This window comes from Streptomyces sp. A0642 (assembly GCF_004795105.1).
In the GTDB taxonomy this organism is placed as follows: Bacteria; Actinomycetota; Actinomycetes; order Streptomycetales; family Streptomycetaceae; genus Streptomyces.
In genome coordinates, this window is record NZ_SSBL01000002.1 from 283905 (window position 1) to 399247 (window position 115343).

At 71.7% G+C, this 115343-nt stretch carries 96 protein-coding genes and 2 tRNA genes (2 of these 98 cut by a window edge); 21 read left to right on the forward strand and 77 right to left on the reverse strand.

Annotated elements, in window-relative coordinates:
• Window positions 1-883, forward strand: the 3' portion of a protein-coding gene (locus E6R60_RS04860) for an aldo/keto reductase (RefSeq protein ID WP_136325147.1). It extends 140 nt beyond the left edge of the window; 883 of the gene's 1023 nt are visible here — the last part of the coding sequence; its start codon lies beyond the left edge, outside the window; the stop codon is at window positions 881-883.
• Window positions 884-965: 82 nt separating this feature from the next.
• The gene (locus E6R60_RS04865; protein ID WP_136325148.1) at window positions 966-1553 is read left to right on the forward strand and encodes a TetR family transcriptional regulator; all 588 of its coding nucleotides are present in this window, start codon (window positions 966-968) and stop codon (window positions 1551-1553) included.
• A gap of 202 nt (window positions 1554-1755) precedes the next feature.
• Here the strand turns inward: E6R60_RS04865 and E6R60_RS04870 are convergent, their stop codons facing one another.
• Both E6R60_RS04870 and E6R60_RS04875 read right to left on the reverse strand, forming a co-directional pair.
• On the reverse strand, window positions 1756-1962 hold the full coding sequence (locus tag E6R60_RS04870) for a hypothetical protein (protein ID WP_136325149.1): 207 nt from the start codon (window positions 1960-1962) through the stop codon (window positions 1756-1758).
• Between the two features lie 119 nt (window positions 1963-2081).
• Window positions 2082-3464: a glycine--tRNA ligase gene (locus E6R60_RS04875; RefSeq protein WP_136325150.1), complete on the reverse strand. Its 1383-nt coding sequence runs from the start codon at window positions 3462-3464 to the stop codon at window positions 2082-2084.
• 207 nt (window positions 3465-3671) lie between these two features.
• On the opposite strand from E6R60_RS04875, the gene E6R60_RS04880 reads away from it, so the two are divergent.
• The 4 genes from E6R60_RS04880 (at window position 3672) to E6R60_RS04895 (ending at window position 6884) form a co-directional block, all read left to right on the forward strand.
• Window positions 3672-4625, forward strand: a complete 954-nt coding sequence (locus E6R60_RS04880) for a metal ABC transporter substrate-binding protein (protein ID WP_136325151.1) — start codon at window positions 3672-3674, stop codon at window positions 4623-4625.
• A gap of 71 nt (window positions 4626-4696) precedes the next feature.
• Entirely contained in the window at window positions 4697-5479 is a 783-nt protein-coding gene (locus E6R60_RS04885) for a metal ABC transporter ATP-binding protein (RefSeq protein ID WP_136325551.1), read from the forward strand.
• Window positions 5480-5481: 2 nt separating this feature from the next.
• Window positions 5482-6384 carry a metal ABC transporter permease gene (locus E6R60_RS04890; RefSeq protein ID WP_136325152.1) on the forward strand — a complete coding sequence of 301 codons (903 nt, stop codon included), beginning with the start codon at window positions 5482-5484 and terminating at the stop codon, window positions 6382-6384.
• 65 nt (window positions 6385-6449) lie between these two features.
• Window positions 6450-6884, forward strand: a complete 435-nt coding sequence (locus tag E6R60_RS04895; RefSeq protein ID WP_136325153.1) for a Fur family transcriptional regulator — start codon at window positions 6450-6452, stop codon at window positions 6882-6884.
• 150 nt (window positions 6885-7034) lie between these two features.
• Here E6R60_RS04895 and E6R60_RS04900 read toward each other — a convergent pair whose 3' ends face one another.
• The 8 genes from E6R60_RS04900 to leuA all read right to left on the reverse strand — a co-directional run bounded on the left by E6R60_RS04900 (window position 7035) and on the right by leuA (window position 16339).
• Window positions 7035-7565, reverse strand: a complete 531-nt coding sequence (locus tag E6R60_RS04900) for a hypothetical protein (protein WP_136325154.1) — start codon at window positions 7563-7565, stop codon at window positions 7035-7037.
• 45 nt (window positions 7566-7610) lie between these two features.
• Window positions 7611-8438, reverse strand: a complete 828-nt coding sequence (locus tag E6R60_RS04905; protein ID WP_136325155.1) for an isoprenyl transferase — start codon at window positions 8436-8438, stop codon at window positions 7611-7613.
• Between the two features lie 21 nt (window positions 8439-8459).
• Window positions 8460-9206 carry a DNA repair protein RecO gene (gene recO / locus E6R60_RS04910; protein WP_136325156.1) on the reverse strand — a complete coding sequence of 249 codons (747 nt, stop codon included), beginning with the start codon at window positions 9204-9206 and terminating at the stop codon, window positions 8460-8462.
• Between the two features lie 59 nt (window positions 9207-9265).
• Entirely contained in the window at window positions 9266-9949 is a 684-nt protein-coding gene (locus E6R60_RS04915) for a response regulator transcription factor (RefSeq protein ID WP_136325157.1), read from the reverse strand.
• A complete protein-coding gene (locus E6R60_RS04920; protein WP_240802418.1) occupies window positions 9946-11289 on the reverse strand; it encodes a histidine kinase in 1344 nt (447 codons plus the stop codon). The genes E6R60_RS04915 and E6R60_RS04920 overlap by 4 nt, the downstream gene beginning before the upstream one ends.
• A gap of 89 nt (window positions 11290-11378) precedes the next feature.
• The gene (locus E6R60_RS04925; RefSeq protein WP_136325158.1) at window positions 11379-13478 is read right to left on the reverse strand and encodes an MMPL family transporter; all 2100 of its coding nucleotides are present in this window, start codon (window positions 13476-13478) and stop codon (window positions 11379-11381) included.
• Between the two features lie 155 nt (window positions 13479-13633).
• Window positions 13634-14338 (reverse strand): TerB family tellurite resistance protein, encoded by a 705-nt coding sequence (locus E6R60_RS04930; protein ID WP_136325159.1) that lies wholly within the window; start codon window positions 14336-14338, stop codon window positions 13634-13636.
• 213 nt (window positions 14339-14551) lie between these two features.
• Entirely contained in the window at window positions 14552-16339 is a 1788-nt protein-coding gene (gene leuA, locus E6R60_RS04935; protein WP_136325160.1) for a 2-isopropylmalate synthase, read from the reverse strand.
• A gap of 323 nt (window positions 16340-16662) precedes the next feature.
• Between leuA and E6R60_RS04940 the strand changes: the two genes are divergently transcribed.
• Window positions 16663-17739 carry a M4 family metallopeptidase gene (locus E6R60_RS04940; RefSeq protein WP_136325161.1) on the forward strand — a complete coding sequence of 359 codons (1077 nt, stop codon included), beginning with the start codon at window positions 16663-16665 and terminating at the stop codon, window positions 17737-17739.
• A gap of 34 nt (window positions 17740-17773) precedes the next feature.
• A complete protein-coding gene (locus E6R60_RS04945; RefSeq protein ID WP_136325162.1) occupies window positions 17774-18040 on the forward strand; it encodes a protealysin inhibitor emfourin in 267 nt (88 codons plus the stop codon).
• Window positions 18041-18122: 82 nt separating this feature from the next.
• Here the strand turns inward: E6R60_RS04945 and era are convergent, their stop codons facing one another.
• From era to E6R60_RS04970, 5 genes are all read right to left on the reverse strand, one after another.
• Window positions 18123-19097, reverse strand: a complete 975-nt coding sequence (gene era / locus E6R60_RS04950) for a GTPase Era (RefSeq protein ID WP_206309317.1) — start codon at window positions 19095-19097, stop codon at window positions 18123-18125.
• 73 nt (window positions 19098-19170) lie between these two features.
• Window positions 19171-20103 carry a DUF916 domain-containing protein gene (locus E6R60_RS04955; protein ID WP_206309329.1) on the reverse strand — a complete coding sequence of 311 codons (933 nt, stop codon included), beginning with the start codon at window positions 20101-20103 and terminating at the stop codon, window positions 19171-19173.
• A 232-nt stretch (window positions 20104-20335) separates the two neighbouring features.
• Window positions 20336-21718 carry a WxL domain-containing protein gene (locus E6R60_RS04960; protein ID WP_240802393.1) on the reverse strand — a complete coding sequence of 461 codons (1383 nt, stop codon included), beginning with the start codon at window positions 21716-21718 and terminating at the stop codon, window positions 20336-20338.
• Window positions 21719-21926: 208 nt separating this feature from the next.
• Window positions 21927-22280: a cytidine deaminase gene (locus E6R60_RS04965; protein ID WP_136325165.1), complete on the reverse strand. Its 354-nt coding sequence runs from the start codon at window positions 22278-22280 to the stop codon at window positions 21927-21929.
• A gap of 54 nt (window positions 22281-22334) precedes the next feature.
• Window positions 22335-23228, reverse strand: a complete 894-nt coding sequence (locus E6R60_RS04970; RefSeq protein WP_136325166.1) for a helix-turn-helix transcriptional regulator — start codon at window positions 23226-23228, stop codon at window positions 22335-22337.
• A gap of 97 nt (window positions 23229-23325) precedes the next feature.
• On the opposite strand from E6R60_RS04970, the gene E6R60_RS04975 reads away from it, so the two are divergent.
• Entirely contained in the window at window positions 23326-24738 is a 1413-nt protein-coding gene (locus tag E6R60_RS04975; protein ID WP_136325167.1) for an MFS transporter, read from the forward strand.
• On the opposite strand, the gene E6R60_RS04980 is transcribed toward E6R60_RS04975, so the two are convergent.
• Window positions 24735-25268, reverse strand: a complete 534-nt coding sequence (locus E6R60_RS04980; protein WP_136325168.1) for a helix-turn-helix domain-containing protein — start codon at window positions 25266-25268, stop codon at window positions 24735-24737. The two genes, E6R60_RS04975 and E6R60_RS04980, sit on opposite strands and share 4 nt — an antisense overlap.
• Window positions 25269-25325: 57 nt before the next feature.
• Between E6R60_RS04980 and E6R60_RS04985 the strand changes: the two genes are divergently transcribed.
• Window positions 25326-25973 (forward strand): dihydrofolate reductase family protein, encoded by a 648-nt coding sequence (locus tag E6R60_RS04985; protein WP_136325169.1) that lies wholly within the window; start codon window positions 25326-25328, stop codon window positions 25971-25973.
• Between the two features lie 7 nt (window positions 25974-25980).
• Here E6R60_RS04985 and E6R60_RS04990 read toward each other — a convergent pair whose 3' ends face one another.
• The 5 genes from E6R60_RS04990 to E6R60_RS05010 all read right to left on the reverse strand — a co-directional run bounded on the left by E6R60_RS04990 (window position 25981) and on the right by E6R60_RS05010 (window position 30435).
• Window positions 25981-26334 carry an MmcQ/YjbR family DNA-binding protein gene (locus E6R60_RS04990; RefSeq protein ID WP_136325170.1) on the reverse strand — a complete coding sequence of 118 codons (354 nt, stop codon included), beginning with the start codon at window positions 26332-26334 and terminating at the stop codon, window positions 25981-25983.
• Complete coding sequence (locus tag E6R60_RS04995; RefSeq protein ID WP_136325171.1) at window positions 26331-27626, reverse strand: hemolysin family protein; 1296 nt, start codon at window positions 27624-27626, stop codon at window positions 26331-26333. The genes E6R60_RS04990 and E6R60_RS04995 overlap by 4 nt, the downstream gene beginning before the upstream one ends.
• Window positions 27623-28120, reverse strand: a complete 498-nt coding sequence (ybeY, locus tag E6R60_RS05000) for an rRNA maturation RNase YbeY (protein ID WP_136325172.1) — start codon at window positions 28118-28120, stop codon at window positions 27623-27625. Before ybeY ends, E6R60_RS04995 begins: the two co-directional genes overlap by 4 nt.
• Window positions 28121-28129: 9 nt before the next feature.
• Window positions 28130-29179, reverse strand: a complete 1050-nt coding sequence (locus E6R60_RS05005; protein ID WP_136325173.1) for a PhoH family protein — start codon at window positions 29177-29179, stop codon at window positions 28130-28132.
• A 143-nt stretch (window positions 29180-29322) separates the two neighbouring features.
• Window positions 29323-30435: a PfkB family carbohydrate kinase gene (locus tag E6R60_RS05010; RefSeq protein WP_136325174.1), complete on the reverse strand. Its 1113-nt coding sequence runs from the start codon at window positions 30433-30435 to the stop codon at window positions 29323-29325.
• A 361-nt stretch (window positions 30436-30796) separates the two neighbouring features.
• Between E6R60_RS05010 and E6R60_RS05015 the strand changes: the two genes are divergently transcribed.
• A complete protein-coding gene (locus E6R60_RS05015) occupies window positions 30797-32149 on the forward strand; it encodes an MFS transporter (protein ID WP_136325175.1) in 1353 nt (450 codons plus the stop codon).
• Here the strand turns inward: E6R60_RS05015 and E6R60_RS05020 are convergent.
• The 9 genes from E6R60_RS05020 to hrcA all read right to left on the reverse strand — a co-directional run bounded on the left by E6R60_RS05020 (window position 32113) and on the right by hrcA (window position 43057).
• Window positions 32113-33105: an adenosine deaminase gene (locus E6R60_RS05020; protein WP_136325176.1), complete on the reverse strand. Its 993-nt coding sequence runs from the start codon at window positions 33103-33105 to the stop codon at window positions 32113-32115. The two genes, E6R60_RS05015 and E6R60_RS05020, sit on opposite strands and share 37 nt — an antisense overlap.
• A 44-nt stretch (window positions 33106-33149) precedes the next feature.
• Window positions 33150-34058: a ribonuclease Z gene (locus tag E6R60_RS05025; protein WP_136325177.1), complete on the reverse strand. Its 909-nt coding sequence runs from the start codon at window positions 34056-34058 to the stop codon at window positions 33150-33152.
• Window positions 34059-34088: 30 nt separating this feature from the next.
• Window positions 34089-34448: a histidine triad nucleotide-binding protein gene (locus E6R60_RS05030; protein WP_136325178.1), complete on the reverse strand. Its 360-nt coding sequence runs from the start codon at window positions 34446-34448 to the stop codon at window positions 34089-34091.
• 327 nt (window positions 34449-34775) lie between these two features.
• Complete coding sequence (locus E6R60_RS05035; protein ID WP_136325179.1) at window positions 34776-37988, reverse strand: S41 family peptidase; 3213 nt, start codon at window positions 37986-37988, stop codon at window positions 34776-34778.
• Window positions 37989-38121: 133 nt separating this feature from the next.
• A complete protein-coding gene (locus E6R60_RS05040) occupies window positions 38122-38667 on the reverse strand; it encodes a hypothetical protein (protein WP_240802394.1) in 546 nt (181 codons plus the stop codon).
• 129 nt (window positions 38668-38796) lie between these two features.
• The gene (locus E6R60_RS05045) at window positions 38797-39543 is read right to left on the reverse strand and encodes a 16S rRNA (uracil(1498)-N(3))-methyltransferase (RefSeq protein WP_136325180.1); all 747 of its coding nucleotides are present in this window, start codon (window positions 39541-39543) and stop codon (window positions 38797-38799) included.
• Window positions 39540-40613 (reverse strand): nitronate monooxygenase, encoded by a 1074-nt coding sequence (locus E6R60_RS05050; protein WP_136325181.1) that lies wholly within the window; start codon window positions 40611-40613, stop codon window positions 39540-39542. Before E6R60_RS05050 ends, E6R60_RS05045 begins: the two co-directional genes overlap by 4 nt.
• Window positions 40614-40903: 290 nt before the next feature.
• The gene (dnaJ, locus tag E6R60_RS05060) at window positions 40904-42040 is read right to left on the reverse strand and encodes a molecular chaperone DnaJ (RefSeq protein WP_136325183.1); all 1137 of its coding nucleotides are present in this window, start codon (window positions 42038-42040) and stop codon (window positions 40904-40906) included.
• Window positions 42041-43057 (reverse strand): heat-inducible transcriptional repressor HrcA, encoded by a 1017-nt coding sequence (gene hrcA, locus E6R60_RS05065; protein WP_136325184.1) that lies wholly within the window; start codon window positions 43055-43057, stop codon window positions 42041-42043.
• Between the two features lie 182 nt (window positions 43058-43239).
• Here hrcA and E6R60_RS05070 point away from each other — a divergent pair, with 182 nt between their 5' ends.
• Both E6R60_RS05070 and E6R60_RS05075 read left to right on the forward strand, forming a co-directional pair.
• Window positions 43240-43980 carry an MBL fold metallo-hydrolase gene (locus tag E6R60_RS05070; RefSeq protein WP_136325185.1) on the forward strand — a complete coding sequence of 247 codons (741 nt, stop codon included), beginning with the start codon at window positions 43240-43242 and terminating at the stop codon, window positions 43978-43980.
• A 25-nt stretch (window positions 43981-44005) separates the two neighbouring features.
• Window positions 44006-44827 carry a DUF3097 domain-containing protein gene (locus E6R60_RS05075; RefSeq protein ID WP_136325186.1) on the forward strand — a complete coding sequence of 274 codons (822 nt, stop codon included), beginning with the start codon at window positions 44006-44008 and terminating at the stop codon, window positions 44825-44827.
• Window positions 44828-44964: 137 nt separating this feature from the next.
• Here E6R60_RS05075 and hemW read toward each other — a convergent pair whose 3' ends face one another.
• The 4 genes from hemW to lepA form a co-directional block, all read right to left on the reverse strand.
• Entirely contained in the window at window positions 44965-46197 is a 1233-nt protein-coding gene (hemW, locus tag E6R60_RS05080) for a radical SAM family heme chaperone HemW (protein WP_136325187.1), read from the reverse strand.
• Window positions 46198-46249: 52 nt separating this feature from the next.
• Window positions 46250-48154 carry an ATP-binding SpoIIE family protein phosphatase gene (locus E6R60_RS05085; protein ID WP_136325555.1) on the reverse strand — a complete coding sequence of 635 codons (1905 nt, stop codon included), beginning with the start codon at window positions 48152-48154 and terminating at the stop codon, window positions 46250-46252.
• A 187-nt stretch (window positions 48155-48341) separates the two neighbouring features.
• A complete protein-coding gene (locus E6R60_RS05090; protein ID WP_136325188.1) occupies window positions 48342-50231 on the reverse strand; it encodes an AMP-dependent synthetase/ligase in 1890 nt (629 codons plus the stop codon).
• A gap of 362 nt (window positions 50232-50593) precedes the next feature.
• Complete coding sequence (gene lepA, locus E6R60_RS05095) at window positions 50594-52468, reverse strand: translation elongation factor 4 (RefSeq protein ID WP_136325189.1); 1875 nt, start codon at window positions 52466-52468, stop codon at window positions 50594-50596.
• Window positions 52469-52682: 214 nt separating this feature from the next.
• On the opposite strand from lepA, the gene rpsT reads away from it, so the two are divergent.
• A complete protein-coding gene (rpsT, locus tag E6R60_RS05100) occupies window positions 52683-52949 on the forward strand; it encodes a 30S ribosomal protein S20 (protein ID WP_136325190.1) in 267 nt (88 codons plus the stop codon).
• Between the two features lie 445 nt (window positions 52950-53394).
• Here the strand turns inward: rpsT and holA are convergent, their stop codons facing one another.
• Window positions 53395-54390: a DNA polymerase III subunit delta gene (holA, locus tag E6R60_RS05105; protein ID WP_136325191.1), complete on the reverse strand. Its 996-nt coding sequence runs from the start codon at window positions 54388-54390 to the stop codon at window positions 53395-53397.
• Window positions 54391-54474: 84 nt separating this feature from the next.
• Between holA and E6R60_RS05110 the strand changes: the two genes are divergently transcribed.
• Window positions 54475-54720: a hypothetical protein gene (locus tag E6R60_RS05110; protein ID WP_136325192.1), complete on the forward strand. Its 246-nt coding sequence runs from the start codon at window positions 54475-54477 to the stop codon at window positions 54718-54720.
• 38 nt (window positions 54721-54758) lie between these two features.
• Here the strand turns inward: E6R60_RS05110 and E6R60_RS05115 are convergent, their stop codons facing one another.
• The 7 genes from E6R60_RS05115 to leuS all read right to left on the reverse strand — a co-directional run bounded on the left by E6R60_RS05115 (window position 54759) and on the right by leuS (window position 65500).
• Window positions 54759-55643, reverse strand: coding sequence for a YceI family protein (locus E6R60_RS05115; RefSeq protein ID WP_136325193.1), 885 nt, complete (start codon window positions 55641-55643; stop codon window positions 54759-54761).
• A 184-nt stretch (window positions 55644-55827) separates the two neighbouring features.
• Window positions 55828-56670: an arylamine N-acetyltransferase gene (locus E6R60_RS05120; protein WP_136325194.1), complete on the reverse strand. Its 843-nt coding sequence runs from the start codon at window positions 56668-56670 to the stop codon at window positions 55828-55830.
• A gap of 75 nt (window positions 56671-56745) precedes the next feature.
• Complete coding sequence (locus tag E6R60_RS05125) at window positions 56746-59370, reverse strand: ComEC/Rec2 family competence protein (RefSeq protein ID WP_136325195.1); 2625 nt, start codon at window positions 59368-59370, stop codon at window positions 56746-56748.
• Window positions 59367-60221, reverse strand: coding sequence for a ComEA family DNA-binding protein (locus E6R60_RS36545; protein WP_346766059.1), 855 nt, complete (start codon window positions 60219-60221; stop codon window positions 59367-59369). Before E6R60_RS36545 ends, E6R60_RS05125 begins: the two co-directional genes overlap by 4 nt.
• 474 nt (window positions 60222-60695) lie before the next feature.
• On the reverse strand, window positions 60696-61541 hold the full coding sequence (locus tag E6R60_RS05135) for a DegV family protein (RefSeq protein WP_136325196.1): 846 nt from the start codon (window positions 61539-61541) through the stop codon (window positions 60696-60698).
• Between the two features lie 182 nt (window positions 61542-61723).
• On the reverse strand, window positions 61724-62446 hold the full coding sequence (locus E6R60_RS05140; RefSeq protein WP_136325197.1) for a hypothetical protein: 723 nt from the start codon (window positions 62444-62446) through the stop codon (window positions 61724-61726).
• 180 nt (window positions 62447-62626) lie between these two features.
• Window positions 62627-65500, reverse strand: a complete 2874-nt coding sequence (leuS, locus tag E6R60_RS05145) for a leucine--tRNA ligase (RefSeq protein WP_136325198.1) — start codon at window positions 65498-65500, stop codon at window positions 62627-62629.
• A 395-nt stretch (window positions 65501-65895) separates the two neighbouring features.
• Between leuS and E6R60_RS05150 the strand changes: the two genes are divergently transcribed.
• Window positions 65896-67122 carry a hypothetical protein gene (locus E6R60_RS05150; protein ID WP_136325199.1) on the forward strand — a complete coding sequence of 409 codons (1227 nt, stop codon included), beginning with the start codon at window positions 65896-65898 and terminating at the stop codon, window positions 67120-67122.
• Window positions 67119-68696 (forward strand): NADH-quinone oxidoreductase subunit NuoF family protein, encoded by a 1578-nt coding sequence (locus E6R60_RS05155; protein ID WP_136325200.1) that lies wholly within the window; start codon window positions 67119-67121, stop codon window positions 68694-68696. The genes E6R60_RS05150 and E6R60_RS05155 overlap by 4 nt, the downstream gene beginning before the upstream one ends.
• A 60-nt stretch (window positions 68697-68756) precedes the next feature.
• Here E6R60_RS05155 and E6R60_RS05160 read toward each other — a convergent pair.
• The 9 genes from E6R60_RS05160 to E6R60_RS36555 form a co-directional block, all read right to left on the reverse strand.
• Window positions 68757-68829, reverse strand: a tRNA-Ala gene (locus E6R60_RS05160).
• Window positions 68830-68939: 110 nt separating this feature from the next.
• Complete coding sequence (locus tag E6R60_RS05165) at window positions 68940-69173, reverse strand: hypothetical protein (protein ID WP_111331746.1); 234 nt, start codon at window positions 69171-69173, stop codon at window positions 68940-68942.
• A gap of 280 nt (window positions 69174-69453) precedes the next feature.
• Window positions 69454-69526: transfer RNA gene (locus E6R60_RS05170), tRNA-Ala, on the reverse strand.
• 128 nt (window positions 69527-69654) lie between these two features.
• Window positions 69655-70308 (reverse strand): histidine phosphatase family protein, encoded by a 654-nt coding sequence (locus tag E6R60_RS05175; RefSeq protein WP_136325201.1) that lies wholly within the window; start codon window positions 70306-70308, stop codon window positions 69655-69657.
• Entirely contained in the window at window positions 70305-70736 is a 432-nt protein-coding gene (rsfS, locus tag E6R60_RS05180; protein ID WP_136325202.1) for a ribosome silencing factor, read from the reverse strand. The genes E6R60_RS05175 and rsfS overlap by 4 nt, the downstream gene beginning before the upstream one ends.
• A gap of 348 nt (window positions 70737-71084) precedes the next feature.
• Window positions 71085-72884, reverse strand: a complete 1800-nt coding sequence (locus E6R60_RS05185) for an LCP family protein (RefSeq protein ID WP_136325203.1) — start codon at window positions 72882-72884, stop codon at window positions 71085-71087.
• Between the two features lie 19 nt (window positions 72885-72903).
• Window positions 72904-73521: a nicotinate-nucleotide adenylyltransferase gene (gene nadD / locus E6R60_RS05190; protein WP_136325204.1), complete on the reverse strand. Its 618-nt coding sequence runs from the start codon at window positions 73519-73521 to the stop codon at window positions 72904-72906.
• A gap of 38 nt (window positions 73522-73559) precedes the next feature.
• The gene (locus E6R60_RS36550) at window positions 73560-73721 is read right to left on the reverse strand and encodes a hypothetical protein (RefSeq protein WP_018518201.1); all 162 of its coding nucleotides are present in this window, start codon (window positions 73719-73721) and stop codon (window positions 73560-73562) included.
• A gap of 84 nt (window positions 73722-73805) precedes the next feature.
• The gene (locus E6R60_RS36555; RefSeq protein WP_168713537.1) at window positions 73806-73958 is read right to left on the reverse strand and encodes a hypothetical protein; all 153 of its coding nucleotides are present in this window, start codon (window positions 73956-73958) and stop codon (window positions 73806-73808) included.
• Between the two features lie 112 nt (window positions 73959-74070).
• Here E6R60_RS36555 and E6R60_RS05195 point away from each other — a divergent pair, with 112 nt between their 5' ends.
• The gene (locus E6R60_RS05195) at window positions 74071-75210 is read left to right on the forward strand and encodes a M48 family metallopeptidase (RefSeq protein WP_136325205.1); all 1140 of its coding nucleotides are present in this window, start codon (window positions 74071-74073) and stop codon (window positions 75208-75210) included.
• On the opposite strand, the gene E6R60_RS05200 is transcribed toward E6R60_RS05195, so the two are convergent.
• From E6R60_RS05200 to proB, 5 genes are all read right to left on the reverse strand, one after another.
• Entirely contained in the window at window positions 75140-76261 is a 1122-nt protein-coding gene (locus E6R60_RS05200) for a hypothetical protein (RefSeq protein WP_136325206.1), read from the reverse strand. The genes E6R60_RS05195 and E6R60_RS05200 overlap by 71 nt on opposite strands.
• Before the next feature lie 609 nt (window positions 76262-76870).
• Window positions 76871-77467: a hypothetical protein gene (locus E6R60_RS05205; protein ID WP_136325207.1), complete on the reverse strand. Its 597-nt coding sequence runs from the start codon at window positions 77465-77467 to the stop codon at window positions 76871-76873.
• Between the two features lie 65 nt (window positions 77468-77532).
• Window positions 77533-78816, reverse strand: coding sequence for a glutamate-5-semialdehyde dehydrogenase (locus E6R60_RS05210; RefSeq protein WP_136325208.1), 1284 nt, complete (start codon window positions 78814-78816; stop codon window positions 77533-77535).
• 76 nt (window positions 78817-78892) lie between these two features.
• Window positions 78893-79393: a hypothetical protein gene (locus tag E6R60_RS05215; protein ID WP_136325209.1), complete on the reverse strand. Its 501-nt coding sequence runs from the start codon at window positions 79391-79393 to the stop codon at window positions 78893-78895.
• Window positions 79394-79535: 142 nt separating this feature from the next.
• On the reverse strand, window positions 79536-80621 hold the full coding sequence (proB, locus tag E6R60_RS05220) for a glutamate 5-kinase (protein ID WP_240802420.1): 1086 nt from the start codon (window positions 80619-80621) through the stop codon (window positions 79536-79538).
• Window positions 80622-80862: 241 nt separating this feature from the next.
• Between proB and rfbC the strand changes: the two genes are divergently transcribed.
• Entirely contained in the window at window positions 80863-81519 is a 657-nt protein-coding gene (gene rfbC, locus E6R60_RS05225; RefSeq protein WP_136325211.1) for a dTDP-4-dehydrorhamnose 3,5-epimerase, read from the forward strand.
• On the opposite strand, the gene rfbD is transcribed toward rfbC, so the two are convergent.
• The 4 genes from rfbD to galE all read right to left on the reverse strand — a co-directional run bounded on the left by rfbD (window position 81500) and on the right by galE (window position 85694).
• Complete coding sequence (rfbD, locus tag E6R60_RS05230) at window positions 81500-82369, reverse strand: dTDP-4-dehydrorhamnose reductase (RefSeq protein WP_240802421.1); 870 nt, start codon at window positions 82367-82369, stop codon at window positions 81500-81502. The two genes, rfbC and rfbD, sit on opposite strands and share 20 nt — an antisense overlap.
• A 32-nt stretch (window positions 82370-82401) precedes the next feature.
• Window positions 82402-83388: a dTDP-glucose 4,6-dehydratase gene (gene rfbB / locus E6R60_RS05235; protein WP_136325213.1), complete on the reverse strand. Its 987-nt coding sequence runs from the start codon at window positions 83386-83388 to the stop codon at window positions 82402-82404.
• Window positions 83385-84455, reverse strand: a complete 1071-nt coding sequence (locus tag E6R60_RS05240; protein ID WP_136325214.1) for a glucose-1-phosphate thymidylyltransferase — start codon at window positions 84453-84455, stop codon at window positions 83385-83387. The genes rfbB and E6R60_RS05240 overlap by 4 nt, the downstream gene beginning before the upstream one ends.
• A gap of 267 nt (window positions 84456-84722) precedes the next feature.
• Complete coding sequence (gene galE / locus E6R60_RS05245) at window positions 84723-85694, reverse strand: UDP-glucose 4-epimerase GalE (RefSeq protein ID WP_136325215.1); 972 nt, start codon at window positions 85692-85694, stop codon at window positions 84723-84725.
• A gap of 307 nt (window positions 85695-86001) precedes the next feature.
• On the opposite strand from galE, the gene E6R60_RS05250 reads away from it, so the two are divergent.
• Together E6R60_RS05250 and E6R60_RS05255 are read left to right on the forward strand one after the other, a co-directional pair.
• A complete protein-coding gene (locus E6R60_RS05250) occupies window positions 86002-88233 on the forward strand; it encodes a bifunctional glycosyltransferase family 2 protein/CDP-glycerol:glycerophosphate glycerophosphotransferase (RefSeq protein ID WP_136325216.1) in 2232 nt (743 codons plus the stop codon).
• 23 nt (window positions 88234-88256) lie between these two features.
• The gene (locus tag E6R60_RS05255; RefSeq protein ID WP_136325217.1) at window positions 88257-91826 is read left to right on the forward strand and encodes a bifunctional glycosyltransferase/CDP-glycerol:glycerophosphate glycerophosphotransferase; all 3570 of its coding nucleotides are present in this window, start codon (window positions 88257-88259) and stop codon (window positions 91824-91826) included.
• A gap of 117 nt (window positions 91827-91943) precedes the next feature.
• Here the strand turns inward: E6R60_RS05255 and E6R60_RS05260 are convergent, their stop codons facing one another.
• The 17 genes from E6R60_RS05260 to E6R60_RS05340 all read right to left on the reverse strand — a co-directional run.
• Window positions 91944-93983, reverse strand: coding sequence for a glycosyltransferase (locus tag E6R60_RS05260; RefSeq protein WP_240802395.1), 2040 nt, complete (start codon window positions 93981-93983; stop codon window positions 91944-91946).
• A 356-nt stretch (window positions 93984-94339) separates the two neighbouring features.
• On the reverse strand, window positions 94340-95779 hold the full coding sequence (obgE, locus tag E6R60_RS05265) for a GTPase ObgE (protein WP_136325218.1): 1440 nt from the start codon (window positions 95777-95779) through the stop codon (window positions 94340-94342).
• A 140-nt stretch (window positions 95780-95919) separates the two neighbouring features.
• Window positions 95920-96177, reverse strand: a complete 258-nt coding sequence (gene rpmA / locus E6R60_RS05270) for a 50S ribosomal protein L27 (RefSeq protein ID WP_018103204.1) — start codon at window positions 96175-96177, stop codon at window positions 95920-95922.
• A gap of 14 nt (window positions 96178-96191) precedes the next feature.
• Complete coding sequence (gene rplU / locus E6R60_RS05275; RefSeq protein WP_018551604.1) at window positions 96192-96512, reverse strand: 50S ribosomal protein L21; 321 nt, start codon at window positions 96510-96512, stop codon at window positions 96192-96194.
• A 195-nt stretch (window positions 96513-96707) separates the two neighbouring features.
• Entirely contained in the window at window positions 96708-97769 is a 1062-nt protein-coding gene (locus tag E6R60_RS05280) for an iron-containing alcohol dehydrogenase family protein (protein ID WP_136325219.1), read from the reverse strand.
• Window positions 97757-98509 carry a phosphocholine cytidylyltransferase family protein gene (locus tag E6R60_RS05285; RefSeq protein ID WP_136325220.1) on the reverse strand — a complete coding sequence of 251 codons (753 nt, stop codon included), beginning with the start codon at window positions 98507-98509 and terminating at the stop codon, window positions 97757-97759. The genes E6R60_RS05280 and E6R60_RS05285 overlap by 13 nt, the downstream gene beginning before the upstream one ends.
• A gap of 58 nt (window positions 98510-98567) precedes the next feature.
• Complete coding sequence (gene galU, locus E6R60_RS05290) at window positions 98568-99458, reverse strand: UTP--glucose-1-phosphate uridylyltransferase GalU (protein ID WP_136325221.1); 891 nt, start codon at window positions 99456-99458, stop codon at window positions 98568-98570.
• 110 nt (window positions 99459-99568) lie between these two features.
• Complete coding sequence (locus E6R60_RS05295) at window positions 99569-103597, reverse strand: Rne/Rng family ribonuclease (protein WP_136325222.1); 4029 nt, start codon at window positions 103595-103597, stop codon at window positions 99569-99571.
• Window positions 103598-103829: 232 nt separating this feature from the next.
• Complete coding sequence (locus E6R60_RS05300) at window positions 103830-104612, reverse strand: TIGR03936 family radical SAM-associated protein (RefSeq protein WP_136325223.1); 783 nt, start codon at window positions 104610-104612, stop codon at window positions 103830-103832.
• Between the two features lie 122 nt (window positions 104613-104734).
• On the reverse strand, window positions 104735-105925 hold the full coding sequence (locus E6R60_RS05305; protein ID WP_136325224.1) for a hypothetical protein: 1191 nt from the start codon (window positions 105923-105925) through the stop codon (window positions 104735-104737).
• 103 nt (window positions 105926-106028) lie between these two features.
• Window positions 106029-107957 carry a TIGR03960 family B12-binding radical SAM protein gene (locus E6R60_RS05310; protein WP_136325225.1) on the reverse strand — a complete coding sequence of 643 codons (1929 nt, stop codon included), beginning with the start codon at window positions 107955-107957 and terminating at the stop codon, window positions 106029-106031.
• 50 nt (window positions 107958-108007) lie between these two features.
• Entirely contained in the window at window positions 108008-109537 is a 1530-nt protein-coding gene (locus E6R60_RS05315) for a CYTH and CHAD domain-containing protein (protein ID WP_136325226.1), read from the reverse strand.
• A 52-nt stretch (window positions 109538-109589) separates the two neighbouring features.
• Window positions 109590-110780, reverse strand: a complete 1191-nt coding sequence (gene rodA, locus E6R60_RS05320) for a rod shape-determining protein RodA (RefSeq protein ID WP_136325227.1) — start codon at window positions 110778-110780, stop codon at window positions 109590-109592.
• Window positions 110780-112945 carry a penicillin-binding protein 2 gene (gene mrdA / locus E6R60_RS05325; RefSeq protein ID WP_136325228.1) on the reverse strand — a complete coding sequence of 722 codons (2166 nt, stop codon included), beginning with the start codon at window positions 112943-112945 and terminating at the stop codon, window positions 110780-110782. Before mrdA ends, rodA begins: the two co-directional genes overlap by 1 nt.
• Window positions 112946-113204: 259 nt before the next feature.
• Window positions 113205-113870: a rod shape-determining protein MreD gene (gene mreD, locus E6R60_RS05330; protein ID WP_136325229.1), complete on the reverse strand. Its 666-nt coding sequence runs from the start codon at window positions 113868-113870 to the stop codon at window positions 113205-113207.
• Window positions 113871-113881: 11 nt separating this feature from the next.
• Window positions 113882-114934: a rod shape-determining protein MreC gene (mreC, locus tag E6R60_RS05335; protein WP_136325230.1), complete on the reverse strand. Its 1053-nt coding sequence runs from the start codon at window positions 114932-114934 to the stop codon at window positions 113882-113884.
• 98 nt (window positions 114935-115032) lie between these two features.
• Window positions 115033-115343, reverse strand: partial view of a rod shape-determining protein gene (locus E6R60_RS05340; RefSeq protein ID WP_136325231.1) — the 3' portion only. 709 nt of this gene lie beyond the right edge of the window; only the last 311 of its 1020 coding nucleotides appear in the window; the start codon falls outside the window, past its right edge — the gene reads right to left on this strand; its stop codon occupies window positions 115033-115035.

Genomic DNA, 115343 nt, shown 5'->3' on the forward strand with positions numbered 1-115343 from the left:
CGCCCTCGACGCCGGCATCACCCTGCTGGACACCGGCGACTTCTACGGCATGGGCCACAACGAGCTGCTGATCAACGAGGCCCTGCGGACCGCCCCCTCCGCCGCTCGTGAACAGGCCCTGACCAGTGTGAAGTTCGGCGCCCTGCGGACCGTGGAAGGCGCCTTCACCGGATATGACGGACGTCCGGCAGCCGTCAAGAACTTCGCGGCGTACTCACTGCAGCGGCTGGGCACGGACCACATCGACGTCTACCGGATCGCCCGCATCGATCCCGACGTCCCGATCGAGGAGACGGTCGGCGCCATCGCGGAGCTCGTCGAGGCCGGCCATGTCCGCCACATCGGGCTCTCCGAAGTCGGCGCGGACACCATCCGGCGCGCCGCATCCGTGGCCCCCGTCTCCGATCTGCAGATCGAGTACTCGCTGATCTCCCGCTCCATCGAGGCGGAGATCCTGCCCGCCTGCCGCGAGCTGGGCATCGGCGTCACGGCCTACGGCGTGCTCTCCCGCGGCCTGATCAGCGGCCACTTCTCCCGCGACCGCGAGCTCGCCCCGGGTGACTTCCGGTCCATGAGCCCGCGCTTCCAGGAGGGCAACCTCGAGCGCAACCTCGACCTGGTCGACGCACTGCGCAAGATCGCCGAGCAGAAGGGCGTCACCGTCGCGCAGACCGCCATCGCCTGGGTCCTCGCCCAGGGCGAGGACATCGTGCCGCTGGTGGGCGCCCGTCGCCGCGACCGGCTCACCGAGGCCCTCGGCTCCCTGGACGTGCGGCTGGACGCGGCCGACCTCGCGGCGATCGAGGAGGCCGTCCCGGCCGACGCGGCCGCAGGCGCCCGCTACCCGGACAGCCAGATGGCCCACCTGGACAGCGAGCGCTGAGCTCCGGGTACGGTCAGCGGGGTGCGGCCCGCCCCGCTTCCGCCCCTCGCCCGCACCACGCCCCGAAAGGCAGCCCGCCACCATGACGCCGCCGTCCGACCCGCTGACTCCCGAGCGCATCCTCGAAGCCACCGAGGACGTGCTGCGCCGCTACGGGCCCGCGAAGGCGACCGTGGTCGACGTGGCCCGTGCGCTCGGCGTCAGCCACGGCAGCGTCTACCGCCATTTCCGCACCAAGGCCGCCCTGCGCGAGGCCGTCACCGGCCGCTGGCTGACGCGTACGGAAAGCGCGCTCACCGAGATCCTGCACGCCTCCGCCCAGCCCGCTCCGGCGAAGCTGCGGTCGTGGCTGGAGACGCTGTTCGAGGCCAAGCGGCACAAGGCGGGCGACGATCCCGAACTGTTCGCCACGTACGAGGTGCTGATGGGCGAGAGCACCGTCGTCGAGGACCACATCACCGAACTGGTCGGCCAGCTGCGGGAGATCATCGAAGAAGGGGTGCGCGAGGAGCAGTTCACCGCGGAGGACCCCGCGGCCGCCGCGCAGGCCGTCTTCGACGCGACAGCGCGTTTTCACGACCCGGCGTACGCCGCGGAATGGCAGAAGCCCGCCATCGGCGCCGAGTTCACCGCCGTCACGGACCTCCTGCTGCGCGGCCTGCGCTCCTGAGCGCGGACCCGAGCCGCGGCGGGCCGGTGTCGGCCACCCCGGCCACGGTGGACGCGGGAGCCGCCCCGGCCACGGCGCACGCGGCGGGCGCCCTGACCGCGGTGGGAGCGGCGGCCACCCGACCACGGCGGGCGCGGCGGGCGCGCGACGAACACCCCGACCACGGCGGGCGCGGCCGGCGCCCCTGCCACGCCGGCCGTCCTTACGCCGCCGTCGGGTCGACCGTTGCCTGGTGGGCCTCGGCGAGGTGTTCCTCGGCCTTGAGCCAGGGCAGGAACTGCACCGCCCTGCACCAGTCGCAGGTGGCGCAGCTCAGCTGCCGCCGCACCCCCGACTTCCGCACGTGGACGACGTGTTCACGGCCGTGCTGGTCCCATCTGCTGACCTTGCTCGTGGTCATGGACGGCATCCGAGCCTCCTGAGAGCGGGGGTGACCAGTGTGCACGAAGCCCCCGGCTCCGTAAGGGGAACCGGGGGCTTCGACGAGCGGGCCCAGCGGGCTGCCGCGGGTCCAGCGGGTGCGAGGTGTCAGCAGCCGATCAGGCGGGCGCCGAGGTACGCCTGGATCTGGTCCAGGGAGACGCGCTCCTGCTTCATGGTGTCGCGCTCGCGCACGGTCACCGCGTTGTCGTCGAGGGTGTCGAAGTCGACGGTGACGCAGAACGGCGTGCCGATCTCGTCCTGGCGACGGTAGCGGCGGCCGATGGCGCCGGCGTCGTCGAACTCGATGTTCCAGTTCTGCCGCAGGTCGGCGGCCAGGCCCTTGGCCTTCGGCGAGAGCTGCGGGTTGCGGGACAGGGGCAGGACCGCGACCTTGACCGGCGCCAGGCGCGGGTCGAGACGCATCACGGTGCGCTTCTCCATGACGCCCTTGGCGTTGGGCGCCTCGTCCTCGACGTAGGCGTCCAGGAGGAAGGCGAGCATCGCCCGGCCGACACCGGCCGCGGGCTCGATGACGTAGGGGGTCCAGCGCTCGCCGGCCTCCTGGTCGTAGAACTGCAGGTCCGTGCCGGACGCCTTGGAGTGCGCCTTGAGGTCGTAGTCCGTGCGGTTGGCGACGCCCTCCAGCTCGCCCCACTCGCTGCCGCCGAAGCGGAAGCGGTACTCGATGTCAGCGGTGCGCTTGGAGTAGTGGGAGAGCTTCTCCGCGGGGTGCTCGAACCACCGCATGTTCTCCTCGCGCATGCCGAGACCGGTGTACCAGTTCCAGCGCTGCTCCATCCAGTACTCCTGCCACTGCTCGTCCTCGCCCGGCTTGACGAAGAACTCCATCTCCATCTGCTCGAACTCGCGCGTACGGAAGATGAAGTTGCCCGGAGTGATCTCGTTCCGGAAGGACTTGCCCATCTGCGCGATGCCGAACGGCGGCTTCTTGCGCGAGGTCTGCTGCACCTGGCCGAAGTTGGTGAAGATGCCCTGGGCGGTCTCGGGGCGCAGGTAGGCGACCGAGCCGGAGTCCTGGGTCGGGCCGAGGTGCGTGGAGAGCAGGCCGGAGAACTGCTTGGGCTCGGTGAAGGTGCCCTTGTTGCCGCAGTTGGGGCAGTTGAGGTCGGCGAGGCCGTTGACCGGCGGCTTGCCGTGCTTCTCCTCGTACGCCTCCTCCAGGTGGTCCGCGCGGTAGCGCTTGTGGCAGGAGGTGCACTCGGTCAGCGGGTCGGAGAACGTGGCGACGTGGCCGGAGGCCACCCACACCTCGGGGGCCAGGATGACCGACGAGTCGAGACCGACCACGTCCTCGCGCGAGGTGACCATGTAGCGCCACCACTGACGCTTCAGGTTCTCCTTGAGCTCGACACCCAGCGGCCCGTAGTCCCAGGCGGCACGCTGACCACCGTAGATCTCACTGCAGGGGTAGACGAAGCCACGGCGCTTGCTCAGGCTGACGATGGTGTCGATCTTGTCGGCGGCCACGGTGCTCTCTTCATTACGACGACGGAACTGGACAGGGCTGACGCGAAGCGCCTCAGTGGGGGGTGGTGTCGGGAGACGGGTGCGCGGATGCCTCAGATTACCGGCGGGCACGCCCCTTCGATCAAATCGGTGTCGGCACAGTCGCCTCCGGGGGCATCTCATCCGCCTTGTTGACAATCGTTTCCACTTTTGTTGAAAATGACTGTCATGAACGTACGCCGCCTCATACCCACGACCGCCGTCGCCGGAGCAGTCGTCCTCGGCCTCACCGCCCTCTCCGCCTGCTCCGCCTCCGACGCCGCCGACCACAAGGGCGGTGGCAAGCTGAACGTGGTGGCGTCGTTCTACCCGATGCAGTTCCTGGCCGAGCAGATCGGCAAGAACCACGTCTCCGTCTCCACGCTGACCAAGCCGGGCGTGGAGCCGCACGACCTGGAGCTCAGCCCCCGGGAGGTCGGCGGTCTCAGCGACGCCGACTACATCCTCTATCTCAAGGGCCTCCAGCCCGCCGTCGACGACGCGATCAAGCTCTCCGGGGCCGAGAACACCGTCGACGCCGCGAAGCTCACCTCGCTGGAGGACCACGGCGCCGAGGTCGGCGGCGAGGAGCACGCCCACGAGCACGAGGGCGAGGAGGCCGGCGCCGACCCGCACATCTGGCTGGACCCCGTGAAGTACGCCGAGGTCGCCAAGGGCGTGGGGAAGTCGCTCGAGAAGACCGACCCGGACCACGCCGCGGACTACCGCAAGAACACCGACGCCCTGGTCACCAAGCTCGGCGCGCTCGACACCGCGTACGAGAACGGGCTGAAGAACACCGCGACCAAGACGTTCATCACCACCCACTCCGCCTTCGGCTACCTGGCCGAGCGCTACGGCCTCACCCAGGAGGGCATCGCCGGCATCGACCCCGAGGCCGAGCCCAGTCCCGCCCGGATCAGCGCCCTGCACGCGATCGCGCAGAAGGAGAAGGTCACCACCGTCTTCTTCGAGACGCTCGCCAGCGACAAGACGGCGAAGACCGTCGCCCGGGACACCGGCCTGAAGACCGACGTCCTGGACCCGCTGGAGGGAATCACCGGCACGTCCAAGGGCGATGACTACATCGAGGTCATGGAGTCCAACCTCGCCGCGCTGCAGAAGGCACTCGGCGCGAAGTGAGAACCCCCGCCGACCCCACCGGACCGGTCGACCCGACCGGCCACCACCGCGCGGCAGCACCGGAGGCGCTCATGCCCGAGCCCCAGCACACCCCACCCGACCCCGTCATCGTCGTGCGCGACGCCACGGCCACCCTCGGCGCGCGCCCCGTGCTGCGCGGCATCGATCTCCGCGTGCACCGCGGCGAGGTCGTCGCCCTGCTCGGCGCCAACGGGTCGGGCAAGTCGACCGCCGTGCGCTCGGTCATCGGCCAGGTCCCGCTCACCAGCGGCGCCGTCGAGCTCTTCGGCACCCCCCTGCGCCGCTTCCGCGACTGGGCCCGGGTCGGTTACGTGCCTCAGCGCACCACGGCCGCCGGCGGGGTTCCCGCCACGATCCGCGAGGTCGTCTCCTCCGGGCGGCTGTCGCGCACCAAGCTGGGTCTGCCCCGCAAGGCGGACCGGGCCGCCGTCGACCGCGCCATCGCGCTCGTCGGTCTCGCCGACCGCGCCAAGGACTCGGTGGACGCCCTGTCCGGCGGCCAGCACCAGCGCGTGCTGATCGCCCGCGCGCTCGCCGCCGAGCCCGAGCTGCTGATCATGGACGAGCCGATGGCCGGCGTCGACCTGGCCAGCCAGGAGATCCTCGCGCAGACCCTGCGGGAGCAGGTCGCGGCGGGCACCACCGTGCTGCTCGTCCTGCACGAACTGGGTCCGCTGGAGCCCCTGATCGACCGGGCGGTCGTGCTCCGCGACGGCTGCGTGATGCACGACGGGCCGCCCCCGAAGGCCGTCGGGCAGCACGCCCTGCCCGGCCACGACCACGTACACCCCCACGCGGCCTCCGAGCCCGTCCGGACGGGACTGCTGAGCTGATCATGGACTTCCTCACCCCTCCCTTCATGCAGCGGGCCCTGATCGCCGCCGTGCTGGTCGGCGTCATCGCCCCCGCCGTGGGCATCTACCTGGTGCAGCGCCGGCAGGCCCTGATGGGCGACGGCATCGGCCACATCGCGATGACCGGCGTCGGCCTCGGCTTCCTGCTCTCCACCAGCCCGGTCTGGATGGCCACGGCCGTCGCCGTCGCCGGCGCGGTCACCATGGAACTGATCCGCTGGTACGGACGCACCCGGGGCGACATCGCGCTCGCGATGCTGTTCTACGGCGGTATGGCGGGCGGTGTCCTGCTGATCAACCTCTCCGACACCGGCTCGAACGCCAACCTCACCTCGTACCTCTTCGGCTCGCTGTCCACCGTCTCCTCCGAGGACATCACCGCCATCGCCCTGCTGGCCGCGTTCGTGCTGCTGGTGACGGTGGGGCTGCGACGGCAGCTGTTCGCCGTCAGCCAGGACGAGGAGTTCGCCCGGGTCACCGGGCTGCCCGTGCGCGTACTGAACCTGCTGATCGCGGTCACCGCCGCGGTGACCGTCACCGTCGCGATGCGGGTCGTCGGGCTGCTGCTGGTCAGCGCCCTGATGGTGGTCCCGGTCGCCGCCGCGCAGCAGATCACGCGGTCGTTCAAGGTGACGTTCGTGCTCTCCGTCGCCGTCGGGGTCGCGGTGACGCTGGCCGGCACCATCACCTCGTACTACCAGGACGTCCCGCCCGGCGCGACGATCGTGCTGCTGGCCATCGGGGTGTTCATCGCCCTGACGCTGCTCGCCGCCCCGCTGGCCCGGATCCGTACCCGTCGCCGCGCGACGGCGGACGAGCGGTGCACCCTGGAGGTACCGGCCGCCCGCCGGGCCGCGGACGACGCACCCGCGAGATCGGTCTGACCCCGCCGCCGGTGGGGACTGGCACAATGGCCCGACGTACGTACGGGCGACACGAGGAGGCTCCTGTGGCGACGGCGCCGATCAGTGGAACGAACGCCGCACCGGTGCGCGGCCGGTCGACCCGGCAGCGGGCAGCGGTGGCGGCGGCGCTCGACGAGGTGGACGAGTTCCGCAGCGCCCAGGAGCTGCACGACGTGCTCAAGCACCGGGGCGACTCGGTCGGGCTGACCACGGTCTACCGCACCCTGCAGTCCCTCGCGGACGCCGGCGAGGTCGACGTGCTGCGCACCACCGAGGGCGAGTCCGTCTACCGCCGGTGCTCGACCGGCGACCACCACCACCACCTGGTGTGCCGGATGTGCGGCAAGGCCGTCGAGGTCGAGGGCCCGGCGGTGGAGCAGTGGGCCGAGACCATCGCGGCGCAGCACGGCTTCGTGAACGTGGCGCACACGGTCGAGGTCTTCGGTACGTGCGCGGAGTGCGCGACGGCCGAAGGGTGAGTCCCGGGTCCGCCGGCCCCCGCACGACGACCGCCGAAGGGTGAGTCCCGGGTCCGCCGGCCCCCGCACGACGACCGCCGAGGCGTGAGTCCCGGGGGTCGCCGGCCCCCGCCCGACGCGGCCGCGGGGAGAGGCCGGGGGCTCCGGCTGTCAGACCTTGGTCAGGTGCCGGTCGAAGATCCCGCGCAGGCGGTCCACATCGGAGCCGTCCCGCACGCCGCGCTTGGCTATCACCGTCAGGCCGGTGGCGTCCTTGTCGTCGCTGAACAGCACGAAGAGGTCCGCCGTCTCCGCGTACCGCGGCTGTGCCTGCCACCGGACGACCGCGCTGGTGCTGTCCGTGTCGACCCCGACGCCGGACTCGTCGACCCGCACGCGGAACTCGCCCTGCCGTCCCACGAACCGGAACAGCTGGCGCGCCATCAGCCACGGGCTCAGGAGCAGCGCCGGACCGCAGAACAGGAGCCCCAGCAGGATCGGCAGCGGCACGTCGGGGTCTCTCGCCAGGGACAGCGAGAGGGCCACGACGGCACAGCCCGTCGTGGCCATCCCCAGGATCCGCTGCCTCCGGCCGGCCGCACTGACCCGGTTGCGGGCGCGGAGCGCTGCCGAGTAGTCGCGCAGCACCGGGCGGTATCTCAGCTCGACCGCGCTGTGCACGGCTTCCCGCTGCTCGCTCATGGCTCCCCCTGAGGTGTGAAGAGCCGTGATCGTACCGGCGACGGTTCAGGCCGTGGGCTCCGCCTCCTGGGCCGCCTCCACCGCACCGCCGAAGCGGCGGTCGCGCTGGGCGAATTCCAGGCAGGCGCGCCACAGGTCGCGGCGGTCGAAGTCCGGCCACAGGACGTCCTGGAAGACCATCTCGGCGTACGCGCTCTGCCAGATCAGGTAGTTGGACGTGCGCTGTTCGCCGCTGGGACGGACGAAGAGGTCGACGTCCGGCATGTCCGGGTAGTAGATGTACTTCGCGAAGGTCTTCTCGTTGACCTTCGACGGGTCGAGCTTCCCCGCCGCGACGTCCTGCGCGATGCGCTGCGCGGCGTCCGCGATCTCGGCCCGGCCGCCGTAGTTGACGCAGAAGTACAGCGTCATCCTGTCGTTGTCCTTGGTCTGCTCCTGGGCGACCTGGAGTTCCTGGACGACGGACTTCCACAGCTTCGGCATGCGGCCGACCCAGCGGATCCGGATGCCGAGTTCGTCCATCTCGTCGCGGCGGCGGCGGATGACGTCCCGGTTGAAGTTCATGAGGAACTTCACCTCCTCCGGGGACCGCTTCCAGTTCTCGGTGGAGAAGGCGTACAGCGAGAGGTTCTTGACCCCCATCTCGATGCAGCCCTTGAGCACGTCCATGACGACGCCCTCGCCGACCTTGTGGCCCTCGGTGCGCGGCAGACCGCGTTCCTTGGCCCAGCGGCCGTTGCCGTCCATCACCACGGCGACGTGCTTGGGCACGAGTTCACCGGGGATCTTCGGGGGCACGGCACCGGAGGGGTGCGGCTCGGGGGTCTTGTAGTCGCGCCGGTTACGGCCGCCGAGGATTCCGCGTACTGCCATGAGCTCTTCAGTCTCCCTGTGTCACTTTTCCACATACCGCAGCGAACGCAGCCCGCGCTCCAGATGCCAGTGCAGATAGGCGGACACCAGCCCGCTCCCCTCCCTGACGTGACGCGCCTCGCACGCGTCCGCCGTCTCCCAGTCGCCGGAGAGCAGTGCGCTCAGCAGGGTGACGGCTTCGGTCGAGGGTACGACGCTGCCGGGCACCCGGCAGTCGCCGCAGATGACGCCGCCCGCCGCGACGGAGAAGAAACGGTTCGGACCGGGCATTCCGCACCGGGCGCAGTCGATGAAGCTGGGGGCGTAGCCGTTGACCGCGAGGGAGCGCAGCAGGAAGGCGTCGAGGATGAGGTTCGGCTCGTGCTCGCCGCGGGCCAGGGTGCGCAGGCCGCCCACCAGCAGCAGGTACTGCTGGACCGCGGGTTCGCCCTCGTGGTCGGTGAAGCGTTCGGCGGTCTCCAGCATCGCGGTGCCGGCGGTGTAGCGCCCGTAGTCGGTGACGATGCTGCCGCCGTACGGCGCGATGGTCTCGCTCTGGGTGCAGAGCGGCAGCCCGCGCCCGATCAGCTCGCTGCCGCGGGCGAAGAACTGCACGTCCACATGGGAGAACGGCTCCAGCCGGGCCCCGAACTTCGACTTCGTGCGCCGCACGCCGCGCGCCACGGCCCGTACCCGGCCGTGGCCGCGGGTCAGGATCGTGATGATCCGGTCGGCCTCGCCCAGCTTCTGCGTGCGGAGCACCACGCCGTCGTCCCGGAACAAGCTCATGGCTCCATTGTCCGGTACGCGGGCGGGCCGGCGGTCCCGCCCGCCGGAACCCGGTCCGGTCAGTTCCCGTCCGCCCCGCTGCCCGAGGGCACGACGAGCCCGGATTCGTACGCGGCGATCACCAGCTGGGCCCGGTCGCGGGCGCCCAGCTTGCCCATGATCCGGCTGACGTGGGTCTTGGCGGTGAGCGGGCTGAGGCCGAGGGTCCCGGCGATCCCGGTGTTGTTCAGGCCGCGTGCGACGAGGGCGAGGACCTGGCGTTCCCGGTCGGACAGCATTCCGGGGCCGCCGGTTCCGGCGCGGGCCGGGGGCTGCGGTGCGCTGAGGACCCGGGCGATCAGCCGGGCGGTCGGACCGGGCGAGAGCAGCGAGTCGCCCGCGGCCACGGTCCGGATCGCGGCGAGCAGCTCGGCGGGCCTGGTGTCCTTGACCAGGAACCCGGAGGCTCCGGCGCGCAGCGCGTCGACGATGTGGTCGTCGGTGTCGTACGTGGTCAGGACCAGGACCTTCACTCCGGCCAGGTCCTCGTCGGCGGCGATCCTGCGGGTCGCCTCGATGCCGTCGAGTTCCGGCATCCGGACGTCCATCACGACGACGTCCGCGCGGGCGGTGCGGGCGAGGGCGACGGCTTCGAGACCGGTGCCGGCCTCGCCGACGACCTCCATCTCCGGGTCGGAGCCGACGAGCATGGCGAAGGCCGCCCGTACGAGCGTCTGGTCGTCGGCGAGCAGCACGCGGATCATGAGGCGGTCTCCGGTTCCGGTCGCTGTTCCCGTTGCTGTTGCTGTTCCCGTTGCTGTTCCGCTCGCTGTTGCTGTTCCGGTTCCTGGTGCCGGGCCCGGGCCCCGTGTCCGGGCGCTGCGGGCGCTGCGGGCAGGGGCGCCGGAGCCGGTACGGGGGCCGGGGCCCGGGTCTGCTCCTCGTCCGGGCTCTGGAAAGGCAGGAGCGCCGAGACCTCGAAGCCGCCGCCCGGGCGGGGTCCGGCGTCCAGGGTGCCGCCGGTGCTGCGGGCCCGTTCCCGCATCCCCACGATGCCGAAGCCGGGGGCGGAGCCGTCCTCCGCCGGGCCGGTTCCGTCGTCCTTGACCGTGACGCGCAGGGCGGCCGGGCCGGCCGGCTCGACGGCGACGACGACGCGGACGCCGGGGCCCGCGTGCCGTACCGCGTTCGTCAGGGACTCCTGCACGATGCGGTACGCGGCCGCTCCGGTCGCCGGGGCGAGGCGGCCGTCCGGCGCGCGCACCCTGAGGTCGACCCGGGCCCCGGCCGCCTCCGCGGCCCGCACGAGACCGGGCAGGGCGGCCAGGTCGGGCAGCGGGCCGTCCGTGTCGTTCCGGCCGCCCTGCCCGGTGTGGCGCAGCACCTGGAGGGTGGTGCGGAGCTCCGCCCTGGCTTCGCGGCAGGTGTCCGCGATGTCGTCCAGCGACGCGGCGATGGCCTGCCGGTCGAGCCGTTCGGGGTCGACGGTCAGGATGTGCGAGGCGACCGAGGTCTGCACCCCGATGAGGGTGATGCTGTGGGCCAGCAGGTCGTGCAGGTCGCGGGCGATCCGCAGCCGTTCCTCGGCGACCCGCCGCCGGGCCTCCTCCTCCCGGGTCCGTTCCGCGCGCTCGGCGCGCTCCAGCACCGAGGCGACGTACTGGCGGTAGATGCGCACGTCTACACCGCAGAACAGCACGGCGAACACCCACCCGGAGATGCGCAGCAGTTCCAGCCCCTGGTGGGCGTCGATGGTGAGCACCACGGTCACCATCACGGACGTGACGCCGATGCCGGTGAGCAGGGTGCGCAGCGGGCGGCCGGTCACGGCCACGGTGTAGAGCGCGATCCAGGTCTGCGGCATCGGAGCGGTGTGGGCGTTGTCGAGGCCGTGGTAGAGCATCAGCAGCGGGATCATGGCGAGCAGCGCGAGGACGGGGCTGCGCCGCCGCCACACGAGCGGTGCGGCGCTGCCCAGCAGCAGGAACCAGCCGAGCGCGTCGGGCGTCATGGCGTCGTCGGCGAACAGGGCGAGGGCGGCGGAGAGCGCACCGGCGCCCACGGCTACGAGGGCGTCGGTGCGCGTCTTGTGCGGCGCGTGCATGGGGTCGCGGTTGACGACGGCCAGGATGCGCTCGCGGCGGCGCGGGGTGGTGGGCACGCCGCCATCCTCCGGTACGGGCAGGGGCACTGTCAGGGCGTCCTGACGAGTTCGGGGGCGCGGGCGCCGGGCGCGGCGGGGGTACGGCTGAGCGCGCCGGGCCACCAGATCCTCCGCTGCAGGGCCACGCTCGCCGAGGTCACCAGATAGGTGCGGACGAGGAAGGTGTCGAGCAGGACGCCGACGGCGATGACGAAGCCCATCTCGACCAGGCCCACGAGCGGCATGTTCGTCAGGACGGCGAAGGTGGCGGCGAGCACGAGCCCCGCCGAGGCGATCACCCCGCCGGTGGTGCGCAGCGCGGTGAGGGCGGCCTCGGTGGGTTCGGCGCCGCGTCTGGCCTCCTCGCGGACCCGGTGCATCAGGAAGATGCCGTAGTCGACGCCGAGGGCCACCAGGAAGACGAAGGTGAGCAGAGGCAGTCCGGGGTCGGTGCCCTTGAGCCCGAGGACCGGTCCGAAGACCAGTCCGCCGATGCCGAGCGCGGCGCCCCACACCGCGACGACGGCGGCGACGAGCAGCAGGGGGGCGACGAGGCTGCGCAGCAGGACGATCAGGATCAGCAGGACGGAGAGCAGGACGAGCGGGACGACGATGCCCAGGTCGCGGGAGCTGGCCGTCTCCAGGTCCATCTGCTGGGCGCCGGGACCGCCGACGTGGCTGCCGTCCAGGCCGTCGCGCAGGGCGCGGATGGTGTCCCGTTCGCCCGCGGACTCGGGCCTGGCCTCGGCGACGACGGACAGTTCGGTCCAGCCGCCGCCGCTGCGGCCCCGTTCGGCCGAGGCGACGCCCTCGGTCGTGCGGGCCTTCGCCAGCGCGGCGCCGGCCCGGTCGTCGGGGCTCAGCACGGTGATCGGCTGGGTGGAGCGGCCGGGGTAGGCGTCGGCGAGGGTCGTCATGGCGGTGACGGAGTCCGGCTTGCTGGTGAAGGAGTCCTCCTGCCGGAGGTCGCCGGGCAGGTTGAACGCGCCGAGGGACAGGGCGCCCAGCAGCACTCCGCCGGCGACGAGCACGGCGACGGGCCGGCGCCCCGCGGTGCCCCCCATGGCGGCGAAGAGCGAGCGTCGCTTCTTCGGCTCGGAGCCGTACACGGGGACGAGCGGCCAGAACACCCGCCGGCCCAGGAGCACCAGGACGGCCGGAAGCAGCGTGAGCATCGCCAGGAGGGCGCACAGCACCCCGACGGCGGCGATGGGCCCCATACCGCGGCTGCTGGTGAGATCGGCGGCCAGCAGGCACAGGAGGCCCGCCGCGACGGTGGCGGAGGACGCGACGACGGCGGGTCCGCAGCCGCGCAGTGCGGCGGCCATCGCCTCGTGCGGGCGGGCGGTGCGGGTCAGCTCCTCGCGGTAGCGGGAGACGAGCAGCAGGGCGTAGTCGGTGCCCGCGCCGAAGACGAGGATGGTCATCACCGCGGAGCTCTGGCCGGTGACGGTGACGTCGAAGCCGCGGTTGAGGCCGTAGACGACCGCCATGGACAGGGCGTCGGCGACGCCCGCGACGACGAGCGGCACCAGCCACAGGAGCGGGCTGCGGTAGATGAGGATCAGCAGGATCGCGACGACGGCGACGGTCGTGTAGAGGAGCGGTCCGCCGAGCGAGCCGTAGACCTTCTGCGCGTCGACGTTGAGCGCTCCGGGGCCGCCGACCTCGGCGTCCAGTCCCCCGCCGCCCCTCACGGTCTCGCGCACCCGGTCGACGAACGCGGTGCGCGCCTCGTCGTCCTGGCCGGGCTCGGTCGTGGAGACCGGGTACATCAGGGTCGTGCCGTCCTCGGAGGGCACGGCGCGCGGCGGTGCGGTGAGGGCATGGGCGCCGGCGACCTCGGCGGTCTGCCGGGCCGCCAGGGCGCGGTCGGCGGCGGTCAGCCCGCCGTCTCGGTGGTAGACGAGGACGAGATCGGTCGACTCGCCCCCGGGCAGCGCGTCCTGGATCTTCGCCACCTGGGTGGAGTCCGCGCTCGCCGGCAGATAGTCGACGGCGCGGTTGACCTGTACGTCCCCCAGCCCGCCCGCGAGCGGTCCGGCGATCGCGATCACCGCGACCCAGAGCGCGACGATCGCCCAGGGCAGCATGCGCCACCTGCTCCGTGGCCGCGTCCGCCCGCCCTTGTCCTGTCCTGCGGCCCCCATGGGAGGTCCCCTTCCGTACGGTGTCCGGTCAGGTCCAGACTCCCGTCGGGGCGGGGGCGACGCGTCGCACCGGGGGCCGACTTCCCCGCTACTGCCGGGGAGGGCGCGACGGCCCGGCTACTCCCTGGGGAGTACCGGTGCGGTGCGCGGAGGGATCAGGAGGGCGTACGCGCGGCCGCGGCGAGCAGCCGGGCGGTGTCCTCGGCGCGCAGCCGCAGTGCCCCGCCGACCGTGGTCAGCACCTCGCGCTCGGCGGCGCTGTACGGGCCGTCGGCGAGGGCGATCCTGGCGCCCTGGAGCAGAATCGATTCCCGGCCCGCGGGCGCCAGATGGGGGGCGAGGGGTTCCAGCGCCTCGTGGAGCTCGATGGCGAGGGCCGCGCCGCATGCCTCCGCCGCGGGGTCGAAGGAGGAGCCGTGGCCGATGTCGGCGGAGAGGATCTCGACGACGGTGGCGAGCTGTTCCTGCGTGCAGTCGTCGAACCCTGCCTCGCGCACGGTCTCGACCGCCGTCTCCAGGACCGTGCGGGAGGTGCTGCCGCCCGCAGCGAGAACCCCGAGGGTCACCGTGTGGACGGCGTCCCTGAGCATCGCGGAGAACCGCGTGGTGGTGGGGTGTTCGAGCGCGTCGGTACCGAAGTGGTCGTGGCAGGCGGCGCATTCGACGACCGGGCCCACGGTGCCGCGCCGCAGCAGCGGCACACCGAGGACGGCGAAGCGGCGGCGACCGGTCAGGCGGCGGTAGTTGCGGTCGCCCCCGCAGCCCGGGCAGAAGAACTCACCGTCACCGATGACGTCCCACAGGGTGCGGATGCCGCAGATACGCAGCTTTGTGGCGCGTTGTCCCAGGGCTGACCGCACGTCGAACACCTCCGTAACTCCCCCGTAGCCCTCAGGCCACGGGAGGTGCCACCTCCGGCAACGTTGCCGTGTGAACGTGATGTTAACCACATCCGTGAAGCGGCGTCAGCACCTCGCTCGTCACAACCGCCCCGAGATGGCCGAACCCCGCCCTCCCGGTGGGGTGGGCGGGGCTCACGGACCGTACGACTCCATGCCCTTTCGGGCAGCGGGTCAGCGGGTGGCGCGGTTGACCGCGGAGACGACCGCCTTCAGGGAGGCGCGCGTCGTGTTGGGGTCGATGCCGATCCCCCACAGGACCTTTCCGTCGATCGCGCACTCGATGTACGAGGCGGCCTGCGCGCTCGCACCCTCGCTCATCGTGTGCTCGGTGTAGTCCAGCAGCCGCGCGTCGATGCCGATGGCCTGCAGCGCTTCGAAGAACGCGGAGATCGGTCCGTTGCCGGTGCCGGTGAGCACGGTGTCGGTGCCGTCCACGGTCGCCTCGACCGTGATCGTGTCCTGGCCGTCCGACCCGGTCGTGCTCTGGCCGGAGCGGATCTGTACGCGCCCCCAGGCGTTCTCCGGGTTGGGCAGGTACTCGTCCTGGAACGTGGTCCAGATCTGCGTCGGCGTGACCTCGCCGCCCTCGGCGTCGGTCTTGGCCTGAATGATCCGGGAGAACTCGATCTGCATGCGGCGCGGCAGGTCCAGCTTGTGGTCGTTCTTCAGGACGTACGCGATCCCGCCCTTGCCGGACTGCGAGTTGACCCGGATGACGGCCTCGTAGGAACGGCCGACGTCCTTCGGGTCGATCGGCAGGTACGGGACCGCCCACTCGATCTCGTCGACGGTCTTGCCCTGGGCGGCCGCGTCGGCCTCCATGGCGTCGAAGCCCTTCTTGATGGCGTCCTGGTGGGAGCCGGAGAAGGCGGTGTAGACCAGGTCGCCCGCGTAGGGGTGGCGCGGGTGGACCTCCATCTGGTTGCAGTACTCGCTGGTGCGGCGGATCTCGTCGATCTGGGAGAAGTCGATCTGCGGGTCCACGCCCTGCGAGAACAGGTTCATGCCCAGCGTCACCAGGTCGACGTTGCCGGTCCGCTCGCCCTGGCCGAACAGGCAGCCCTCGATCCGGTCCGCGCCCGCCATCAGTGCCAGTTCGGCGGCGGCGACGGCGGTCCCGCGGTCGTTGTGCGGGTGGACGGACAGGCAGACGAACTCGCGGCGCGACAGGTTGCGCGACATCCACTCGAACCGGTCCGCGTGCGTGGAGGGCGTCGAACGCTCCACGGTGGCGGGCAGGTTGAGGATGATCTCGCGGCCCTCCTCGGGCTGCCACACGTCACAGACCGCCTCGCAGACCTCCAGGGCGAAGTCCAGCTCGGTGTCGGTGAAGATCTCGGGGCTGTACTGGTAGCCGAAGATCGTCTCCTCGCCCAGGATCTTCTCGGCGTACTCCATGACCAGCCGGGTGCCGTCCACCGCGATCTGCTTGACCTGCTCCTTGGAACCGCGGAAGACCACGCGGCGGAAGGTGGGGGCGGTCGCGTTGTACAGGTGCACGGTGGCGCGGTGGGCGCCGCGCAGCGATTCGACCGTCCGCTCGATCAGCTCCTCGCGGGCCTGCGTCAGGACGGAGATCGTCACGTCCTCGGGGATCGCGCCCTCTTCGATGATGGAGCGGACGAAGGCGAAGTCCGTCTCACCGGACGACGGGAAGCCGACCTCGATCTCCTTGTAGCCCATACGCACCAGCAGGTCGAACATCTCGCGCTTGCGGGCCGGCGACATCGGGTCGATCAGGGCCTGGTTGCCGTCGCGCAGGTCGGTGGAGAGCCAGCGCGGCGCCTTGGTGATCCGCTTCTCGGGCCAGGTGCGGTCGGGGATGGCGACGGCCTCGTACCGGCCGTACTTGTGGACCGGCATCCCGGACGGCTTCTGCAGGGCCGTGGCGTTCGTGATCGGCGTGGGGCGGCCCACGGCGTTCTCGGCGGGCGTCTGCGCGGGATTCACTTCGGTCATGGCGTGGGGCTCCTCGGGGTCCGGCAAGGCGGGGGTCCCCCTGCTCGCAGGAGCGTGGGGGAGGCCGACTGTGTTTCCGCAACACCAGACTCCGCGGGGAGGGGGTCGGCCTACGACTACAGGCCCTCGCCGCGGCAGCTAAGGAGAAGCAGCCCGAAACGCATGATGCGAAGAGACTAACCGAGAGACGCCCGGGACGCCGGTGCCGTATCAGTATGCGGGATCAGGCCCCGGTAAAGGGTGAACAGTGAGGGATCACTCGATTTCGTCAATTCCCGTAGCAACCAGTGACTTGACGGTCACGCACTGCCACAGTCGTGTGTATGCAGCCTCGATCTCAGCACGAAATCCGTCCCGTCTTCTGCACCATCGTGCCGCCCCACATCCTCGACAAGCTGTCGCAGTCCGACGACCCAGCCCTCGCGGACCCGGCCCGCCGCACCCTGGAGGCCGACGCCGCCCGGCGCACCCGCCGCCAGGTCACCACCGTCGTCCGGTCCACCGTCGCGCCCGAGCCGGAGGCCGACCGCTCCGGCAAACCCGACCGCACGATCTACGACTGCCGCCACCGCACCCATCTGCCCGGCACGAAGGTCCGCGCCGAGGGCGAGGGCCCCACGTCCGACGCCAGCGTCAACCGCGCGTACGCGGGCCTCGGCGCCACGTTCGACCTGCTGCTCAGCGCCTACGGCCGTCGCTCGATCGACGGCGAAGGGCTGCCGCTGATCGGCTCCGTGCACTACGACGAGAAGTACAACAACGCCTTCTTCGACGGCGAGCAGATGGTCTTCGGCGACGGGGACGGGGAGATCTTCCTGGACTTCACCGTCGCCATCGACGTCATCGCCCACGAGCTGGCGCACGGACTCACCCAGTACACGGCCAACCTGAACTACTACGGCCAGTCCGGCGCGCTCAACGAGTCGGTGTCGGACGTGTTCGGCTCCCTGGTCAAGCAGTACTCCCTCGCCCAGACCGCCGAGCAGGCCGACTGGCTGATCGGCGCCGGTCTGCTGGCGCCCCGCGTCCAGGGCGTGGCGCTGCGCTCGATGAAGGCGCCCGGCACCGCGTACGACGACGACGTGCTCGGCAAGGACCCGCAGCCCGCCTCGATGGACGACTACATCCACACGGCCGACGACAACGGCGGGGTGCACCTCAACTCCGGCATCCCCAACCGCGCGTTCTACCTGCTGGCCACGGCGCTGGGCGGCAGTTCCTGGGAGCGTGCGGGCCAGCTCTGGTTCGACGTGCTCACGGGTGGTGAACTGGCGGTGGACGCGGACTTCGCGTCCTTCGCCCGGCTGACCGTGGCGGCGGCCCGCAGCCGCTTCGGGGAGGGCGACGAGGTCGAGGCGGTCCTGAAGGCCTGGTCGGAGGTGGGCGTACCGACCGCGTAGGCCCCCGGCCGTCCGTCGAGGAAGGACACCGCGCATGCGGATTCAGGTGAGCAGGACCGGCGGCTTCGCCGGCATCGCACGCCACCGCGAGGTCGACACCTCGGGACGGGCCGACGCCCCGGAATGGGAGGCCCTGGCCGAATCGGCGCTCACCGAGGGCCGGGCGGCTCCCGCGAAGGGCGTTCCGGACGGCTTCAGCTACCGGATCACGGTCGACGACCGCACCGTGCACTGCGCGGACCCGCGGCTGACCGACGCCCAGCGCGCCCTGGTCTCACGCGTCCTGAAGGAGGGCGCGTGAGACCGGCGGCGTACGTCTGAGGGGGCGGCCCGGCGGGCCGCCCCCTCAGAAGCGGTTTCCCGCCCGGAACCGCTTCCTTCGCTCAGAACCCGAGCTTCCGCAGCTGCTTGGGGTCGCGCTGCCAGTCCTTCGCGACCTTCACATGCAGGTCGAGGAAGACCGGTGTGCCCAGCAGGGCCTCGATGTGCTTGCGGGACTTCGTGCCGACGTCCTTCAGCCGCTTGCCCTTCGGGCCGATGATGATGCCCTTCTGGCTGGGCCGCTCGATGTAGACGTTGGCGTGGATGTCGAGCAGCGGCTTGTCCGCCGGACGGTCCTCGCGCGGCAGCATCTCCTCGACGACCACCGCGATGGAGTGCGGCAATTCGTCCCGTACGCCTTCGAGCGCGGCCTCCCGGATCAGCTCCGCGACCATGACCATCTCGGGCTCGTCGGTGAGATCGCCCTCGGGGTAGAGCGGCGGGCTCTCCGGGAGCAGCGGGGCGATCAGGTCGGCCAGCAGGCCGACCTGGTCGTCCTTGACCGCCGAGACCGGGATGATCTCCGCCCACTCGAAGCCGAGCTCCTCGCCGAGGCGGGACACGGCCAGCAGCTGTTCGGCGAGCTGCTTGGACTCGACCAGGTCGGACTTGGTGATGATCGCGATCTTGGGCGTCTTCTTGATGCCCGCGAGTTCCTTGACGATGTACTTGTCGCCGGGGCCGAGCTTCTGGTCGGCGGGCAGGCAGAAGCCGATGACGTCGACCTCGGCCCAGGTGGTGCGCACGACGTCGTTGAGCCGCTCGCCCAGCAGGGTCCGCGGCTTGTGGAGGCCGGGGGTGTCGACCAGGATCAGCTGTGCGTCCGGCCGGTGCACGATGCCGCGCACGGTGTGCCGGGTCGTCTGGGGCCGGTTGGACGTGATCGCCACCTTCTGGCCGACCAGAGCGTTCGTAAGGGTGGACTTGCCCGCGTTGGGACGGCCCACGAAGCAGGCGAAACCGGCCCGGTGGGGGGCGGTGTTCTCAGCCTGCCGCGCAGCAGCTTCTGGGTTAGGTCGAGCGCTCATGGCGCCCATTGTCCCCGATCCCGGCGGCCGCGGGGCACCAAGGCGCCCGCCGCGGCCGCCGGACCCCTGTTCTCAGCTCCTCTCAGGCCGCGCGGCGGTGGTTCCGGCGTGACCGGATCCACAGGGCCGCGCCCCCGGTGAGCGCCGCGAGGAGCACGCCGGCGACCAGCCAGGGCAGGGCGAAGTACGAGACGGAGGCGGACTCGCGGGTGTCGCGGGCGCTCGCGGTCAGCTTGATCTCGCCCCACTCGGCCTGTGGCGCGCCCGCCCACTCCTCGGTGAGCCGGACCTCCTGGCGGGGCAGCAGCTCCGAGGGGATGTGTTTGAGGTCGCGGGCGAGCAGGGTGCGCCCGAAGAGGCCCTCGGCCTTGAGCGCGACCGCGGGCCTGAGCGTGACGTTGCCGCGGTTGCGGAGCGTGTACGAGATGACCGCCCGGGATTTCCCCGTGCCCGGGACCAGCGGCTGGGTGTGCTCCACCGTCACGTCCTCGACGGAGAGCGCGGGCATCGTGGGCCCGTTCACCCGGAGGTAGATCCGGGCGCCGACCGCCTTCCGGATGCCGACGGCGACGGCGCCCGCGTCGGCGGGGTCGATGCGCTCGTCGAGGGCGACGAGCGCGCCGGGGTGGTCGCCGGGTTCGGCGTCCTCGGGCACCTTGACGGTGACGGGCACGGTGACCGAGCCGTGCGGTTTCACGGTGACCCGGTCGCGGTCCGCCTTCGCCCAGGCGCCGACGGAGCGCTGCTTCTCGTTCTGCGCCCGGACCGCGAACCCGCCGTCGCGCGCGGTGTTGTACGCGTCGGCGGCGTACAGCCGGAAGGTGAGCGGTTCACCGGTCTTGTTGGTGACGGTGACCTTGTCGGTGAGGGTGGCGCCGGGGTCGGCGGAGAGGTAGAAGTACGGCCGCGCCCCCGCATCGGCGGTGGCGGGGAAGACCGACCAGCTCCCGTTGTCGGCGGCGCCGGCCAGGGGTGCGCCGAGCAGGAGCAGGGCCCCGGCCAGCAGGGCCGTCAGGGTCGTCGTGGGGATGGAGAGTTTGCGCACGGTGCGGGCTCCCAGGTGCACGTTCGGGCGGGGTGGGCCGGCCGGGTGCGCGCCCGGCCCACCGGTTGACCGGTGGTTCTCGCTCACGTACGCGGAGGCTCTCGCGGAACCCGGTCGGGGGTCTTCGAGGAACCCGGTCGGAGGTCCTCGCCGGATCCGCTCCGTGGTTCGCCGCCGCTCTGCTCAGTGGTGCTGTGATGCCTCACGTGAGGGTGAGCGTGAGAACCGCGGTGTACGCGCCGGGGGCGGTGTACGCCGGTACGTCCAGCGAGAGCCGGGCGTCGACGGTGAACGCACCGCCGGTGAACGCGCCGTCCGGCGTGGACGCCAGGGTGGCCCCCGCGCTGCCGACCGTTCCCTCGGAGCCGGCCGCACAGGTGCTCGGGCTTCCGGGCTTCGTCGCGCAGGCGGGGCTCCAGCCGAGTGCGGACGCGCCGATCGTCGCCCCTCCCGGGCCGGTGAAATCGGTGACCTTGCCGGTCAGGGACCAGCCCGCGGGGCCGCCGCGGAAGTCCTGGACCGTCACGGTCCGCAGGGCTCCGGTGGAGGCGCGGCCCTGCCCGAAGTCGACCGCCGACAGGGCGACGGAGTCCCCGTCCTGGGCCATGGAGAGTGTCCCCGGCTTGACGGACGAGGTCAGCTTCTGGCTGCCGTCCGGGATCTCGCCGCCGCCTCCGGTCACGGTGTAGGCCTGCGGGCCCGCGCCCCTGGCTCCGTCCCAGTCGGCGCCCTCGTACGCGACGATGCCGGTGGTGGCCGGGGCGTTGACGGTGAGGTGTCCGGTGAAGGAGCCCGAGTCGTCCGCCGTGACCGTCGCGGTGTCCCCGGTCGGGGCGTCCCCGGCCCGGCCGGCGAGCGTGACGGAGGCGCCCGGGGTGAACTTCGATCCGGTCACGGTGACCGGGTCACCGGCCGCGCCGGAGGCCGTACCGAGCTGGATCGCCCGTTCGTTGACCTGGCCGCCGCCGTCCGTGGCGATGATCGTCCGTGAGACGGGGGCGGGCGGATCCGTGACCGTGCACGGCGTGTCCAGCTCCATCAGGTAGCTGGTGTGGATGTTGTAGTCGCCGGGCGAGAGGGTGATCTCACCGGGCGCGGTGACGGTGAAGGCGCCGGTCATGGAGAACGACGGGAAGTCGCCCTTGCCGGGCACGGGTGCGTTCTTCTTCGGTCCCGCCACCGTGAGGGCGGCGGACTGCGCACCGCCGACGGTGACCTTGCCGGTCGGCGTCATGATGTCGGCGGGCAGCGCCAGGTCGACGGGGTTGCTCGCGGCCGGTTTCACGACGGTGTACGTCACCGTGACCGTGTCGCCGACCTTCGGGGCGGCGTTGTCGACGGTGATCTCGGCCGAGGTCGTTCCGTCGATCGGCGGGAGGCCGGCGATGGCGGGCGGGATGCAGTGGGTCGGGAAGTCCACCGCGACCGCGGCCGTCGCACGGGCCTGCGCGGGCCCGGCGAGCAGCCCTCCCCCCGTGACGACGAGGGCGCCGACGCCCAGGACGGCGACCCAGCGGCGGCCGCGGTCCGGACGGTTCCGGCGACAGGATCTTCGGCTGTCGGATCTTCGTACGGCTGAACGCATGGCGGCCCCCTCCTGAGGGTTCCGGCGCGCGGCTCTTCCGCGCCGGCAGGGGGCCATTGATGACTCCGGCCCAAAAGAAGTCAAGGGCGCAGAAACACGCCGACTGATGGGCCATCAGATGGTGTCAGGATCCGCGTTTCCCGCGTGCGAACGCCCCGCGCCGACGGGCGCGGGGCGTTCGTCCCTACGAGGGAGGCGCCGCGGAGGTTCAGCCCGCCGTCACGGTGAGCCGCAGCACCCCGTCGGGCCCCGCGAGCAGCACGGGAGTGCCGGGCCCGCCCAGGTCCCGGACCGCGGCCCGGTCCTCGTCGGAGGGGGTCTGCGCCTCGGAGACCACCGCGGCCGCCTCCAGCGAGGTGGCCCCGCTGGCCACGGCCATCGCGACGGCCGTCCGCAGCGCGCTGAGCCGCAGCGACTCCAGCTCCACGGTGCCCGCCACATACGTGCGTCCGGTCTCGTCCCGCACGGCCGCGCCCTCCGGCACACCGTTGCGGGCGCGGGCGCTGCGCGCCAGCGTGACGATCTTGCGGTCCTCGGCCCCGAGGTCGGTGCTATCGGTCATGTGCCGAGCATACGAAGCACGGCGGCGGCCCGGGCAGGCGGGCGGCGGTTCCCCTCACGCCCGCACCCGGCGCATCGAACCCCGCCGGCCCTCCGGTGAGGCCAGCCACCGCAGCTTCTCCTCCGTGCCGGTGCCCGGCCACGGGTTGTGCAGCACGACCGCCAGGTCGGGGCGGGCCGGAATGCGCAACTGGGTCGCCTCCATGACCAGCGTGCCCACGCCCGGGTGCTCCATCTCCTTGCGCATCTGCCCGCCGGGCGCGACGTCCCGGCGGGCCCACAGCTCGGCGAACTCGGGGCTGCGCTCGGCCGCCTCGGCCACGATCGCCCGGAAACCCTCGTCGTCGGGACACTCCGCACACGCGGCCCGGAACTGGGCGACGACCCGGGCCGCGGTCTCCCGCCACTGCTTCTCCCCGCCCCGGTGCACGGGATCGGTGAAGAAGGCGATCACACAGTTCTGCGGCCGGTCCGGACCCAGCCCCATCACCATCGAGGCCGCGTCGTTGTAGAGGATGACGTTCCAGTACGCGTCCATGATGTGAGCCGGGAACGGCATCCATCCGTCGAGCAGCCGCTGCAGCCCGTCGCACATGTCCGTGTGGGCCGGATCGACCTCGGGAGCCGGGGGGTTGAGCCCCGCCAGTACGTAGAGGTGCCGGCGTTCGGCGCTGCTGAGCCGGAGCACCCGGCCGACGGAGTCCAGCACCTGGGGCGACACGGTGATGTCGCGGCCCTGCTCCAGCCACTGGTACCAGGAGACGCCCACCCCCGCGAGGACCGCGACCTCCTCGCGGCGCAGCCCCGGCGTGCGCCGCCGGGCCCCGCCGTCGGGGAGGCCCGCCTCGGCCGGGCTGACCCGCGCCCGCCTGCTCCTCAGGAACTCCCGCAGTTCGCCGAGCCGGTGCGCCTTGCCCGCGTCCGCCGCGGTCCGGGCCGGTGTGCCCACGTATCCCCCTGGTGTGCGCCCGCGCCTGCCTGGTGGTGCGGCCAACAGGATAAGTTCCGGCTCCCCACGGATATTCCGACGGCCGCAAGGTCATGTCATGGCGATCGATTCCCCCTCCCCCGCAGGTGTCACCACTCCCGTCCCCGCGCCTCCCGCCCCGGACCGGCTCTCCGGCCGGGCCCGGCTGGTGCTCCTCGTGCTGTGCGCCGCCCAGTTCATGGTGTCGCTCGACTTCTCCGTGCTGAACGTGGCCCTGCCGGTCCTCGGCGACGACCTCGGCCTGAGCCGGTCCGGCCTCCAGTGGGCGATCACCGCCTTCGCCCTGCCGTCCGGCGGCTTCCTGCTCCTCTTCGGGCGGATCGCGGACCTCTACGGCCGCCGCCGGCTGTTCCTCACCGGACTCGCCGTCTTCGGCGCGGCCTCACTGCTGGCCACGCTCGCCTGGAATCCGGCCGTCTTCCTCACCGGGCGGGCCCTCCAGGGGCTCGGCGCCGCGGTGATCGTGCCCACCGGGATGTCCCTGCTCACCACCACGTTCCCCGAGGGGCCGCTGCGGGACCGGGCGCTCGGGATCAGCGGCACCCTGCTGTCCCTCGGCTTCACCGTCGGCATGGTGGCCGGCGGCACCCTCACCGACACCCTCGGCTGGCGCTCCACCATGGGACTGCTGACCCTGGCCGCGGTGGCCGTCCTCGCGGCGGCGCCCGCGCTGCTCACCGAGTCCCGTACGCCCGACCGGCCGCGGCTCGACGTGCCGGGCGCCGTGGCCGTCACCGGTGGGCTCCTCGCCCTGATCTACGCCCTCTCCACAGCGGCCGAGCACGGCTTCGCGCGCGTGGACGTGCAGGCCGCGCTGGCCGCCGGGGTCGTCCTGCTCGCCGCCTTCGTGGTGGTCGAGTCGCGGGCGTCCGCCCCGCTGGTCTCGCTGCCGATGCTCCGCAGGCGCACGGTGGCCTACGGCAACCTGGGCGGACTGCTCACCTTCTCCGTCATGAGCACCATCGTCTTCGTCCTGACGCTGTACCTGCAGGAGGTGCTGGACCTGTCGGCCTTCGGGACCGGGCTGGTCTTCGGCGTGCAGGGCCTGGCCTCGGTGCTCGCGGGCGTGTACGCCCCGAAGGTCATCGGCCGGCTCGGCGCCCGGCGCACCCTGGCCGCCTCCCTGCTGGGCCAGGGCCTGTTCATCGCGGCCCTGCTGGGCCTCGGTGCGGACTCGGGCGTCTGGCTGGCCACCGTCGCGGTCTCGCTCGCCAGCATGTGCCACCTGGGCGCGATCATCGCGTACGGCCTCACGGTGACCTCCGGTGTGCCGGACGAGGAGCAGGGCCTGGCGACGGGTCTGGTCACCACGACCCAGCAGGTCGGGCTCACGATCGGGATCCCGCTGCTCGGCGTGATGGCGACGACCCAGGGCTCGCTGTTCGACGGGGTGCGGACGGTGGTCGCGGTGGCCGCGGCGCTGCTGGTCGTGGCGGCGGCCGTGGTCGGCGCGGGGCTGCGGCGGAGCTAGAGGGTGCCGTTCTCCCGGGCCGCGGCCTCCTCGTAGGCGGCGGTCAGTTCCGCCAGCACGCCGGCCGTGGGGGCCGGCGCCCCGGTGAGATGGGTGGCGCGCAGCTCCGCCATGAAGCGGTCCCACATCGGGGGGCCGCCGGCGGCCAGCAGTTCGGCGCGCACCGTCAGCTCGGGCGCCGTGTCCAGCCAGCGGGCGCCCCAGGCGCCCAGCTGGGCCATGACCGGAACGAGCTGAACGGCCGCCTCGGTGAGGTGGTAGGCGACCTTCTGGCGGTGGCTCGGGTCGTCGTCACGGGTGAGCAGCCCCGCCTCGACGAGTTTCGCGAGCCGGTTGGCCAGGATGTTCGACGCGATGCCTTCCATGGAGGCGTTGAGCAGCTCGCGGAAGTGGGTGAGGCCGCCGAACATGATGTCGCGCAGCACGATGAGGCTCCAGCGGTCCCCGAGGAGCTCGACCGTCATGTTGATCGGGCAGCCGGAGCGGCCCCGCGACACGGGCAGCTTCTCGAGGGGAACTGGTTGCAACATGGGAGCAGTCTAGATAGCTTGACAACCGGTTGCAGATCGCAACTGGAAGGGGCTCCGATGAAACAGCTGGTCCGCGTCCAGAACTTCTGTGTCTCCCGAGACGGCTACGGCGCCGGGGAGGGGCAGACGCTCGAGCGCCCGTTCGGCCACGTCGACCCCGGTCTGATCATCTCCTGGGCCGGCGCCACCGCCCACTGGCCCAACCGGACCGACCCCGGGGGCACTCTCGGCCTGGACGACTACTTCACGCGCGACTTCACCAACAACATCGGCGCCGAGATCATGGGCCGCAACAAGTTCGGCCCGCAGCGCGGCCCGTGGGAGAACCTCGACTGGGAGGGCTGGTGGGGCGACGAGCCCCCGTTCCACACGCCGGTGTTCGTCCTCACCCACCACGAACGGCCCTCGCTCACCAAGGGCGAGACCACGTTCCACTTCCTCGACGCGTCTCCCGAGGAGGCACTCGAGCGCGCCTTCGAGGCCGCCGAGGGCAAGGACGTGCGCATCGGCGGCGGAGTCGCCACGGTCCGGCAATTCCTGGAGGCCGATCTCATCGACTCGCTGCACATCGCCGTCGCCCCGGTGGAATTCGGCGCCGGCGAACGGCTGTGGGAGAGCCCCGACGAGCTGACCGACCGCTTCCACCTGGAGCGGGTGCCGAGCCCCGGCAGCGAGATCGTGCACCACCTGCTCTGGCGCAGGTGACGACGCCCTACGCCCGGTCGAGCCGCAGCCGCTGCGCCCGCGGCAGCTTCGCCACCACCAGGTCGTAGCTGTCCTCGATCAGCTCCCGCAGCTTCGCGTCCGGCAGGCCGGACACCGTCACCGTGTTCCAGTGCCGCTTGTTCATGTGCCACCCCGGCGCCACGGCCTCGTACTCCTCCCGGAGCCGCACCGCGTCGTCGGGGTCGCACTTGAGGTTCACCGTCAGGGGCCGCGCGTCCAGGGCGCTCAGGGCGAACATCTTGCCGAGCACCTTGAAGACGGAGGCCTCCGGCCCGAACGGGAACTCCTCGACGGTCCCGTTGAACCCCAGGCAGAACTCCCTGAGCTGCTTCGGCGTCATGCCGTCGCCTCCTCCTCCTCGGGAGCCACCGGCTCCACCAGCACCGTGACGATCTTGTTCCGGCGGCCCGCCGGGGACTCCGCGGTCAGCCGCAGCCGGCGCCCGTCGGGAAGCTCCACCTGGGACGAGGCGCCCGCGATCGGGACCCGGCCCAGGGCCTTGGCGAGCAGCCCGCCGACGGTCTCCACGTCCTCGTCGTCGTACTCGTCGAGGCCGAACAGGTCGCCGAGGTCGCCGATGTCCAGCCGGGCGGTCACCCGGAAGCAGCCGTTCTCCAGCTCCTGCACCGGCGGCAGCTCACGGTCGTACTCGTCGGTGATCTCACCGACGATCTCCTCCAGGATGTCCTCGATGGTGACGATGCCCGCCGTGCCGCCGTACTCGTCGATGACGACGGCGACGTGGCTGCGCTCCTGCTGCATCTCCCGCAGCAGGTCACCGGCGTTCTTCGTGTCGGGCACGAACGCGGCCGGACGCATCGCCGTGGAGACCAGGTCGGCCTCGGAGTCCCGGTTGATGTGCGTCTTGCGGACCAGGTCCTTGAGGTAGACGATCCCGACGATGTCGTCCTCGTTCTCCCCGGTGACGGGGATCCGCGAGAAACCCGAACGCAGCGCCAGGGTCAGCGCCTGCCGGATCGTCTTGTAGCGCTCGATGCAGACCAGATCCGTGCGCGGCACCATCACCTCGCGCACGAGGGTGTCCCCGAGTTCGAAGACGGAGTGCACCATGCGGCGCTCCTCGTCCTCGATCAGCGACTCCTGCTCCGCCAGGTCCACCATCGCCCGCAGCTCGGCCTCGCTGGCGAACGGGCCCTTGCGGAACCCCTTGCCGGGCGTCAGCGCGTTGCCGATGAGGATCAGCAGCTGCGGGATCGGCCCCATGATCCTGGCGAGCGGCAGCAGGACGTACGCCGACGCGGTGGCCGTGTTCAGCGGGTGCTGGCGGCCGATGGTGCGCGGCGAGACGCCGATGGCGACGTACGAGACGAGCACCATCACGCCCATGGCGACGGCGAGCGCCTCCCACGTCTGCGGGAACTCCTTCAGGCACGCATAGGTGACGAGCACCCCGGCCGCCATCTCGCAGGCGACCCGCACCAGCAGGGCGACGTTGAGATAGCGCGTGGGGTCGGCGGCGACCTGTTCCAGCTTGTCGCTGCCCCGCCGCCCCGAGCGGACCGCCTCGGCGGCCCGGAAGCTCGACGTACGCGCGATGCCGGCCTCCGCGCAGGCCGCCAGCCAGCCGACGACGACCAGCAGGACGACCGCGAAGACGAGAGGCAGGCTCACGAGACGGTGGGGGCGGGGGACGGACCGGTGAGCCCGTGCTCGCCGCGCCAGCCGTCCACGATCGCCGCCTGGAGACCGAACATCTCGGCCTTCTCGTCGGGCTCCTCGTGGTCGTAGCCGAGCAGGTGCAGCACCCCGTGGACGGTGAGGAGCTGGAGCTCCTCGTCCATGGAGTGCTGCGTCTCGGCGTCCTCGCCCTGCTTCTTGGCGACCTCGGGACAGAGCACGATATCGCCGAGGAGACCCTGCGGGGGCTCCTCCTCGTCCTTGGCCGGCGGACGCAGCTCGTCCATCGGGAAGGACATGACGTCCGTCGGGCCCGGCAGGTCCATCCACTGGATGTGGAGCTGTTCCATGGCGGCGGTGTCCACCACGATCACCGAGAGCTCGGAGAGCGGGTGGATCCTCATGCGCGCGAGCGCATAGCGGGCGATGTCGAGGATCGCCTGCTCGTCGACCTCGGTTCCGGACTCGTTGTTGACGTCGATCGACATGGTGCGCTGCTACTGCTTCCCGTTGCGTCGGCCCCGGCCCTTGCCGGCCTGGCCGTCCTGGTCACCCTGGTTGTCGTACTTCTCGTACGCGTCGACGATACGGCCGACGAGCTTGTGCCGGACGACATCCTGGGACGTGAGCCGGGAGAAGTGCACGTCGTCGATGCCTTCGAGGATGTCCTGGACCTGCCGCAGACCGCTCTTGGTGCCGTTCGGCAGGTCGACCTGGGTGACGTCACCCGTGACGACGATCTTCGAGTCGAAGCCGAGCCGGGTCAGGAACATCTTCATCTGCTCGGCGCTGGTGTTCTGCGCCTCGTCCAGGATGATGAAGGCGTCATTGAGGGTACGGCCCCTCATGTAGGCCAGCGGGGCCACCTCGATCGTGCCCGCCGCCATCAGCCGCGGGATCGAGTCCGGGTCGAGCATGTCGTGCAGGGCGTCGTAGAGCGGACGCAGGTACGGGTCGATCTTGTCGAAGAGCGTGCCGGGCAGGAAGCCGAGCCGCTCACCGGCCTCGACCGCCGGGCGGGTCAGGATGATCCGGCTGACCTGCTTGGACTGCAGGGCCTGGACCGCCTTGGCCATGGCGAGGTAGGTCTTGCCGGTACCGGCGGGGCCGATGCCGAAGACGATCGTGTGCTTGTCGATGGCGTCGACGTACCGCTTCTGGTTGAGCGTCTTGGGGCGGATCGTGCGCCCCCGGCTGGAGAGGATGTTCTGCGTGAGCACCTCGGCCGGGGTCTCCGTGCCGTCCGCCTGGCCGTTTTCGGTGGCCTTGAGCATCGCGATCGACCGTTCCACAGCGTCCTCCGTCATCGGCTGACCGGTGCGGAGCACCAGCACCATCTCGTCGAACAGGCGCTGGATCAGGGCGATTTCCGCCACGTTGCCCGTCGCACTTATGTCATTGCCCCGGACGTGGATGTCGGCCGCCGGGAACGCCGCTTCGATCACGCGCAGCAGCGAGTCGCCCGCTCCGAGCAGCATCACCATGGGGTGTGCGGCCGGGATGCTGATGTGGGCGCGCGCCTGCGGCTGTGTGGGTGTCTGAGTCATGGGCCGGCCCTCGGGCCTGCGCATACCTCCCGTTGCAGGGTTCTCGCTGCTCGAAAACCTCGTGTGCACCAAGCCTACGACTCCGTACTGACAACTCCGAGAGGTTTTCGCAGGGCGGAAGGAGGACGCGTGGCCGCGACCGTTCAGGACCGTCCGAAGCCGATCGTCGGGACGGCCCGGCGCAGCGGCCAGGGGCGGGCGGCCGAGGGGAGCATGTCCTGGAGGAAGGCGTACCGCTGGAGCGCGGCCGGGTCCTGGTCGGCGACGGTACGGATCCGCTGCCACCAGGCGGCGATCTCCTGCCAGCCGGGGGCCGAGAGGGACCCGCCGAACTCCTGGACGGAGAGGGCCGCGGTGAGGCCGGCGAAGGCGAGGCGGTCGGCGAGCGGCCAGTTGGCGAGGGTGCCGGTGACGAAGCCCGCGACGAAGACGTCGCCCGCGCCCGTCGGGTCCAGGGCCTCGACCTCGATCGCGGGGACCTCGGCGGTGGTGCCGGTGGCCGCGTCGACCGCGTACGCGCCCTCGGCGCCCAGGGTGACCACGGCGAGCGGGACGCGCTCGGCGAGGGCGTGGGCGGCGGCCCGCGGGCAGTCGGTGCGGGTGTAGCGCATGGCTTCCTCGGCGTTCGGGAGGAAGGCCTGGCAGTGCGCGAGGTCGGTCAGTCCGTCCAGGTCCCAGCGGCCGGTCTCGTCCCAGCCGACGTCGGCGAAGACGGCGGCCCCCTGCCGCGCGGCCGCGGCCACCCAGGGTTCGCTGCGGCCGGGGACGAGGGAGGCGATGGCGGCCCGGGTCCGGGGCGGGCACCTGGGGGCGGCGGCGGGGGCGCCCGGGGTCGCGAAGGCGGGCGGGGGCGGGGCCTCGTGGCCGTGCGAGACCATCGTGCGTTCGCCCTCGTACGCCATCGAGACGGTCACCGGGGAGTGCCAGCCGCGGACGGTGTGCGACAGGGACAGGTCGATGCCCTCGCCCTGTTCGAGGGCGTCCCAGCAGTACTCGCCGTAGTGGTCGTCGCCGAACGCCGCGGCGAGCGAGGTGTGGAGCCCCAGGCGGGCGAGCGCGGTGGCCATGTTGGCGACGCCGCCGGGGCTGGAGCCCATGCCGCGGGCCCAGGACTCGGTGCCGCGCACCGGGGCGCTGTCCAGGCCGGTGAAGATGATGTCGAGGAAGACCGTGCCGGTGAGGAACACGTCGAAGTCGGGGTCCTGCGGTGCGCGCAGCCCGTCCAGTGGGTCGATGGGTGGAATGTCGGTGCTCACCTTGCGCTCCCCGGTCGTGGCGGTTCCGGCCAGTGTGCCCGATTCCCGCCCGCCCGTGCGGGGCCCGCGCCGGGGCCCGTGGCAACCCCGCGTACGCGGCGGCTGACCTGCATAAACATGCGCTGTTACCCGCATGAAAACACGGCAAACGCGAAAGTGACTCAGATCACACCGGGTCGGCTTTCGGTCGGCGGGGAGCACTTGATACAAATTGCCCCGCGACCACCGTCGGGGATGCATCCGGCGCGTGTGCCGAGCCCTCGCGTTTTCCGCGTTCCCCGCAGTTCTCCCCTTTCTCGCAGTTCTCGCGTCACCCCCCTCTGTCTTCTTCGCCTCCTCTGGCATGTCTTCAGGAACGCCCATGTCCTCGCGCCGCGCCGCGTGGCCCCTGGTTGCCGTGTTCACCGCCGGTTACCTCGCCGCATACCTCCTCCCCACCATCGTGGGACGGCTGTCCGTCCATCTCGGTCTCACCACGGCCCAAGCCGGTCTGGTGGGCAGCGCGCTACTGCTGAGTTCGGCCTCGGCCGGCTTCTGCCTGGCGGGCCGCGTCGAGACGTACGGGCCCCGGAGACCGGCGCGGACCGGGCTGACGCTGGCCGTGCTGGGGTACGGCTGCGCCGCGCTGGCGGGTTCCGTGCCGCTGGTGGTCCTGGGCGCGGTGGTCGGCGGTTTCGGTTCCGGTACGGCGACCGCGGTCGCCGCGGCCGGCATCGCCGCCCAGCGTGACCCCCACCGGACCTCTTCCCTGGGCCTGTTGAGCGTCTCGGCGACCGCGGGCGCCCTGTATCTGACGATCCCGCACCTGGGCGGCGGCCACCGGCTGCCGTTCGCGTCGATCGCGCTGGTCGCGCTGCTCGTCTGGCCGGCCGCCTCCCGGCTCGGCAGTCCGGTCCCCGCCGGTCCGGCCGTGCCGGCGTCGGGCCGGCTGCCGCACCGCCGTTCGGGCCTGGTGCTGGCGGGCGGCATGCTCGTCTGGTCGATGGCGCAGAACGCGCTGTGGGGGGTCAGCAGCCGCATCGGAGTGGATCAGGCCGGCCTCTCCGAGGTCACCATCGGCGCGGTCTACGCCGCCGCGCTGGGCGCCGGTCTGCTCGGGGTGATGGGCGCCGGGGTGCTGGGAGCCCGGCTCGGACGCGCGGTGCCGATCGGACTGGGCACCGTGGTCATCGCGGCCAGCATCGTGCTCAGCTCGTCGGCCGGGAGCCTCGGCTCGTTCGCCACCGGCGAGATCCTGTGGAACACCGTCTACCCGGTGGTCCTGTCGTATCTGATCGGCCTGGCCGCTTCCCTGGACGTGCGCGGCCGCTGGGCGGTCCTGGCGGGCTCGGCCTCGTCGGTCGGCGTGGCCTGCGGTCCGGTGCTCGGCAGTGTGCTCTCCGAGGGGGCCGGCTTCCCGGTGATGGGGCTGATCCTCGGCACCGTGACGCTGCTGGTCGCGGCGCCGGTGACGGCGGTGGCCCTGCACACCGGTGGCCGTCCGCTGGTTCCGGGCTCGGTGCGCCGCAGGGGCGGCGCACCGGCGGCCCTGCTCGCGGTCACCACCGGTGCGGTGCCGGGCGCCGTGCCGAAGCTGGGCGCGCCCGAGCAGGCCGTCACGGAGATCAGCCTGCCCGCGCTGCGCCGCCGGCGCCTGGTCAGGAGCGCGTTCCGGACGGCCGGCCCCTCGGGCGCCGGTCAGTCGAACGCGTACGCCTCGACCTCGGACAGGTAACGCGCCCTGCGCTCCTCGTCGTGGTCGAGGAACGCCGCCTCGAAGGAGTTGCGGGCCAGGGTGCGCAGCTGCTCGCGGTCCAGGCCGAGCGCCTCGTGGACGGCGTGGAAGGTGTCGCCGACGTACCCGCCGAAGTAGGCGGGGTCGTCGGAGTTCACGGTGCAGAGCAGTCCGGCCTCCATCATGGCCCGCAGCGGGTGCTGTTCCAGCGTGTCGACGGCGCGCAGCCGTACGTTGGACAGCGGGCAGAGGGTGAGCGGCACCCGGTCGGCGACCAGCCGCTTCACCAGCTCCGGGTCCTCCATGCAGCGCAGCCCGTGGTCGATGCGCTCCACACCGAGTACGTCGAGCGCCTCGGTGATGTAGGCGGGCGGGCCCTCCTCGCCCGCGTGGGCGACCTTGCGCAGTCCGAGGGCCTCCGCCGCCGCGTACACCTCGCGGAACTTGACGGGCGGGTGGCCGACCTCGGCGGAGTCCAGGCCGACCGCGCTGATCCGGTGCAGGTACGGCTTGGCGGCCTCCAGCGTCTCCAGGGCCGACTCGGCCGACTGGTCGCGCAGGAAGCACATGATCAGCTGGGTGGAGATGCCGTGCTTCTCCTCGCTGCGCTCCAGCGCCCGGCCGAGTCCCTCGACGACGGTGCCGAGGGGGACGCCGCGGGCGGTGTGCGCCTGAGGGTCGAAGAAGATCTCCGCGTGGCGTACGCCCTGGGCGGCGGCGCGGGTGAGGTAGGCGTCGGCGAGTTCGGTGAAGTCGTCCTCGGTCCGCAGCACCGCCATCAGCGCGTAGTACAGGTCGAGGAAGCTCTGCAGATCGTCGAAGAGGTAGGCGGTGCGCAGCTCCTCGGTGTCCGCGTAGGGCAGCGGCACGCCGTTGCGTGCAGCGAGCGCGAAGGCCAGCTCGGGTTCGAGGGTTCCTTCGATGTGGAGGTGGAGTTCGGCTTTGGGGAGGTGCACGTGTTTCTCACTTACGCAGGGATGGTGCGATTCGCTGTGTCGTCTTACGGGTGACGGCTCGGTACCGGGACCCGCATCAGGTCCTGGGCCACGGTCAGTTCGCCCTCGTACCCGGCCGCCCTGGCCTGGACCTCGAAGAGCTCCGGGTCCGGGTAGCGCTGGGAGAAGTGCGTGAGCACGAGGTGCCGTACGCCCGCTTCCCGTGCGGCCCGGGCCGCCTGTCCGGCGGTCAGGTGGCCGTGGTCGGTGGCCAGTCGCTCGTCCTCGTCGAGGAAGGTGGACTCGATGACCAGCAGGTCGCAGCCCTCGGCGAGTGCGTACACACCGTCGCACAGCCTGGTGTCCATGACGAACGCGAACCGCTGTCCGCGCCTCGGCTCGGAGACGTCGTCGAGGGTGACGCCGCGGAGGGCGCCCTCGCGCTGGAGCCGGCCGACGTCCGGTCCCGTGATGCCGTGCTCGGCGAGCTTCGCGGGCAGCATGCGCCGCCCGTCGGGCTCGACCAGCCGGTAGCCGTACGACTCGACGGGGTGCGAGAGCCGGTGGCTGCTGAGGGTGTACGCGTCCGTGGTGGCGAGCAGCCCGTCGGCGGCGACCGGGGCCTCGGTCAGGGCGACGCGCTCGCGGTAGGCGGTGGCGTAGCGGAGCCGGTCGAAGAAGTGCTGCCCGCTCGCCGGGTAGTGCGCGGTGACGGGGTGCGGGACCTGGTCGAGGTTGATCCGCTGGATCACCCCGGCCAGGCCGAGCGAGTGGTCGCCGTGGAAGTGCGTGACGCAGATCCGGTCGATGTCGTGCGCGGCGACGCCGGCCCGCAGCATCTGGCGCTGGGTGCCCTCGCCGGGGTCGAAGAGGATGCCGTCGCCGTCCCAGCGCAGCAGGTAGCCGTTGTGGTTGCGGTGCCGGGTCGGGACCTGGCTAGCGGTGCCGAGGACGACGAGTTCACGTGCGGACACGAATGCGGCTTCCTTGTTCCGGACCTGGACCTAGCCGGGGGGCCACTGGAGGCCGCGGCCGCCCAGGACGTGGGCGTGCGCGTGGAAGACGGTCTGCCCGGCTCCGGCGCCGGTGTTGAACACGACCCGGTACCCGGTCCCGTCGACCTTCTCGTCGGCGGCGACGCGCCCGGTCTCGGCCAGCACGTCGGCGAGGACCTGCGGCTCGGCGGCGGCGAGGGACGCGGCGTCGGGGTGGTGGACGCGCGGGATGACCAGGACGTGGGTGGGGGCCTGGGGGTTGATGTCGCGGAAGGCGACCGTGGTGGCGGTCTCCCGAACGATGGTGGCCGGGATCTCACCCGAGACGATCTTGCAGAACAGGCAGTCGGGCTGCGGTTCTCCTGCCATGGGGGCGCTCCTCTGTCTCGTTGATCCGTCACGGAGAAGCCTATCGGTGCGCCGCGCCCGGCCGGCGCCGAGGCGCGGGGTCCGGGGCGCAGGCCCCTCCCGGCCCCCGGGGGGGTCCCCCGGACGAGGTCCGGGGGAGTTCACAGCGCGGGGCCGGGGCGGAGAGCCCTCACCCCCCGGCGTCCGAGGCGCGAGTTCCGGGCGGGGCCCCGGTCACGAGAAGGGGCGGGGAAGGGAGGAGAACAGGCCTGGCCGCAGAAGCCCCGACCCACCGGCCGGGCAGCCGCACCGAGCCACCGCTCCACCTCCGCCCCGCCCCGCCTCACCTCACTCCGGCAGCGACGGCGCCACCTTCGCGGGCGTCCGCGCCAGCGACTCCAGGGCGATCCGGATCGCCTCGTCCAGCTGCGGGTCCCGGCCCGCGGCATGGTCCTGCGGGGTCATGACGACCTCGACGTCGGGGTCGACGCCGTGGTTCTCGACTCCCCACCCGTACCCCTCCAGCCAGAAGGCGTACTTGGGCTGCGTGACCAGCGTGCCGTCGACGAGCCGGTACCGGCTGTCGATGCCCACCACGCCGCCCCAGGTGCGGACGCCGACCACCGGCCCGATGTTCAGCGCCTTGATCGCCGCGTTCACGATGTCGCCGTCCGAACCGGAGAACTCGTTCGCGACGGCCACGACGGGGCCGCGCGGCGCGTCACCCGGATAGCTGGAGGGCCGCATGCCGCGGGGCAGGTCCCAGCCGACGATGCGGCGGGCCAGCTTCTCCACGACGAGCTGCGAGGTGTGGCCGCCGCGGTTCTCCCGTACGTCCACGACCAGGCCCTCGCGGGCGACCTCGGTGCGCAGGTCGCGGTGGATCTGCGCCCAGCCCGAGCCGACCATGTCGGGGACGTGGAGGTATCCGAGGCGCCCGCCGGACCGCTCGTGGACGTACGCGCGCCGGTCGGCGATCCACGCGTGGTACCGCAGCGCCTCCTCGTCGGCGATCGGCACGACCACGACGTGGCGCGGGTCGCCGCCGTCGACCGGCGAGACGGTCAGCTCGACGGGTTTGCCGGCGGAACCGGTCAGCAGCGGTGCGGGACCGGTCAGCGGGTCGACGGGGTGGCCGTCCACCGCCACGATCGCGTCGCCGGCACGCACCGCGACTCCGGGCGCGGCGAGGGGCGCCCGGGCGGCCGGGTCGGAGGTCTCGGACGGCAGGATGCGGTCGATGCGCCAGCTCCCGTCGTCGGCGCGGGAGAGGTCGGCGCCGAGCAGTCCCTGCCGGGCGGAGTCGTCGCGCCAGCCGCCGGACGGGGTCACATAGGCGTGCGAGGTGCCGAGTTCGCCCTGCACCTCCCAGAGGAGGTCGATGAGGTCGTCGTGGGTGGCGACGCGTTCCAGGACGGGCCGGTAGCGGTCCAGGACGCCGTCCCAGTCGACACCGCCCATGTCGGGCCGCCAGAAGTTGTCCCGCATGATGCGGCCGGCCTCGTCGTACATCTGGCGCCATTCGGCGGCCGGGTCGAGGGTGCGGCGCACCCGGGAGAGGTCGACGGTGACGTTGCCCTCGTCGCTGTCGTCGTCGGAGCCGGACACCCGGCTGTCGGACGGGACGACGCGCAGCTTGCCGTGGCTGTGCAGGACCAGCCGCCTGCCGTCGCCGCTGACCGCGAACCGGCTGATGTCGGAGGCGAGTTCCTCGCAGCGCAGTTTCTCCAGGTCGTACCGCTCCAGCACGGGCTCGGGGCCGTGGGCGTCGGGGGTGGCCGCGCTCGTGCCGAGCACTCCGGTCACCGGGTGGCGCAGCCACAGCAGGCCGTCCTTCGCGGCGCGCAGCGAGGAGTAGCTGGCGGCCTCGACGGGCAGCGGCACGATCCGGTCGGCGAGGCCGTCCAGGTCGATGCGGGTGACGGGCAGCGCGGTGGGGTTGTCCTCGCCGTCGCCGCCCTTCTCCTTCTCGGTCGGGCGGCCGTGGAGCTGCGGCCCGAACGGGGAGGGGGTGGTCGCGGCGAGCGTCAGCAGGTGCGGACGGCAGGCGCCGATGAACGCCATGTCGAAGACGTGGGCGTCGTAGACCGGGTCGAAGGCACGCTCGGAGAGGAAGGCGAGGTGCTTTCCGTCGGCGGTGAAGGCGGGTGCGAAGTCCCGGAACCGCAGCGGGGTCGCCTCGGAGACCGACAGGTCCGCCAGGTGCGCGAGTTTGAGCTGGCTCAGCGGCTCGGGGCCGGGGTGCGACCAGGCGAGCCAGGCGGAGTCGGGCGAGAAGACGAGGCCGGAGGCGTCGCCGTGCTCGCTGCGGTCCACCTCGTGGACCTCGCCGCTCCCCCGCTCGACGATCAGTACACGTCCGTCGTGGGCCGCGACGGCAAACCGGCTGCCGTCCGGTGCCGGCGCCAGGTCGAGGACCCGGCCGATCCGGCCCGCGGCGAGGCGGCGCGGCACGGCTCCGGGGCCGGTTCCGGTAGCGGGGGCGCATTCCAGCGCGTCGTCGCCCTCGGCGTCGGTGACCCAGACGACGTGCTGGTCGCCGTCGGCCTGGAAGGCGTGCGGAAGCCTCGCGCGCACGCCGGGTTCGACGGCGAGCGCGCGGGCCGGGCCCTCGCGGTGGGTGACCCAGTGGACGGCCCCGCGGGAGCCGACGGCGCTGCCGCGGCCGGTGCGGTCGGGGGACGCGGTGTGCAGGTGGCTGCCGGCGTGCACGGGGTGCGGCTGGAGGTCGGCGCGCTGGCCGCCGAGCCGGATGTCGAGGCGGCGGGGTTCGTCGCCGTCCAGGCTGTCCAGGAGCCAGAGTTCACCGGCGGACGCGTAGGCGACGCGCGTGCCGTCGGTGGTGGCGTGCCGGGCGTAGAAGCCGTCGACGCCGGTGTGCCGGCGCAGGTCCGTGCCGTTGGGGAGGGAGGAGTAGAGCGCGCCGACGCCTTCGTGATCGGAGAGGAAGGCGATGCGCTCGCCGACCCACAGGGGGCATTCGATGTTGCCGTCAAGCCCTTCGTGGACGCGTGCGAACTCCCCCGGGTCCCCCTCGGCCGCGATCCAGAGCTTGCCCGCGGTGCCGCCCCGGTAGCGCTTCCAGGTGGCGGCCTCGCGCCCCATGGTGGCCGAGAGCAGCAGGACGCGTCCGCCGGGACCGTACGCGAGGGAGCCGACCGGTCCGTACGGGAGGGTCCGTGCGGGGCCGCCGTCGACCGGGACGGCCCGGGCCCAGCTGCGCCGCAGGGAGACCTGGCCCTGGGTGCTGGTGACCAGCACGTCGCCGTCGGGGGTCCAGCCGCGTACGGCGGTCCGCGCGTCGCCCCAGTGGGTCAGCCGCCGGGAGGGGCCGCCGTCGACGGGCGCGAGGTGCACCTCGGGCGCCCCGTCGCGGGTGGACGTCCAGGCGACGAGGGTGCCGTCGGGCGATATGCGCGGCTGGGTGACAGGACGGTTGTCGGCGCTGACACGCCAGGCTCGGCCGCCGTCGAGCGGCGCGAGCCAGACATCGTCCTCGGCGGTGAAGACGATCGAGTCGCCCTGGACATGGGGATACCGGAGGTAGGAAGGCTGTGTCACATCGATCACCCTAGGCCGCGGCAGTGGCGGGCGGAACGGAGTTGGCCGGAGTCCGCCTTACGGTGGCCCGGCGCACGCGGAAGCGCGCAGGCGACGGCGCGGCCGCCGTGCCGGAACGGCCGGGCGGTTCAGGTCACTTGCCCTGGGGACGCTCCGTGACCGTGACGGTCACCGTGACCGTCGGCCGGGCCCCTCCCCCGCCGCCCTTGCCGTCGTCCGGAGCGGAGGTCGCGGGCGGCGCCTCGCAGTTGCCGAGCAGGGTGGCCCGGAACACGGTGCGGCCGTCGGCCTTCGCCGTCAGGTCCCCGCGCACGCACCGGCCGTCGACCGCCTGGCGTACCTGGCCGGCGACCGTGATGTCCCGGCCGTCCTTCGTCCGGCCGCGGCAGTCGACGTCGGCGAGGCGGCGCGGGGAGGCGGTGGCCGAACCCGCCCGCCCGGACGAGGCCTTCGCTCCTCCCGCGTTCACCTTCGCCGTGCAGGTCAGCCACTGCACGTCGACGCCTTCGTGCTCCAGCGCACGGGTCGCCGTGCGGTCGGTGGTCACCGCGATGGACGCGGTGTTGAGCCCGTCCGCGGGTTCGCAGGCGGTGACGCCCACGACGACGGTGGCCGCCAGGCAGACCGCGGCCGGAATACGACGGGTCGCCCGGCGACCCCATGCCCTTGATGTCCCCATACGGGCAGCTTCCCACCGCTCCGGACCCGGCGGTAGACCGCTTGCGGCCACAACCACCCGAAAGGGAAGCACCTGAGAGCGACCGTCAGAGGGGGGCGGCGTCACCCACCCCCCACGGGGCGGCCGGCCCTATGACCAGCGGCCCGTGCGCCCCAGCAGCAGCGCCGTCGCCGCGGTGCCCGCCGTCGAGGTCCGCAGCACGGTCCTCCCGAGCCGGCAGGTCCGGGCGCCGGCGGCGGCGAACACGGCCAACTCGTCCGGGGAGACCCCGCCTTCGGGACCGACGACCAGCACGATCTCGCCCTCGTCGGGCAGGTGCACGGTGGCCAGCGGCTCACTTCCGTACCCGCGGTCCTCGTGCAGTACCGCCGCGAAGTCGGCCGTGGCCAGAAGTGCGGCAACCTGTTTGGTCGTCATCGCGTCCGTCACGTCCGGGAACCGCACCCGGCGCGACTGCTTGCCGGCCTCGCGGGCCGTACTGCGCCACTTCGCCAGGGACTTGAGACCCCGGTCGCCCTTCCACTGGGTGATGCAGCGGGCGGCCTGCCACGGGACGACCGCGTCGACGCCGGTCTCCGTCATCGTCTCGACGGCGACCTCGCCCCGGTCGCCCTTGGGCAGCGCCTGGACGACGGTGATGCGGACGCCGGGGCGGGGCTCCTCGTGGACGGCGTCCAGACCGGTGATCACCAGCCGGTCCTTGCCCTCGGCCGCCGACACGACGCCCTCGGCCCAGGCACCGCGTCCGTCCGTCAGGACGACGTCCTCACCGGCGTGCAGGCGTTTCACCGAGACGGCGTGCCGGCCCTCGGGGCCCTCCAGGACGAACTCGGGCCCGCCCGGCAGCTGTTCGACGACGAAGACGGGTGCCGTCACTGTGTACTCCTCGTGCTCAGTGCCGTCCGTGCGGCGTCCATTTCCTCGGCGAGCAGCCTGACCAGCCGTCCCGCGGGCAGCTCGCGGGCCATCCGGTGGCCCTGCCCGGCCCACAGTGCCATGCCCTGCGCGTCCCCGGCCTTGGCCGCCGCCTTGCGCAGCGCGGCCGTCAGATGGTGCACCTGCGGGTAGGCGGCGGGGGCGTACGGCCCGTGCTCGCGTACGAAGCGGTTGACGAGGCCGCGGGCCGGGCGGCCGGAGAACGCCCGGGTGAGGGTGGTGCGGACGAACAGCGGGTTGTTCAGGGCCTGCTTGTGGAGCAGATGGGCGCCCGACTCGGGGCAGGCCAGGAAGGCGGTGCCGAGCTGTGCCGCGTCGGCGCCCGCCGCCAGCACCGCGGCGATCTGGGAGCCGCGCATCAGTCCGCCCGCGGCGACGACCGGTATCTGCACGGTCTCGCGGACCTGGCCCACCAGGCAGAGCAGCCCGGTGCCCGAGCCGTCGGCCTGCGGGTCGTCACGGAAGGTGGACTGGTGGCCTCCCGCCTCGACGCCCTGGGCGCAGACGGCGTCGGCGCCCGCCCACTGGGCGGCCTGGGCCTCTTCGGGCGAGGTGACCGTGACGACGGTGTACGTGCCCGCCGCGGCGAACGCGTCGAGGGTGTCGCGGGAGGGGCAGCCGAACGTGAAGGACACGACCGGGACGGGGTCCTCCAGGAGGATGGCGAGCTTGGCCTCGTAGCCGTCGTCGCCGCAGGCGTCGGTGTCGCCGAGCTGGGTCTCGTACCAGGAGACCTCGCCCGCGAGCTGGTGCCGGTACACCTCGACGGAGGCCGGGTCGGCGAGGTCGGGCTGCGGCATGAAGAGGTTGACGCCGAAGGGCTGGCCGGTGAGGCCGCGCACCTGTTTGATCTCGTTGTACATGCCGTCCGCCGTCTTGTACCCGGCGGCCAGGAAGCCGAGCCCGCCGGCCTCGGCGACGGCCGCGACGAGCTGCGGGCAGGAGGTGCCGCCCGCCATCGGGGCCTGCACGATCGGATACCGGCAGAGATCGGTCAACGCGGATGACATGACCGCATCGTGTCATGTCCCTCGTGGCCCGTGATGCGCACCCCGCTGCCACGTTTTGTCCGCAATGCGGTACGGGCCCGGAAACCGGGCCCGTACCGTGTCGACGCGCGGACCTAGGGCGTGTTTCGAAAGTCCCGCCTGCTCGGCGACGCCTGGCACGCACACTCGCCGCGTTGTCGGGATCGCCCCGATACAACCAGTATCGGGGCGACCCTCCGCCTTGCGATCGCACGCACCAGGCGCCGCCGAGCCCGCCCTCCGGGCGGACGGCGCTACTTTCGAAACACGCCCTAGCGGCCGTTGAACGCGTCCTTGAGGCGCGAGAACAGGCCCTGCTGCCCGGGCTGGAACTGGCCGGTGGGCCGCTCCTCGCCGCGCAGCTTCGCCAGCTCGCGCAGGAGGCGTTCCTGCTCCGGGTCCATCTTGGTCGGGGTCATCACCTCGACGTGGACGATCAGGTCGCCTCGCCCGCCGCCGCGCAGGTGCGTGATGCCGCGCCCGTGCAGGGGGACGGACTGGCCGGACTGGGTGCCCGGCCGGATGTCGACCTCCTCCAGACCGTCGAGCGTCTCCAGCGGCACCTTGGTGCCGAGGGCCGCAGCGGTCATGGGGATGGTGACCGTGCAGTGCAGATCGTCGCCGCGCCGCTGGAACACGGCGTGCGGCAGCTCGTGGATCTCGACGTAGAGATCGCCGGCGGGGCCGCCGCCGGGGCCGACCTCGCCCTCGCCCGCGAGCTGGATGCGGGTGCCGTTGTCGACACCGGCGGGGATCTTCACGGTGAGCGTGCGCCGCGAGCGGATGCGGCCGTCACCGGCGCACTCCGGGCACGGCGTCGGCACGACCGTGCCGAAGCCCTGGCACTGGGGGCAGGGCCGCGAGGTCATGACCTGGCCGAGGAAGGACCGGGTGACCTGGGAGACCTCGCCGCGGCCGCGGCACATGTCACAGGTCTGGGCGGAGGTGCCGGGTGCGGCGCCCTCGCCGCTGCAGGTCGTGCAGACGACGGCCGTGTCGACCTGGATGTCCTTGGTCGTACCGAAGGCCGACTCGGAGAGGTCGATCTCCAGCCGGATCATGGCGTCCTGGCCGCGGCGCGTACGCGAACGGGGTCCGCGCTGCGACGACGCACCGAAGAACGCGTCCATGATGTCGGAGAAGTTGCCGAAGCCGCCCTGTCCGAATCCGCCCGCGCCACCGCCTCCGGAGGCGGACAGCGGGTCGCCGCCGAGGTCGTAGACCTGCTTCTTCTGAGCGTCCGACAACACCTCGTAAGCGGCGTTGATCTCCTTGAACCGCTCCTGGGTCTTCGGATCGGGGTTCACATCCGGGTGCAGCTCGCGGGCGAGCCTCCGGAAGGCCTTCTTGATCTCGTCCTGAGAAGCGTCGCGGCGTACGCCGAGTACGGCGTAGTAGTCGGTGGCCACTTACGACTCCGCCAGGATCTGTCCGACGTAACGTGCCACTGCGCGTACCGCTCCCATCGTTCCGGGGTAGTCCATGCGGGTCGGTCCGACCACGCCGAGTTTGGCGACTGCCTCGTCGCCCGAACCGTAGCCGACCGCGACCACGGACGTGGAGTTGAGCCCTTCGTGGGCGTTCTCGTGCCCGATACGTACGGTCATGCCCGAGTCCTTGGCCTCGCCGAGCAGCTTCAGCAGCACGACCTGCTCCTCCAGTGCCTCCAGCACCGGCCGGATCATCACGGGGAAGTCGTGCCCGAAACGGGTGAGGTTGGAGGTGCCGCCGATCATCAGCCGCTCCTCCGTCTCCTCGACGAGGCATTCGAGGAGGACCGAGAGCACGGTGGACACGGTTCCCCGGTCCTCGCTCTCGAAGGATTCCGGCAGGTCCTGCACCAGTTGCGGGACGTCCGCGAAGCGGCGCCCGACGACCCGGCTGTTGAGCCGGGCCCGCAGATCGGCGACCGAGGTCTCGCCGAACGGCGCGGGGCAGTCGACGAGCCGCTGTTCGACCCGGCCGGTGTCCGTGATCAGCACGAGCATCAGCCGGGCGGGGGCCAGGGGCAGCAGTTCCACGTGCCGCACCGTCGAGCGGGTCAGCGAGGGGTACTGCACGACGGCGACCTGCCGGGTCAGCTGCGCGAGCAGCCGCACGGTACGTCCCACGACGTCGTCGAGGTCGACCGCGCCGTCGAGGAAGTTCTGGATGGCGCGGCGCTCCGGCGACGACAGGGGCTTGACGCCCGCGAGCTTGTCGACGAAGAGCCGGTATCCCTTGTCCGTCGGGATGCGTCCCGCGCTGGTGTGCGGCTGGGCGATGAAGCCCTCGTCCTCCAGCACCGCCATGTCGTTGCGGACGGTGGCCGGGGAGACCCCCAGCTGGTGCCGCTCCGTGAGCGCCTTGGAGCCGACGGGCTCCTCGGTGCCGACATAGTCCTGGACGATGGCGCGCAGCACTTCGAGTCTGCGTTCGCTGAGCATCGCGCACACCTCCAGCTGTGTCCTCGGTGGTTCTCGGGCCGTTCCCGGTCCTGCCCTGGCACTCGGTACGTACGAGTGCCAGCAGTCCTCCGCCAGTGTACGGCGACCGGGCGGCCCCCTAGCAAGGGCGACCGGCCACGCTACCGCGAGACTGCGCAGGTCGTTGCCGATAGCGTCGCCGTATGGACGCCTCTTGGGAAGAGTTCGGCTGGGAGCGACTCGGACACGGTGTGGGCCGTCGACGGCTTCCGGTGTGGGATGCGACGGTGGCCCTGGTGTGCGGGGCGGACGGAGTGCTGCTCTGCGACACCGGGTCGTCACTCCGTGAAGCGGCCGAGGTACGGGGTCAGGCGCAGGCGCTGCTGGGCCGGAGGGTGACGCATATCGCACTCAGCCATCCCCATTTCGATCATGTGCTGGGCGCGGCGGCCTTCTCCGGGACGCAGGTGTTCGGCGCCGTCGGCATGACGGAGCTGCTGCGGCGCGGGGCGGACGAACTGCGCGAGGACGGGGTACGGCAGGGCCTGCCCGCACAGGACGCGGCCGAGTCCGCCGATGCGCTGGTGGCGCCGCACCACGAGGTCTTGGCCGAGTGGACGCTCGATCTGGGCGGTGGACGCGAGGTGCTGCTCGTGAACATGGGCCCCGCGCACAGCGGCCACGATCTGGCGGTGGTGGTCCCCGGCGCCCCGGCCTCCCCCGGCTCCCGCACGATCGTGTTCTGCGGCGACCTGGTCGAGGAGTCCGGCGAGCCGCAGGCGGGCCCGGACGCCTTCCCCGGGCACTGGCCGGCGGCACTGGACCGGCTGCTGGCGCTGGGCGGCGAGGACGCGCTGTACGTGCCGGGGCACGGGGCCGTGGTGGACGCCGCGTTCGTACGGGCCCAGCGCGACGCCCTCGCCGCCAGGTTCGGCGTGTCGTAGCCCGCTCCCCGCTTATCGTCGTCCGATGCGCAGCTACCAGCCGGACCTGACCCCGCCGTGGAAGAAGTCCGCCCCCGTCCCCGAGGTGCCCGCCGATCCGGATCTGGTCGTGGAGGAGGCCCTCACCGGATTCTGCGGTGCGGTGATCCGGTGCGAGAAGACGGCCGAGGGTCCGACGGTGACCCTGGAGGACCGCTTCGGCAAGCACCGGGTCTTCCCGATGGCGCCGCGCGGCTTCCTGCTGGAGGGCCGCGTCGTCACACTGGTGCGCCCGTCGGCGGGCGGTCCGGCCAGGCCCGCCCGTACGGCCTCCGGTTCCCTCGCGGTTCCCGGGGCGCGGGCCCGGGTCGCGCGGGCGGGCCGGATCTACGTGGAGGGGCGGCACGACGCGGAGCTGGTGGAACGGGTCTGGGGCGACGACCTGCGCATCGAGGGCGTGGTGGTGGAGTACCTGGAGGGCATCGACGACCTCCCCGCGATCGTGCGGGAGTTCGCGCCGGGCCCGGACGCCCGCCTCGGGGTGCTGGTGGACCATCTCGTACCGGGCTCCAAGGAGTCCCGGCTCGCCGCGCGGATCTCGGACGAGAACGTCCTGGTGGTCGGCCACCCGTACATCGACGTGTGGGAGGCGGTGAAACCGTCGTCCGTCGGGATCGCGGGGTGGCCGGTGGTGCCGCGCGGCCAGGACTGGAAGACGGGTGTGTGCCGGGCCCTGGGGTGGCCGGAGAACACGGGTGCGGCGTGGCAGCGGATCCTGTCCTCGGTCCGCTCCTACCGCGATCTGGAACCGGCGCTGCTGGGCCGGGTCGAAGAACTGATCGACTACGTGACAGCACGCCCCGCTTAAGGGCCGCGCTTCCGGCCCCTGCGGGCCCCGCGGGTCCCCCGGACGCGGTCCGGGGGAGTTCGAGGGGCGGGGTCCGGGGCGGAGCGCGCCGGGCGCCCGCGGCGGGTTCCCCCGCCCCTCCGCGTGGCCGCGACCCCTCAGTCGACCAGGTCCCGCACCACCGCGTCGGCCAGCAGCCGCCCCCGCAGCGTCAGCACGGCGCGCCCCTCCGCGTACGGGCCGGGCTCCAGCAGTCCGTCGTCCACCGCCCGGCCGGCCGCCGCGAGTCCGGCCGGGGCGAGCAGGGACAGCGGGCAGCCGTCGACGAGCCGCAGCTCCAGCAGGATGCGCTCGACCCGGCGGTCCTCGGCGGAGAGGATCTCGCGGCCCGCGCCGGGTGAGCGCCCCTCGGCCAGCGCCTGCGCGTACGCGCCCGGATGCTTCACGTTCCACCAGCGCACGCCGCCGACGTGGCTGTGCGCGCCGGGTCCTGCGCCCCACCAGTCGGCCCCGCGCCAGTACAGCTCGTTGTGCAGGCAGCGGCCCTCGGGAGTCCGGGACCAGTTCGACACCTCGTACCAGGAGAAGCCGGCCGCGGCCATCGCCTCGTCCGCGATGAGGTACCGGTCGGCGTGTGCGTCGTCGTCCGTCATCGGGATCTCGCCGCGCTTGATGCGGCGGGCCAGCTGGGTGCCCTCCTCGACGATCAGGGCGTACGCCGACACGTGGTCCGGGCCCGCGCCGATCGCCGCGTCGAGGGACGCGCGCCAGTCGTCGTCGGACTCCCCGGGGGTGCCGTAGATCAGGTCGAGGTTGACGTGCTCGAAGCCGGCGGCCCTCGCCTCGGCGACGCAGGCCTCGGGCCGGCCGGGGGTGTGGGTGCGGTCGAGGATCTTCAGGACGTGCTGCCGGGCGCTCTGCATCCCGAAGGAGATCCGGTTGAAGCCTCCTTCGCGCAGTTCGGCGAGATAGGCCGGTCCGACGGACTCCGGGTTGGCCTCGGTGGTGATCTCGGCGTCGTCCGCGAGGCCGAACTCCTCCCGGATCGCGGCCAGCATCCGGACCAGGTCGGCGGCGGCCAGCAGCGTGGGGGTGCCGCCCCCGACGAAGACCGTGCGGACCTGGCGGGGGTCGTCGCCGAGGACCTTGCGGGCCTGGCGGACCTCGCCGACCAGATGGGAGGCGTAGTTGTCCCGGGACGCCAGCGCCCCGCCGGAGCCGCGCAGCTCGGTGGCGGTGTAGGTGTTGAAGTCGCAGTAGCCGCAGCGGGTCGCGCAGTACGGCACGTGCAGATAGAAGCCGAGCGGGCGGTCTGCGGCGCCTTCCAGGGCGTGGCGGGGCAGCGCCCCGTCGTCGGGTACGGGTTCACCATCGGGCAGTACGGAAGGCATACCGCCCATTGTCGCGCGCCGCCCGGCAACCGGACGCCACCCCGGGAGCTGGCTACTGGGCCTGGAGGACCAGCAGCGCCAGATCGTCGTCCGGCGGGCGCTCGGCGAAGGCGTGCACGGCGTGCTTGATGCGGTCCGCGATGCCTTCCGCGGTAAGCCCGGTGCAGCCGGAGAGCGCCTGCGCGAGCCCGTCCCCGTCGTCGAACATCAGCGCCCCGGAGCGACGCTCCGTCACCCCGTCGGTGACGCACAGGAGGCTGTCGCCGGGCGCCAGGTCGAAGCTCTGGGTCTCGTACACGGCGTCGTCCATGACGCCGAGGAGCAGTTGCGGTTCGGCGGCCGGGCGCACCGTGCCGTCGGGCCGCAGCAGCAGGGGCAGCGGATGCCCCGCGCTGGCCAGGGTGCAGCGCGCGCCGCCTCCGGGCAGCGGCACGAGCTCCCCGTACAGCAGGGAGAGGAACCGGGACTGCCCGCTGTCCGCCGAGTGCTGGCCGCCGGCGGCGGCGACCATGAGCGCGGCCGCCTCGGCGGCCTCCATCGCGTCGTCCAGAAGCAGCCGGTTGAGGCGGACCAGGACCTCGCCGGCCTGGAAGCCCTCGCGGGCCAGCAGCCGCAGCCAGGGGCGGGCGAGCCCGGTCACGACGGCCGCCTCGGGGCCGCTGCCCTGGACGTCGCCGAGGACGAAGCACCAGCGGTCTCCGGGGCACGGGAAGATGTCGTAGAAGTCACCTCCGACCACTCCGTCGTCGCTGGGCTCGTAGACCAGGGAGCTGGCGACACCGGGTATCTCGGCGACCTTGCTGGGCAGCAGTCCGCGCTGGAGGATGCGGCTGATCGTGGCCTGCCGGGTGTAGGCGCGGGCCGCGCCGACGGCGAGGCCGACCCGGCGCACGAAGTCCTCGATCAGGGCGGTGACCTCGTCGGGGACGCGGGTGATGCCCTCGCGGCCGAGGAGTACGGCGCCGAGGGTGCGGCCGCCCGAGGTGATCCGGTAGGCGAGCGTGACGCCTTCGGTCCCGCCCGGCTGCCCGCCGTCCTCCGTGCTGCCGGGCCACGGCAGCGAGACCGGCCCGGTCCCGACCCGCTCGGGGAGCCGGAGGGGGTCGCCCTCCAGCAGGGTGCGCAGGGGCTGGATCCGGCTCTCGTCGACGTGCCAGACCTTCGCGAGCCGAGGGACGGCGGCGCGGCCCGGGGTCTCGGGCTCCAGCCAGATCGCGCACCAGTCGGCGAGCCGGGGCACGAGTAACTGTCCGGCGAGCGCGGCCACGATGTCCTCGTCGAGCTGGCCCGCCAGCAGGTCCGACGCCTCGGCGAGGAACGACAGCGCGCCGCGCCCCGCCCAGTCCGCGTCGTCGCGCAGGGCGCGGCGGGCGGTGGGGGCGAGCAGTTCCGCGGCGCGCAGGCCGCGCTGGAATCCGGGTGCCGGACGCGTGTCGGGGAAGGGGTTCCAGTCGTCGACGGGGAGCCGGGCCCAGACGGTCTTGAGGCCGGTGCGGTAGGTGATGCCCCAGCGCTCGGCGAGGGTGGCGACGAGTTCCAGGCCGCGCCCGTACTCGGCGGGCTCCCCCGGCGCGTCCTCGCTCGGGGTGCCGTGCTCGGGCCGGTCGCTGCGCACGGCACGGGCGGGGTGGTGGTCGGAGACCTCCAGGACCAGCGCGGAGGCCTCGTCCTCGGTCGCCTCCTCCAGCCGGAAGAGCAGGTCGACGTTGGTTCCGGCGTGCACGACGGCGTTGGTGACGAGTTCGCTGACGACGACCGCCGCGTCGTCGGACAGCCGTTCGCTGAAACCCACGGCCGCGGGCAGCCCGAGCCCGCTCCATTCGGCGAGCGCCGCCTCCACGAACCGCCGGGCCGCGGAGGGCGCGAGCAGGTTCCCGGGCAGGCTCGTCCGGGCGACGGGCTGTGCGCCCGTGGACGCGCCAGTGGTTCCGGGACGCTGCACGATGTCCCGCTGCAAGGGAATGGACCCCACAGGGCGGCTCCTGACCTGTTCTCGCTCTGCCTGTTCTCCGTTAAGCGCCGCTGACGACACGGACAGAGTGACAGATCGGCCCTTCGCATACGCGTCGAGTTACCGAAGTGCCTGGAGAACAGCGCGCCGGCCCCCGCGCGCCGAGCACGGGGGCCGGGGCCAGGGGCCGGTGTCACGCCTCCCGGGAGCCCGCGTACATGTCCTCGATCAGATCCTTGTACGCGCGCTCGACGACCGGCCGCTTCAGCTTGAGGCTGGGCGTGACCTCACCGTGCTCGATGTCGAGGTCGCGCGGGAGGAGCCGGAACTTCTTGATGGTCTGCCAGCGCTGCAGTCCCTCGTTGAGGCGCTTGACGTAACCGTCGATGAGCTCGACGGTCTTCGGGGACGCCACGACGTCCGCGTACGACTTGCCCTCCATGCCGTTCTCGGCGGCCCAGCCGAGGATGGTCGGCTCGTCCAGCGCGATGAGGGCGGTGCAGAAGTTACGGTCCGCGCCGTGCACCAGGATGTTGGAGACGAACGGGCAGACCGCCTTGAACTGGCCCTCGACCTCGGCCGGCGCGATGTACTTGCCGCCGGACGTCTTGATCAGGTCCTTCTTGCGGTCGGTGATCCGCAGATAGCCGTCCACGGACAGCTCGCCGATGTCGCCGGTGTGGAACCAGCCGTCGGCCTCCAGCACCTCGGCCGTCTTGTCCGGCAGCCCCTGGTAGCCCTCCATCAGGCCGGGGCCGCGCAGCAGGATCTCGCCGTCGTCGGCGATGCGGACCTCGGTGCCGGGGAGCGGCTTGCCGACGGTGCCGGTGCGGTAGGCCTCGCCCGGGTTGACGAAGGAGGCGGCGCTGGACTCGGTGAGGCCGTAGCCCTCCAGGATGTGGATCCCGGCGCCGGCGAAGAAGAAACCGATGTCGGGGGCGAGGGCGGCGGAGCCGGAGACGCAGGCGCGGAGCCGGCCGCCGAACGCCTCGCGGATCTTGGCGAAGACGAGGGCGTCGGCGACCTTGTGCTTGGCGCCGAGCGCGAAGGGCACGGAGGCGGTGCCGGTGCGCCGGAAGTTGTCCTGGGAGACCTTCGCGTACTCGCGGGCGACCCCGGCCGCCCAGAGGAAGATCTTGTACTTGGCCCCGCCGCCGGCACGGGCCTTGGCCGCGACCCCGTTGTAGACCTTCTCGAAGATCCGGGGGACGGCGGCCATGTACGTCGGCTGGACGATCGGCAGGTTCTCGATGATCTTGTCGACCCGGCCGTCGACGGCGGTGACGTGGCCGACCTCGATCTGTCCGGAGGTGAGCACCTTGCCGAAGACGTGGGCGAGCGGCAGCCAGAGGTACTGGACGTCGTCCTTGGTGATCAGGCCGGTGGAGACGGTGGCCTTGGCCATGTACGACCAGTTGTCGTGCGGCAGCCGTACGCCCTTGGGGCGGCCGGTGGTGCCCGAGGTGTAGATGAGGGTCGCGAGCTGCCCGGGGGTGATGGCGTCGACCCGCGCCTTGATGGCCTCCGGGTTCTCGGCCAGGTGCCCGGCGCCCAGGGCCTCCAGGTCGGCCAGGGAGAGCACCCAGCCCTCCGGGTCGCCCTCGGCCGGTCCGGCGCCCTCCGCGTCGATGACGACGACGTGCGCGAGGTTCGGCAGCTCGGCGCGGCGCTCGCGCGCCTTGGCCAGCTGGGCCGCGTCCTCGGCGATCAGGACCCGGCTGTCGGAGTCGGAGAGGATGAACGCCGACTCCTCGGCGTTCGTCGAGGGGTAGATCGTGGTGGTCGCGGCGCCCGCGCACATGACCCCGAGGTCGGCCAGGATCCATTCGACCCGGGTGCTCGCGGCGAGCGCGACGCGCTCCTCCGGCTGCACGCCCAGGGCGATCAGCCCGGCCGCCACGGCGTAGACGCGCTCGGCGGCCTGCGCCCAGCTGAGCGACTTCCACTCGTCGGGACCCTGGCCGGCGGCCGCGGGGACGGGGTAGCGGTAGGCCTCCCCGTCCGGGGTGGCGGCCACCCGGTCGATGAAGAGGGTCGCCACGGAGGGCGGACGGTTCTCGATCATGGTCTGTGTGTCGCTCACGACATCCTCCGGGCCTGCGGCAGTGCTTCACGACGGGCTGCTGGTTGCGGGTGTGCGCTCTCCGCTTGGGTCTGCGTGCTTGATCCTGCGTGCTGGGGTCCACACGTGCCGGTACCGCGTGCTCGGGTCCGCACGTGCGGGGTGTTGCGTGCTGCTCGGTCCTGCTTGTTTAACTGGCGAGTAACTACGAAGCCGTGATCAGAGTAAAGCGCCCGCGCGCCCCGCGTAAGGGGCAACAGGGCGTCGCTTCATAACGAACGGGCCCCCACGGCGCGGTGCTCTGCGCTGCGGGGACCCGTTCGCCTACCGGCCGGTAAGGAGGGGGGAGGGAGGGAAGGGCCGGACTCCGCCCCGCCCCCGTCCTACTTCTTGGCCTTGGTCTCTCCGGCGGACTCATCGGTCGACAGCACCGAGATGAACGCGTCCTGCGGCACCTCCACGTTGCCGACCATCTTCATCCGCTTCTTGCCTTCCTTCTGCTTCTCCAGCAGCTTCCGCTTACGGGAGATGTCACCGCCGTAGCACTTGGCGAGGACGTCCTTGCGGATGGCACGGACGGTCTCACGGGCGATGACCCGGGAGCCGATGGCCGCCTGGATCGGCACCTCGAAGTTCTGCCGGGGGATGAGCTTTTGCAGCTTGGCGACGAGCCGCACGCCGTACGCGTACGCCTTGTCCTTGTGCGTGACGGCGGAGAACGCGTCGACCTTGTCGCCGTGGAGCAGGATGTCGACCTTGACGAGCTGGGCGGACTGCTCGCCGGTGGGCTCGTAGTCGAGCGAGGCGTAACCCCGCGTCTTGGACTTCAGCTGGTCGAAGAAGTCGAAGACGATCTCGGCGAGCGGCAGGGTGTAGCGGATCTCGACCCGGTCCTCGGAGAGGTAGTCCATGCCGAGGAGCGTGCCGCGGCGCTGCTGGCAGAGCTCCATGATCGCGCCGATGAACTCGCTGGGCGCCAGGACCGTGGCCCTGACGACCGGCTCGTGCACCTTGTCGATCTTCCCCTCGGGGAATTCACTCGGGTTGGTGACGACGTGCTCGCTGCCGTCCTCCATCTCGACCCGGTAGACCACGTTCGGCGCGGTGGCGATGAGGTCGAGACCGAACTCACGCTCCAGCCGCTCGCGGACCACGTCGAGGTGGAGCAGGCCGAGGAAGCCGACACGGAAGCCGAAGCCGAGCGCGGCGGAGGTCTCCGGCTCGTATACCAGGGCGGCGTCGTTGAGCTGGAGCTTGTCCAGCGCCTCGCGCAGGTCCGGGTAGTCCGATCCGTCCAGCGGGTACAGCCCCGAGAACACCATCGGCTTCGGGTCCTTGTAGCCGCCCAGCGCCTCGGTCGCCCCGTTGCTCAGCGAGGTGATCGTGTCACCGACCTTGGACTGCCGGACGTCCTTCACGCCGGTGATGATGTAGCCGACCTCGCCGACGCCGATGCCGTCGGACGGGGTCATCTCCGGGGAGGAGACACCGATCTCCAGCAGCTCGTGGGTGGCGCCGGTCGACATCATGCGGATGCGCTCGCGCTTGTTCAGCTGGCCGTCGACGACACGGACGTACGTGACGACTCCGCGGTACGCGTCGTAGACCGAGTCGAAGATCATCGCGCGGGCCGGGGCGTCCGCCTTGCCGACGGGTGCGGGTACGTCCCTGACCACCCGGTTCAGCAGCGCGTCCACGCCGACGCCGGTCTTCGCGGAGACCTTGAGGACGTCCTCGGGCTGGCAGCCGATGAGGTTGGCCAGCTCCTCGGAGAACTTCTCGGGCTGGGCGGCCGGCAGGTCGATCTTGTTGAGGACCGGGACGATGGTGAGGTCGTTCTCCATCGCCAGGTAGAGGTTGGCCAGCGTCTGGGCCTCGATGCCCTGCGCGGCGTCGACCAGCAGGACCGTGCCCTCACAGGCGGCGAGCGACCGGGAGACCTCGTAGGTGAAGTCGACGTGTCCCGGGGTGTCGATCATGTTGAGGACGTGGGTGCTGCCCTGGCCCTCACCGGTCGTGGGCGCCCAGGGCAGTCGTACCGCCTGGGACTTGATGGTGATGCCGCGCTCGCGCTCGATGTCCATCCGGTCGAGGTACTGAGCGCGCATCTGCCGCACGTCGACCACACCGGTCAGCTGGAGCATCCGGTCGGCGAGGGTCGACTTGCCGTGGTCGATGTGCGCGATGATGCAGAAGTTGCGGATCAGCGCCGGGTCGGTACGGCTCGGCTCGGGCACGTGGAGAGGAGTCGCGGGCACGCAGGGTCCTGATTCTTGAGACGCCGAACGCCGTGTCTCGGGTCGATGTCGGGTCGGTCGGATCTGTACGTAGCCTCCATCGTCCCACGCCTGCGGGGCGAAGACCGGTTTGGGCCGCTCGGAGGGCGACTGGTACCGTGGACAGCTGTGCCTCGTGGCTCTCGGGCCGCAAGGACACACATCGAAGATCCAACGAACCTGAAAAGGCTCTTTCGTGGCGAACATCAAGTCCCAGATCAAGCGGAACAAGACGAACGAGAAGGCGCGCCTGCGCAACAAGGCCGTCAAGTCCTCGCTCAAGACCTCGATCCGCAAGGCCCGCGAGGCCGTCGTGGCGGGCGACGTCGAGAAGGCCACCGTGGCCGTTCGCGACGCTTCGCGCGCCCTCGACAAGGCTGTCTCGAAGGGTGTCATCCACAAGAACGCCGCCGCCAACAAGAAGTCGGCGCTGGCCACCAAGGTTGCCACCCTCCAGGGCTGAGCATTCTGATGTGATCGCCGGTACGGACCCAGCGGGCCCTCTCTCCCGCTCCTGACCGGCACCCCGCGCCGCACACCGAACCTGCGTTCGCCACGCGGGTGCGGCGCACCAAGCGCACCTCGAAGGCCCCGGCCGTCGCCCTCCCCAGGGTGACGACCGGGGCCTTCGGCATGTCCTGCGCAGGACGGGCGGCGAGCGGCGTCGGCTCGATGGGCCACGAGCGGCGTCAGCTCGATGGGCGTGACGGGGGCCGAGCGACGTCAGCTCAATGGGTGCGACAGGGGCCGAGCGACGTCAGCTCAATGGGCGCGACAGGGGCCGAGCGGCGTCAGCTCGATGGGCGCGACAGGGGCCGAGCGGCATCGGCCATCAAGCCCGCCCCGGGACCGAGGGCACGACGGTCAGGGGGCACGAACCGGGGTCCGTGCCCCCTGGCGGGGCCCCGCTACCGGCTCGCCCGCCCCATCCGCGCGGCCCGCGCCACCGCGACCACCGCCTTCTCCAGCGCGTACTCCGGATCGTCCCCGCCGCCCTTGACCCCCGCGTCCGCGTCCGCGACCGCCCGGAGCGCCACGGCCACCCCGTCCGGCGTCCATCCCCGCATCTGCTGGCGCACCCGGTCGATCTTCCAGGGCGGCATGCCCAGCTCCCGGGCGAGGTCGGCCGGCCGGCCCCCGCGCGCCGACGAGAGCTTGCCGATGGCCCGTACGCCCTGGGCGAGCGCGCTGGTGATCAGGACGGGGGCCACCCCCGTCGACAGCGACCAGCGCAGCGCCTCCAGCGCCTCCGCCGCCCGCCCCTCGACGGCCCGGTCGGCGACCGTGAAGCTGGACGCCTCAGCGCGCCCCGTGTAGTAGCGCCCGACGACGGCCTCGTCGATCGTGCCCTCGACGTCCGCGACGAGCTGGGACGCCGCGCTCGCCAGTTCCCGCAGATCACTGCCGATGGAGTCGACCAGCGCCTGGCACGCCTCGGGCGTCGCGGAGCGTCCCAGGGTCCGGAACTCGCCCCGTACGAAGGAAAGGCGCTCGGCGGGTTTCGTGGTCTTCGGGCACGCGACCTCCCGCGCCCCGGCCTTGCGCGCCGCGTCGAGCAGCCCCTTGCCCTTGGCGCCGCCCGCGTGCAGCAGCACCAGGGTGATCTCCTCGACCGGGTCGTCGAGATACCTCTTGACGTCCTTGACCGTGTCGGCGGAGAGGTCCTGCGCGTTGCGCACGATCACCACCTTGCGCTCGGCGAAGAGCGAAGGGCTCGTCAGCTCGGCGAGCGTGCCCGGCTGAAGCTGCTCGGAGGCGAGGTCCCGGACGTCCGTGTCGGGGTCGGAGGCCCGGGCGGCCGCCACCACCTGCTGCACGGCGCGGTCCAGGAGCAGGTCCTCCTGCCCCACGGCGAGCGTGAGGGGAGCGAGCGGGTCGTCGGTGGAATTCCTTCTGGTGGCCATCGCCGTCCAGCATCCCACGGGCCGCTGACAGTCCGGCCGCGACCGCCGTTCCGGACGCCGCGGCCCGTAGCCGAGAATGGGCGGGTGAGCGATGTGAGACATGTACTGGTGCTGCCCGACCGCGATGCCGCGGAGGAGGCGGCCGGAGAGCTGGCCGACCGGTTCGGGGTCGCCGAGGAGCCGCAGCTCGTACGCGACGCACTGGCCGGCGAGGACGACGCCGAGGACGCCCAGTGGCTGCTGGTCGTGGAAGACCCGGACCGGCGCCTGGACTCGGCGGCGCTCGACGCGTTCGCCGCCGAGTACGAGGGCTGGCTGGAGACTCCGTAGCGGCGGCGCCCGGGTCCGCCCGCGCGCACCGCCCGGAGTCAGCTCTTCGGGACGATCTGGATGTCCATGTCGATCGCGATGCTGGAGCCGACCGCGGCGATGCCCCGGGCCAGCATCGTCTGCCAGGTGAGGGTGAAGTCCTCACGGTGCAGCTCGGTGGTGGCGCGGCAGGCGGCACGGGTCTCGCCCTCCAGGCCGTTGCCGAGGCCGAGGTACTGGGTGTCCAGCGTCACCGTGCGGCTCACGCCGTGCAGGGTGAGCGCGCCGCTGACGCCCCAGCGGGTGCCGCCCCGGTGGACGAAACGCTCGCTGTAGAACTCCAGCGTGGGAAAGCGGCCGACGTCGAGGAAGTCGCCCGAGCGCAGGTGGTCGTCACGCATCTGGACGTTCGTGTCGATCGACGCGGCGTCGATGATCACGTGCATGGCCGAGTTCTCCATGCGGTCGGCGATCCGGACCGCGCCGGCGAAGGTGTTGAACCGGCCGTGGATGCGGGCCATACCGATATGGCGGGCCGTGAAGCCGATCTGGGAGTGCATCGGCTCGATCTCCCACTCGCCCGGCTCGGGCAGCTGCGGAGGCGCGGAGACCTGGAGGGTGACATCACCCAGACCGGCGTGAGCGCCCTCGGCGACGGTGGCCGAGCCGTGGAACGGGGTGAACCCCTCCGCTGTGACGGCCAGTCGGTACTCCCCCGCCGGCACCGTGGCGAGGACATTGCCGAAGGGATCGGTCTCCCCGCCGACGACCTTGCGTCCCGCGGCGTCCGTGACCACGAACTCGGCCTGCCGCACCACCTCGTTGACCGGGTCGAGCACCCGGCAGCTGAGGACGCCCGCGGCATCCGGTACCGCGAGTCCGGCGAGGGCGTTGCCCCGTACGGCGCCCGGCGCTGCCTTGTTTCCGAGCCAACGACCGAACATTCCACTCACTCCCGGGGGCGGTTTCACCTCGGGCCGAAGGACTGGACGTCGTTGTCGGAGCAGCGACCCGCCGACGAGCATGCATTCGATCACCCTTGTGGCGTTCGAGGCAAACAGAGCGGCTCGCAACGGCTTGGGACGAGGTGTCACCGAAGGTCCGAATTGATCGTTCCGTTTGTGTGTGTCACCCATTCGGTGCAGAAAGGCCGGCCTCGACGCCGACCCCTCCTTCGGGAGGGAGCCGGTCGAGGAGCACACCGAAATGCTCGCGGTAGGCGGCGAGGACCTCCTCATCGCCTTCCAGCCGCGTCTCATGGCGCTCCCCACCCACCGTCGTGAGGAGTCTGCGTCCCGAGAGCGTGATCCGGCCGGTGGCGGTGAAGCGCGAGCAGACCGGCGCCCGCGTGAAGCCGGAATCGGGCGAGGTCCGGTGGTACCAGGCGCCGCCCCGGAAGTCGTCCAGCGCCCGCGGCCGCGGGTCCAGCCGGAACTGGGGTGCGCCGTCCCGCAGCACATCGACATCTCCGTGGTCCCCGCCCGCCTCGGCGTGGACCCGCGCGATGCGGAACGTGCCGCGCGGGTCCTGCTGGTCCGTGCGGTCGTCCAGCAGGAGCGGACGCTCCGCATGGTCGCCGAAGCCGACGTCGGCGAGCCACGGCCCCGTGCCGTCGTCCGTCTCCACCCGCAGTGCCAGGTGGTCGTACGGAATGCCGAGCCGCCCCCCGTCCCCGTGGACCCGCGCCTGGAGCAGCGTGACGCGGAAGCCGAGCGCCCGCAGCAACACCGCGAAGGCGCCGTTGAGTTCGTAGCAGAACCCGCCGCGGCGGCCCGCCACGATCTTGTCGAGGAGCGCCTTCTCCTCCAGCACGATGTCCTCGCCGAGGTGGATCGAGAGGTTCTCGAAGGGCACGGTGGTGAGATGACGCAGTTGCAGCTCGCGCAGCGCCGGGGCATCGGGGCGGGCGGGGCGGGGCGCGCCGATGCGCTCCAGGTAGGCGTCGATGGTCTGCGGCAGTTGCGGGTCCATGAGTGCAGTGTGTCCTCCCGGGCGGCGTCGCGCCCTGCTCCGATGGTCCTAGGACCCGGCCGGCGTGAACGCCCCTCATGACCGGCCCATGGCCCGCAGTCCCGCCCCGGCACCCGTCACCGCGATCGCGCCGTCCCTGTCCGTACGGAGCACCACCGCTCCCCCGGACCTGAGCGCCTCGACCGTCCGCGCGGCGGGATGTCCGTACGGGTTGTCCCGCCCGACGCTCACCAGCGCGAACCTCGGCCGCGCACGGCGCACCAGAGCCGCGTCCTGATGCGCGGAACCGTGGTGGGCGACCTTGAGGACGTCCACCCGCGGCAGCGACGGATGGCTGCGCAACAACCCTTGTTGCGCCGGGGGTTCGAGGTCGCCGAGGAGCAGCAGCGTGAGCCCGCCTGAGCGCACGAGCAGAGTGACGCTCGCGTCGTTCGGCTCGTCCGGTACGGGACCGGCGGCGGGGCCCGTCGCGCCGGCCGCACCGCCCGGGGGCCACAGCACCTGCCAGGCGAGCGTGCCGATCCGGCGGCGCTCACCGGGGACGGTGCGCAGCACGGGGATGTCGGCCGCCGCGGCCGTTCTCCTGACGAACGCGGCCTGTTCCGGGGGTTCGTCCAGGCTCGTCGTCTGGATGGCGCCCACGGCTCTGCCCCGCAGCACACCGGCCAGGCCCCGCACGTGGTCGGCGTGGAAGTGGGTGAGGAGCAGCAGCGGAACGCGCGTGACGCCCAGATCGCGCAGGCACCGGTCGGCGAGCCGGGGGTCGGGGCCGGCGTCGACGAGGACCCCCGCGCCGGGCCCGGCCGCGAGCACCAGGGCGTCCCCCTGGCCGACGTCGCACATCGCGAACGCCCAGCCCGGTGGCGGCCATCCGGTCAGCACCCGGGTCAGCGGCACCGGCCGGAGCACCGCGAGGACCAGCAGCAGTGCGGCAGCCGCGCAGATCCACGGGCGGCGTCCGAACCGCCGTGCGGACAGCACCAGCAGCACCGTCAGCGCGGCCAGCAACAGCGCCCCCGGCCTGCCGTCGGGCCAGTCGGTCTCAGCCCCGGGGAGCGCGGCCCCGGCGCGGGCCACGGAGGCGATCCACCCCGCCGGCCACCCCGCCACCCGGGCGAGCAGTTCGGCCAACGGCATGGCCACCGGCGCCAGAGCCAGTGCGGCGAACCCGAGCACCGTGGCGGGCGCCACCGCGAATTCGGCCAGCAGGTTGCACGGGATGCCCACCAGGCTCACCCGCGAGGCGAGCAGCACCACGACGGGTGAGCAGACCGCCTGAGCCGCGGCCGCCGCCGCCAGCGCCTCCGCGAGCCTCGGGGGCACCCGCCGCCGTTGCAGCGCGTCGCTCCACCGCGGGGCCAGGACCAGGAGGGCCCCGGTGGCCAGCACCGACAGGAGGAAGCCGTAACTGCGCGCCAGCCACGGGTCGTAGAGCACCAGGAGGAGGACGGCGGCGGCCAGCGCCGGAATCAGGGTTCTGCGCCGTCCGGTGCCGATCGCCAACAGGGTGATCAGACCGCAGGCCGCGGCCCGCAGGACGCTCGGCTCCGGCCGGCAGACGAGCACGAAGGCGAGCGTGAGGCCGCCGCCGAGCAGAGCGGTTCCCCGCAGCGAAACCCCCCATGCGGGCGCCAGTCCGCGGCGTTCGACGCGCAGGGCGCTGCCGGGCGGTCCGATGAGCAGGACGAGCAGGATCGCCAGGTTGGCACCCGATACCGCCATGAGATGGGTGAGGTCGGTCGCCCGGAACGCCTCGTGCAGTTCGGGCGTGACGCGGGTGGTGTCTCCGACGACCAGTCCGGGCAGCAGCGCCCGCGCATCGGGAGCGAGGTCTTCCGTGGCCGTGCGCAGACCTGCGCGTAGTCCGCCGGCCGTGCGCTGGAGTCGGGTGGGCGGACCGATGACGCGGGGCCGGCCGCCCCTTCCCTCGGCACGCAGCACGGCGACGGCCCGCTCCCCGCTGTGCGACGGCGGGGCCAGCCGGCCGCTGACGCGCAACCGCGTGGACGGAAGCAGTCGCTGCCACTGCGCGGCCGCGCCGCCGGGCGTGACGATGACCAGCACCGGCGTACGCAGCCGTACGGCCGCGCCGCCCGGCCTCGCCAGCCGGACGATCTCGGCGTCCAGGAGCAGGGAGACGGGAGTGCTGTGGTCGCCGCGCACCCGGGGAGTCGTGCGGCGGACATCGGAGGTCAGGGTGATCTCCGCGTGGATGCGCGCGAACTGCCCGGCCAGCCCGGGTACGGGCCCCTGCCGTGCATCGGCCCTGTGCAGGCCGGCGGCCCCCGCCCCCGCCGCCGCGCAGAGCAGCGCCGCCGCGGCAGCGGTGGTCCGCAACCGCCACCGCCCGCCTCCACTCCCGCCTCCCGCCGCACCCACCGCGAGCCCGCCGCCATCCCTCCCGTCCCCCGCCGCACCCACCGCGAGCCCGCCGCCATCCCTCCCGTCCCCCGCCGCACCCACCGCGAGCGCCGCGCGCAGGGGCGGAAAGCGCGGCAGCACCAGGAGGACCGCGGCTGCCGCGAGGCAGAGCACCACGCCCGCAGCCGTCCCACGCCCCGGCACGTCCAGGGCCGACGCGGCGCCGGCCCAGGCCGCCAAGGCCGGTGGAACCAGCCGCAGATCGACCGGGCCCTCCTGCCTCGGGTCCGAGGCCCCGAGCCGGCTTCCTGACGCGGCGTGGACGGCCTGGGTGCTCACGGCCGCACCAGTGGCCGCAGATCGGCGAACCGGCGGTCACCGATCCCGTTGACCTCACGGAGCTCGTCGACGGACCGGAATCCTCCCTGCTGGGTGCGGTAGTCGATGATGTGCTGGGCGAGCACGGGGCCGACGCCCGGCAGGGTGTCGAGCTGTTCCACCGTCGCGGTGCTGAGGCTCACCGGCCCTGCGGGGGCGGCGGTCCGGCCGGCCCCGCCTCCCGTGGCGCCTGCGGCAGTCGGGCCGGGCGGGGCGCCCACGACGATCTGTTCCCCGTCGACGAGGACTCGGGCCCGGTTGAGGCCGTCGAGGTCCACGCCCGGCCGGGCCCCGCCCGCCACGCGCAACGCGTCGGCGACCCTGGCTCCGGCCGGCAGTCGGTGGATCCCCGGTTTCCTCACCTTTCCGCTCACGTCCACCACCACCTGCCCGCCGGGCCCGGCCACGGGTGGCGTTCCGGGCGAGGGCTCCGGCGCACGGGCTCCGGCCACCGTGTCCCCGGCCGCATCCCCGTCGCCCGCGTCCGTCTCCGCGAGGGGCGCGTGGACGGCCTCTCCCACACGGTCCGGAGCGGGTACGGACGCGGGGCGCGCGGTCCAGAGGTGCATCGCGGCGAACACCGCTGCCGCGACGAGGACGACACTGAGCGCGGCCAGGGCCCTCGGCTCCAGCCCGCACCTGAGCTGGAACCACAGGGGAAGCCGCTCCCACAGCGCGGGAAGGACGGGCCCCCGCCGCCGCCCCTCGGCGTCCGGACCTGGTGCCGCAGAGGAGAGCCCCGCCGATGCGGCCGGCGCTTCGGCCTCGGCCGGCCCGGGCCGGGACGGTGCCGCGACCGCTGCCGCAGGCATCGCCGCCCGGGGGCCGGCCGGGGGCCCGGGTGTGCCGGGCTCCCCTGCCGAAGCCGCCACCGCCGCCGGGGAAGGGGAGACCACGCCCACCACCGGCCGCGCGACCCGCCCCCCGAAACCACCCGCCATCAGCGCGTCCGCGCGACTGCGCGAGGCAGCGGCCGCGGACGCGGCGGTGCGCCCTCTCTCCCGCCGTCGCCGGCCCGGCCCGGTGCCGGTCCCGCCCCGCACACGACCGTCCGAGGCGGGAACACGTCCCGGCCCGCTCCCGGGTCCCGAGCCGGACCCGCCCATGACGTCGTCGCGTCCGCCGCGGCCGAAACCTCCGCCGACGGTGGCGGGAGGGGTTGCACGATGTGATCGGGAAGCCATGCCACATGACGCTAGGCATGTCCGTCGCATCCCGCTGAGCCCCTCCCATTCCGGTGGAAAACCGGTGAGTTGTGGATAACTCCACCACTCCGGAGAGTGACGTCAGCGAGGAGAGACCACCGCTCCCAGCAGCCCGGGGCCGGTGTGCGCGCCGATCACCGCGCCCACCTCGCTGACATGCAGGTCGACGAGGCCGGGGACCCGGTCGCGCAGCCGCTCCGCCAGCCGCTCGGCCCGTTCCGCAGCCGCGAGGTGGTGGACCGCGATGTCCACCTGTCCGCTGCCCGCCCGCTCGGCGACGATCTCCTCCAGCCGGGCGATGGCCTTCGAGGCCGTCCGCACCTTCTCCAGCAGCTCGATCCGGCCGCCGTCGAGCTGGAGGATCGGTTTCACGGCAAGGGCCGAACCGAGCAGGGCCTGCGCGGCGCCGATCCGGCCGCCGCGGCGCAGATAGTCCAGGGTGTCCACGTAGAAGTAGGCCGACGTGCCCGCCGCCCGCTTCTCGGCGGCGGCCACCGCCTCGTCCTGGCTGCCGCCCGCCCCGGCCGTCTCCGCCGCGGCGAGGGCGCAGAACCCGAGGGCCATGGCGACCATCCCGGTGTCCACGACGCGCACCGGCACCGGGGCGTCCTTGGCCGCGAGGAGGGCGGCGTCGTAGGTGCCGGAGAACTCCGCCGACAGGTGCAGGGAGACGATGGCGGTCGCACCCGCGTCGGCGGCCGCGCGGTAGGCGGCGGCGAACACCTCGGGGCTGGGCCGGGACGTCGTCACCGAACGGCGCTTCTGCAGGGCCAGGGCGAGTGAGCGGGCCGAGATCTCGGTGCCCTCCTCCAGCGCCTGGTCGCCGAGGACGACGGTCAGCGGCACTGCGGTGATGCCATGCCGTTCCATCGCCTGAGGCGGCAGGTAGGCCGTTGAATCGGTGACGATCGCGACATGGCGGGACATGAGCGGGAGGTTACCTGCCGGGGACGGCGCACGGCAGTCCGACCCCGGCCGAATGATCAGTTCCGGTCGCTTCGGGCCGCATCCCGCCATCCCCGTTCACGCGCGGCCCCGGCCCGGCCTCTCCCCGCTTCTCCGGCCGGACACCGGCCGGGCGTGGGACCCGCATCCCCGTCACCGGCGGTTCAGTTCGTGGTTTCCGGCCGCGCCGACTTCTGCCACGGATATTCCGTCCCCAGCCGCGGGTCCGGTGCCGTGAGGGCCTGCGGGGACTCCGCGCCACCCGCCGCCGGACCCTCAGCCGGCCGGTTCGCCGTAGGCCGGTCCTGGGTGCGGCCGGCCCGCTGCTCCGGTGCCGGATCCTCCGTCGTCCAGTGCCGCAGCGCCCCGGCCTCCACGTCGATCTGCGCGTTCAGCGATGCCAGGTCATCGTCGGCGAACTGCGTGGCCCGGTCCCGGGCCGCCCACCGCAGGGAGTCCGCGGCACGCGTGATCCGCTCGGTGCGCTCCTTCAGGCCGGGCAGCAGCGAGGCGACCGTCGTCCGGTCCGGCTCCCGCTCCAGCCGCTTCAGGTCCTCGTCCAGCTCGCGGCCATGGACCCCGAGGCGCTCGAACAGGCCCAGCGACTCGGCGAGCGAGGCGTCCTCGACCGCACCCGACCGCAGCGCCTCCTGCGTGGCCCGCATCGAGGTGCGCAGGGAGAGGCGCAGCTGCGCCAGCTCTCCGGCGACGCCCACCTGCCCGAAGCTCCTGGCCCGCAGCGTGGTGTCCTCCACCGTGCGGCGGGCCTGGGTGATCGTGCGGTCCACGCCGCGCTTGGCCGCGCCGACGGCCTTGACGGTCGCGTAGACGCCCAGGGCCATGAACGCGACGACGAGCAGCACCAGGATCAGGATCACGGCTTCCATGAGCGCCCCTCGGATGGTGTGACGGCTGACGGCACGGTTTCACGCGCCCCCTCCACCGTAAACGGAACGGGCAGGCGGAGGGTTCCATCGGAACCCCCAACCTGCCCGTAAGGGAAAGCCCTCACACCGGCGGAACGACGGGAAGCGACCAGCCTCCCGCCCCGGGATCACACCGGACGGCTACGCCGGGACGATGTTCACCAGCTTCGGCGCCCGCACGATCACCTTGCGGATGCCCGCGCCGTCCAGCGCCGCGACCACGGCGGGGTCCGCCAGGGCCAGGGCCTCCAGCTCCGCGTCCGTGATCGAGGGGGAGATCTCCAGACGGGCCCTGACCTTGCCCTTGACCTGGACGACACAGGTCACGGTCTCGTCCACCACGTACGCCGGGTCGGCGACCGGGAAGTCCTGGTGCACGACCGACTCGGTGTGGCCCAGCCGGCGCCACAGCTCCTCGGCGATGTGCGGCGCCAGCGGCGCCACCAGCAGCACCAGGGCCTCGGCGACGGAGCGCGGCAGCGGGCCGCCGGCCTTGGTCAGGTGGTTGTTCAGCTCGGTGACCTTGGCGATGGCCGTGTTGAAGCGCATCCCGGCCATGTCGCCGCCGACACCGTCGATCGCCTTGTGCAGCGCGCGCAGGGTGTCCTCGGCGGGCTCGGTGTCGACGACGGTGACCTCGCCGCTGTCCTCGTCGACGATGTTGCGCCACAGGCGCTGCAGCAGCCGGTACTGGCCGACGACCGCGCGCGTGTCCCAGGGGCGCGAGACGTCCAGGGGGCCCATGGCCATCTCGTACAGACGCAGCGTGTCCGCGCCGTACTCGCCGCAGATCTCGTCGGGCGTCACGGCGTTCTTCAGGGACTTGCCCATCTTGCCCAGGACGCGGGAGACCTTCTCGCCCTCGTAGTAGTACGCCCCGTCGCGCTCCTCGACCTCGGCCGCCGGGACGGCGATGCCGCGGCTGTCCCGGTAGACGAACGCCTGGATCATGCCCTGGTTGTACAGCTTGTGGAACGGCTCGGCGGAGGAGACGTGACCCAGGTCGTGCAGCACCTTGGACCAGAAGCGCGCGTACAGCAGGTGCAGCACGGCGTGCTCGGCGCCGCCCACGTACAGGTCGACGCCGCCGGTCGGCTGCCCCTCGCGCGGCCCCATCCAGTACTGCTCGATCGCGGGGTCGACCAGCTTCTCGCTGTTGTTGGGGTCCAGGTAGCGCAGCTCGTACCAGCAGGAACCCGCCCAGTTGGGCATGGTGTTGGTCTCGCGGCGGTACTTCTTCGGGCCGTTGCCGTCGCCCAGGTCCAGCGTGACGTTGACCCAGTCGGCGTTGCGCGACAGCGGGGTCTCGGGCTGGGTGTCGGCGTCGTCCGGGTCGAAGGTGCGCGGCGAGTAGTCGTCGACCTCCGGCAGTTCCAGCGGCAGCATCGACTCGGGCAGCGGGTGGGCGATGCCCTCCTCGTCGTACACGATCGGGAAGGGCTCGCCCCAGTAGCGCTGGCGGCTGAACAGCCAGTCGCGCAGCCGGAAGTTGACGGTGCCCTCGCCGACGCCGTGCTCCTTCAGCCAGTCGGTGATCCGCGCCTTCGCGTCGACGACGCCCAGGCCGTCCAGCGAGATCTCGTCATTCGCGGAGTTGACCAGCTTCGCTTCGTACGAGGAGAAGGCGTCCTCCCACGTCGAGGGGTCCGTGCCGCGGTCGTCGGACGGCTCGACGACACAGCGCATCGGCAGCTCGAAGGCGCGCGCGAAGGCGAAGTCGCGCGCGTCGTGCGCCGGCACGGCCATGATCGCGCCGGTGCCGTAGCCCATCAGGACGTAGTCGGCGATGAAGACGGGAACCTGCTCGCCGCTGACCGGGTTGGTCGCGTACGCGCCGGTGAAGACGCCCGTCTTGTCCTTGGCCTCGGCCTGGCGCTCCACGTCGGACTTGGCGGCGGCCTGCTTGCGGTACGCGGTGACGGCCTCGGCCGGGGTCGCGTGTCCGCCGGTCCAGACCGGGTGGGTGCCCTCGGGCCAGGCGGCGGGGGTGATCGCCTCGACCAGCTCGTGCTCCGGCGCCAGCACCATGTAGGTGGCGCCGAACAGGGTGTCCTGACGGGTGGTGAAGACGGTGATGCTGCCGGCGCCGTCGACGGGGAAGTCGACGCGCGCGCCCTCGGATCGGCCGATCCAGTTGCGCTGCTGCAGCTTGATCGCCTCGGGCCAGTCCAGCCCGTCCAGGTCGTTCAGCAGCCGGTCGGCGTAGGCGGTGATGCGCATGTTCCACTGGCGCAGCTTGGCCTTGAAGACGGGGAAGTTGCCGCGCTCGGAGCGGCCGTCGGCCGTGACCTCCTCGTTGGCCAGGACGGTGCCCAGCCCCGGCGACCAGTTGACGGGCGCGTCGGAGGCGTAGGCCAGCCGGTAGTCGCCCAGGACGTCGGCACGCTCGGCGGCGCTCAGGGCACTCCAGTCACGGCCGTCCGGGACGGGGCGCTCGCCGCTCTCGAACTGGGCGACCAGCTCGGCGATGGGCCGGGCGCGGTCCGCCTCGGTGTCGTACCAGGAGTTGAAGATCTGCAGGAAGATCCACTGGGTCCACTTGTAGTACTCGGACTCGATCGTGGCGAACGAGCGGCGCTTGTCGTGGCCCAGGCCCAGCCGGCGCAGCTGCGCCGTCATGTTCTCGATGTTGGCCTCGGTGGAGATCCGCGGATGCGTGCCGGTCTGGACGGCGTACTGCTCCGCGGGCAGGCCGAAGGCGTCGAAGCCCAGGGTGTGCAGCACGTTGTGCCCGGTCATCCGCTGGTGACGGGCGAAGACGTCGGTGGCGATGTAGCCCAGCGGGTGGCCCACGTGCAGCCCCGCACCCGAGGGGTACGGGAACATGTCCATGATGAACTTCTTCGGCTTGGCGGCCAGCTCGGGGTCGCCCGCCAGGTCACCGGTCGGGTTCGGCGCCTCGTACGTTCCCTCGGCGTCCCAGAAGTCCTGCCAGCGTGCCTCGATGTCGGCGGCCATCGCTGCCGTGTAGCGGTGCGGCGCAGCAACGTCGGCTGCGGAATTCGTCTCGCTCATGATCCTCAAAGCTCCATCGATCGTCATCTGCCGGGCGCCCACGTCTACGGACACGCGTCTACGGAAACGAAAAATCCCCTCGCACAGGAGGGGACGCCGCGCCGATGCCGACCAGGCATTCTCACCGGTCGGGACTGATCAGCGCGGCTCGCTAAGCAGAAGGCGTACGGCACGCATGGCGTCAGGGTACCGCACAGGCCCGGTCCCCCTCCGGGTGCCGCCGATCCGTGGACACGGCGGGCGGCGAACCGTGGGGCAGAGCGTCCGGGAAGGGGGGGTTACTCCGCGTAATGCCCTCTATCGGGGCAACCATCCAAACCTCGTACCGGCCGGTATGGGGCGACCTAGCATGCCGCAACGGGACCGCTTTGCCGAGCCATTCGGAGTCGCCCCCCATGAACCCTCTGCACCCTCATCGCAAGACCCGCTCATCGGCCGGCCCTCTCCAGGGGCCGAGCCGTCGGATACAGGGCGGACTGACCGTCGCTGTGCTGGTTCTCCTGCCGTTGCTCGCCGTCGCGGCCAGTGACGGCGTGCGCGCCACGCTCGACTTCACCACGGGCGTTCTCTCGCTCGTCTCGCTCACCGCCGCGGTGGGCTGGGGCCTGCTGGCGACCGACCGGCTGTTCCTCTCCTCGCGTCAGCGGCTGATCGGCCAGGCGGTCCACCGCACGGCCGCGGCCGCCTCGCTGGGCTTCCTGCTGCTCCATGTCACGGTGAAGGTCTCGCTGGGGCATGTGGAGCTGCTCGGCGCCCTCATACCCTTCGGCCTCGGGGTCGGCGGTACGGCGGGGCTGATCGGCTTCGGCGCGCTGGCCGGGCTGCTGATGGTCGTGGCCGCCGCGACGGGCGCGCTGCGCAGCGCCTTCGCCTCCCCCGGCAGGGTCGCCGGGCGCTGGCGTGCGCTGCACGCACTGTCCTACCCCGCGTGGTGCGCCGCGCTGGTGCACGGCCTCTACGCGGGCCGGCCGCCCGCCGGGTGGGTCGTCGTGATGTACGGCCTGAGCCTGGTCGCCGTGGCGGCCGTGCTGGGCCTGCGCATGCTGCCGCCGCCCGTGAAGCGGCGGATCACCGGACTGATCACCGCCCTGATCAAGCCGGACGCCGTGCCCGCCGGGCCGGAGCCCGTACGCCGCGAGGCCCCGCTGCCCGGCGCGGACACCACGGAACTGCCCGCGGCGTACGGGGCGGGGCCCGGCCCTCAGGGACGCGGCACCCCGCTCCCCTCGTCCTTCGCGCACTCCCGGACCACGCTCCCGGCCCCCGCCCCGCCGTTGTACGAGGCCCCGCCCCGCAGCGCCGACCGCCTCGCGGACCCGTTCCCGGGCGCGTCCGGCGGTCTGACGGGCCCCGGGCCGGGGATCGCCGCGGGGTACCGCGCGGTCTCGCCCGCCGCCCGGGCCACCGGCCGCCGCCGGAGTTCCGGGCGCTGGCCGGCGCCGTCACCCGCCCCGCCCGCACCGGCCGGGCCCGTCCCTCCCCCGTACACCGTCCACGAGCCCGCCACCGGCGCGGTGACCGCCCCGCTGCCCGCCGTCGGCGACACCGCACCGCTTCCGGGGCCGTTCTACCCGCCCCCGGCCGGAGAGCCCTGGACCGCACCCGCAGGAGACCGACCGTGAACATCCCCCTCCCCGACGTCCCCGAAGTCCGCGTCGTCGGCCTGCCCCAACTGACCAGCGGTTTCGACCTGGTGGAGCGGCTGGATCTCGGCATGCACCTGAAGGTGCACGGCCCGCTGGAGCCGATGACCGGCGAACGGCTGGCGGAGCTCGCCGAGGCCATCTCGCTGAACGGCCGCGGCGGCGCCGGATTCCCCTTCGGGAGGAAGCTGCGGGCCGTCGCGAAGGCGTCGATCCGGCGGGGTGTGCGGCCGGTCGTCGTGATCAACGGCAGCGAGGGCGAGCCGGCCTGCCGCAAGGACACGGTTCTGCTGAACCGCGCACCGCACCTCATCCTGGACGGCGCGCTGCTGGCCGCCGAGGCACTCGGAGCCCGCACGCTGATCGTCGCCGTCACCCGTAACTCCACGGAGATCTCGGTGCGCTCCGCCCTGGCCGAGCGGGGCCTGTCCGACCGGCGCGGGCAGCCGTTGCGGGCCCGGGTGGTGCGGACGCCGGAGCGGATGGTCTCCGGTGAGGCCTCGGCCGTCATCCGGGCCGCGTCGGGCGGGCCCGCCCTGCCCCCGGGGCGCCGCGAGCGGGCGGCCGAATCGGGGGTCGGCGGCGCCCCGACCCTGCTGTCGAACGCGGAGACGTACGCCCAGCTGGCCGTGGCAGCCCGCACGGGCGCCCGCCGCTACGGCAACACCGGACTGCCAGACGAGCCCGGCACCGTCCTCCTCACCCTCTCCGGCGCGGTCTCGCGCCCGATGGTCATCGAGGTGCCCACGGGTGTGCCGCTGCGGTACGTGCTCCAGCTGGCCGGTGCACCCCCGCTGCCCCAGGGCGTGCTGACGGGCGGCTATCACGGCAACTGGATCAGTGCGCATGCGACGCACGACGCCGTCGTCTCCCGGCAGTCGCTGGCCGCCGCGGGCGGGGCGCTGGGAGCGGGCGCGATCCTGCCGATCGGGCCGGAGACCTGTCCGCTCGGGGAGTCCCTGCGCGTGGCGAACTGGCTGGCCGCCGAGACCGCCGGCCAGTGCGGCCCGTGCAAGCTCGGCCTGCCGGCCGCCGCGGGCGGGCTCTCCGACGTACTGAACGGGGGCGGGCCCGCCGCGCTGGAGGCGCTGCGCGAGGTGACGCTGGCGGTCAAGGGCCGGGGCGCCTGCAAGCACCCGGACGGTTCGGCGCGCTTTCTGTCCTCCACGCTTTCCACGTTCACCGACGACCTGGCCGCGCACCTGCTGGACGGCGGCTGCGGCCGTGAGACGTTCGGTGTCCTCCCGCTTCCCGCACCTGGTTACCAGGACGTGGAGGAGTCCATTCCGAGCGGCGAGAAGCTGGCCGTGGACTGGACGCTCTGCCGGGGCCACGGGCTGTGCGCGGACATCGTCCCGGAGCTGATCAGGCTCGGCCCCGACGGATATCCGGCGCTCGCGGACGCCGCCGTTCCGATGCATCTGCGGGGGCGCGCGCAACGTGCCGTACGCCGGTGCCCCGCTCTGGCCCTGCGGATCGAGCAGCAAGCCCCCGACCGGCCCGCGCTGCCTCCGGGCACCGGCCGGAAGGCACTGGGCAGCGGCCGGAGTTGACCCCGCACATACGAGTGGCGGGTCATCCGATCCGGATGACCCGCCACTCGTTCTTCACTGTGGAGCTAAGGAGAATTGAACTCCTGACCTCCTGCATGCCATGCAGGCGCTCTACCAACTGAGCTATAGCCCCGCGTTGCGCTGCCCCGGTCTCCCGCGGCGACATCGAGAACATTACCGGTCCCCGGGCCCTCCACCAAATCCTTTCCGATCGGCCCCTCTCCGGCGGATCGCCGGGGCCGTTCAGGCGGTGGCGAAGGAGTAGAACCGCTTCAGCGTGCAGTGCTCCTCCAGCAGCCGTCCGTAGATCGGCTCCCCCTCGAGCTCCCGGTAGGTCTCGATGGGGTCGCCCTTTATGACCAGGGCCCGGGCGCATTCCTCGCACCAGTACTGGTAGTCCGCGTTGACCGGGTCCATGTCCCTGACGATGGGCGTACCGCTGCCGCACCAGTCGCATTTCCGCCTGTGTGCACCCATCGATCAGCTCCGGGTGCGGCCGCGGGCCGTACACAGCGGGAGGGACCCGGTGCGGCCACCGGGCGTTCGGGTCATCGGGAGACGGAGCGGGACAGGATCCCGGGACGGGTCCGGGATCTCGTGGCGGCTCGCAGGCATCGCGCACTCCTCCCCGTTCGGTCCGTCTCCCCTCGGCGGTCCGATTCTGCCATGCGCCCGCAAGGGGGTCAGCCCGACGGAAGTCGGCGGGCCCGGGAACGAGCAAGGATCCCGCCCCCTGGAGGGGACGGGATCCTGATTGTGGAGCTAAGGAGAATTGAACTCCTGACCTCCTGCATGCCATGCAGGCGCTCTACCAACTGAGCTATAGCCCCGCTGTTCGCTGTGTTTCCCTGCGTTTCCGCGCTGCGAACAAGAAGAACTTTAGCCTGTGACCAGCCGGAAAGTGAAATCCGGCCGAAGCTGCCCGAAGGCGCCCTGCGGGCGCCGCTCCGACACCCGGTCAGGTGTCGTCGCCGAGCACCGGTTCGGGCAGTGTGCCGGCGTTGTGCTCCAGCAGACGCCAGCCGCGGGCGCCCTCGCCCAGCACCGACCAGCAGCAGTTGGAGAGTCCGCCGAGCCCTTCCCAGTGGTGCGCTTCCAGGCCCAGCAGCCGGCCGATGGTGGTCCGGATGGTGCCACCGTGGCTGACGACGACCAGCGTGCCGTTGTCGGGCAGCTTGTCGGCGTGCGCGAGCACGACGGGGGCCGCCCGGTCGGCGACCTCGGTCTCCAGCTCGCCGCCGCCGCGCCGCACGGGCTCGCCGCGCTTCCACGCCGCGTACTGGTCGCCGTACAGACCCACGATCTCCTCGTGGGTGAGACCCTGCCAGGCGCCCGCATAGGTCTCACGCAGTCCCGGGTCGTGCGCGACGCCGAGTCCGGTGATCGCGACGAGCTCGGCCGCCGTGGCCGCGGCCCGCCGCAGATCGGAGGCGACGATCGCGTCCGGCTTCAGCGAGGCGAGCAGCCGGGCGGCCCGCCGGGCCTGCCCGACGCCCTCCTCGGTCAGCTCGATGTCCGTGGAACCCTGGAACCTGCGCTCCAGGTTCCACGCCGTCTGGCCATGGCGCCAGAGGACGATCCTGCGGCCCCTGCCGCTCGCGCTGCCGTTCAGCTCTGATCACCTTCCGTGCCACCGGTGAGCTGTGCGTGCTCCTCGGCCTTGCCGCGGGTCTTGACGGCGTCCTCGGGAAGGGGCAGCTCGGGGCAGTCCTTCCACAGCCGTTCCAGCGCGTAGAAGACGCGCTCCTCGCTGTGCTGGACGTGGATGACGATGTCGACGTAGTCGAGGAGGATCCAGCGGGCGTCGCGGTCGCCTTCACGGCGGACCGGCTTGGCGCCGAGCTTCTTCTGAAGCTGCTCCTCGATCTCGTCGACGATCGACTTGACCTGGCGGTCGTTGGGGGCCGAGGCCAGCAGGAAGGCGTCCGTGATCGACAGCACGTCGCTGACGTCGTACGCAATGATGTCGTGCGCGAGCCGGTCGGCGGCCGCCTGAGCGGCGGCGTTGATGAGCTCGATGGAGCGGTCCGTGGCGGTCACATGCAGGCTTTCGTCGGCGGTCAGATCAACCTCTAGGGTCTCACGTACCGCCGACAGCCCACGCAGTCATCCCGCGAACACCGCCGGGAGTCCTCCGCCGGCACCCCTGAGCAGCCCCGGGACCGGGCCGCGAGAGGTCCGGGAGCGACCCGGGAACGGCCCGGAACGCCGACCGGCCGACCCGGGGCCGGCCCGTGAGAGGTCCGGGAGCGACCCGGGAACGGCCCGGAACGCAGACGGGGCGGCCCGGAATCCCGGAACCGCCCCTGAGCCGGGCCGGTGGGCCGGCCGGGCCTGCCGCCCGGCCTCCCCGCCGATCTACTTGATCTTGCAGTCCTGCCCGCCGATCTACTTGATCTTGTAGTCCTGGCCGAGGACGACGGACACGTCCGCGTTACCGGCCGGCTCGCCCTTCTTGGCCGCGCTGGCCGGCAGCCCGAGGGTCGCGGCGACCTCGGTCGCCTTCTTCTTGTCCGCCGCGTCCTTGTAGACGACCTCCGAGGAGGCCACCGCATCGGACGTGCCGCTGTTGACGAAGGTGTAGCCGCCGTTGACCAGCTTGATCCGGGCGGATTCCGTGCCCGCCTCGCTGCCCGTGGCGTTCTTGATGCCGACCCGCACCGCCGCGTCCGCGGCCGGCGCCTTGAAGGAACCGCCCAGGATGTCCTTGACGACGCTCTCCGTGGCGGCCTGGGTGAGGGTGCCGTCCTCCTGGACCGGCAGCAGCGCGGTCTTGTAGTCGCCGACCTTGGCGTGCTCGGCGAGTTTGGCGAGGGAGGCGCCCAGGTCCTGCTCGGGCAGGGACGGGTCGAGGATCTGGGCCAGTGTCTGGACGGTGACCGTGGCGGCCTTCGGATCATCGGAGATCTTCCGCAGCACTCCGCGCATGACCTGCCCGAACCGCATCAGCTGCTTGGCCTCGGCCTCGCCGGGACCCCGGTACGTGGCGTAGGCGACGGCCATCCGGCCGCTGAGCGTCTGCGCCTCGCCCTTCTTCACCAGCGGCGCGGCGCCCTTCTTGGTGTCGGGAACAACGGTGTCGGTGTCGACCTCGATGTTGCCGACCAGGTCGACGAGGTTCTCCAGATACGGGGTGTCGAGCCGCCAGGTGCCGCTGATCTCGGTGCCGAGCAGGGAGTCGATGGACTCGCGGGTTCCTGACGTCCCGTCGTCGTCGACCGACTTGCCGAGCGTGGTGGTGGTGCCGTCCTCGTCGGAGAGGGCCAGCGAGTTGGGCAGCAGGACGGTGGTGCCCTGCTTGGTCGTGACGTTGTCGACGAGCAGGGCCGTGGACGTGCCGCCGCCCTTGGTGTTGTGGAGGTGGACCACGATGACGTCCCGGCGCTGCGGGCCGCTCGTCGCGGTGTTCTCCTTCTCCGAGGAGGAGAAGCCCGGAAGCTTGTCCGCCGACCACAGGTAGCCGACGCCGCCGAGCACCACGAGGGCGGCGACGACGATCAGCGCGACCATCCGGTTGTGACCGCGACGGCGTGCCTCCTCGCGGCGCTCGCTGCGGCTCTCGGTGAACTTCAGCCAGTCGATGACGTCTTCGGAGTCCTCGTCGGGCTCCTCGATGAAGGAGAACTGCTCCGTGCGGTAGTCACGGTCACCCCGGCGCGGTGCCGGGACGCCGGCCTCGGGCTCCGCGGCGGGCTGCGGTTCGGGGGCGCGCGGAGGCGGAGCGGCCGCGGCTTCGGGCGCCGGCGCCTGCTGCGGGATGCTCCACTGCTGGGTGGTGTCGACCGCGGCGGGCTGCCTGCCCGTGTCGTAGCCGTAGCCGCCGTCGTAGCCGTAGCCCTGCTGCACGTGCTGCTGCGACTGCGGCTGTTGCGGGGCCGCGTACGGGTCGTACTGCTGCGGCGGAGCGGCCGGCTGCTGGTGTTGCTGATGCTGCGGGTGCTGCTGTTGCTGTTGCTGTTGTTGCTCGGCGTACGGGTCGTAGCCGTATCCCTGGCCGTCCTGCGGCGCCTGCTGCTGGGGATGCTGCGGCTGCTGGGCCTGGTGCGGCGGCTGAGGCTGCTGCTGTGCGTACGGATCGTACTGCTGCTGCGCCGCGGGCTGCTGGTACACCGGCTGCCCGTACTCGTCGTAGCCGACGATCTGCGGCTGCGGGTAGTACGGGTCGTACGGGTTCTGTCGGTCGTTCACCGGTGCCCCTCTCCGTGGCTCATTCGCCGCGGTACAGCTGGCGCTTGTCGATGTAGCGGACCACACCGTCCGGCACCAGGTACCAGACCGGGTCTCCCTGGGCGACCCTCCCACGGCAGTCCGTGGAGGAGATGGCCAGAGCGGGGACCTCCACGAGGGAGACGCCCCCCTTCGGGAGCCCGTCGTCCGTGAGCAGGTGCCCCGGACGCGTCACACCGATGAAGTGGGACAGCGAGAAGAGCTCGGCGGCATCCCGCCAGGTGAGGATCTGGGAGAGGGCGTCGGCGCCCGTGATGAAGAACAGGTCCGCGTCGTCATGGACCGCGCGCAGGTCCCGCAGGGTGTCGATCGTATAGGTGGGGCCCTTGCGGTCGACATCGATCCGGCTGACCGAGAACTGCGGGTTGGACGCCGTCGCGATCACGGTCATCAGATAGCGGTCCTCGGCCGGAGAGACCTGCTTGTGGGACTTCTGCCACGGCTGTCCGGTCGGAACGAAGATCACCTCGTCGAGGTGGAACTGGGCGGCCACTTCACTGGCCGCCACCAGGTGTCCGTGATGGATCGGGTCGAATGTCCCGCCCATCACGCCGAGTCGGCGCTTTCCGCGGCCGGTAAGCACGTGCTGCTCTCCCATGCGTGCAGAGCCTACTGGCACAGCTGTACGCCTCGGCCTCAGCGGTCGCGGTTGAAGCGCGTGGTGATCCACAGCAGGAGGAGAAGCACGACAAACGCACCGCCACCGGTGAGGTAGGGGCTGAGGCTTTCGTGATTGCCGCCGTGCTCGCCCTCGGCGGCGACGGTGACCAGCTGGTGTGCGGTGCTCGTGAGGCTCATCTTCGGCAGGACCTATCGATCGGTAGTCGGAGGGAAGACGTCGCGGACATCGTATGCGGGTGCCCCGGGCACGCTCACGCCGACTCAGTCGTTGTTGTCGTCGTTGCGGTATCCGCGCAGCAGGAACCAGGCCAGCAGGGCGGCTCCGACGAGGGAGACGATCAGCACGATGCGGACGGTGTTGCCCGGCCCCTGATCCTCGGATGCGGCGGTGAGCAGAGCAACGGTGTGCGGCATGTCGGGCGTCTCCTCAGTTATCCACAGCCCCCCGCACACCGTAGCCCCAGCACCTACGCTGGGATCTGCCAGGGGGGCGAGCGACGTCTCGTACGAACAGGGGGCCCACTTCATGACCGACGGCAGCCACGAGAGCCATGGCCAGGTGCCGAGCAGGCAGCGCAGGCGTTTCCCGGGGATCTCCTCCCGGGCGTACGAACACCCGGCGGACCGCTCGGCCCTGGTGGCTCTGCGCAAGCTGAGCGGCTTCGACACCGTCTTCAAGGCGCTGAGCGGACTGCTGCCTGAGCGCAGTCTGCGACTGCTCTTCCTGTCGGACTCCGTCCGGGTGAGCGACGCGCAGTTCACCCACCTCAACGACATGCTGCGGGATGCCTGTTACATCCTGGACCTGGAGAAGGTCCCGCCGATGTACGTCAGCCAGAACCCCCAGCCCAACGCCATGTGCATCGGTCTCGACGAGCCGATCATCGTGGTGACGACGGGACTGGTGGAGCTGCTCGACGAAGAGGAGATGCGGGCGGTCGTCGGACACGAGGTGGGCCACGCCCTCTCCGGCCACGCGGTGTACCGCACGATCCTGCTCTTCCTCACCAATCTCGCCCTCAAGGTGGCCTGGATCCCCCTGGGCAATGTCGCGATCATGGCGATCGTCACCGCGCTGCGCGAGTGGTTCCGCAAGTCCGAGCTGTCCGCCGACCGGGCCGGGCTGCTCGTCGGCCAGGACCTGCGGGCCTCCATGCGCGGGCTGATGAAGATCGCCGGCGGCAACCACCTCCACGAGATGAACGTGGACGCCTTCCTCGCCCAGGCCGACGAGTACGAGAAGGCCGGAGATCTGCGCGATTCCGTCCTCAAGATCCTGAACGTGCTGCCCCGTTCGCACCCGTTCACCACGGTGCGCGCGGCCGAGCTGAAGAAGTGGTCGGAGACCCGCGACTACCAGCGGATCATGGACGGCCACTACCCGCGGCGCGACGAGGACAAGGACACCTCGGTGACGGACGCCTTCAAGGAGTCCGCCTCGCACTACGCCGATTCGGTGCGCAGCAGCAAGGACCCGCTGATGAAGCTGGTCGGCGACATAGCGGGGGGCGCCGGGGACCTGGGCGGCAAGCTCCGCGACAAGTTCACCGGCGCGGCCGGCGGCGCCAAGGGTCCGGGGGCCGGCGGGGGCGACGCTACGGACGGCTCGCAGCAGTCCCGGCGGGAGGGCCCGGAGGGGCCGGCCGCGAGTCCGGCGGGGAGCTGACCGCCAGCGTCCCGCACAGCGCGGCGGCGGGCCGGCCCGTCGCATACGGGTCGGTGCCCGCCGGGCTGCGGACAACCGCCCGTTCGCCCGCGAGCAGCGGCCGCAGCGCACCGGTGGTGTCGGCCGGGCAGGACTGCGGTCCCGCCTGGACGTAGCTGGTCTGCACCTCCAGGCGGTGCAGCCGCAGATCGTCCCGGTCGAACCGGAAGCGCATCTCCCGCCGTACGGTGAACAGCGAGGCGCCGCCCGCCTGTCGGGGGCCGGAGACGGCCGGATGGAGTACGTAGGCGAAGGTGTGGTCCGACACGACCTCGAGGGTGTCGGCCCCCGCCTCCGCGTACTGGAGGGTGCCCCGGACCCGGACCTCCGGGTCCGGGGTGATCTCGGTGGGGTCGAATCGCACCAGCCAGCCGGTCGCCGCGTGCTGCCCGTCGTCGCGCGGGGTGTTCACGCTCCGCTCGAACTGTTCGATCTGGTCCGGGTCGAGCAGTGCCTCGACGGGGCGTACCGCGTTCCCGCCCAGGACGTCCAGGTCGAGCGAGGAGGCCACCAGGTAGTCCTTGGCCGTGGCCAGCGCGGTGTACACCTGGTTCTCGGAGAAGTTGTCCGTCCGCCGGCTCACCGGGAGGGCGATGCCCGCGGCCCCCTCCGGGAACGCGGCGGCGGGACTGCTCGCGAAGAGACCGGCCGGGGTGCCGGCGGGGACCACTCCGCGCGGCGCCAGCGGGACGACGGTCATCCGCAGCGGCTCGGTCCGTCGGGTGACGGAGGTCTGGTAGGGGTGGCGGAAGCCCATGAAGACGGCGGCGCCGAAGGCCAGGGCGATCAGGACGACGAGGGCGAGCGCGGCCCGTGAGCCGTTGCGGACGGCCCGGCCCGGCAGGCTCCGGACGGCACGGGCGTGGTCCCCCATCCGCTCCTGGGCGGAGAACTCCTGCAGCCTGGCAGCCCGGACGAACGACTCGTCGAAGACGAGCGACCGGTACTCGTCCTCGCTGCCGCTCGCACCGTTCTCCGAAGGGCCTTCGGGTGGATCTCCGCGGTCTGCCATGACTTCTCCCGACTCCACGCCACCGACCGGGGCCCAACGGTGCGCCCCTTCCGGCCGGAAGGCTCCGGACAGGGTCTGCCCGGCATGCGGGGGCATGTGCGGACAAGTGAGAAGCCCCCTCTTCGAGCGGGTGAGGGGTCATATCTTCAGAGTAGGTCGATTACGAGGGAGGTAAACGCGGTGACGGGCGGGAACTGCCGCGGGGTTCCCCCGGTCGGGCGGGTCAGCGCCGGGGATACGTCGGCGGCGTGAGCGGGAACGGCGGGGTTCCCAGGCAATCGGTCCCGACTGGGCCACCCGTGTCAGCGCGCGCGGACCGCCTCCCTGTCGGCGCGGGTGGGCCGCCTCCCTGTCGGCGCGGGTGGGCCGCCCCTCTGTCGCCGCGGGTGGGCCGCCCGTCTCGGTGGGCGCAGCCCTCTGTCTCAGCGCGCGCGGGCAGCCTCTGTGTCAGCGCGCGCGGGGCGCCCCTGTCTCTGCGCGCGCGGCCCGGCCCTGCGTCAGTGCGCGCGGGCCCCGTGTATTAGTGCGCGCGAGGACCCGTGCAGGTGCGCCCGGCCCACCCGCGCCCCGGCATCCGTGCCGACCCGTGCCGACCCGCGTCCCGGTCGGTCAGGGCGTGCGGGGGACGGCGGAGACCATCGGGCGGGAGTAGCCGGCCGCGGCGGAGGGGGCAGCCGTGGGCCCCGGCGCGCTGTCCACGCCGCTCGTGGCCGGAGGCGGGACCTGGTCCTGCCGGTCGCCCGAGGCATTGCGGAAGACGGCGCTGAAGGCCAGCACGACCATGCCGACGCCCATCAGCAGCGCGAGCAGCCACGCCACCGGCCGGTGCCAGCGGGCGGCTCCCCGGTAGGGCCGCAGGGCGCCGCCGTGCCGCCCGTACGGGCCGCCGACGCGGTACTCGTCGTCCGCGTCCAGCGGGTCGTCGTAGCCGCTGCCGGGGCCGTAGGCGCCGCCCGGCCCGTAGCCGTCGTCATAGAGGTCGTCGTCCAGCGGACCACCGCCGGCCCGGGCCCGGAAGGCGTCGGCCTCGGCACGCGCCTCGGCAGCGGCCAACAGCCGCTCGACCGCGGTCGGTTCGTGGAACTCGGCTGCCCGGACGAAATCCTCGTCGAACACCACGGAGGCGAAGTCCTCGTCCGCGCCCCCGCGGTCGTCGTCGGGCTCCCAGCCGTTCGGGAACGGCCTGCCCCCCACGTCGTCCGGCACGGTTTCAGCCTAGACCCGTGGCGTCGTTTTGGGCAGGGAGCCGGCACATTCGCCGCCCCGCACGGTCACCGCACATGGCCGTCGCCGGTCACGATGTACTTGGTGGACGTCAGCTCCGGCAGCCCCATGGGGCCCCTGGCGTGCAGCTTCTGCGTGGAGATCCCGATCTCCGCGCCGAAGCCGAACTGGCCGCCGTCCGTGAAGCGGGTCGAGGCGTTCACGGCCACCGTCGTCGAATCCACCAGCTGGGTGAATCGGCGCGCCGCGGCCTGCGAGGTCGTCACGATCGCCTCCGTGTGGCCGGACGACCAGAGCCGGATGTGCGCCACCGCCGCGTCCAGCGACTCCACGACGGCCGCCGCGATGTCGTACGACAGGTACTCCGTCTCCCAGTCCTCGGGCGTCGCCGCCACCACGGTGGCCTTGGCGCCCTCGGCGTACTCCAGGACCCGCTCGTCCCCGTGCACGGTCACCCCGGCCTCGGCGAGCGCGTCGAGGGCGCGCGGCAGGAACGCGTCGGCGACGTCCTTGTGGACCAGGAGCGTCTCCGCCGCGTTGCAGACGCTCGGTCGCTGCGCCTTGGAGTTGACCAGGATGGCGACGGCCATGTCGAGATCGGTCTCCGCGTCCACGTAGACATGGCAGTTGCCCGTGCCCGTCTCGATCACCGGGACCGTGGACTCCTCGACGACGGTGCGGATCAGGGAGGCGCCGCCGCGCGGGATGAGCACGTCGACCAGGCCGCGCGCCCGCATCAGCTCGCGTACGGAGTCACGGTTGTCGCCCGGCACCAGCTGCACCGCGTCGGCCGGCAGTCCTGAGCCGCCGACCGCGTCGCGCAGCACCCGGACGAGCGCACGGTTGGAGGAGGAGGCCGAGGACGAACCGCGCAGCAGGACGGCGTTGCCCGACTTGAGGCAGAGGGCCGCGGCGTCCACCGTCACGTTGGGCCGCGCCTCGTAGATGATCCCGACCACGCCGAGGGGCACCCGGACCTGGCGCAGGTCGATGCCGTTGGGCAGGGTCGAGCCGCGCACCACCTCACCGACGGGGTCGGGCAGCGCCGCCACGTCCCGGACGTCGGCCGCGATGGCGCGGATCCGCTCGGGGGTGAGGGTGAGCCGGTCGACGACCGACTCGCTCGTGCCTGCCTCGCGGGCGCGGGCGACGTCCTCGGCGTTGGCCGCGAGGATGTCGCTGGTGCGCACTTCGAGCGCGTCCGCGATCGCCAGCAGCGCGTCGTCCTTCGCCGCGCGCGGAAGTGGCGCGATATCGGCGGCCGCGGAGCGGGCCCGGTAGGCGGCCTGGGCGACCGGGGACAGGTTGTCGTACGGCGAAAGCGTGGTCATGCCCGCAGCGTAATGCGCACACTGCGGGCATCTCTCCCGTATCCCGTGATGCGAGACGGCTGTCCGGGGACAGGACCTAGTACGGGTGCACGCCGACGGGGGCGGCCGGGGGCGGCCCGTATCCCTCGGCGATGCGCTGGTGGTACGTCTCGCGGTCGATGACCTCCAGGCCGACGATCTCCCAGGGCGGCAGCCCGGCGCTGGAGCGGTGCTCACCCCACAGCCGCAGGGCCACCGCGGCCGCGTCGTGCAGGTCGCGGGCCTCTTCCCAGTAGCGGATCTCCGCGTGGTCGTGGGCGTAGCGGCTGGTCAGCAGGAACGGGTGGTCGTGCGCGAGCTGTTCGAGGCCGCGTCTGACCTCCTTCAGCGGAATCTCTCCGCCGGAGACGCAGAGCGTGATGTGCCACAGCTTCGAGTGGGTGCGCTCCTGGCCGGCCGGTGCCGGTTCCTGCCGGGTGGCCAGGTCGTCCCTCCGGTCCGCTGATCTGCTCGTGTCGAAGCCGGTCCCGGCTCCGACGCTGGTCAGGGCGCGGCCACCCGTCCCTCGGGGCGGCGCCCCCGGGCGCGCTCGTCTCACCGGCGGCCTCCTGTGAATGTGTTGCCGTGCTGAACCCCGCACTGTCCCTGCTACAAAGTGGACCAGCCCGCGGCCCGGCTTGGGGCGGTTTTCGTGAAGGTCTCTGCCCGAAGGCTGGACTTTCAGCCGTTTCGGGTGCTCGTCAGGCGTGGAGAACGACGAGGTCGTCCCTGTGTACGACCTCGCGTTCGTAGGCGGGGCCGAGTTCACGGGCCAGCTCGTGGGTGGAACGGCCGAGGAGCTGCGGGATCTCCTTGGCGTCGAAGTTGACGAGGCCGCGGGCGACGGGCCGGCCCCGCAGATCGCGCAGTTCCACCGGGTCGCCCGCGGTGAACTCGCCCTCGACCGCGGCGATCCCGGCCGGCAGCAGCGAGCTGTGGCGCTCCACGACGGCCCGCACGGCCCCGTCGTCCAGCGTCAGCGAGCCCTGCGGGGTGGAGGCGTGGGCGAGCCACAGGAGCCGGTCCGCCGAGCGGCGTCCGGTGCGGTGGAAGTAGGTGCCCGTGTCCCGGCCCGCCAGCGCGTCGGCCGCGTGGCTCGCCGACGTCAGGACGACGGGGACGCCGGCCGCGGTGGCGATCCGGGCGGCCTCGACCTTGGTGACCATGCCGCCGGTCCCGACGCCCGCCTTGCCGGCGCTGCCGATGCTGACACCGGCCAGGTCGGCGGGGCCGGTGACCTCCGCGATGCGGGTGGTGCCCGGGATGCTCGGGTCGCCGTCGTAGAGGCCGTCCACGTCCGAGAGCAGGATCAGCAGATCGGCGCGGACCAGGTGGGCGACGAGCGCGGCGAGCCGGTCGTTGTCGCCGAAGCGGATCTCGTCCGTGGCGACGGTGTCGTTCTCGTTGACGACCGGCAGCGCGCCCATCTCCAGGAGCTGGTCCAGGGTGCGGTAGGCGTTGCGGTAGTGGGCCCGGCGGCTGGTGTCGTTGCTGGTGAGCAGGACCTGGCCGACGCGGACGCCGTAGCGGGCGAACGAGGCGGTGTAGCGGGCGACGAGCAGGCCCTGGCCGACGCTGGCGGCGGCCTGCTGCCTGGCCAGGTCCTTGGGCCGGCGGTGCAGTCCGAGCGGGGCGAGTCCGGCCGCGATGGCACCGCTGGAGACGAGGACGACTTCCCGCTCGCCGCCGCTGCGGACCTTGGCGAGTACGTCGACGAGTGCGTCGACCCGGTCGGCGTCGAGACCTCCGGCGGCGGTGGTGAGGGAGGAGGAACCGACCTTGACCACGATCCTGCGGGCCTCCGTGACGCCCTGCCTGGCCCCTGACACGTGTATCCCCCATGGTTCGCCTCGCTGGACCCCGCAATCTACGCGAGCACGACGGGCGGCGCCTTCGCGTTCCGCACCGTGGACCCCGTTTCGTCCGCATCCGTACGGTTCCGTATCCGTTCCGCACCCCGGCTCGTTGCAGGGAATGTCGGCCCACCACGGGAAGACTCGGCGAATTTCAGGCAGAGGACGTGATCGCATGCGCCAGCTCTCCATCCCCGGGGCCTGGGTGCACGAGCCCAGAATCATCCCCGACAGCCGCGGCAGTTTCCACGAGTGGTTCAGGGCCGCGGATCTCGGGGAGGCGGCCGGTCACCCGCTGGGGCTCGCGCAGGCCAACTTCTCCCACTCGCGGCGGGGCACGCTGCGCGGGATCCACTTCGCGGACGTGCCGCCGGGCCAGGCCAAGTACGTGAAGTGCGTACGGGGCGCGGTGCTCGACGTGATCGTGGACGTCCGGGCGGGCTCGCCCACGTACAAGAGGTGGGAGGGGGTCCGCCTGGACGACACCGATCACCGGGCGGTCTATCTCGCCGAGGGGCTCGGCCACGCCTTCATGGCGCTGACCGACGACGCGTGCGTCCTCTATCTCTGCTCGGAGGGCTATGCGCCCGGGCGCGAGCGCGGCATCGATCCGCTCGACGCCGAGCTGGGCATCGAGTGGCCGGCGGGCATCACCCCGCTGCTGTCCCCGAAGGACGCCTCGGCGCCCTCGCTGGCCGGGGCGGAGGAGCAGGGGCTCCTTCCGTCGTACGCCGAGTGCGAGGCGTACTACGCGCGGCTGCGGGCGGCCGGCGCGCCGGTTCCCCGGGTGCGCGCGGGCGCGTCGCAGCCGCTCAGCCCGGCCGGCCGCTGAGCAGGGGGCGTTCCGCGGCGAGCAGGGCGGGGAACGCCTCCTCCAGTGCGGTGCGCCAGTCCCGGATGGGGTCGAGCCCGGCTGCGGCGAACCGGCCGTGCGTGAGCACACCGCACGCGGGCCGGGGGGCCGGGCGGGCGAAGGCCGCGCTGGTGGTGGGCCGGACCCGGGCCGGGTCCGCGCCGAGCAGCCGGAAGATCTCCCGGGCGAAGCCGAACCAGGTCGTCCCGCCGCCGCTGGTGCCGTGGTAGACGCCCGCCGGGGCGGTGCCGTCGAGTGCGGCGTGCCCGAGCCGGACCAGCCGGTCGGCGAGATCGACGGTCCAGGTGGGCTGGCCGTGCTGGTCGTCCACCACGTCGACGGTGTCCTTGACGCCCTCCAGCCGGATCATCGTGCGGACGAAGTTGGCGCCGCCCGCGCCGTAGAGCCAGGCGGTGCGCACGACGTAGCCGGTGTCGGGGAGGGTCTCCAGGACGGCGCGTTCGCCGGCCAGCTTGGTGCGGCCGTAGGCGCTGCGCGGGGCGGTGGGGGCGTCCTCGGCGTACGGGGAGCCGGCGTCCCCGGCGAACACGTAGTCCGTGGAGACCTGGAGCAGGACGGTGCCGTGCGCGCGGCAGGCGGCGGCGAGGACCGCGGGGCCGGTGCCGTTGACCCGCAGGGCGGCATCCTCCCGGCTCTCGGCGTCGTCGACGGCGGTCCAGGCCGCGCAGTTGACCACGACGGCGGGGCGGTGGGCGGCGAACGCCTCCCGGACGCGGTCGGTGTCGGTGATGTCCAGGGCCGCACGGTCGGCGGCGACGGCGGTGGCGCCGTCCCGGGCGAGCGCGGCCGTCAGGTCCTGGCCGAGCATTCCGGCGGCTCCCGTGACGAGCCAGAGGGGCCTCACAGGGCGGCCCTCTCCTTGAGCGGCTCCCACCAGGAGCGGTTCTCGCGGTACCACCGCACGGTCTCGGCGAGCCCGGTGCGGAAGTCCTTGCGGGGCTCGTAGCCGAGCTCCTCGCGGATCTTGGAGCAGTCGACGGAGTAGCGCCGGTCGTGGCCCTTGCGGTCCTCGACATGGAGGACGTCGGTGTCCCAGTCGGCTCCGCACGCGTCGAGGAGGAGCAGGGTGAGCTCCTTGTTGGAGAGCTCGGTGCCGCCGCCGATGTTGTAGACCTCGCCCGGACGTCCCCCGGTACGGACGAGTTCGATGCCCTGGACGTGGTCGTCGATGTGCAGCCAGTCGCGCACATGGGCGCCGTCGCCGTACAGCGGGACCTGCCTGCCCTCCAGCAGGTTGGTGACGAAGAGCGGGATGACCTTCTCGGGGAAGTGGTGGTGCCCGTAGTTGTTGGAGCAGCGGGTCACCCGCACGTCGAGTCCGTGGGTGCGGTGGTAGGAGAGGGCGATCAGGTCGCTCGACGCCTTGGAGGCGGAGTACGGGGAGTTGGGGGCGAGCGGTTCGTCCTCGGTCCACGAGCCCTCGTCGATCGATCCGTAGACCTCGTCGGTGGAGACGTGCACGAAGGTCTCGAGGCCGGCCAGGTGGGCGGCGTGGACGAGGGTGTGGGTGCCCAGGACGTTCGTACGCACGAACTCGGCGCCGCCGTCGATGGAGCGGTCCACATGGGATTCGGCGGCGAAGTGCACCACCTGGTCGTGCCCGGCCATGAGGCCGCCGACCAGCTCCGCGTCGCAGATGTCGCCCCGCACGAACGAGAACCCGGGGTGCCGGCGCACCGCGTCGAGGTTGGCCGGGTTGCCCGCGTAGGTCAGCTTGTCGAGCACGGTGACGGCGAGGTCACCGGGGCCGTCGGGGCCGAGCAGGGTGCGTACGTAGTGGGAGCCGATGAAGCCGGCGCCGCCGGTCACCAGGAGGCGGGTCGTCATGAGGAGATCTGCACCTTGCTGTGGTCGCCGAGGACGAGTCGGTGGGCGGACGGGCTCCGGGGGGCAGGGGTCACCTCGACCTCGTGGCCGATGAGGGACGCCTCGACGCGGCGCACGCCGTCGATGGAGGCGCCGCGCAGGACGATGGAGTACTCGATCTCGCTGTCCTCGATCCGGCAGTCGTGGGCGACCGAGGTGAACGGGCCGACGTAGGCGTCGCTGATCACAGAGCGGGCGCCGATGATGGCGGGGCCGACGATCCGGCTGCGGGTGACCCGGGCGCCCGGCTCGATGCGGACCCGGCCGATGATCTCGCTCTCGTCGTCCACGTGGGCGCCGGCGGTGCAGGGTTCGACGGTCTCCAGCACGGTGCGGTTGACCTCCAGCATGTCGGTGACGTTGCCGGTGTCCTTCCAGTAGCCGCGGATCGTCGTGGAGCGGACGTCGCGCTCCTGGTCGATCAGCCACTGGATGGCGTGGGTGATCTCCAGTTCGCCGCGCCAGGACGGGCGGATGGAGCGGACGGCCTCGTGGATGACCCGGGTGAAGAGGTAGACGCCGACGAGCGCCAGATCGCTCTTGGGCTCCTTCGGCTTCTCCTCCAGGGCCACGACCCTGCCGTCGCCGTCGAGTTCGGCCACGCCGAACGAGGTCGGGTCGGGCACCCGGGTCAGCAGGATCTGGGCGTCGGGCCGGTCCGCGCAGAACCCCTCGACCAGTCCGGCGATCCCGCCGACGATGAAGTTGTCGCCGAGGTACATGACGAAGTCGTCGTCGCCGAGGAAGCGCTGGGCGATCAGGACCGCGTGGGCGAGGCCGAGCGGTTCGGACTGCGGGATGTAGGTGACGTCGATGCCGAACCGGGACCCGTCGCCGACGGCCGCGCGGATCTCCTCCTCGGTGTCGCCCACGATGATGCCGACCTCGGTGATGCCCGCTTCCGCGATGGCTTCGAGCCCGTAGAACAGCACGGGTTTGTTCGCCACGGGGACCAGCTGTTTGGCCGAGGTATGCGTAATGGGACGGAGCCGGGTGCCTGCCCCACCGGAAAGTACGAGAGCCTTCACAGTTCTGCCCCACGATGAGTCGGCGGTCCTGTCGCAGCTGCGACCTACCGGGTGACCTTAGTCAGATCCGGCTGCTCATCCGCGGCGAAACAGCACCGCCGACCCGCTTACCGACTCATCCGGAGGAAAAGCGGCGGCCCCCCGTAACCATTCGGCTTTCTTTCGCACCCGCCGGGGGGTGATAAGCCCCCACACATCTGCGAGACGTCGAACTCGATGTCGAATTCTCCGGGTGCGCAGGCACCTCGGCCCACTCGGCCGCGAGGATCACGGGTGGCGGAGGCGCCACCCCTGCCAGGCGGACTCGATCATCTCGTCGACGCCGTACCGCGCCGACCAGCCCAGCTCCGCGCGGATCCGGCCGGCGCCCGCGACCACGCGTGCCGGGTCGCCGGGGCGGCGCGCGGCCACCTCGGGGACGACGTCCTCGTGGCCGGTCGCCTTGAGGATGCGCTCGGCCATCTCGCGCACCGAGCTCCCCTCGCCGCGGCCGATGTTCAGCGTGAGGTCCGTGCCGGCGGCGGCGTCCTCCAGCCGGCGTGCGGCCGCGAGGTGGGCGGAGGCGATGTCCTCCACATGGATGTAGTCGCGGACGCAGGTGCCGTCGGGCGTCGCGTAGTCGTCGCCGAAGATCCGCGGAGCCTCGCCGGCCTCCAGGCGCTCGAAGACCATCGGGATGAGGTTGAACACCCCGGCGTCGGCGAGTTCGGGCGAGGCCGCACCGGCGACGTTGAAGTAGCGCAGGGACGCACAGCGCAGCCCGTGGGCCCGGGCGGCGGCGTGGATCAGCCATTCGCCGACGAGCTTGGTCTCCCCGTAGGGGCTCATCGGCGCGCAGGGGGTGTCCTCCGTGACGAGGTCCACGTCGGGCATGCCGTAGACCGCGGCCGACGAGGAGAACACCAGCCGGTCGACGCCCGCCGCGACCATGCTCTCCAGCAGCACCTCCAGGCCGGTCACGTTCTCCCGGTAGTAATGGAGGGGGCGCTCGACGGACTCGCCGACCTGCTTCTTGCCTGCGACATGCACCACACCCGTCACGGTGTGGTCACGGATCGCCGCATCCAGGGCCTCCCGGTCCAGCACGCTCGCCGTGACCAGCGGCACGCCCTCGGGCACGCTCCCGGCGCTTCCCGTGGAGAGGTCGTCGTACACGACCACGCTCAGACCACCCGCGAGCATCGCCCGCACGACGTGCGCACCTATGTATCCGGCCCCGCCCGTAACCATCCAGGTCATTCTGTACGTCTCTCCCTCTGTGGGTGGTCCTGCCGACAGGTTCACCCTACGTGCACGGAAAATCGAATCAGACAAATAGGACTCAAGCGTATTATCGTGCGATATGAAGCCAGGCGTGGGAGACAGCCCGGGAACACCACGGGTGAAGCCGGACAGCCCCGGATGAAGGCGGGGCAAACACAAGGCCACGGCGGGCGGATGTCAATCAATTACGCTGTTCAGGTGCTCCGGCGCTCCCCCATGATTCCGCGGTGCGAATCGGCGCCTCCGCACAGACCCTGCAGACAGCTCTCTGGACTGGTGAAGGATGCCTCGACTGACACTCATCGTGCCTGCGTACAACGTGCAGGGGTATGTTCGGGAGTGCCTCGACTCCGTGCTTCAGCAGGACTTCACCGACTTCGAGGTCGTCGCCGTGGACGACTGCTCGCCGGACGGCTCCGGCGCCATCCTCGACGAGTACGCGGAGCGCGACGCCCGGGTGCGGGTGCTCCACCTGAGCGAGAACGTGGGACTGGGTCACGCCCGTAACGCCGGCATCGAACAGGCGACCGGCGACTATCTGCTCTTCCTCGACAGCGACGACACCCTGACGCCCGGCTCGCTGAGCGGCATCGCCGCCCGTCTCGACGCGACCGGCGACCCGGACGTCCTGGTCTACGACTACGCGCGCAGCTTCTGGGACGGCCGGCTGCTGCCCAACCAGCGGGCGGACGCGCTCGCCGCCGGCGAGCCCGCGGTCTTCCCCCTGAGCGAGCGGCCCGCGCTGCTCGACCTGCTGCAGATCGTCTGGAACAAGGCCTACCGCCGCGATTTCGTCGAGGCCCACGGCTTCCGGTTCCCGTCCGGGTACTACGAGGACGCCCCCTGGACGTACTCCACCCTGGTCACGGCGGAGCGCATCGCGGTGCTCGACCGCATCTGCGTGCTCTACCGGCAGCGGCGCGAGGGCGGAAACATCCTGGGCACGGTCAGCCGCAAGCATTTCGACGTATTCGACCAGTACGAGCGCGTGTTCACCTATCTGGACGAACATCCGGAATTCAATTCCTGGCGCCCGGCCCTTTTCCGCAAAATGGTCGACCAGTACCTCACGGTGCTGGAAAGGCCGGACCGCCTTCCCAAGAATGCGCGGTCCGAATTCTTCCACCGTGCGGCCGCCGATTACAGCCGCCGGATGCCCGAGGGATTCGAGCGTCCGGGCGGTGGCCGCGGTTACAAGTACGCGCTGCTCGGCATGGACTCGTATCCGGCGCTGACCGGTGTCACCCGGGCGAACCGGGTGCGGAACCGCGCACGGGCCGGCAGCAGCCGGCGCATCAACCGGGCCAAGCGCGCCGGGATGCGGATCTTCTACCAGTCGCAGCTGCGGCTGCCCGTGGACGAGAACCTCGCGGTCTTCTCCGCCTACTGGAGCAGGGGCTACTCCTGCAACCCCGCGGCCATCGACGCCGAGCTGGCCCGGCTGGCCCCGCACATCCGGCGGGTGTGGGCGGTGCGCGCGGAGCACGTGAGCCGGGTGCCCAAGGGTGTCGAGGTGGCCGTCGTCGGCTCCCGCGAGTACTGGACGGCGCTGGCCCGCGGCAAGTACTTCATCAACAACGTGAACTTCGCCGACGCCCTGGTCAAGCGCACCGGCCAGATCCACGTGCAGACCCATCACGGCACCCCGCTGAAGACGATGGGCCTCGACCAGGCCGACTACCCCGCCTCCACGAGCATGAAGATGGAGGACCTGCTGCGGCGCTGCGACCGCTGGGACTACAGCATCTCCTCCAACCGCTTCTCCACCACGGTCTGGGAGCGGGTCTATCCGTGCTCCTACACCTCGCTGGAGACCGGGTACCCGCGCAACGACGTGCTGATCAACTCCGGAGCCGCCGAGGTCGCCCAGGCCCGTCGGGAACTCGGCGTCGCGGACGGCGCCAAGGTCTTCCTGTACATGCCGACCCACCGCGAGTACCAGAAGGAATTCACGCCACGGATCGACCTGGCGAAGCTGTCCGAGGAGCTGGGGCCGGACGTCACCCTGCTGGTGCGCGGCCACTACTTCTACAAGCCCACCGGCCGGCTCGCCGAACTCCAGGAAAGCGGCCGGGTCGTCGACGTCTCCGGGCACCAGACCGTCGAGCAGCTCTATCTCGCGGCCGACGCCCTCATCACCGACTACTCGTCGGCGATGTTCGACTACGCCAACCTGGACCGGCCGATCGTGATCTTCGCCGACGACTGGGAGACGTACAAGGTCGTCCGGGGCAGCTACTTCGACCTGATGGCCGAGCCTCCCGGGGCCGTCGCCACCAGCCAGGCGCAGCTCACCGAGATCCTCCGGTCCGACGAGTGGCGGAACGAGACGTCCGCCGCCTTCCGGGCCAGGTTCCGTGAGCGCTTCTGCGACTTCGACGACGGCCGGGCCGCCGAACGAGTCGTCCGCAGCGTGTTCCTCCGCGAGGAGAGCCTCCTCCCCGTCACACCCCTTGCCGAGCGAACGCCGGCACCTTCTCCTGCCCAGGCGCTCGAACTGGTCGAGCGGGTCTGAACCGAAAGGAATCCGGAAACGCCATGGCCTCTCGGCTCAGCGTCATCGTCCCGATCTACAACGTCGAACACTATCTGGCGGCATGTCTCGACTCCCTGGAGGCACAAACCTTCCAGGACCTCGAAGTCATCATGGTCGACGATGGTTCCCCCGACGACTCGGCCGCCATCGCAGCCTCGTACGCCGCTCGTGACCCGCGCTTCACCCTGGTACGCAAGGAGAACGCCGGTCTCGGCGCGGCCCGCAACACCGGCATAGAGAACATCTCGCCGGATTCCGAGTACCTGACGTTCGTCGACAGCGACGACGTCATCCCGCCGGACGCCTACCGTCTGATGCTGAAGAGCCTCGACGAGACGGGTTCCGACTTCGCCACCGGCAACGTGTTCCACCTCAAGGGCGAGCGGTCCTGGCAGGTGCCGCTGCTGAGGATGCTCGCCGGCGAGGCGCGCAAGCGGACCCACATTTCGAAGGTCCCCAAACTGGTCGCCGACCGCATCGCCTGCAACAAGGTGTTCCGGCGCACGTTCTGGGAGAAGCACGAGTTCGCCTTCCCCGAGGGCATCCTCCACGAGGACATCCCCGTCGTGCTTCCCGCGCACTACCTCGCCGAGGCCATCGACATCATCGGGGAGCCCGTCTACTACTGGCGGCTCCGCGAGGGCGAGGCCGCGCCCTCGATCACCCAGCGCCGCAAGGAGCCGCAGGCGATCCGGGACCGGGTCACCGCGGTCACGACGGTCAGCGAATTCCTCGCCGGCCGGCCGGGCCCCGAGTTCGCCCGGTACAAGCGCGAGTACGACACCCGCGTGCTCCAGGACGACCTGCGGCTCTTCCTGAACGTGCTGCCCGACGCGGACGCCGAATTCCACGCGGCGTTCCTGGAAGCCACCAACCGCTTCCTGTCGAGCATCGACCCCCAGATCGTGATGGGCCTCCCGACCCCGCTCCGGGTGCAGTGGCTGCTGGTGCGCAAGCACGCGATCCCGGAACTGATAGCCCTGCTCGCCGATCAGCGCCGCAAGGAGCCCATCGAGGTCTCCGGCGGTCTTCGCAAGTACGCCTCCTTCGGGTCTCTGGAGAAGAGCGGCATCAGCCTGCCGAAGACGGCCCTGCGCATCGACCGGGATCTGGACCTGCGGACCTCGCTGCGCTCCGCGCGGTGGGAGGGCGGCAAGCTCCTGCTCTCCGGTGACGCCTGGATAGACAGGATCGACCTCCCCGGCCGGCGCAGCTCCATGAAGGTGATTCAGCTGCGCAAGGGCGGTTCGCGCCGCCGTCTGATCATGTCCGCCAAGAACGTCTACCGTCCGGAGCGCACCACCGACTCCGGGCAGAAGCGCTACAACTACGACTGGTCCGGCTGGGACTTCACGCTCGACCCCACGAAGCTCCGCAAGAACAACCAGTGGGAAGAGGGCACCTGGCACGTCGGGGTGGGCATGTTCACCTCCGGCCTCGTCCGCAAGGCGGGCATCGCGACCACCAGCGGTTCGGCCGCCAACTACCCGCCGTACCAGTGGCTCGACGACGAATACCGGATGGTCCCGACCATCGAGCGCAGCGCCTTCAAACTGCGCATCGAGAAGGTGCGGGCGCTGATCACCGGCCGCCGCATGGACGGCGATCACCTGGAGATCACCGGTGTGATCCGGGTCCCCCTGGCCGCCGACGAGAAGGTGCAGCTGCGGATCAGCACCGACGGGGGCGGGGAGATCATCGAGTACCCCGTCGTCCTGGAACCCCGCTCCGCCGGTCTGACCCCCTTCACGGCCCGGGTTCCGGTCGCCGACGTGGCCCTGGTGACCAGCGAGGCGGTCGAGAAGCAGGCCCAGCCCCGCAAGCGCAGCTGGAGCACCGTTCTCGTCGCCACCGGCGCCGACGAGAAGGAGCGCCGCTTCAGCACGGTCCTCAAGGAGGGCCTGCCGGATGTCGAGTTCGCGCTGCCCGAGTCGTTCGGCGCCCAGGCCGAGCGCAACGAGATCGCGGTGGTCGGCGGCAACAACGGCTACCTGAAGATTTCCGGGCGCACCCGCCGCGCGGTGATCGAGAAGATCGCCCTCCGCGACGGCCGGATCGTCATCTCCGGACGCAGCCACCCGCAGCTGACCGGCTCCGACTTCCTGGTGAAGTCGGCCAACCGGTTCGACGAGCGCATCGTCTCCGCGCGCTGGCTGTCCGAGGGCTCCTTCGAGGCCGAGTTCGACCCCTCCGTCATGGGTGGCGCGGGCAACGTCCCGCTGAAGGCCGGGCGCTGGAACTTCTTCCTGCGCCGCCCCGGCCTGACGGACTCCGACGTCCCGTTCGCCATCGACCGGCTCGCCGCCCCCGACTTCCCGCTGCACACCGTGCTGAACGGGCGGCGCTACTGGTTCGAGGCGCGCTGGATCGACTACCCCCAGCTCAACTGCCGCAGCGAGCTGAGCGACCTGGAGCGGGGCCCGTACCGTCTGCTCCAGCAGCGTCGCGAGGTCTACGAGCCCCTGCGGAACGAGCCGCTGCGCGACCAGGTCTTCTACCTGAGCTACAACGGCAAGCAGTACTCCGACAGTCCTCGCGCCATGCACGAGGAACTGGTGCGGCGGGGCAGCGACCTCAAGCACCTGTGGGCCGTCCGCGACGGCCAGGTCGTCGTGCCGGAGACGGTCGACGTCGTACGGATGTGGGGCCGCGAGTGGTTCGAGGCGCTGGCCACGTCCCGTTACATCGTGACCAACGGACACCTCCCGGAGTGGGTCGAGCGGCGCCCCGGGCAGGTGATCGTGCAGACCTGGCACGGCACCATGCTCAAGAAGATCGGGCATGACATCGACACCCTGCACTTCGACAAGGAGTACCAGAACCGCCTGGCCCTGGAGGCGAAGAACTGGAGCATGATCGTCTCCTCGAACCGCTTCAGCACTCCGATCCTCAAGCGCGCGTTCTCGTACGACGGGGAGATCCTGGAGGCGGGCTACCCGCGGAACGACTACCTCTACTCCCCGGACCGGGACCAGAGGGCCGCGGAGGTCAAGGAGCGGATCGGGCTGCCGGCCGGCAAGAAGGTCGTGCTGTACGCGCCGACCTGGCGCGACGACCAGTCGCACAGCGCGGGGCAGTACAAGTTCGACCTGCAGATCGATCTCGAGGACGCCCGTCGGCGCCTCGGGGACGACCACGTGCTGCTGATCCGGCGCCATTCCAACGTGGTGGACGCGGTGCCCGGCGCGGGCAACGGCTTCGTCTTCGACGTCTCCGAGTACCCGGACATCGCGGACCTGTACCTGGCCTCGGACATCATGATCACCGACTACTCGTCCGTGATGTTCGACTACGCGCACCTCAAGCGGCCGATGCTCTTCTTCACGTACGACCTGGAGCACTACCGCGACACCCTGCGGGGGTTCTACTTCGACTTCGAGAAGGACTCCCCCGGGCCGCTGGTGCGTACGTCGGAGGAGCTGGTCAGCTCCATCCGTGACATCGACGTGCTGTCGACGGAGTACAAGGACCGGTTCGACCGCTTCCACGAGCTGTTCTGCGACCTGGACGACGGTCACGCCTCGCAGCGCGTCGTCGACCGGATGCTGGAGCAGGCGGCCGAAGGGCACTGACGCCCGGACACCGACAGGACGAAAGGGGGCTGCCCCCGGCCGCGAGGCCGGGGGCAGCCCCCTTTCGTGCTTCGTTCCCGCCGGGGATCCGGCGGCCGCTCCGCGTCAGGCGGCGTCCTACACGTCGACCGTCTTGAAGGCGAACTGCGAAAGGGCCGTGAAGTAGGGGCGGATCTCCACCTTCACGGGACCCTCCGGCGCGGCGGCCTGGGAGGAGCCCTTCCACTTCAGCTTTCTGGCGACGCGACGGTTGACCCTGGTCAGCAGGGTCGGCTCGGGCGGCGTCGAAACGGTGATCACCGGCCGCGGGAAGGTGAACACGCCGATCGGCTCCAGCACGTCGGTGGCCAGCTTGCCGACCGGAATCCGCGCGGCGCCCTCCTCGGGACGCAGCCACACGTCCCAGATCTTCTCGGGCCCCTCGTGGTCCCCCACCAGCAGGCCGAAGCCGACACGGCCGGAGAACCGGCCGCCTTCGCCGGCGGTCACCGGGACGGTCAGCACCTGGTCCTTCTGCCTGCGGTTCACGGCCTCCAGGGCCGCGCCCGTGCCGAGGGGAGCGCCCCAGCAGACCGCCCGCAGCTCGAAGTCGTCGTCGCCCACGGCCAGTTCGTCCACCTCGACATGCGTGTCGCGCACCACGCTGCGGATCCGCAGGCGGTCGCCCTCGCCCCGGTGCGGCAGCAGGAGCTCCATGGCCGGCCCCCGGTCGTCGCGCGGCAACGGCACATTGAGAACCTCGCGTACGTCGCAGCCGTAGCCGTCCGCGGTGAGCGGCACCTCGTGGCCCGCGGCCGTGCGGACGGACAGCTCCCACGTCCCCTCGGCCAGCCCCCCGCGCCAGGGCACCAGCGCGCTGCCGTCGGGCTCGATCGCGAACCGCTCCTCCGCCGGGTTCCGGCCGATGCGGCGGCACGCGATCTCGGCACCGTGGGCCTGCGCGGGCAGGGCGCCGACGTCGATGCGGACCGAGCCCTGGGGGTCGACCTGCGCGGTGGCGGTCGTGGGCAGGGCGCGGCGGGCGGCCGCGTCGTGCAGGATCGCCTCGAAGCGCTCGCAGCTGGCCGGCTCGTGGAAACGCACCGCGTTGCGCACGGCCGCCTCACCCATGCGCATGCGCCGCTCGTCGTCCTCGACCAGTTCGAGGATGGCGTCGGCCATGGCGGCGGTGTCACCGCGCGGGACGATGAGCCCGTCCTCGCCGTGGGTGATGATGTTGCGCGGGCCGTGGTCGGCGTCGGTGCTGACGACGGGCAGACCGGCCGCCATCGCCTCGACGATCACATTGCCGAACGCCTCCCGCTTGGAGGGCAGCACGAAGATCGAGCCCTTGCTGAACTCCGGCGAGACGGGGGCGGCCGGACCCATCAGCGTCACGGTGTTGTGCAGGCCGAGAGCCTCGATCTGCTTGCGCAGATTGGCCTTCTCGGTGCCGCCGCCGTAGATCCGCAGCCGCCAGTCGGGGCGCTTGGCGACGACGGTGGCGAAGGCGTCGACGACCGCCGCGAAGTTCTTGTTCTCCTTGAGGAGACCGGCCGCGATGATGACCTTGCTGGTGCCCGTGGACTGCACCGGGGCGGCGGGCACGCAGTTCGGCATGACGGCCAGCCGGTTGCGTACGCCCGGCACCAGCTTGCCGATGCTCTCGACCTCTTCGGGCGTGAGCGCGGTCAGGGCGTCCAGCGAGTGGTACGCCTTGAACAGCCGGCCCTGGTAGTACTTCGCGTAGATCGAGGGCATCGAGTGCTCCTGCGTGACCCGCAGGTAGTCGCCCTTGGCGTACGAGAGCATGATCGTGTTGCGCGGGCTGGAGCTCACCACGACGTCGGAGTCCGTGGTCGCGAGGAATTCGAGCAACCGCAGCTCGGCCAGCCGGCTGACCACCGGCTTCTTCTCCGCCGGGTCGACCGGATAGACCTTGGGGAAGACCTCGATCAGCGGGTCGTCCAGGTCCGAGGTCGGCGAGTGCTTGCGCAGGTCGGTCAGGGCCCGCACGGAGACACGCGGGTCGAGCGGGAAGTAGGACTCGTCCCGCACCTTGCGGAGAGCGATGATCTCCACCTCGTGCCGGGCCGCGAGGGCACCCGCCAGGTTCTGCGTGGCACTGACCACTCCGCCCATGTGGCAGAGGTCGCGCACCAGAAAAGAAATCTTCACTTGCGTCTTTCGGCTGGGCCGCGGCATGCGGCAATCCCAGGGCAGCCTCGCGTGATGGTCACACCACGCTCCCCCTACCCCCTCGGCTGTACGAGGGCAGGCCCTGTCCTCGCACAAGGAAGACGGACAGGAGAGTCACAGGGTTGTGCGCGAGGTGAAACTTTGTCGAATCTTTGAACCTCAGGGCTGTCCCGCTCTTCCAGGCGGGCCGGCCCCTAGCGTACCGGGGCGGGTGAAAGCGTACGGAACCCGTACCCGGACCGCACACCCGCGCGACGACTCTCCCCGGCACCGGCAAAGGGCGTGCCCCCGTACCGGAAGGCCCGGTACGGGGACACGCCCCCCACACATCCGTCCTACGCGAACGGATCGAACTCCTGGTACTCCTTGCTGATGTCGTCGCGCTCTTCCTCGCGCTCGCGGCGACGCTGCGCGGCCGGACGCGGCTCCTCGAGCCGGTGGTCCTCACCGCGGCGGCCGAGCATCTCCGCACCGGCGGTCACCGTCGGCTCCCAGTCGAAGACCACGGCGTTGTCCTCGGCGCCGATCGCCACGCCGTCGCCGGCCTTGGCCCCGGCCTTGCGGAGCTCGTCCTCGACCCCCAGCCGGTTCAGCCGGTCCGCCAGGTAACCGACGGCCTCGTCGTTGTTGAAGTCGGTCTGACGCACCCAGCGCTCGGGCTTCTCGCCGCGCACCCGGTAGATGCCGTCGTCCTCCAGGACCACGGTGAACCCGGCGTCGTCCACGGCCTTGGGCCGGATGACGATACGGGTCGCCTCCTCCACCGGCTTGGCGGCACGCGCCTCGGCGATGACCTTGGCCAGCGCGAAGGAGAGCTCCTTGAGGCCGGTACGGGCGACCGCCGACGCCTCGAAGACCTGATAGCCACGGGCCTCCAGCTCCGGGCGGATCATGTCCGCGAGGTCCTGGCCGTCCGGAATGTCGATCTTGTTGAGGACGACGATGCGGGGCCGGTCCTCCAGACCCCCGTACAGCTTGAGCTCCTCCTCGATCATGTCGAGGTCGGAGACCGGGTCGCGGTCGGACTCCAACGTCGCGGTGTCCAGGACGTGCACGAGCACCGAGCAGCGCTCGACGTGCCGCAGGAACTCCAGGCCGAGGCCCTTGCCCTGGCTGGCGCCAGGGATCAGACCCGGTACGTCGGCGATGGTGTAGACGGTGCTGCCCGCGGTGACCACGCCCAGGTTCGGGACGAGGGTCGTGAAGGGGTAGTCGGCGATCTTCGGCTTGGCGGCCGACAGGACCGAGATCAGCGAGGACTTGCCCGCGCTCGGGTAACCAACGAGCGCGACGTCCGCGACGGTCTTCAGCTCCAGGACGATGTCCCGGGCCTCACCGGGCTCGCCGAGCAGCGCGAAGCCGGGGGCCTTGCGCCGGGCGGAGGCCAGCGCGCCGTTGCCGAGGCCGCCGCGGCCGCCCTGGCCGGCGACGAACATCGTGCCCTGGCCGACCATGTCGGCCAGCACGTTGCCCTCGCGGTCGAGGACGACGGTGCCGTCCGGCACGGGCAGGACCAGGTCCTGGCCCTCCTTGCCGGTACGGTTGTCGCCCGCTCCGGGCTGGCCGTTGGTGGCCTTGCGGTGGGGGTGGTGGTGGTAGTCGAGGAGCGTGGTGACCGCCTGATCGACGATCAGGGTCACGTCGCCGCCACGGCCGCCGTTGCCGCCGTCCGGGCCGCCGAGCGGCTTGAACTTCTCACGGTGAACGGAGGCACAGCCGTGGCCTCCGTTACCCGCGGCGACATGCAGTTCGACGCGGTCCACGAAGGTGGTCATGGATGGAACCTCCAGTTACATACGTGCAGAAATGTCTCGCTCGTGCTCCCTCTAGGAGCAACACGCGAAAGGCGGACCCACTTCCCGTAACAGGAAGTGAGGTCCGCCTCCACGTCATACCGCTCGACGAGCGCCGAAAATCAGCCGGCGATCGGAACGATGTTCACGACCTTGCGGCCACGGTGCGTGCCGAACTCGACCGCACCGGCGGCGAGGGCGAACAGCGTGTCGTCGCCGCCACGGCCGACGCCCGTGCCCGGGTGGAAGTGGGTGCCGCGCTGGCGGACCAGGATCTCACCGGCGTTGACGGCCTGACCGCCGAAGCGCTTCACGCCGAGCCGCTGAGCATTGGAATCGCGCCCGTTCCGGGTGGACGATGCGCCCTTCTTGTGTGCCATGTCTCCTCAGTCCCTTACTTCGCAGCCGCGGGGATACCGGTGACCTTGATCGCCGTGTACTGCTGGCGGTGACCCTGGCGACGGCGGTAGCCGGTCTTGTTCTTGTAGCGAAGGATGTCGATCTTCGCGCCCTTGTGGTGGTCCACAATCTCGGCCTGGACCTTGATGCCGTCCAGCACCCACGGGTCGCTGGTCACGGCGTCGCCGTCGACAACGAGCAGGGTAGAGAGCTCTACCGTGTCGCCAACCTTGGCGGTGGGAATCTTGTCAACCTCAACGATGTCGCCGACAGCAACCTTGTGCTGGCGACCACCGCTGCGCACGATGGCGTACACGCGGATCTCACTCTCACTCGAAGCGGAAACCTCTGAAGCCAGCCGCTCACACGGGTCCGGAGACCCATGACGATCCGGATTGGACGAGCGGCCTCTCCCGTACGAGCGGGAGGTGGGTGCTCAGAGGTGTGGCGGAACAAACGCCGACGGTCAAGATTACGGGGCCTCGTACAGCCCGGTCAAACCGGGCCCCTTTCAGGCCCCCGCCGCCCTGACGTAATCGGCGTAGGCGTCCTTGATCCCGTCCGCGGACAGGTTCAGGTGTTCCAGGATCGTGTAGCGGCCGGGCCTGGTCCGGGGGGCGAACTCGACCACCTGGACGAACTCGTCCGCGCTGAACCCGATCTCCTCCGCGGTGACCGGCAGCCCGTGACGCCGCAGTGCCCCGGCCATCCGTACGGACTCCTGGTGCGCGCCCCGCAGATGCATCGCGAACGCCGCGCCCAGACCGCACTGCTCGCCGTGGCTCGCCGCGCGCTGCGGGAAGAGCAGGTCGAAGGCGTGGTTGATCTCGTGGCAGGCGCCGGAGGCGGGACGGCTGTCCCCCGCCACCGACATCGAGATACCGGTGAGTACCAGCCCCTCGGCCAGCACCTGGAGGAAACCGTCGTCGCCCAGGTCACCGGGGTGGCGCAGCACGGCCTCGCCGGCCTGCCGGGCCATCGCGGCGGCCAGTCCGTCGATGTCCTCGCCGTTGACCCGGTGGGCGAGCTCCCAGTCCGCCACGGCGGAGATGTTCGAGAGCGCGTCACCGATCCCGGACCGTACGAAACGGACCGGCGCCTCACGGATGATGTCGAGGTCGATGACGACGGCGATCGGGTTCGGGACACCGTACGAGCCGCGGCCCGCGTCGTTGTCCAGCGTGGCCACCGGGGAGCACAGACCGTCGTGGGACAGGTTCGTCGCCACGGCGACCAGCGGCAGCCCGACGCGCGCCGCGGCGAACTTGGCGCAGTCGATGATCTTGCCGCCGCCGAGACCGACGACGGCGTCGTACCGGCCGGACTTCATGGCCTCGGCGAGCTTGACGGCGTCGTCCAGCGTGCCGCCGCCCACCTCGAACCACGAAGCGCCCGGCAGGCTGTCCGAGAGCCGCTCCCGCAGCGCCCGGCCGGAACCCCCGCTGATCGCGATCGCCAGCTTGCCCGAGCCGGAGATCCGCTGATCGGCGAGGACGCCCGCCAGATCCGCCAGAGCGCCGGCCCGGATGTCGACGACGACCGGCGCGGGTATCAGCCGGGTCAGTACTGGCACGCGATCTTCCTGCCCTTGGCCAGGTCCTCGTGGTTGTCGATCTCGACCCAGCTGACGTCGCCGATCGGCTCCACGTCGACCTTGAAGCCGCGGTTGACGAGCTCCTGGTAGCCGTCCTCGTAGTAGAGGTCCGGGTCGCGCTCGAAGGTGGTCTTCAGGGCGTCGGCCAGCTCCGCCGCCGCGTCGCCCTCGATGAGGGTGACGCCGATGTACTCACCGGTGGCCTCGGACGGGTCCATCAGCTTCGTGATCCGCTGGACGCCCTTGACGGGGTCGACGACGACCTTCATCTCCTCATCGGCGAGTTGCTTCACCGTGTCGAGGGCGAGGATGATCTTCTTGCCCTCGCCGCGGGCGGCCAGCAGCGTCTTCTCGACGGAGACGGGGTGCACGGTGTCGCCGTTGGCGAGGATCACGCCGTCCTTGAGGGCGTCACGGCCGCACCAGAGGGAGTAGGCGTTGTTCCACTCCTCGGCCTTGTCGTTGTCGATCAGCGTGAGCGTGACGCCGTACTTGGCCTCGAGGGCGGCCTTGCGCTCGTACAGGGCCTCCTTGCGGTAGCCCACGATGATCGCGACGTCGGTCAGGCCGACCTCGGCGAAGTTGCCGAGCGTCAGGTCGACGACGGTCAGGCTCTCCTCGTCCCCCTCGGGACCGACCGGCACCAGGGCCTTGGGAAGCGTGTCGGTGTAGGGGCGCAGACGGCGGCCTGCGCCGGCCGCCAGAATCATGCCGATCATGAGGTTCTCCTTGGTCCTTGGGGCGGATGTCTGGGTGGAGTGTCGCGGGAGCGGTCGCTCAGAGCTCGGTGGCCACGAAGTCGCGCAGCCAGGTGCGGAAGTCCGGGCCTAGGTCCTCGCGTTCGGAGGCGAGCCGGACGATGGCCCGCAGGTAGTCGCCCCGGTCGCCGGTGTCGTAGCGGCGGCCGCGGAAGACGACGCCGTGCACCGGACCGCCGAGCTTCTCGTCGGCGGCCAGCTGCTGCAGCGCGTCGGTCAGCTGGATCTCGCCGCCCCGGCCGGGCTCCGTGTCGCGCAGCACTCCGAAGACGGCGGGGTCCAGGACGTACCGTCCGATGACCGCGAGATTGCTGGGGGCGTCGCCCGGCTCCGGCTTCTCGACCAGACCGGTGACCCGGACGACGTCACCCTCCGGCGTGGACTCCACCGCGGCGCATCCGTACAGGTGGATCTGCTCGGGCGCGACCTCCATCAGCGCGACGACGCTGCCGCCCTCGCGCTCCTGGATCTCGGTCATGCGGGCCAGCAGGGGGTCGCGCGGGTCGATCAGGTCGTCGCCGAGCAGGACCGCGAACGGCTCCGCGCCGACATGCGGCTCGGCGCACAGGACGGCGTGGCCGAGGCCCTTCGGGTCGCCCTGCCGGACGTAGTGCATGGTCGCCAGGTCGCTGGACTCCTGGACCCGGACCAGCCGTTCGTCGTCGCCCTTGCGGGTGAGCGCCGACTCCAGCTCGTAGTTCCGGTCGAAGTGATCCTCGAGGGCACGCTTGTTGCGCCCGGTGATCATCAGCACGTCGTTCAGCCCCGCGGCGGCGGCCTCCTCCACGACGTACTGGATCGCCGGCTTGTCGACCACCGGCAGCATCTCCTTGGGAGTCGCCTTCGTCGCCGGCAGGAACCGGGTGCCGAGCCCGGCGGCAGGTATGACGGCCTTCTGGATCTTGCTCATGTGCTGGGAACTTCCGTGTCAGGTGGCAGGGGCGGCCGGACGCGGGAAAACAGCCGGCCGGCCCCCGTGGAGGGACCGGCCCGACTGCGTCGCGCGCGGTGCGAGGCGGATCAGGCCTCGTCGGCCGAAGCCGTGACGGAGGACGAGGACTGCTCGGCCGCCACCGTCTTCTTCGCCGCCTTCTTGGCCGTCGTCTTCTTCGCGGCGGTCTTCTTGGCAGCCGTCGTCTTCTTGACGGCCGCCTTCTTCGCCGTGGCCTTCTTCGCCGTCTTGCGGGCCGCCTTCTTGGCCGGCGCCGTCTCGGCCTCGGCCTCGCCGTCGGTGGCGGACTCCGGCTCGGATCCCGTCACCACGACGACCGCGGCCTCCTCGGCGCCTGCGGGGGAACCCGCGGGCGCGGTGACCTTGCGGGTCACCCGGCGCCGGGCACGCGGCGGTGCCGGCTCCTCGGCAGGGGCCTCGACGACCGGGTCCTCCGCGGCGACCGGGTCGGCGTCGGACACCGGCTCCTCGGCGAGGGGGGCGGGCGCGGGCTCGACGACCGGGGCAGGCTCGGCGGCCGGGGCGGGCGAACCCGCCGGGGCGGTCGCCTTCCTGGTCGCCCGACGGCGCGTACGGCCCTGGGGCGCCTCGGCCGGAGCCTCGGCGACCGGGGCTTCCGCGACCGGCTCCGGCGCCACGACGGGCTCCGGCGTCACGACCGGCTCGGCCACCGGGGCCGGAGCGGAAGCGGACCGCGGGGCGCCGGCCGGGGCCGTCGCCTTGCGGGTCGCCCGGCGACGGCCGCGGCCACGCCCGGCAGCCGCCTCGGCCTCGGCCGGGCTGCTGTACAGCTCCTCGTCCGGGACGAACTCCGGCTCGGGAAGCGCCAGCGGAGCGGCGACCTCCGCCGCCACCTCCGCCTCGGTCTCGACGTCGGTGTCCGTCTCGGAGACGTGGTCGTGGTCGTGGTCGTGCTCCTGGCCCGCACCGCCGCGGCGCTTCTTGGCACGCTTGCCGTTGCCGCCGCCGCCGACCGAGGTGGGCTGCTCCATGTGCACGATCACGCCGCGCCCGTTGCAGTGGACACAGGTCTCGGAGAAGGACTCCAGCAGCCCCTGGCCGACCCGCTTGCGGGTCATCTGCACCAGGCCCAGCGAGGTGACCTCGGCGACCTGGTGCTTCGTACGGTCACGCCCCAGGCACTCGAGCAGGCGCCGCAGCACCAGATCCCGGTTGGACTCCAGCACCATGTCGATGAAGTCGACGACGACGATGCCGCCGAGGTCGCGCAGCCGCAGCTGACGCACGATCTCCTCGGCCGCCTCCAGGTTGTTCTTGGTGACGGTCTCCTCGAGGTTTCCGCCCTGGCCGGTGAACTTGCCGGTGTTGACGTCGACGACGACCATCGCCTCGGTCTTGTCGATCACCAGCGAGCCGCCGCTCGGCAGGTAGACCTTGCGGTCCAGCGCCTTCATGAGCTGCTCGTCGATCCGGTACGTCGCGAAGATGTCGACCTCGGAGGTCCACCGCGACAGCCGGTCCGTCAGGTCGGGCGCCACGTGCGAGACATAGCCGTAGATGGTCTCCCACGCGTCGTCACCGCTGACGATGACCTTGGAGAAGTCCTCGTTGAAGATGTCGCGGACGACCCGGACGGTCATGTCCGGCTCGCCGTAGAGCAGCGTCGGCGCGTTGGAGCTGCCACTGCTCTTCGACTTCTTCTGGATGTCCTCCCACTGCTGCTGCAGCCGCTCGACGTCGCGGCGCAGCTCGTCCTCGCTGGCGCCCTCCGCCGCGGTGCGGACGATGACGCCCGCGTCCTCGGGGACGATCTTCTTGAGGATGGTCTTGAGCCGGGCGCGCTCGGTGTCGGGCAGCTTGCGGCTGATCCCGGTCATCGAGCCCTCGGGCACGTAGACGAGGTAGCGGCCGGGCAGCGAGACCTGGCTCGTCAGGCGGGCGCCCTTGTGGCCGATCGGGTCCTTCGTCACCTGGACGAGGACGGACTGGCCGGACTTGAGCGCGGTCTCGATACGACGCGGCCCATGGGCCATGCCGAGCGCCTCGAAGTTGACCTCACCGGCGTACAGGACGGCGTTGCGGCCCTTGCCGATGTCGACGAAGGCGGCCTCCATGGACGGCAGGACGTTCTGGACCTTGCCCAGGTAGACGTTGCCGACGTAGCTGGTGGCCTGCTCCTTGTTGACGTAGTGCTCGACGAGCACGTCGTCCTCGAGGACGCCGATCTGGGTGCGCTCGCCGTTCTGGCGGACGACCATGACGCGCTCGACGGCCTCGCGACGGGCGAGGAACTCCGCCTCGGTGATGATCGGCACCCGGCGGCGGCCCTGCTCACGGCCCTCACGGCGGCGCTGCTTCTTGGCCTCCATGCGGGTCGAGCCCTTGATGGACTGGACCTCGTCGAAGCCGGTGCCGGGCTCGCGCTCGGCCGTCTCCTTCGCACGGCGTTCCCGCGGCTCGCGGACCTTGACGACCGTGCGCTCCGGGTCGTCCGTGCCGTTCTCGGCGTCGGACGAGGCGTCACCGCTGCGGCGGCGACGGCGACGGCGGCGACGGCTGCTGCTGGATCCGGAAGCCCCGTTGTCGTTGTCGTCCTGCTCGTCGTCGCCCTCGTCCTCGGGCTCCTGAGCGGACTCGTGCTCGTCCTCGGAACGCTCGGCGGCGTCCTCCGCGTGCTGCTCGGAGGCGTCGTCCTCGGCGGACTCGCCACGACGGCGGCGGCGGCCACCGCGACGACGGCGTCGCGACGGGCGGTCGCCGTACTCGTCGGTCTCCTCCCCGTCCTGCTCGGCGTCGCTCTCGTTCGAAGGCTCCTGCTCGTCCTCGGCCTCCTCGACCGGCGCGGCGGCGGGGGCGGACGCGGCGGCGGGCTCGGCCTCGGCGGCCTCGCCGCGGCGGCGGCGACGGCGGCGCGAACCGCCCTGCGCGGCCTCGGCGGGCGCGGCCGGCTCGGGGGCGGCCTGCTCCTCCACCGTCACAGTCTCGTCCTCGAGCTCCTCGTCGAGCGGGGCCTGAGGTGCGGCGGCCGCCGCGGCGGCCGCGGTCTCCGGGGTCTGGAACATCGGCTCGGCGAAGACCGGCGCCTGGAACACGGCGGCGGCGGGGCGCGTCGCCCGGCGGCTCTTGCGCGCGGGCTCCTCGACCTTGCCGGTGAACTCGGGCCGGCCCGCGGCGGCGGTGGCCCGGCGGCGCTGACGGCCACGCGGGGCGGCTTCCTCGACCTCGGCGGTCTCGGCGGCCAGCTCCTCCACGGCGGCCTCGGGCAGGCTCTCGCCCGCCGGGGTCTCGGTGCGCTCCTCGGCAGCCTCCGTGACCTGCGGGGAACCCGCCGGAGAGGTCGCCTTGCGGGACGCGCGGCGGCGTCCGCGCGGGGCCTCGACGGGCTCCGGGGCCTCTTCCTCGACCGGCGCGGCCGGTTCGGCAGCGGCGACCGGCTCGGCGGCGGCTTCGGTCCGGGTGGCCTGCGGGGCGCCGGCGGGGGCGGAGGCCCTGCGCCGGGTGCGGCCACGCGGCGCCTCGGTGACGGGCTCGACGGGCTCGGCGGCCTCGGCCGCGACGGCCTCCTCGACGATCTCGGCCACCTCGGCGGCCTGCGGCGCACCGGCGGGAGCGGTCGCCTTGCGGACGGCCCGGCGGCGCGCACGCGGCGCCTGGACCGGCTCCGCGGCCTCCTCCTCGACGGGTGCCACGGCCGGTTCCACGGCCTCGGCGGCTTCGGCGGCCTGCGGCGCGCCCGCGGGGGCGGTCGCCTTGCGGGAGGCACGGCGACGCGCACGCGGCGCCTCGACCGGCTCCGCGGCCTGCTCCTCGACCGGTGCCGGGGCCGCGACCGGCTCCACGATCTCCACGGCCTCGGCGGCCTGCGGCGCTCCGGCGGGGGCGGTCGCCTTGCGGACGGCCCGGCGGCGCGCACGGGCGGGCGGCGCGGCCTCGGGGGTGTTCTCGGTGCTGCTCTCCGACTCTCCGGCGTCAACGGCCGGTATGGCCGGAGCCTCGGCACCGGCCTGGACGCCCGAGGTGGGCGGGCCCGCCGGGCGGGACGCGGCGCGGCGCCTGCGGCGCGGCGGCAGCTTGTCCCCGGGGGCGTTGTTGTCTTCTGCGTTCCCGGTCGTGCCGGGTTCGGTGGACTGAGGCATGCGGGCGGTTCTCCCGTCGCGCTCCCGGGCGCCGCGTCTGGTTCCGGTCCGGCACGGTCCGCGTGGTGTACGCGGTTCCGCCGTCCGGGGCGCGGGCGCCGCACGGGGGCTGAATGTCTGGCTCGCCGGTTCCCTACGCGGTGTGCGTACGGCCTGGCGAAAGTCTTATGGGTCAGCGCGCGGCCCGGCCCAGGTGGCTCCCGAGTCCGAGGGCTGCGCTACAACGACCGCCTTACGCGGAACCTGCACCCTCAGGCGCTGTCGCGACGGCGGTCCCGGCGGCCTTGGATGGAGCGGCCGGGGCTGCCTCGCGGTCAGGCGCGAGCGGGTCGGTCACCGTGCCGGACTCCTCGTCGAAGAGCCCCTGCGCCAGCCTGGTCACCGCTGCGGGGACCGGCGGCGCCAGGTCGGCCACAACGCGGAGACCGGACAGGACGTCGTCAGGCCGAACGGCAGGTGTCACGTGCCGAACAACCAGCCGCAGTATCGCACAGGCCTTGTCGCCGGGCCTATCAGGCTGATGATCAAGGGCCTGGAGGTCGACGACGGCGGACCGGGCGTCGAAGCTCCGCATCCCGTTCTTCGTGCGGCGCTCGACCTCGACGCTGTCCGCCGCGTTGAACGCGGCGACGGCCTTCTCGGCGTCCTCGACGGATACCCCGTTCAGCCGCATCTCCCAGATGGAGGCGGTGAGCCGGTCGGCGAGACCCGAGGTGCGGGCCTCGACGGCGTCGGTGATGTCGAGACCGTCCGGCAGCGAGTCGTTGAGCAGCTCGCGCAGCGTGCCCGGGTCACGGGCCTCGGTGAGGGCGATCTCCAGGAACTCGGCCTCGCTGCCCGTGCCGGTGGGTGCGGCGTTGGCGTAGGAGACCTTGGGGTGCGGCGTGAAGCCCGCCGAGTAGGCCATGGGCACCTCGGAGCGGCGCAGCGCCCGCTCGAAGGCACGCTGGAAGTCTCGATGACTGGTGAACCGGAGGCGGCCGCGCTTGGTGTAGCGCAGTCGGATGCGCTGCACTGCCGGTGCGGGCGGCGGGCCTTCGGGCTGTCGCTTGCCCAGTGGTTCTTCTCCTCGGTGCGGGGCGGCCGCGGTGGCGCGCCGCCCACAAATACGGGTGGCCCCGGCGTGTCCGGTCCGGCTCACCCCTGCCGGGCGGATTTCTCGTTCCGCAGGGAGATCTCTGGTTCGGGCACCGCGCTGGGCACAGTCGTTGTACTACCCAGAGTACGCGCAAGGACGCTCCCCGGTTCCCGGGGCTCCGGTTCCCGGGGTCCGCCGACCAGGGCCCGCCACGCGTCGCGCCTGGCCTGCCGCACGGTCTCGCGCGCGGTGCGCAGCGTCTCCCGGGCCGTCCGGCCCACCGCGAGGGCCGCCCGTCCGGCCGGCGCCAGCACGGCGTCGCGCAGGAAGTGCCCGACCGGGGTGCACACCGTGCGGTAGGCCCAGGCCGCCGGCGCGCCGACCAGGTGCCACGCCAGCCAGGCAAGGGCCCGCCCGACGGCCCGCGAGAGGAATCCGGCGACCCGCCAGGCCACGCCGAACGCGGCGGCGATCTCCCGGCCGACGGGGGCGAGGACGCGCCGGTAGACCCAGACCACCGGCGTGACGAGCAGGACGGTGACCAGCCACCGTACGGCGGCCCACAGCCCCCGGCAGGCGGCCTCGACGCCGCTGGCCAGCAGAGCGAGGAGCCAGGCGATGCCGTGGCCCAGCGGAGTGAGCACTTCCCGGTACGTCCACGCCAGCGGCAGCACGATCAGGTGCTCCACCAGCCAGGCAACGGACAGCCCCAGCGGCTTCACGACGTAACGCCACAGAAGGACCAGGGGCACGACGAACACGGCGGTGAGCAGCCACCTCACGGCGGTGGCCACGCCGCGTCCGGCCGGTCGCAGGAGCGCGGCCCAGACCCACCGCGCGCCGCGCCCGAGCGGCGTGAGGACCTGCTCGTACAACCAGCTGAGCGGCACCACGATCCCGTACCGCACCCCGGGCACCACCACGTACCGCCACAGCGCGACCCACGGCCACACGAACACCGCCCCGGCCAGCCACCGCAGCCCGTGCCCGAGCGGGGTCAGCACCTGCGCGTACAGCCACCGGGCCGGAATCGCGAGCAGCACGTCGAGGAGCCACGCCAGCGCCCGACCCAGGGGGCGCAGCAGGATCCGCTCGGCGGCCCGCGCGCCCACGATCAGGGCGTCCCACACCATCCGCACGGGCAGGACGAGCACGAGGACGACGATCCGCACCGGAATCCTGACGAGCGTGGTCAGACAGCCGTCACCGCTCTCGTACCGGGCGGGCGCCTGGTGCTTTCCGTATTCCATGCACGTGATGACGCGAAGGCCCGGCCGGGAGTTTCCCCGGCCGGGCCTTCGTCACCGAGCTGTCACCCGGCGGAAGCCGAGCGCTGCCCCGTCACCGCGGCGGCTACTGCTTCACGACCGTCAACGGCAGGAGCTTCTTGCCCGTCGGACCGATCTGGATGTCGAGGTCGAGCTGAGGACAGACCCCACAATCGAAGCACGGCGTCCAGCGGCAGTCCTCGACCTCGGTCTCGTCGAGCGAGTCCTGCCAGTCCTCCCAGAGCCAGTCCTTGTCCAGGCCGGAGTCCAGGTGGTCCCAGGGCAGGACCTCCTCGTACGTCCGCTCGCGGGTGGTGTACCAGTCGACGTCCACGCCGAAGGCGGGCAGTGCCTTCTCGGCGCTCTTCATCCACAGGTCGTAGCTGAAGTACTCGCGCCAGCCGTCGAAGCGGCCACCGGCCTCGTAGACCTCCCGGATGACGGCTCCGACGCGCCGGTCGCCGCGGGAGAGCAGTCCCTCGACGATGCCGGGCTTGCCGTCGTGGTAGCGGAAGCCGATCGAGCGGCCGTACTTCTTGTCGCCGCGGATCTTGTCGCGGAGCTTGGTCAGCCGGGCGTCGGTCTCCTCGGCGCTGAGCTGCGGGGCCCACTGGAAGGGCGTGTGCGGCTTGGGGACGAAGCCGCCGATGGAGACGGTGCAGCGGATGTCGTTCTGCCCGGAGACCTCGCGGCCCTTGGCGATGACGTTGACCGCCATGTCGCCGATCTGCAGGACGTCGTCGTCGGTCTCGGTGGGCAGGCCGCACATGAAGTACAGCTTCACCTGACGCCAGCCGTTGCCGTACGCGGTGGCGACGGTCCGGATCAGGTCCTCCTCCGAGACCATCTTGTTGATGACCTTGCGCATGCGCTCGGAACCGCCCTCGGGGGCGAAGGTGAGGCCGGAGCGGCGCCCGTTGCGGGTCAGCTCGTTGGCCAGGTCCACGTTGAACGCGTCGACGCGGGTGGACGGCAGCGAGAGGCCGATCTTGTCCTCGGTGTAGCGGTCCGCGAGGCCCTTGGCGATCTCACCGATCTCGGTGTGGTCCGCCGAGGAGAGGGAGAGCAGGCCCACCTCCTCGAAGCCCGTCGCCTTGAGGCCCTTCTCCACCATCTCGCCGATGCCGGTGATGCTTCGCTCCCGCACGGGGCGCGTGATCATGCCGGCCTGGCAGAAACGGCAGCCGCGGGTGCAGCCGCGGAAGATCTCCACCGACATCCGCTCGTGCACGGTCTCGGCGAGCGGGACGAGGGGCTGCTTGGGGTAGGGCCACTCGTCGAGGTCCATGACGGTGTGCTTGGACACGCGCCACGGGACGCCCGACTTGTTCGGTACGACACGGCCGATGCGGCCGTCCGGGAGGTACTCGACGTCGTAGAAGCCGGGCACGTACACGCCACCGGTCTTCGCGAGGCGGAAGAGCACCTCCTCGCGGCCGCCGGGGCGGCCCTCGGCCTTCCAGGCGCGGATGATCTCGGTGATCTCCAGGACCGCCTGCTCGCCGTCGCCGATGACCGCGCAGTCGATGAACTCCGCGATCGGCTCGGGGTTGAACGCGGCGTGGCCGCCCGCGAGCACGATCGGGTCGTCGAGGCCGCGGTCCTTGGCGGCGAGCGGGATGCCGGCCAGGTCCAGGGCGGTGAGCATGTTGGTGTAGCCGAGTTCGGTGGAGAAGCTCAGCCCGAAGACGTCGAACGCCTTGACCGGGCGGTGGCCGTCCACGGTGAACTGCGGCACCTTGTGCTCGCGCATCAGCGCTTCGAGGTCCGGCCAGACGCTGTACGTGCGCTCGGCGAGGACGCCCTGGCGCTCGTTGAGCACCTCGTACAGGATCATGACGCCCTGGTTGGGGAGCCCGACCTCGTAGGCGTCCGGGTACATGAGGGCCCAGCGGACGTCGCATTCGTCCCACGGTTTGACGGTGGAGTTCAGCTCACCGCCGACGTACTGGATGGGCTTCTGCACATGCGGGAGCAGAGCTTCGAGCTGTGGGAAGACCGAATCGACAGACATCGCGAACTTTCGAGAGCTGGCAGGGGTGACCATCCAGCGTACCGCGCTGCTCAGCCCTTCAGCGCCCTCCGCAGCCGGGGCCTCGACGCCCTCGCCCAGACCCGCGGCAGTTCACGCTCCCGGCCGGCGGCGGACGCCTCCTCCTCGCCGTACAGCAACCCCCAGGTGAAGGCGGTCTCCCCCGCCGCATGCGCCTGGACGGCCAGGGTGCGCAGGGTGTCGCGGGCGACGACGCTGTCCTGGTGGTCGCCGAGCACCGATTGCACGGCCTTCATCCGCTTGGCGAACTTCTTGGCGGGCTTCCCGAGTGCGGGCCTGGCGGCCTCCGCGGCGTAGCGGGCGCGCTTGGCGGCCTTGCGGGCCTCGTGCGTGGCCACGTCCCGGTCGTGACCGGGCGGCTGTTCGAAGGCGTGGGCGACACGGGCCGCCAGGCGCTCGTAGTCCTTCAGGACGGCCCGGGGCAGTTCCGTGCCGGGGGCGCGGCCCGCGGCCTTGCGCAGCGGCGGGTCCGCGAGAAGCGCGTCGAGGCTCTCCAGGAGGGCCAGATAGCGCGCGCCGTCCAGCGCGGCGAGGACGCGCTCCCGGGTTTCGACGCCGTGGGCGATGGACCACATGCGCAGCCGGGCGGCGGCCGGCCCCAGGAGGAGGGTCTGCGGGACGCCGCCGAGGCGGGTGTGCAGGCGCTTGTCGAGCACCTCGTGGTCGCGTCCGGCACCGAGTTCGGTGGCGAGCCACTTCAGCTCGTCGCCTACCGGGTCGGTGACGCTCCGGTCGAGGACGGCGCGGTACGTCTTGAAGGCGCTGCGCAGCCGGCGGGTGGCGACCCTCATCCGGTGGACGGAGTCGGGGAGGTCGCGCCGCACCGCCGGGTCGAGGGTGACGATCGCCTCGGCCTGGCGTCGTACGTAGGCGAGGACGTGGTCCCCCGCGGTGACGGGGGCGGTCTGCCGCTCCCCCTTCCCGGGGGGCGCGGAGACCGGAGCGGTCTCCTCCAGGGCCCTGGCCAGCTTGGAGGCGGAGGCCGCGGGCCGCACTCCCTTCTTGCGCAGCCGCTTCTCGACGGCGTCCAGGAGCGCGGGGTCGCGGTCGTCGGCGAGCTCGACCTCGATCTCCGTCCAGGCCGCCGTGGGGCCGCCGCTCTCCGGCAGCCGCTGGGCGCAGACCTCGTCGACGCTGAGTTCGGCGAGGAGCCCTCCCTCGTCGTCGACGAGGTGGTGGACGTCGCGGGTGGTGAGGATCCGGACGACGGGGACGATCTCCGCGTCGCGGACCCGGGAGCGGAGCAGGGCGGCGAGTTCGCCGGGGAGCGTGTCGGCCGGCGGGGCCTGGATCTCGTCACGGACGCCGGGGGCGACGGGGAATTTGAGGTGCCAGCCGGCGTCGCTCCCGCCGGTCCTGCGCCGCAGGGTCAGGGAGCCGGCGGCGAGGCGGAAGTCAGGGGTGTCGTAGTAGACGGCGTCGAGTTCGCTCACGCCCCGGTGGATGACGGCCGAGACCCCGGCCGCCTTCGTCAGGTCGGGCAGCCGGGTCTCGGTCGCGGCTTCGTACTTCCGCTCGATCTCTCGCTTGGAGTCCGCCATATACCGAATCTATCCGCGAAAGGGGCGGATATGCAGGGCGGTGTGTGCCGGATCAGGCCGTTATCGGCCGCTGCACCCTGATCGACTGGAGCAGTCCGATGGCCACCCAGACGGCGAACATCGAGGAGCCTCCGTAGGAGACGAACGGCAGGGGCAGTCCGGCGACCGGCATGATGCCGAGCGTCATGCCGATGTTCTCGAAGGACTGGAAGGCGAACCAGGCGATGATTCCGGCGGCCACGATCGTGCCGTAGAGCTCGGTGGTCTCGCGGGCGATGCGGCAGGCGCGCCACAGGACGACCCCGAGCAGGACCAGGATCAGCCCGGCGCCGAGGAAACCGAGTTCCTCACCGGCCACGGTGAAGACGAAGTCGGTCTGCTGCTCGGGGACGAACTGTCCGGTGGTCTGGGTGCCCTGGAACAGGCCGGTGCCGGAAAGACCGCCGGAACCGATCGCGATGCGGGCCTGGTTGGTGTTGTAGCCGACGCCCGCCGGGTCGAGGGCGGGGTTGGCGAAGGCGGCGAACCGGGCGATCTGGTAGTCGTCGAGCAGTCCGAGCTGCCAGATGGCGACGGCGCCCGCGGTGCCCGCGCCGAGGAGTCCGAAGACCCAGCGGTTGGAGGCGCCGGAGGCCAGGAGGACGCCGAGCACGATGACGGCCATGACCATCACGGAGCCGAGGTCCGGCATTCCCATGACGACCACCATCGGCAGGGCGGCGAGGCCGAGGGCCTTGGCGACCGTCCGGTGGTCGGGGTGCAGCTGGTCGCCGGCGTCGACGCGGGCGGCGAGCAGCATCGCCATGCCGAGGATGATGGTGATCTTGGTGAATTCCGAGGGCTGGAGGGAGAAGCCGCCAGGCAGCAGGATCCAGGCGTGGGCGCCGTTGACCGTGGCGCCGAGCGGGGTGAGGACCGCCATCACGAGGAGGACGGACAGGCCGTACAGGATCGGCACCGCGCCGCGCAGGGTCCGGTGGCCGAGCCAGATCGTGCCGACCATCAGGGCGAAGCCGATGCCGGTGTTGAGGGCGTGGCGGAAGAGGAAGTAGTACGGGTCGCCGTGGGTGAGCGTGTCGCGTCCGCGGGTCGCCGACCAGACGAGCAGCGAGCCGATGAAGGAGAGCGCGATCGCCGAGCCGAGCAGCGGCCAGTCGAGGCGGCGCACGACGGAGTCGCGGGCGGTGAGCCGCCCCCAGGCGGAGCGCTCGGGGGCGTACCGCTGGACGGAGAAGCCTGCCATCAGTCGCGCCTCCCCAGCACCGCTGCGAGCGTCTGCTCGGTGGGCGGCTTCTGCGACTCGGGGTTGTAGGGCTTGATCTTCGGGGCGTCGATGGTGCCGTCCCCCTGGATCTTCGGCAGCGACTTCTGCGGCGTCGGCAGCAGGGCCTTCTTCAGGTCCTGCTTGCCCGCGGCGTCGAGGCCGTAGAGCGCGTTGTAGATGTTGCGGACGGCGGGTCCCGAGGCGCCGGAACCCGTACCGCCCTGGGAGATCGTCATCACGATCGAGTAGTCCTTGGTGTACGTGGCGAACCAGGAGGTCGTCTGCTTGCCGTAGACCTCGGCCGTGCCCGTCTTGGCGTGCATCGGGATCTTGTCCTGCGGCCAGCCGCCGAATCGCCAGGCGGCGGAGCCGCGGGTCGCGACACCCGCGAGGGCTTGGTCTATTTCGTTGCGCGTCTTCCGCGTGAAGGGGAGCTTGCCGTGCGACTTGGGCTCGATCACCTGGACGGACTTGCCGTCGCCGCTGACGATCGCCTTGCCGACGGTGGGGTTGTAGAGCGTGCCGCCGTTGGAGATGGCCGCGTAGATGGTCGCCATCTGGATCGGGGTGACGAGGGTGTCGCCCTGGCCGATCGAGTAGTTGACGGAGTCACCGGCGCGCATCCTGTCGCCCTCGAGGCAGTTCTCGTACGCGATCTGCTCGACGTACGTGCCGCCCTTCTTGCCCTGCTTGCACCAGGCGTCGTGGTTGGCCTTGGCGAAGTTCTTCTTCCACTGGCGGTCCGGGACACGGCCGCTGACCTCGTTGGGGAGGTCGATGCCGGTCTCCTTGCCGAGGCCGAACTGGTGGGCGGTCTTGTAGAACCAGTCGTTCGGGTTCTTCTTGGGGTTGTTCCCGCCGTCCTTCTGCCACTCCCTGTGCGCGAGGCCGTAGTACACGGTGTCGCAGGAGACTTCGAGGGCGCGGCCGATGGTGATGCTGCCGTAGCCCTGGGACTCGAAGTTCTTGAAGGTCTGGCCGCCGATGGAGTACGAGCTGGGGCAGGGGTAGTTGCCGTCGAAGGGGTAGCCCGCGTTGACGGCGGCGGTGGAGGAGATGACCTTGAAGATGGAGCCGGGGGCGGCCTGGCCCTGGATGGCCCGGTTCAGCAGCGGGAAGTTGGAGTTCTTGCCGGTGAGCTTGGCGTAGTCCTTGCCGGAGATGCCGCCGACCCAGGCGTTGGGGTCGTAGCTGGGCAGCGAGGCCATGGAGACGACACGACCGGTCTTGGCCTCCATGACGACGACGGCGCCGGAGTCGGCCTTGTAGTTCTCGCCGGTGTTGGTGTCGAACTCCTGGCGGGCCTTCTTCATGGCCTGGTTGAGCTCGTACTCGGCGACGGCCTGGACGCGGGCGTCGATGGAGGTCACGACGCTGGCGCCGGCCTCCGCCTCGTCGTTCTTGGCCTGGCCGATGACCCGGCCGAGGTTGTCGACCTCGTAGCGGGTGACGCCCGCCTTGCCGCGCAGTTCCTTGTCGTACGTGCGCTCCAGGCCGGAGCGGCCGACCTGGTCGGAGCGGAGGTAGGGCGAGTCGGTGTCCTGGGCCTTGGTGATCTCGTCGTCGGTGACGGGCGAGAGGTAACCGAGGACCTGCGCGGTGTTGGCCTTGCCGGGGGCGGCGTAGCGGCGGACGGCCGTGGGTTCGGCGGTGATGCCGGGGAAGTCCTCCGCGCGTTCACGGATCTGGAGGGCCTGCTGGGTGGTGGCCTCGTCGGTGACGGGGATCGGCTGGTAGGGCGAGCCGTTCCAGCAGGGCTGCGGGGTCTTCGCGTCGCAGAGCCGGACCTTGTCGATGACGTCCTTGGGCTTCATGTCGAGGACGTCGGCGAGCCGGGTCAGGACGCCCTTGCCGTCGTCGTCCATCTTCAGCAACTCGGTGCGGCTGGCGGACACGACGAGGCGGGTCTCGTTGTCGGCGAGGGGCACGCCGCGGGCGTCGAGGATGGAGCCGCGGGCGGCGGGCTGGACGACCTGCTGGACGTGGTTGTTCTTCGCCTCGTCGGAGTACTCCTGGCCGTTGCGGATCTGGAGGTACCAGAGGCGGCCGCCGAGGGTGAGGAGCAGGGAGAAGACGAGGACCTGGATGACGATGAGGCGGATCTGGACCCGCTGGGTCCGCCCCGTCTCGGGAATGTTGCTCACGGGGCGCCCCCGGTGGTGGTCGGGCTAGGGCCTTGCACTGGGATCAGGCCGGACAAGGGAGCGGGGTCCGGTGCGTGCGGCCGCAGGGCGGAGGAGGGAGTCAACGCGGAGCGTCGGCGACCGGCGACGACGCGGCGGATGCGCGCACCGGGCCCCGCGAGCCCGGCATGGTCCAAACGAAAAGCGCTAGGGGTACGGGGACTGCCCCCGGTGGTGATCGGGCGGGAGGCGCGGTCGGCGGCCCCCGGGCGGTGCGGCCTCACAGTCGCTTGACTCCCTTGATCCGTCCGGCGCGCGCGGCCCGGTTGCGGGCGGCCTTGACGCGCAGTCCGCCGCGCTGGCTGCCGATCCGCAGCGCGGTGCCCGCGGCGAGCCAGCCGGCCGCGACGTCGCCGCGGCCGGAGGAGGACTCGGTCAGCGGGTCGTTCACCGTGCGCCTGGCGACGGCCATGATCAGCGGGACGGTGAACGGCGCGAGGAGCAGGTCGTAGACGGCCGCGGTGAACAGCAGGCTGCCGAGGCCCACATGGCGGGCGGCCGTGTCGCCGACGAGGGCGCCGACGCCCGCGTAGAGGAGGGTCGATCCGATCGCCGCCGCGACGACCACGGCCATCGGAAGGAAGGCGGACTTGAGCTGCCCGTTCTCGGGCCTGGCCAGTCCGGCGAGGTAGCCGATGACGCAGAGCACCAGGGCGTAGCGTCCGGCGGCGTGGTCGGCCGGGGGCGCCAGGTCGGCGAGGAGGCCCGCGCCGAAGCCGATGAGCGCCCCGCTGACGTGCCCGTACACGAAGGCGAGTCCGAGGACGACCATGAGCAGCAGGTCGGGTACGGCGCCGGGGAGCTGGAGCCGGGCGAGTACGGATACCTGGACGACGAGGGCGATCACGACCAGAACGAGGGAGAGCAGAGTCCGGTTGACGCGCATGGGGATCAGCTCTACCTCTGTTCGTTTACCGCGTTGTCGGCGTTCGGTGTCGCGTTCCCGCTGGGGTCCGGGTTCGGGCTGCCGCTGGGGGTCGCGCTCTCGTGGATGTTCCCGACGACGTTGCCGTGGGTGTCGACGATGTCGCCGTTGGGCGAGATGGTGACGGTGACGGTCGGGGTGGGCTTCGGCTTGGCCGCCTTGACGGGCTTCTTCGGCAGGACCGCGTCGCGGGGGTCCTCGCGGGGCGCCTGGACCACGATGCCGACGATGTCGAGCTTGGTGAAGCCGACGTACGGCCGGACGTAGACCGTACGGGTGAGGTCGCCGCCGGACGGGTCGACCCGGACGACCTCGCCGACCGGGACGCCGGGCACGAAGGGCTTGTCCTTGCTGGAACCGAACGTGACGAGCCGGTCGCCCTTCTTGACCTTGGCCTTGCCGTTCAGGAACTGGACGGACAGCGGGCGCGAGCCCTGGCCGGTGGCGAAGCCCAGTTCGTCGGTGGACTCCATCCGGGTGCCGACGGTGAAGTCGGGGTCGTTGGCCAGGAGCACCGTGGCGGTGTCCGGGCCGACGGTGGTGACGCGGCCGACGAGTCCGTCGCCGTTGAGCACGGTCATGTCGCGCTTGAGGCCGTCCTTGGACCCGGCGTCGATGGTGACCGTCCAGGAGAAGCCCTGGGCCGCTCCTATGGCGATGACTTCGGCGGCCTTGATGCCGTACTGCCCGGCGTCCGACTTCTTGAGCATCTTGTCGAGCTCACGGATGCGGCTGCGGTTGCGGTCGTCGCTGCCCAGCCTCGCCTTGAGTTCGGCGTTCTGCTTCTCCAGCGCGGCGATCTTGTCGTGGCGGGTGCCGGAGGCCCGTACGGCCCCTATGGCGTTGCCCACCGGGTCGACCGCTGCCGCCACGCCGTTCTCCACCGGCCCGAAGACGGTGGCGGCGGCCTGCCGGGCGCCGTCCACCGGTGACGCCTCGCCGCCGCGGATGTCCACCGTGATCAGTGCGAATGCGATGGCGATCAGCAGCACCAGGAGCAGCCGGCTCTCTCGTGTGTCCCTCACGTGCGGCGGCCGTGCCTTCCTCGTAGGAATGTTCGTGCCTGTATATCAACGATCCTCCGTGCGGAGCGGCAGCGTCCGCACGGAGGGCCGTGGAGTCACTACCGTCGGGGCTGGGCGTCCAGCACCTGCTGGAGCGCCTCGAACTCCTCGACGCACTTGCCGGATCCGAGCGCCACGGAGTCCAGCGGGTCCTCGGCGATGTGGATGGGCATGCCGGTCTCGTGGCGCAGCCGCTCGTCCAGGCCGCGCAGCAGCGCGCCGCCGCCGGTGAGGACGATGCCGCGGTCCATGACGTCGCCGGAGAGCTCCGGCGGGCACTTGTCCAGCGTCGTCTTGACCGCGTCGACGATCGCGTTGACCGGCTCCTCGATCGCCTTGCGGACCTCGGAGGCGGAGATGACCACGGTCT

Bases quoted from the DNA above. Each gene is read 5' to 3' on its own strand.
- E6R60_RS05140 (WP_136325197.1), bottom strand. From the start codon at position 62,446: ATGGAAGCCGTGATCCTGATCCTGGTGCTGCTCGTCGTCGCGTTCATG.
- E6R60_RS05255 (WP_136325217.1), top strand. From the start codon at position 88,257: ATGGCCTCTCGGCTCAGCGTCATCGTCCCGATCTACAACGTCGAACAC.
- E6R60_RS05015 (WP_136325175.1), top strand. From the start codon at position 30,797: ATGTCCTCGCGCCGCGCCGCGTGGCCCCTGGTTGCCGTGTTCACCGCC.
- holA (WP_136325191.1), bottom strand. From the start codon at position 54,390: ATGGCCACCAGAAGGAATTCCACCGACGACCCGCTCGCTCCCCTCACG.
- era (WP_206309317.1), bottom strand. From the start codon at position 19,097: ATGGGCGCCATGAGCGCTCGACCTAACCCAGAAGCTGCTGCGCGGCAG.
- E6R60_RS05210 (WP_136325208.1), bottom strand. From the start codon at position 78,816: ATGACCACGCTTTCGCCGTACGACAACCTGTCCCCGGTCGCCCAGGCC.
- E6R60_RS05135 (WP_136325196.1), bottom strand. From the start codon at position 61,541: ATGTCCCGCCATGTCGCGATCGTCACCGATTCAACGGCCTACCTGCCG.
- galE (WP_136325215.1), bottom strand. From the start codon at position 85,694: ATGACCTGGATGGTTACGGGCGGGGCCGGATACATAGGTGCGCACGTC.
- E6R60_RS05075 (WP_136325186.1), top strand. From the start codon at position 44,006: ATGCGCAGCTACCAGCCGGACCTGACCCCGCCGTGGAAGAAGTCCGCC.
- E6R60_RS05315 (WP_136325226.1), bottom strand. From the start codon at position 109,537: ATGGCGGACTCCAAGCGAGAGATCGAGCGGAAGTACGAAGCCGCGACC.
- E6R60_RS05305 (WP_136325224.1), bottom strand. From the start codon at position 105,925: ATGGAATACGGAAAGCACCAGGCGCCCGCCCGGTACGAGAGCGGTGAC.
- E6R60_RS05285 (WP_136325220.1), bottom strand. From the start codon at position 98,509: ATGATCGGCATGATTCTGGCGGCCGGCGCAGGCCGCCGTCTGCGCCCC.
- E6R60_RS04905 (WP_136325155.1), bottom strand. From the start codon at position 8,438: ATGGCAGTACGCGGAATCCTCGGCGGCCGTAACCGGCGCGACTACAAG.
- rfbC (WP_136325211.1), top strand. From the start codon at position 80,863: ATGCGCCAGCTCTCCATCCCCGGGGCCTGGGTGCACGAGCCCAGAATC.
- E6R60_RS05165 (WP_111331746.1), bottom strand. From the start codon at position 69,173: ATGGGTGCACACAGGCGGAAATGCGACTGGTGCGGCAGCGGTACGCCC.
- obgE (WP_136325218.1), bottom strand. From the start codon at position 95,779: ATGACCACCTTCGTGGACCGCGTCGAACTGCATGTCGCCGCGGGTAAC.
- E6R60_RS05120 (WP_136325194.1), bottom strand. From the start codon at position 56,670: ATGGACCCGCAACTGCCGCAGACCATCGACGCCTACCTGGAGCGCATC.
- E6R60_RS04980 (WP_136325168.1), bottom strand. From the start codon at position 25,268: ATGTTGCAACCAGTTCCCCTCGAGAAGCTGCCCGTGTCGCGGGGCCGC.
- E6R60_RS05295 (WP_136325222.1), bottom strand. From the start codon at position 103,597: ATGCCTCAGTCCACCGAACCCGGCACGACCGGGAACGCAGAAGACAAC.
- E6R60_RS36550 (WP_018518201.1), bottom strand. From the start codon at position 73,721: ATGAGCCTCACGAGCACCGCACACCAGCTGGTCACCGTCGCCGCCGAG.
- E6R60_RS04870 (WP_136325149.1), bottom strand. From the start codon at position 1,962: ATGCCGTCCATGACCACGAGCAAGGTCAGCAGATGGGACCAGCACGGC.
- leuS (WP_136325198.1), bottom strand. From the start codon at position 65,500: ATGAGCGAGACGAATTCCGCAGCCGACGTTGCTGCGCCGCACCGCTAC.
- E6R60_RS04940 (WP_136325161.1), top strand. From the start codon at position 16,663: ATGCAGCCTCGATCTCAGCACGAAATCCGTCCCGTCTTCTGCACCATC.
- E6R60_RS04945 (WP_136325162.1), top strand. From the start codon at position 17,774: ATGCGGATTCAGGTGAGCAGGACCGGCGGCTTCGCCGGCATCGCACGC.
- E6R60_RS05050 (WP_136325181.1), bottom strand. From the start codon at position 40,613: ATGTCATCCGCGTTGACCGATCTCTGCCGGTATCCGATCGTGCAGGCC.
- E6R60_RS04880 (WP_136325151.1), top strand. From the start codon at position 3,672: ATGAACGTACGCCGCCTCATACCCACGACCGCCGTCGCCGGAGCAGTC.
- hrcA (WP_136325184.1), bottom strand. From the start codon at position 43,057: ATGCTCAGCGAACGCAGACTCGAAGTGCTGCGCGCCATCGTCCAGGAC.
- E6R60_RS05030 (WP_136325178.1), bottom strand. From the start codon at position 34,448: ATGGCAGGAGAACCGCAGCCCGACTGCCTGTTCTGCAAGATCGTCTCG.
- rpmA (WP_018103204.1), bottom strand. From the start codon at position 96,177: ATGGCACACAAGAAGGGCGCATCGTCCACCCGGAACGGGCGCGATTCC.
- galU (WP_136325221.1), bottom strand. From the start codon at position 99,458: ATGAGCAAGATCCAGAAGGCCGTCATACCTGCCGCCGGGCTCGGCACC.
- E6R60_RS05195 (WP_136325205.1), top strand. From the start codon at position 74,071: ATGACCGACGGCAGCCACGAGAGCCATGGCCAGGTGCCGAGCAGGCAG.
- E6R60_RS04990 (WP_136325170.1), bottom strand. From the start codon at position 26,334: ATGACGCCGAAGCAGCTCAGGGAGTTCTGCCTGGGGTTCAACGGGACC.
- mreD (WP_136325229.1), bottom strand. From the start codon at position 113,870: ATGCGCGTCAACCGGACTCTGCTCTCCCTCGTTCTGGTCGTGATCGCC.
- E6R60_RS05040 (WP_240802394.1), bottom strand. From the start codon at position 38,667: ATGGGGACATCAAGGGCATGGGGTCGCCGGGCGACCCGTCGTATTCCG.
- E6R60_RS04960 (WP_240802393.1), bottom strand. From the start codon at position 21,718: ATGCGTTCAGCCGTACGAAGATCCGACAGCCGAAGATCCTGTCGCCGG.
- E6R60_RS05310 (WP_136325225.1), bottom strand. From the start codon at position 107,957: ATGTCTGTCGATTCGGTCTTCCCACAGCTCGAAGCTCTGCTCCCGCAT.
- E6R60_RS04925 (WP_136325158.1), bottom strand. From the start codon at position 13,478: ATGGGGGCCGCAGGACAGGACAAGGGCGGGCGGACGCGGCCACGGAGC.
- E6R60_RS04900 (WP_136325154.1), bottom strand. From the start codon at position 7,565: ATGAGCGAGCAGCGGGAAGCCGTGCACAGCGCGGTCGAGCTGAGATAC.
- E6R60_RS05150 (WP_136325199.1), top strand. From the start codon at position 65,896: ATGAACCCTCTGCACCCTCATCGCAAGACCCGCTCATCGGCCGGCCCT.
- hemW (WP_136325187.1), bottom strand. From the start codon at position 46,197: ATGCCTTCCGTACTGCCCGATGGTGAACCCGTACCCGACGACGGGGCG.
- rfbD (WP_240802421.1), bottom strand. From the start codon at position 82,369: ATGCTCGGCCAGGACCTGACGGCCGCGCTCGCCCGGGACGGCGCCACC.
- nadD (WP_136325204.1), bottom strand. From the start codon at position 73,521: ATGGGAGAGCAGCACGTGCTTACCGGCCGCGGAAAGCGCCGACTCGGC.
- E6R60_RS05200 (WP_136325206.1), bottom strand. From the start codon at position 76,261: ATGGCAGACCGCGGAGATCCACCCGAAGGCCCTTCGGAGAACGGTGCG.
- E6R60_RS36545 (WP_346766059.1), bottom strand. From the start codon at position 60,221: ATGCCTGCGGCAGCGGTCGCGGCACCGTCCCGGCCCGGGCCGGCCGAG.
- E6R60_RS05250 (WP_136325216.1), top strand. From the start codon at position 86,002: ATGCCTCGACTGACACTCATCGTGCCTGCGTACAACGTGCAGGGGTAT.
- E6R60_RS05070 (WP_136325185.1), top strand. From the start codon at position 43,240: ATGGACGCCTCTTGGGAAGAGTTCGGCTGGGAGCGACTCGGACACGGT.
- E6R60_RS04915 (WP_136325157.1), bottom strand. From the start codon at position 9,949: ATGATCCGCGTGCTGCTCGCCGACGACCAGACGCTCGTACGGGCGGCC.
- recO (WP_136325156.1), bottom strand. From the start codon at position 9,206: ATGAGCTTGTTCCGGGACGACGGCGTGGTGCTCCGCACGCAGAAGCTG.
- E6R60_RS05005 (WP_136325173.1), bottom strand. From the start codon at position 29,179: ATGACTCAGACACCCACACAGCCGCAGGCGCGCGCCCACATCAGCATC.
- E6R60_RS04985 (WP_136325169.1), top strand. From the start codon at position 25,326: ATGAAACAGCTGGTCCGCGTCCAGAACTTCTGTGTCTCCCGAGACGGC.
- leuA (WP_136325160.1), bottom strand. From the start codon at position 16,339: ATGACCGAAGTGAATCCCGCGCAGACGCCCGCCGAGAACGCCGTGGGC.
- E6R60_RS04890 (WP_136325152.1), top strand. From the start codon at position 5,482: ATGGACTTCCTCACCCCTCCCTTCATGCAGCGGGCCCTGATCGCCGCC.
- E6R60_RS04965 (WP_136325165.1), bottom strand. From the start codon at position 22,280: ATGACCGATAGCACCGACCTCGGGGCCGAGGACCGCAAGATCGTCACG.
- E6R60_RS04885 (WP_136325551.1), top strand. From the start codon at position 4,697: ATGCCCGAGCCCCAGCACACCCCACCCGACCCCGTCATCGTCGTGCGC.
- ybeY (WP_136325172.1), bottom strand. From the start codon at position 28,120: ATGTCGATCGACGTCAACAACGAGTCCGGAACCGAGGTCGACGAGCAG.
- E6R60_RS04975 (WP_136325167.1), top strand. From the start codon at position 23,326: ATGGCGATCGATTCCCCCTCCCCCGCAGGTGTCACCACTCCCGTCCCC.
- rfbB (WP_136325213.1), bottom strand. From the start codon at position 83,388: ATGACGACCCGCCTCCTGGTGACCGGCGGCGCCGGCTTCATCGGCTCC.
- E6R60_RS36555 (WP_168713537.1), bottom strand. From the start codon at position 73,958: ATGCCGCACACCGTTGCTCTGCTCACCGCCGCATCCGAGGATCAGGGG.
- E6R60_RS04920 (WP_240802418.1), bottom strand. From the start codon at position 11,289: ATGCACGCGCCGCACAAGACGCGCACCGACGCCCTCGTAGCCGTGGGC.
- E6R60_RS04865 (WP_136325148.1), top strand. From the start codon at position 966: ATGACGCCGCCGTCCGACCCGCTGACTCCCGAGCGCATCCTCGAAGCC.
- rodA (WP_136325227.1), bottom strand. From the start codon at position 110,780: ATGGCAGGCTTCTCCGTCCAGCGGTACGCCCCCGAGCGCTCCGCCTGG.
- E6R60_RS05115 (WP_136325193.1), bottom strand. From the start codon at position 55,643: ATGTTCGGTCGTTGGCTCGGAAACAAGGCAGCGCCGGGCGCCGTACGG.